The sequence below is a fragment of the Fodinibius roseus genome, assembly GCF_900129315.1.
Classification (GTDB): domain Bacteria; phylum Bacteroidota; class Rhodothermia; order Balneolales; family Balneolaceae; genus Fodinibius; species Fodinibius roseus.
Genome location: NZ_FQUS01000001.1, coordinates 1 through 115,343, shown reverse-complemented (window position 1 = coordinate 115,343; position 115,343 = coordinate 1). Strand labels below are relative to the sequence as shown.

At 46.5% G+C, this 115,343-nt stretch carries 91 protein-coding genes and 2 pseudogenes (1 of these 93 running past the window's edge); 21 read left to right on the top strand and 72 right to left on the bottom strand.

Features of this window, described 5'->3' with window-relative positions:
• From BUB16_RS00460 to BUB16_RS00450, 3 genes are all read right to left on the bottom strand, one after another.
• A protein-coding gene (locus BUB16_RS00460) for a hypothetical protein (protein WP_073058852.1) crosses the window boundary here: on the bottom strand, nt 1–504 show its 5' portion. The gene continues 168 nt to the left of window position 1, outside the view; only the first 504 of its 672 coding nucleotides appear in the window; the start codon lies at nt 502–504; its stop codon lies off the left edge, out of view.
• A 399-nt stretch (nt 505–903) separates the two neighbouring features.
• A complete protein-coding gene (locus BUB16_RS00455) occupies nt 904–2,172 on the bottom strand; it encodes a leucine-rich repeat domain-containing protein (protein WP_073058851.1) in 1,269 nt (422 codons plus the stop codon).
• 515 nt (nt 2,173–2,687) lie between these two features.
• The gene (locus BUB16_RS00450; protein WP_073058850.1) at nt 2,688–4,919 is read right to left on the bottom strand and encodes a hypothetical protein; all 2,232 of its coding nucleotides are present in this window, start codon (nt 4,917–4,919) and stop codon (nt 2,688–2,690) included.
• Nucleotides 4,920–5,389: 470 nt separating this feature from the next.
• Here BUB16_RS00450 and BUB16_RS22120 point away from each other — a divergent pair.
• Nucleotides 5,390–5,572, top strand: a pseudogene (locus BUB16_RS22120) (IS256 family transposase); the annotation flags it as partial.
• A 131-nt stretch (nt 5,573–5,703) separates the two neighbouring features.
• Here BUB16_RS22120 and BUB16_RS00445 read toward each other — a convergent pair.
• From BUB16_RS00445 to BUB16_RS00390, 12 genes are all read right to left on the bottom strand, one after another.
• Nucleotides 5,704–6,720: an ATP-grasp domain-containing protein gene (locus BUB16_RS00445; RefSeq protein WP_073058849.1), complete on the bottom strand. Its 1,017-nt coding sequence runs from the start codon at nt 6,718–6,720 to the stop codon at nt 5,704–5,706.
• Nucleotides 6,717–7,850 (bottom strand): CapA family protein, encoded by a 1,134-nt coding sequence (locus tag BUB16_RS00440; protein ID WP_084087921.1) that lies wholly within the window; start codon nt 7,848–7,850, stop codon nt 6,717–6,719. Before BUB16_RS00440 ends, BUB16_RS00445 begins: the two co-directional genes overlap by 4 nt.
• Nucleotides 7,843–8,973 carry a hypothetical protein gene (locus BUB16_RS00435; protein ID WP_073058848.1) on the bottom strand — a complete coding sequence of 377 codons (1,131 nt, stop codon included), beginning with the start codon at nt 8,971–8,973 and terminating at the stop codon, nt 7,843–7,845. The genes BUB16_RS00440 and BUB16_RS00435 overlap by 8 nt, the downstream gene beginning before the upstream one ends.
• 18 nt (nt 8,974–8,991) lie before the next feature.
• Nucleotides 8,992–10,248 (bottom strand): EpsG family protein, encoded by a 1,257-nt coding sequence (locus BUB16_RS00430; protein ID WP_073058847.1) that lies wholly within the window; start codon nt 10,246–10,248, stop codon nt 8,992–8,994.
• Nucleotides 10,245–11,372 (bottom strand): glycosyltransferase, encoded by a 1,128-nt coding sequence (locus BUB16_RS00425; RefSeq protein ID WP_073058846.1) that lies wholly within the window; start codon nt 11,370–11,372, stop codon nt 10,245–10,247. Before BUB16_RS00425 ends, BUB16_RS00430 begins: the two co-directional genes overlap by 4 nt.
• On the bottom strand, nt 11,359–12,222 hold the full coding sequence (locus BUB16_RS00420; RefSeq protein WP_073058845.1) for a glycosyltransferase family A protein: 864 nt from the start codon (nt 12,220–12,222) through the stop codon (nt 11,359–11,361). The genes BUB16_RS00425 and BUB16_RS00420 overlap by 14 nt, the downstream gene beginning before the upstream one ends.
• A 2-nt stretch (nt 12,223–12,224) precedes the next feature.
• Complete coding sequence (locus BUB16_RS00415) at nt 12,225–13,235, bottom strand: glycosyltransferase family 2 protein (RefSeq protein WP_073058844.1); 1,011 nt, start codon at nt 13,233–13,235, stop codon at nt 12,225–12,227.
• A 12-nt stretch (nt 13,236–13,247) separates the two neighbouring features.
• Entirely contained in the window at nt 13,248–14,609 is a 1,362-nt protein-coding gene (locus BUB16_RS00410; protein WP_211483039.1) for a glutamate-1-semialdehyde 2,1-aminomutase, read from the bottom strand.
• Between the two features lie 187 nt (nt 14,610–14,796).
• Entirely contained in the window at nt 14,797–15,726 is a 930-nt protein-coding gene (locus BUB16_RS00405; protein ID WP_084087920.1) for a sulfotransferase domain-containing protein, read from the bottom strand.
• A complete protein-coding gene (locus BUB16_RS00400; RefSeq protein ID WP_073058842.1) occupies nt 15,726–16,379 on the bottom strand; it encodes a PIG-L deacetylase family protein in 654 nt (217 codons plus the stop codon). The genes BUB16_RS00405 and BUB16_RS00400 overlap by 1 nt, the downstream gene beginning before the upstream one ends.
• The gene (locus BUB16_RS00395; RefSeq protein ID WP_073058841.1) at nt 16,373–17,188 is read right to left on the bottom strand and encodes a sugar phosphate nucleotidyltransferase; all 816 of its coding nucleotides are present in this window, start codon (nt 17,186–17,188) and stop codon (nt 16,373–16,375) included. Before BUB16_RS00395 ends, BUB16_RS00400 begins: the two co-directional genes overlap by 7 nt.
• Before the next feature lie 18 nt (nt 17,189–17,206).
• Nucleotides 17,207–18,457 carry a class I SAM-dependent methyltransferase gene (locus BUB16_RS00390; RefSeq protein WP_073059130.1) on the bottom strand — a complete coding sequence of 417 codons (1,251 nt, stop codon included), beginning with the start codon at nt 18,455–18,457 and terminating at the stop codon, nt 17,207–17,209.
• A gap of 594 nt (nt 18,458–19,051) precedes the next feature.
• Here BUB16_RS00390 and BUB16_RS00385 point away from each other — a divergent pair.
• A complete protein-coding gene (locus tag BUB16_RS00385; protein ID WP_073058840.1) occupies nt 19,052–20,218 on the top strand; it encodes a hypothetical protein in 1,167 nt (388 codons plus the stop codon).
• Nucleotides 20,219–20,300: 82 nt separating this feature from the next.
• Here the strand turns inward: BUB16_RS00385 and BUB16_RS00380 are convergent, their stop codons facing one another.
• The 6 genes from BUB16_RS00380 to BUB16_RS00355 form a co-directional block, all read right to left on the bottom strand.
• Nucleotides 20,301–21,578 (bottom strand): DUF4910 domain-containing protein, encoded by a 1,278-nt coding sequence (locus BUB16_RS00380; protein ID WP_073058839.1) that lies wholly within the window; start codon nt 21,576–21,578, stop codon nt 20,301–20,303.
• Nucleotides 21,579–21,757: 179 nt separating this feature from the next.
• Complete coding sequence (locus tag BUB16_RS00375) at nt 21,758–22,783, bottom strand: NAD-dependent epimerase/dehydratase family protein (protein ID WP_073058838.1); 1,026 nt, start codon at nt 22,781–22,783, stop codon at nt 21,758–21,760.
• 534 nt (nt 22,784–23,317) lie between these two features.
• A complete protein-coding gene (locus BUB16_RS00370; protein ID WP_084087918.1) occupies nt 23,318–24,310 on the bottom strand; it encodes a glycosyltransferase family 2 protein in 993 nt (330 codons plus the stop codon).
• Nucleotides 24,311–24,661: 351 nt separating this feature from the next.
• Nucleotides 24,662–26,059, bottom strand: coding sequence for a nucleotide sugar dehydrogenase (locus BUB16_RS00365; RefSeq protein ID WP_084087917.1), 1,398 nt, complete (start codon nt 26,057–26,059; stop codon nt 24,662–24,664).
• The gene (gmd, locus tag BUB16_RS00360) at nt 26,028–27,119 is read right to left on the bottom strand and encodes a GDP-mannose 4,6-dehydratase (RefSeq protein WP_073058836.1); all 1,092 of its coding nucleotides are present in this window, start codon (nt 27,117–27,119) and stop codon (nt 26,028–26,030) included. Before gmd ends, BUB16_RS00365 begins: the two co-directional genes overlap by 32 nt.
• Before the next feature lie 55 nt (nt 27,120–27,174).
• Nucleotides 27,175–28,128, bottom strand: coding sequence for an NAD-dependent epimerase/dehydratase family protein (locus BUB16_RS00355; protein ID WP_073058835.1), 954 nt, complete (start codon nt 28,126–28,128; stop codon nt 27,175–27,177).
• Between the two features lie 602 nt (nt 28,129–28,730).
• Here BUB16_RS00355 and BUB16_RS21995 point away from each other — a divergent pair.
• From BUB16_RS21995 to dnaB, 6 genes are all read left to right on the top strand, one after another.
• Nucleotides 28,731–30,371 carry a helix-turn-helix transcriptional regulator gene (locus tag BUB16_RS21995; RefSeq protein ID WP_073058834.1) on the top strand — a complete coding sequence of 547 codons (1,641 nt, stop codon included), beginning with the start codon at nt 28,731–28,733 and terminating at the stop codon, nt 30,369–30,371.
• 202 nt (nt 30,372–30,573) lie between these two features.
• Nucleotides 30,574–31,470 (top strand): alpha/beta fold hydrolase, encoded by an 897-nt coding sequence (locus BUB16_RS00345; RefSeq protein ID WP_073058833.1) that lies wholly within the window; start codon nt 30,574–30,576, stop codon nt 31,468–31,470.
• Nucleotides 31,471–31,480: 10 nt separating this feature from the next.
• Complete coding sequence (locus BUB16_RS00340) at nt 31,481–32,341, top strand: class I SAM-dependent methyltransferase (RefSeq protein ID WP_170864229.1); 861 nt, start codon at nt 31,481–31,483, stop codon at nt 32,339–32,341.
• Nucleotides 32,342–32,881: 540 nt separating this feature from the next.
• Nucleotides 32,882–34,216 carry a tRNA (N(6)-L-threonylcarbamoyladenosine(37)-C(2))-methylthiotransferase MtaB gene (gene mtaB / locus BUB16_RS00335; RefSeq protein ID WP_073058831.1) on the top strand — a complete coding sequence of 445 codons (1,335 nt, stop codon included), beginning with the start codon at nt 32,882–32,884 and terminating at the stop codon, nt 34,214–34,216.
• 7 nt (nt 34,217–34,223) lie between these two features.
• Nucleotides 34,224–35,102: a uracil-DNA glycosylase family protein gene (locus BUB16_RS00330; protein ID WP_073058830.1), complete on the top strand. Its 879-nt coding sequence runs from the start codon at nt 34,224–34,226 to the stop codon at nt 35,100–35,102.
• 159 nt (nt 35,103–35,261) lie between these two features.
• Nucleotides 35,262–36,773 carry a replicative DNA helicase gene (gene dnaB, locus BUB16_RS00325; RefSeq protein WP_073058829.1) on the top strand — a complete coding sequence of 504 codons (1,512 nt, stop codon included), beginning with the start codon at nt 35,262–35,264 and terminating at the stop codon, nt 36,771–36,773.
• A 25-nt stretch (nt 36,774–36,798) separates the two neighbouring features.
• Here dnaB and BUB16_RS00320 read toward each other — a convergent pair whose 3' ends face one another.
• The 5 genes from BUB16_RS00320 to BUB16_RS00300 all read right to left on the bottom strand — a co-directional run bounded on the left by BUB16_RS00320 (nt 36,799) and on the right by BUB16_RS00300 (nt 41,321).
• On the bottom strand, nt 36,799–37,293 hold the full coding sequence (locus BUB16_RS00320) for a putative metallopeptidase (RefSeq protein ID WP_073058828.1): 495 nt from the start codon (nt 37,291–37,293) through the stop codon (nt 36,799–36,801).
• 107 nt (nt 37,294–37,400) lie between these two features.
• On the bottom strand, nt 37,401–37,871 hold the full coding sequence (locus BUB16_RS00315) for a DinB family protein (RefSeq protein ID WP_073058827.1): 471 nt from the start codon (nt 37,869–37,871) through the stop codon (nt 37,401–37,403).
• A 15-nt stretch (nt 37,872–37,886) separates the two neighbouring features.
• The gene (gene nei / locus BUB16_RS00310) at nt 37,887–38,711 is read right to left on the bottom strand and encodes an endonuclease VIII (protein ID WP_073058826.1); all 825 of its coding nucleotides are present in this window, start codon (nt 38,709–38,711) and stop codon (nt 37,887–37,889) included.
• A 234-nt stretch (nt 38,712–38,945) separates the two neighbouring features.
• Nucleotides 38,946–39,713 carry a lysophospholipid acyltransferase family protein gene (locus BUB16_RS00305; RefSeq protein WP_073058825.1) on the bottom strand — a complete coding sequence of 256 codons (768 nt, stop codon included), beginning with the start codon at nt 39,711–39,713 and terminating at the stop codon, nt 38,946–38,948.
• 3 nt (nt 39,714–39,716) lie between these two features.
• Nucleotides 39,717–41,321: a DEAD/DEAH box helicase gene (locus BUB16_RS00300; RefSeq protein ID WP_073058824.1), complete on the bottom strand. Its 1,605-nt coding sequence runs from the start codon at nt 41,319–41,321 to the stop codon at nt 39,717–39,719.
• Between the two features lie 456 nt (nt 41,322–41,777).
• On the opposite strand from BUB16_RS00300, the gene bamJ reads away from it, so the two are divergent.
• Complete coding sequence (bamJ, locus tag BUB16_RS00295; protein WP_073059128.1) at nt 41,778–42,533, top strand: BamJ family beta-barrel-assembly machinery protein; 756 nt, start codon at nt 41,778–41,780, stop codon at nt 42,531–42,533.
• A gap of 403 nt (nt 42,534–42,936) precedes the next feature.
• On the opposite strand, the gene BUB16_RS00290 is transcribed toward bamJ, so the two are convergent.
• The 11 genes from BUB16_RS00290 to BUB16_RS00235 all read right to left on the bottom strand — a co-directional run bounded on the left by BUB16_RS00290 (nt 42,937) and on the right by BUB16_RS00235 (nt 61,615).
• Nucleotides 42,937–43,632 carry an inorganic pyrophosphatase gene (locus BUB16_RS00290; protein ID WP_073058823.1) on the bottom strand — a complete coding sequence of 232 codons (696 nt, stop codon included), beginning with the start codon at nt 43,630–43,632 and terminating at the stop codon, nt 42,937–42,939.
• Between the two features lie 145 nt (nt 43,633–43,777).
• The gene (locus BUB16_RS00285; RefSeq protein WP_139240126.1) at nt 43,778–44,242 is read right to left on the bottom strand and encodes a hypothetical protein; all 465 of its coding nucleotides are present in this window, start codon (nt 44,240–44,242) and stop codon (nt 43,778–43,780) included.
• Between the two features lie 325 nt (nt 44,243–44,567).
• Complete coding sequence (gene recD, locus BUB16_RS00275) at nt 44,568–46,403, bottom strand: exodeoxyribonuclease V subunit alpha (protein ID WP_073059127.1); 1,836 nt, start codon at nt 46,401–46,403, stop codon at nt 44,568–44,570.
• Between the two features lie 17 nt (nt 46,404–46,420).
• Nucleotides 46,421–50,050, bottom strand: coding sequence for an exodeoxyribonuclease V subunit beta (recB, locus tag BUB16_RS00270; protein WP_073058820.1), 3,630 nt, complete (start codon nt 50,048–50,050; stop codon nt 46,421–46,423).
• Nucleotide 50,051: 1 nt separating this feature from the next.
• Complete coding sequence (recC, locus tag BUB16_RS00265) at nt 50,052–53,297, bottom strand: exodeoxyribonuclease V subunit gamma (RefSeq protein WP_073058819.1); 3,246 nt, start codon at nt 53,295–53,297, stop codon at nt 50,052–50,054.
• A gap of 543 nt (nt 53,298–53,840) precedes the next feature.
• Nucleotides 53,841–55,112: a hypothetical protein gene (locus BUB16_RS00260; RefSeq protein WP_139240125.1), complete on the bottom strand. Its 1,272-nt coding sequence runs from the start codon at nt 55,110–55,112 to the stop codon at nt 53,841–53,843.
• A gap of 91 nt (nt 55,113–55,203) precedes the next feature.
• Nucleotides 55,204–56,526, bottom strand: coding sequence for a glycosyltransferase family 2 protein (locus BUB16_RS00255; RefSeq protein ID WP_073058817.1), 1,323 nt, complete (start codon nt 56,524–56,526; stop codon nt 55,204–55,206).
• A gap of 35 nt (nt 56,527–56,561) precedes the next feature.
• Nucleotides 56,562–58,001, bottom strand: coding sequence for a TackOD1 domain-containing metal-binding protein (locus BUB16_RS00250; RefSeq protein ID WP_073058816.1), 1,440 nt, complete (start codon nt 57,999–58,001; stop codon nt 56,562–56,564).
• Nucleotides 58,002–58,036: 35 nt separating this feature from the next.
• Nucleotides 58,037–58,369 carry a hypothetical protein gene (locus BUB16_RS00245; RefSeq protein ID WP_073058815.1) on the bottom strand — a complete coding sequence of 111 codons (333 nt, stop codon included), beginning with the start codon at nt 58,367–58,369 and terminating at the stop codon, nt 58,037–58,039.
• Between the two features lie 36 nt (nt 58,370–58,405).
• Nucleotides 58,406–59,488 carry an HlyD family secretion protein gene (locus tag BUB16_RS00240; protein WP_073058814.1) on the bottom strand — a complete coding sequence of 361 codons (1,083 nt, stop codon included), beginning with the start codon at nt 59,486–59,488 and terminating at the stop codon, nt 58,406–58,408.
• Complete coding sequence (locus tag BUB16_RS00235) at nt 59,489–61,615, bottom strand: TolC family protein (protein WP_073058813.1); 2,127 nt, start codon at nt 61,613–61,615, stop codon at nt 59,489–59,491.
• A 648-nt stretch (nt 61,616–62,263) separates the two neighbouring features.
• Here BUB16_RS00235 and BUB16_RS00230 point away from each other — a divergent pair.
• Nucleotides 62,264–62,539, top strand: a complete 276-nt coding sequence (locus BUB16_RS00230) for a hypothetical protein (RefSeq protein ID WP_073058812.1) — start codon at nt 62,264–62,266, stop codon at nt 62,537–62,539.
• Nucleotides 62,540–62,559: 20 nt separating this feature from the next.
• On the opposite strand, the gene BUB16_RS00225 is transcribed toward BUB16_RS00230, so the two are convergent.
• Nucleotides 62,560–63,321, bottom strand: coding sequence for a DUF1499 domain-containing protein (locus tag BUB16_RS00225; protein WP_073058811.1), 762 nt, complete (start codon nt 63,319–63,321; stop codon nt 62,560–62,562).
• A 411-nt stretch (nt 63,322–63,732) separates the two neighbouring features.
• Here BUB16_RS00225 and BUB16_RS00220 point away from each other — a divergent pair, with 411 nt between their 5' ends.
• From BUB16_RS00220 to BUB16_RS00210, 3 genes are all read left to right on the top strand, one after another.
• Nucleotides 63,733–64,317 (top strand): HD domain-containing protein, encoded by a 585-nt coding sequence (locus BUB16_RS00220; RefSeq protein WP_073058810.1) that lies wholly within the window; start codon nt 63,733–63,735, stop codon nt 64,315–64,317.
• A gap of 241 nt (nt 64,318–64,558) precedes the next feature.
• Nucleotides 64,559–66,541 carry an alpha-ketoacid dehydrogenase subunit alpha/beta gene (locus BUB16_RS00215; protein WP_073058809.1) on the top strand — a complete coding sequence of 661 codons (1,983 nt, stop codon included), beginning with the start codon at nt 64,559–64,561 and terminating at the stop codon, nt 66,539–66,541.
• 59 nt (nt 66,542–66,600) lie between these two features.
• Nucleotides 66,601–67,497, top strand: a complete 897-nt coding sequence (locus BUB16_RS00210; protein WP_073058808.1) for a YihY/virulence factor BrkB family protein — start codon at nt 66,601–66,603, stop codon at nt 67,495–67,497.
• Nucleotides 67,498–67,824: 327 nt separating this feature from the next.
• Here the strand turns inward: BUB16_RS00210 and BUB16_RS00205 are convergent, their stop codons facing one another.
• Nucleotides 67,825–68,547 (bottom strand): SDR family NAD(P)-dependent oxidoreductase, encoded by a 723-nt coding sequence (locus BUB16_RS00205; RefSeq protein WP_139240124.1) that lies wholly within the window; start codon nt 68,545–68,547, stop codon nt 67,825–67,827.
• 103 nt (nt 68,548–68,650) lie between these two features.
• Nucleotides 68,651–69,301, bottom strand: a complete 651-nt coding sequence (locus BUB16_RS00200) for a 7-carboxy-7-deazaguanine synthase QueE (protein WP_073058807.1) — start codon at nt 69,299–69,301, stop codon at nt 68,651–68,653.
• A gap of 379 nt (nt 69,302–69,680) precedes the next feature.
• On the opposite strand from BUB16_RS00200, the gene BUB16_RS00195 reads away from it, so the two are divergent.
• Nucleotides 69,681–70,412 carry an SIMPL domain-containing protein gene (locus BUB16_RS00195; RefSeq protein WP_084087913.1) on the top strand — a complete coding sequence of 244 codons (732 nt, stop codon included), beginning with the start codon at nt 69,681–69,683 and terminating at the stop codon, nt 70,410–70,412.
• 97 nt (nt 70,413–70,509) lie between these two features.
• Here BUB16_RS00195 and BUB16_RS00185 read toward each other — a convergent pair whose 3' ends face one another.
• The 10 genes from BUB16_RS00185 to BUB16_RS00140 form a co-directional block, all read right to left on the bottom strand.
• On the bottom strand, nt 70,510–71,355 hold the full coding sequence (locus BUB16_RS00185; protein WP_073058806.1) for a carboxylesterase family protein: 846 nt from the start codon (nt 71,353–71,355) through the stop codon (nt 70,510–70,512).
• Between the two features lie 200 nt (nt 71,356–71,555).
• A complete protein-coding gene (locus BUB16_RS00180) occupies nt 71,556–75,074 on the bottom strand; it encodes a methylmalonyl-CoA mutase family protein (RefSeq protein ID WP_084087953.1) in 3,519 nt (1,172 codons plus the stop codon).
• Between the two features lie 443 nt (nt 75,075–75,517).
• Entirely contained in the window at nt 75,518–78,118 is a 2,601-nt protein-coding gene (gene mprF, locus BUB16_RS00175; protein ID WP_073058805.1) for a bifunctional lysylphosphatidylglycerol flippase/synthetase MprF, read from the bottom strand.
• A gap of 262 nt (nt 78,119–78,380) precedes the next feature.
• Nucleotides 78,381–80,009: an Ig-like domain-containing domain gene (locus tag BUB16_RS00170; protein ID WP_073058804.1), complete on the bottom strand. Its 1,629-nt coding sequence runs from the start codon at nt 80,007–80,009 to the stop codon at nt 78,381–78,383.
• A 127-nt stretch (nt 80,010–80,136) separates the two neighbouring features.
• Nucleotides 80,137–80,466 (bottom strand): hypothetical protein, encoded by a 330-nt coding sequence (locus BUB16_RS00165; RefSeq protein WP_139240123.1) that lies wholly within the window; start codon nt 80,464–80,466, stop codon nt 80,137–80,139.
• 72 nt (nt 80,467–80,538) lie between these two features.
• A complete protein-coding gene (locus BUB16_RS00160) occupies nt 80,539–81,090 on the bottom strand; it encodes a sulfotransferase family protein (RefSeq protein WP_073058802.1) in 552 nt (183 codons plus the stop codon).
• 180 nt (nt 81,091–81,270) lie between these two features.
• Nucleotides 81,271–83,541, bottom strand: coding sequence for a glycosyltransferase family protein (locus tag BUB16_RS00155; protein WP_139240122.1), 2,271 nt, complete (start codon nt 83,539–83,541; stop codon nt 81,271–81,273).
• A 695-nt stretch (nt 83,542–84,236) separates the two neighbouring features.
• Nucleotides 84,237–84,869, bottom strand: coding sequence for a hypothetical protein (locus tag BUB16_RS00150; protein WP_073058800.1), 633 nt, complete (start codon nt 84,867–84,869; stop codon nt 84,237–84,239).
• An 11-nt stretch (nt 84,870–84,880) separates the two neighbouring features.
• Nucleotides 84,881–86,038, bottom strand: coding sequence for a 6-bladed beta-propeller (locus BUB16_RS00145; RefSeq protein ID WP_073058799.1), 1,158 nt, complete (start codon nt 86,036–86,038; stop codon nt 84,881–84,883).
• A gap of 491 nt (nt 86,039–86,529) precedes the next feature.
• Nucleotides 86,530–86,766 (bottom strand): response regulator transcription factor, encoded by a 237-nt coding sequence (locus tag BUB16_RS00140; protein ID WP_073058798.1) that lies wholly within the window; start codon nt 86,764–86,766, stop codon nt 86,530–86,532.
• Between the two features lie 734 nt (nt 86,767–87,500).
• Between BUB16_RS00140 and BUB16_RS00135 the strand changes: the two genes are divergently transcribed.
• From BUB16_RS00135 to BUB16_RS00115, 5 genes are all read left to right on the top strand, one after another.
• Nucleotides 87,501–88,931: a nicotinate phosphoribosyltransferase gene (locus BUB16_RS00135; RefSeq protein ID WP_073058797.1), complete on the top strand. Its 1,431-nt coding sequence runs from the start codon at nt 87,501–87,503 to the stop codon at nt 88,929–88,931.
• 16 nt (nt 88,932–88,947) lie between these two features.
• Nucleotides 88,948–89,562, top strand: a complete 615-nt coding sequence (pncA, locus tag BUB16_RS00130) for a bifunctional nicotinamidase/pyrazinamidase (RefSeq protein ID WP_073058796.1) — start codon at nt 88,948–88,950, stop codon at nt 89,560–89,562.
• 543 nt (nt 89,563–90,105) lie between these two features.
• Nucleotides 90,106–91,200 carry an NAD(P)/FAD-dependent oxidoreductase gene (locus tag BUB16_RS00125; protein ID WP_073058795.1) on the top strand — a complete coding sequence of 365 codons (1,095 nt, stop codon included), beginning with the start codon at nt 90,106–90,108 and terminating at the stop codon, nt 91,198–91,200.
• Between the two features lie 144 nt (nt 91,201–91,344).
• Entirely contained in the window at nt 91,345–91,638 is a 294-nt protein-coding gene (locus BUB16_RS00120; RefSeq protein WP_073058794.1) for a type II toxin-antitoxin system Phd/YefM family antitoxin, read from the top strand.
• The gene (locus BUB16_RS00115; RefSeq protein ID WP_073058793.1) at nt 91,629–91,916 is read left to right on the top strand and encodes a type II toxin-antitoxin system RelE/ParE family toxin; all 288 of its coding nucleotides are present in this window, start codon (nt 91,629–91,631) and stop codon (nt 91,914–91,916) included. Before BUB16_RS00120 ends, BUB16_RS00115 begins: the two co-directional genes overlap by 10 nt.
• Nucleotides 91,917–91,942: 26 nt before the next feature.
• Here BUB16_RS00115 and BUB16_RS00110 read toward each other — a convergent pair whose 3' ends face one another.
• The 5 genes from BUB16_RS00110 to BUB16_RS22115 form a co-directional block, all read right to left on the bottom strand.
• On the bottom strand, nt 91,943–95,122 hold the full coding sequence (locus tag BUB16_RS00110) for an efflux RND transporter permease subunit (protein ID WP_073058792.1): 3,180 nt from the start codon (nt 95,120–95,122) through the stop codon (nt 91,943–91,945).
• A gap of 175 nt (nt 95,123–95,297) precedes the next feature.
• Complete coding sequence (locus BUB16_RS00105; protein ID WP_170864227.1) at nt 95,298–96,407, bottom strand: 6-bladed beta-propeller; 1,110 nt, start codon at nt 96,405–96,407, stop codon at nt 95,298–95,300.
• 158 nt (nt 96,408–96,565) lie between these two features.
• Nucleotides 96,566–97,609, bottom strand: coding sequence for a 6-bladed beta-propeller (locus BUB16_RS00100; protein ID WP_073058790.1), 1,044 nt, complete (start codon nt 97,607–97,609; stop codon nt 96,566–96,568).
• 85 nt (nt 97,610–97,694) lie between these two features.
• Entirely contained in the window at nt 97,695–98,807 is a 1,113-nt protein-coding gene (locus BUB16_RS00095; protein WP_073058789.1) for an NHL repeat-containing protein, read from the bottom strand.
• A gap of 362 nt (nt 98,808–99,169) precedes the next feature.
• Nucleotides 99,170–99,397, bottom strand: a complete 228-nt coding sequence (locus tag BUB16_RS22115; RefSeq protein WP_073058788.1) for a DUF433 domain-containing protein — start codon at nt 99,395–99,397, stop codon at nt 99,170–99,172.
• Between the two features lie 177 nt (nt 99,398–99,574).
• Here BUB16_RS22115 and BUB16_RS21320 point away from each other — a divergent pair, with 177 nt between their 5' ends.
• Both BUB16_RS21320 and BUB16_RS00085 read left to right on the top strand, forming a co-directional pair.
• The gene (locus BUB16_RS21320) at nt 99,575–99,757 is read left to right on the top strand and encodes a hypothetical protein (RefSeq protein ID WP_170864226.1); all 183 of its coding nucleotides are present in this window, start codon (nt 99,575–99,577) and stop codon (nt 99,755–99,757) included.
• Nucleotides 99,758–99,793: 36 nt separating this feature from the next.
• Complete coding sequence (locus tag BUB16_RS00085) at nt 99,794–99,988, top strand: DUF2283 domain-containing protein (protein ID WP_073058787.1); 195 nt, start codon at nt 99,794–99,796, stop codon at nt 99,986–99,988.
• A 98-nt stretch (nt 99,989–100,086) separates the two neighbouring features.
• Here BUB16_RS00085 and BUB16_RS00080 read toward each other — a convergent pair whose 3' ends face one another.
• The 17 genes and pseudogenes from BUB16_RS00080 to BUB16_RS00005 all read right to left on the bottom strand — a co-directional run.
• Nucleotides 100,087–101,238: an NHL repeat-containing protein gene (locus tag BUB16_RS00080; RefSeq protein WP_073058786.1), complete on the bottom strand. Its 1,152-nt coding sequence runs from the start codon at nt 101,236–101,238 to the stop codon at nt 100,087–100,089.
• 228 nt (nt 101,239–101,466) lie between these two features.
• Nucleotides 101,467–102,600: a 6-bladed beta-propeller gene (locus tag BUB16_RS00075; RefSeq protein WP_073058785.1), complete on the bottom strand. Its 1,134-nt coding sequence runs from the start codon at nt 102,598–102,600 to the stop codon at nt 101,467–101,469.
• A gap of 15 nt (nt 102,601–102,615) precedes the next feature.
• On the bottom strand, nt 102,616–103,806 hold the full coding sequence (locus BUB16_RS00070; RefSeq protein ID WP_073058784.1) for an alginate lyase family protein: 1,191 nt from the start codon (nt 103,804–103,806) through the stop codon (nt 102,616–102,618).
• A 137-nt stretch (nt 103,807–103,943) separates the two neighbouring features.
• A complete protein-coding gene (locus BUB16_RS00065; protein WP_084087912.1) occupies nt 103,944–105,140 on the bottom strand; it encodes a 6-bladed beta-propeller in 1,197 nt (398 codons plus the stop codon).
• A 185-nt stretch (nt 105,141–105,325) separates the two neighbouring features.
• Nucleotides 105,326–105,736: a hypothetical protein gene (locus BUB16_RS00060; RefSeq protein ID WP_073058782.1), complete on the bottom strand. Its 411-nt coding sequence runs from the start codon at nt 105,734–105,736 to the stop codon at nt 105,326–105,328.
• A 12-nt stretch (nt 105,737–105,748) separates the two neighbouring features.
• The gene (locus BUB16_RS00055) at nt 105,749–106,975 is read right to left on the bottom strand and encodes a 6-bladed beta-propeller (protein ID WP_073058781.1); all 1,227 of its coding nucleotides are present in this window, start codon (nt 106,973–106,975) and stop codon (nt 105,749–105,751) included.
• 45 nt (nt 106,976–107,020) lie between these two features.
• A complete protein-coding gene (locus BUB16_RS00050) occupies nt 107,021–107,518 on the bottom strand; it encodes a hypothetical protein (RefSeq protein ID WP_073058780.1) in 498 nt (165 codons plus the stop codon).
• Between the two features lie 171 nt (nt 107,519–107,689).
• Nucleotides 107,690–107,908 (bottom strand): PIN domain-containing protein, encoded by a 219-nt coding sequence (locus BUB16_RS21690; protein WP_211483036.1) that lies wholly within the window; start codon nt 107,906–107,908, stop codon nt 107,690–107,692.
• On the bottom strand, nt 107,892–108,071 hold the full coding sequence (locus BUB16_RS21685; protein ID WP_211483035.1) for a PIN domain-containing protein: 180 nt from the start codon (nt 108,069–108,071) through the stop codon (nt 107,892–107,894). Before BUB16_RS21685 ends, BUB16_RS21690 begins: the two co-directional genes overlap by 17 nt.
• Complete coding sequence (locus BUB16_RS00040) at nt 108,068–108,325, bottom strand: hypothetical protein (protein WP_073058779.1); 258 nt, start codon at nt 108,323–108,325, stop codon at nt 108,068–108,070. The genes BUB16_RS21685 and BUB16_RS00040 overlap by 4 nt, the downstream gene beginning before the upstream one ends.
• Before the next feature lie 178 nt (nt 108,326–108,503).
• Nucleotides 108,504–109,214 (bottom strand): hypothetical protein, encoded by a 711-nt coding sequence (locus BUB16_RS00035; protein WP_139240121.1) that lies wholly within the window; start codon nt 109,212–109,214, stop codon nt 108,504–108,506.
• 70 nt (nt 109,215–109,284) lie between these two features.
• Nucleotides 109,285–110,499, bottom strand: a complete 1,215-nt coding sequence (locus BUB16_RS00030; RefSeq protein ID WP_073058777.1) for a 6-bladed beta-propeller — start codon at nt 110,497–110,499, stop codon at nt 109,285–109,287.
• A gap of 46 nt (nt 110,500–110,545) precedes the next feature.
• Nucleotides 110,546–110,686 (bottom strand): annotated as a pseudogene (locus tag BUB16_RS00025) (cysteine peptidase family C39 domain-containing protein); the annotation flags it as partial.
• A 21-nt stretch (nt 110,687–110,707) separates the two neighbouring features.
• The gene (locus tag BUB16_RS00020; RefSeq protein WP_073058776.1) at nt 110,708–111,883 is read right to left on the bottom strand and encodes a 6-bladed beta-propeller; all 1,176 of its coding nucleotides are present in this window, start codon (nt 111,881–111,883) and stop codon (nt 110,708–110,710) included.
• Nucleotides 111,884–112,116: 233 nt separating this feature from the next.
• Nucleotides 112,117–113,214 (bottom strand): 6-bladed beta-propeller, encoded by a 1,098-nt coding sequence (locus tag BUB16_RS00015; protein WP_170864225.1) that lies wholly within the window; start codon nt 113,212–113,214, stop codon nt 112,117–112,119.
• 473 nt (nt 113,215–113,687) lie between these two features.
• Nucleotides 113,688–114,764, bottom strand: a complete 1,077-nt coding sequence (locus BUB16_RS00010) for a hypothetical protein (RefSeq protein ID WP_139240120.1) — start codon at nt 114,762–114,764, stop codon at nt 113,688–113,690.
• Between the two features lie 36 nt (nt 114,765–114,800).
• A partial coding sequence (locus BUB16_RS00005; RefSeq protein ID WP_139240119.1) for a DUF4837 family protein occupies nt 114,801–115,343 on the bottom strand: 543 nt, incomplete at its 5' end.

The window sequence follows — 115,343 nt, the reverse complement described above, 5'->3', positions numbered from 1 at the left end:
AAACTCACCCGGAAGCTCTACTAGATCTACTTCATCCAAATTAAACTCCGGATTTGCACGAAGGGACCAGATCGCTAACTGGATTTCACGCCAGCTGATTTCCGTATCTTCGTTGATCAACTCTTCTTGTATATTCAACAGGTAATTAAGAGGCAACCATTTTTCCACTCGATCCGTGGAATAGAGTTCTATATCAGTATAAGTACCCCCATTGTGATCGATAGGTTTCCAGACGTCAATGCACCACGCATCTCGGATACCGTTAGCAATCACATCGTTTTGTTCGATATTTTCAAATTGCACATTGAAATATGCGTCTTCTTTATTAAGGTTCACTGTAAGAGTTGTATTCTCTGCACCCGGTACCATATGTACATCTTCAACAGGCTCAAGTGATTCCGAAAGATCGGGATCTCCTGTCACGCTATCTTTACATGAAATGCTCACGGTTATTACAATAGCTACCAGAAGGTAATTGACGAATTTTACTGTTAGTTTTTTCATAATTGGACTGCTCTCCCAAAAAGATTTTATTATTATGGTATATGATTTACTTATTACCCATTAATACAAAAGTTATGCCAATCTGAAAAAAATACTCTCTCAACTACCCTATATGTAATACTGAAAGCTTATTTAAGGATCAAATAGCAGCTTTAGGGGGAAACGATTTTTAAAAAACGACCTTCTACCAAAATCACATTAATACTAATCATGCTTATTTTTTTGAATCTACGAGTAAAAATTACTCATATAATGGATTACAATCTTGATTTACACACTTTCATTGATTTATAGATGGGTATATTGGACAAAATCAAGTAGTTTGGCTCAAAGCTTACAAACCAAAAAAGAGTAAATTCCACTGAGTTATTCACATCGGTATTAGGATCCTTTTTTAAGTTAGTCAGGTGCTATTTGATTTTCATATTTGAAATTAATGTGTGAAAGAAAATCCACAGCAGGCTTGATATGATCTTCGTATGATAGACAATTTCCACTAATATTAACGGTTTCAAGTTTAGGACTTGAAAGAGTTCCCAAGGCCCTATAATCTATACTCGTGAAATTATTATTTTGGAAATATAAACGTCTTAAATTACTGTTATCAGCTGCTTCAAAAAAGTTCCCGGGAATATGTCCCGTCAGGTTAGCGTTATTAAAACGAACTTGCCTTAGCTGATGAAAATTCCAACCCGATTGAGGCAAATCACCCGAAATGTTTGTCCATCCTATTGAAATAATTATTGCATTGGATAACCTGTTTATGGATTGGGGGAATGTGCCATTTATATCGCTCCCTGTTATAGTGAAAACACGCAGTGAAGTAAGATTTTCAAAGCCGTGCAACTGATCACTGTGAAAGTTGTTCCAGGAGGCACGTAATGATATTAAATTAGTAAAGCTTCCATTGTTCCAGTAATCAGGCCACTCGCCAGATAAGTTATTTTTATCAACGTTGAAATTTCTCAGCATAGTGAGATTCCTTAAGTCAGGCAGCACCCCATGCAATCCCTCTCCCCCATGTTCATCGTTATAGCCAAGATGGATCGTCCTAAGACTCCTCACTTTACCTAATTCCTCAGGTATTGTGCCATCCAGGGAGCTGGCTCGCACATAAAGCCAAACCAAATTTTGGAGGTTACCAATCGTAGCTGGAATGCCTCCTGTAAGTTTAGGGTTCCAGCTGAAAGCGATAAACTTCAGATTCGTTGCATTACCAATTTCCGGTGGTATGCGTCCGGTTACTTGCGAACCGGAAAGTTCAATGTATTCTAAATTTGACAGTTTCCCTATGGTGGAGGGAATGACCCCAGTGAAGGTGTTCCCGCTCTCATCCGTTTTGCCCTGATGGATATTATGCTGAGGATTCGTTGGAGGATCCTCTGGAACACCAGATAATAGCAAATACACCACCTTTCTCAAGTTTCCGATTGTTGAAGGAATTTCTCCTTCCAAAGCATTCTGTTTAATATTCAGGTATTTAAGCTCGGTCAAGTTACCGATAGATTCCGGCAAACGACCGTTTAATCCATTACCAAAAAGTTCCAACCGGACGACCCGACCCTCTGCATTGACTTCCACACCATGCCAGGCATTGGAGGGATCGCCATTGCCCCAGCCACTGTTGTTTTTCCACCGGTCACCGCCCGTAGCTTCGTACAAATCCATCAAGGCACGTCGGTCGCTCGACGTACCAGTTAATGATTGTGAAAATACATTGACCGAAGTGAAAACCCAAAGGAGTAAGAATAAAATACCTTTGTTATTTAGCCTTGTAATCAATTGCACCTTATATCAGAATAGTCTTTAAAATTATGTAGAATAACAAAACTTTTAATTCTATTTTAAAAAATCAATATAAGGACACTGAATACTGCTGAACTTAAATCGCAACCCTGATACACTGGAAAGAAATTAATTCATGATCCCTGATATTGATAATCTATTTTAGATCATTTCGCATAAACTAGATACCTTATGTAAGTAAAATATCATAGGAGTGAATATAATAAAAAAGCCGGAATTATACTGAGACAATTCCGGCTTCTGTGAATAAGGATAGAATAGATAGTGTAAATCGAAATATTTGAGATACCTATTCAATTTACATTTACCCCTCCCAGAAAATTACTTGAAAAATTTTATATTAAAACATTACTTTACCTTTATATCCTAAGAGACCTTTAAAAGTTATTGTTACTTACATCGATGGTTTCAAGTACAGGACTTGATACACTATTCATTGCCTCCTCATCTACACTTGTAAACTCATTGTGACTCAGAAATAAGCGTCTCAACTTGTCGTTTTCAGCAGCCTCAAAGAAAGCTGCAGGGATATGTCCTTTTAGTTTGGTGCTGTTCAATCGTATTTGTCTGAGCTGGCGATAACCGCTGTATCCTGACTGGGGCAGCTCACCTGATATGTTTGTCCACGCAAGGGAGAATATTTTCAGGTTTGACATATCCTTAAAGCTATTCGGGAGTGTTCCGTTGATATCGCTTCCTGTCACAGTAAAGACTACCAAGTGTGAAAGGTTTTCAAACCCATGTATTTGATCGCTGGAAAAGTCATTCCACGATGCACGCAAGGATACCAGATTGTCAAATTTGCCGTTATTCCAATAGTGAGGCCACTCGCCAGATAAGTTATTTTTATCAACGTTGAAATTTCTCAGCATAGTGAGATTCCTTAAGTCAGGCAGCACCCCATGCAATCCCTCTCCCCCATGTTCATCGTTATAGCCAAGATGGATCGTCCTAAGACTCCTCACTTTACCTAATTCCTCAGGTATTGTGCCATCCAGGGAGCTGGCTCGCACATAAAGCCAAACCAAATTTTGGAGGTTACCAATCGTAGCTGGAATGCCTCCTGTAAGTTTAGGGTTCCAGCTGAAAGCGATAAACTTCAGATTCGTTGCATTACCAATTTCCGGTGGTATGCGTCCGGTTACTTGCGAACCGGAAAGTTCAATGTATTCTAAATTTGACAGTTTCCCTATGGTGGAGGGAATGACCCCAGTGAAGGTGTTCCCGCTCTCATCCGTTTTGCCCTGATGGATATTATGCTGAGGATTCGTTGGAGGATCCTCTGGAACACCAGATAATAGCAAATACACCACCTTTCTCAAGTTTCCGATTGTTGAAGGAATTTCTCCTTCCAAAGCATTCTGTTTAATATTCAGGTATTTAAGCTCGGTCAAGTTACCGATAGATTCCGGCAAACGACCGTTTAATCCATTACCAAAAAGTTCCAACCGGACGACCCGACCCTCTGCATTGACTTCCACACCATGCCAGGCATTGGAGGGATCGCCATTGCCCCAGCCACTGTTGTTTTTCCACCGGTCACCGCCCGTAGCTTCGTACAAATCCATCAAGGCATCCTGATCACCCGATACATCTCCAGTACTATTATTTTCACTATTATTGTCATTATCGGAATTTTGTGAAGTAGTCGTAAATTCATCTATTTCCGACCAATTCCCTAAGGATTTTCCTTTATCCTTTGCGGCACGAACTCTCCAGTAATGGATAGCTTCCGGTGTAAACTCATTATCAGGGGTATACGTAGTTCCTTTTACTTCTTCCTCTACTACCATCTGATCTGTATGACTTGCATGCAATATATAGTAATCTGCCCCATCCACAGGCTCCCATTCAAATGTGGGTTTCAGTGAGGAGTTGTTGGCTTTATGTTCAGGGGAGATGAGTGACGGAGCGTTGAGTGTATCAATCTTTTTAGCAGTTGCAAACTCCTTTATCTCCGACCATTTCCCTTTATTACCATCCTTTACTGCCCTTACTCTCCAGTGATGAGTTTCTTCAGGGATTAGTTCATCTTTAGGAGTATACGTCGTTCCTTTTACCTGCTCATCTACCACCATCTGATCGGCTTGACTTACATGCAGGATATAGAAATCAGCACCATCAACAGCTTTCCATTTAAAAGTAGTTTGTAATGAAGTACCGCTGGCTCCGTCTTTAGGTGCAATTTGAAAAGGATCGGATAAGGTGTCTCCCTCAGGCTTTGTATTTTGCCCAATTGTCTTAAAGTTCCAGGTTTCAGACCAAGGTCCTTCACTTTCGGAATTTTTAGCTCTTATCTTCCAGTGGAAAGTAGTATCATTTTGAAGATTTGGGGGGGTGAATGAGGTGGTGTCGATAATGCTATCAATGTTCATCGTAGCAAAATCTTCATCCGTTGATAATTGAATCTGAAAAGTTTGGACTTCCTCGGTTTTCTTCCACTTAAAGGTGGGGAAAGTAGATTGCTCTGAATCAATTTCAGGAGCAATTAATTCGATTTTTTTATTTAGATGTGATTTGGTCTCTGTTTCGGTTATTGAATTTTTACATTGTACAAGTGTTAAAAGGATAATGAAGCCTACTAAAAAGTATGGAAATCTATGTTTCATATGCTGACGAGAAGGAATTTTAAATTAAAAAAGACCACAAAATGAGAGGATATCACCCCAAGAATTGACGTAGAATTATTTCTACAATCAATATGTTTATTAAATTACAAAATATGTAATAAATTTATTACATGTATTACTACTTATTGCTACGCGATAATGTTCCTAAATACTACGTTAAATGTTTATTTTTTTTACAAAAAATATAAAACGATGGGCCCCAAAAGATTATACTTTGGAAAAATTTCGGGAAAACAATTTTTAACATAGGTGGGAAAAAGAAAAGCCGGAATTACCGAAAGATAATCCTGGCTTTTGTGCGTAAATTTAATGTACAGCTAAATCAGGGGCTTCCTTAAAAAACACACCTGACTTGATTGATAGTGGCGAAACGTTAAGCACAAACCGGATATCTTTTTAATCTATGCAAAGAAACCGACAGACACAGTATGTGGACAAGTACCTATCATCACCTACAACTGCGAAAGGTCATCAAAACCAAAGGCCCGATCACCAACGATATGGCCTTGCTCAAGCTGGTATATCTGGCGACCAAAAACATCGAAAATAAATAGACAAGCCCGCTACAAAACTGGGCCTTAACCGTCCAGCAGCTGGCCATTCGATTTGGAGATCGACTGCCGCTGGCTTTAACCCGTAACCACAAAAAATACACAAACCGGACAGAGTTCAGTTTACACTCCCGGCGATCGGTTTCCGCTGGACTTAACACGGAACCTTGATAAACAACAACCCGGACAAAGTTTAGCTTACGCAACCCTTGTTAAACTATTTCTGATTGAATTGAAGCGGTCAAGCTTTCCACCATATATCCAGGAGCATTTGAAGAACCTTCGTGCCAATTGAGATCTCTGTCCCAGAATCCAGGAAATTCATGGGTTCTAAACCCATAGCTTATTTCCACAATTTTCGGCTCCTCTCCATCATATATAAAATCAAACGCAAGGCATTGCGCTTCTAATTTTTCAGTAATTTCAAATGCCAGCTTAATGGTCCCTTCTTTGAATAATTCTTTGTCCATATATTTTATTGCACTCCCTGAAGCCCTAAAATCACTCTCTCTTACCATTCTTTTAATCGTATAAGCACGATCGGCAATAACTACTACACGAATATCATGATCATTGTCTGGGATAAAGTCCTGAAAATATATATAGCCTTTTTCTCTACCTTCTGTTCTTGCAAACTCAGTAGTTTTAGCAAATCTTAGTACACCTTTTACGAGATTCCACAATCCCGTTTTACCCTTTTTATATTTATACCAGCGGTCTTTTAAATTTGCTACCTTGTCATACTGGCTAAACCCTCGTGAAAATGCTTTCAGCACCAATTTTCTTGCGTCCGATTTATTCTTTACCAGTTTTACATGGGCTGAACCAGCACCTTTCCGCAATTTAAAGACTTTAGGAAAGGTCGTTTCTCCAATCCACTGTAATGCTTTTTGTTTATCATAGAATACATAGGAAGGAACCAAGGATGCTCCAATTGCTTCCAAAAGATATTTCTGTCCGACTTTATCATCAAAATGCCACGAGGTCTGAAAGTTAGGAAAAACTTTTTTTCCCGATGTCTGCAAAGCGTAGATCAATTGTTTAGCAAACAATACATCCTCAGGTTTCGCATGATGAAAATGCCACATCAAAGCGTCACAATCATTTACTTGATCAATAATATCATTGTCATAACAATTGACAATTTTATAATCAATCTGTTTTTTTTCACAGTGCTCTATCCAACTGGAGCTGAAATCATTTTCTTTGTGATGTATAGCTATTTTCATTCTTCAAGTAAATTTTGAAGGACATCTCTATGAGATTCACATCGTGTTAGATTTAAAAGCAACTTTTTCTTTCTTTTACTAAGTAAAGAAGGAAATAATTTTCTATTTCTAAGCGCGTGTATATATCTAATAGAATGAGGCTCAATATAAGCACTATAACGATTGCGCGAAGATTCGCAGAATTCTTTAAATCTTCTATCTAATTCTTCATTGTCAGAAATTACAGCATTGAGTTTTGAAATATTATCATCAAAAAGTCCAGATTCTTTTTTATCCAGAGGATGAAGACCAGCATTTTCAGCATTTTGAATATAAGGTATGATATCGAACTCCAAACTCTCATTATCAATATTCAATTCCACCATATATCCCTTACTCCAGTCCGACTGTGCTGACGTATATTTATCAAACATAAAATTGCCGATACTGTAAAAAATAGGCGCATTATTATATACTTCATAGCCACTATAACAATGAGGATGATGACCCACTACCGCAGCCGCACCGGCATCAATAAAAAAATGATATGTTTCTTTCATTCTTGGACTCGGAAGCGGATATCTTTCATGTCCCCCATGAACTACCACAATAAGATTATCGACGGCTTCACTAATTTTATTAATCTGGTAAAAATTTTTTACGGGGTTCAAAGCATAGGCACCCGGTGATCCATTATTTGTAGTTCCAAATTCATTTTCGGCAATATTGAGAATTCCTACACGGGTCCCCTTAATTGCTTTCATAAACGGTTGGCTGGCTTCTTTCGAATTTTTTCCCGCTCCTACAGTCTCAATACCGGTTTCAGAGCAGGCTTTGAGAGTAGACAAAAGTCCCTCCTCCCCATAATCCATAATATGATTATTTGCAAGGGTAAGAAGATTGAAACCAACATTTTTAAGGACTTTCAACGATTGAACCGGGCTTTTTAAATTTGGTCCAATCTTTGAAATAGTGCTCCCCTTATCAATTAAAGGAGATTCCAAATTTGTCACTGAAATGTCAGCATTCTGAATCTTACTTGTAAAATTGCCAAATAGTTGCTCTGTTGAATTGGTAATCGCAAGACTTTCAACGCGTCCACTGCCAAGATGGGTATCTCCTGTAATTAAGATTTTGATTGGGTCACTCATTATTTTCAATGGCTTTACCTAATTGATCAGAGGTCATAAACTCGACATCAGGCCATGTCTTAGTAATTCTCTTAAGCAACTGGTCTAATTTCTTTAAATTTCTACTCCTGTTCTGTGGATTTATAAATCCGATAGTATTCACCCTGTGCATTTCAATAATTGCAGGTTTCTTCCACAAAAATGCTGTCTTAATATTACTCATACATCTATCCACCCAATCTATATTATGGTTTGAACTGGGTTCAAATTTACAATTTCTTACCAAATATATTTGTCCAAGATCATTTTTTTGCCCAGTGAAATGTCGCTTTTTATTAAACTTTTCTCGACCCATTTGAGGAGACTTTTGTACCCTTCCTCCCTGTATGTAACGAGTACCGCGATCATTTAAAACTTTTTCTACCTCATTATGCCAAGTATAATTAGGAGCTATAGAAGATAATGACTGGAATCCAAAAAGCGAGGTAAATAAAGAAAGTCCATTAGCAATTGATTTTAGAATAAAATCACGACTTTGAGTATCATCCCAATCGTAGGAGGCCATATAGCTTTTCCTCTTCTCTGCAGTGACGGTCGTACTAAGGCCGAATACGCCAACATCAAAGGCCTTTCTCGTTTCAGAATCAGGATCCCTTAATGCGCTCATCCACCTCATAACCTGGACGTGTTCCCTGCCATGGAACTGTGGATGGAATAACCCTTCACTAATTCCCTCCTTCCATAGTCTAAAACTACCTTTATGTTCGGGATATTTATCCAGAGTTTCCGTAAATAGTTCATTGTGATACTTTGTATAACCAGAGGCTCTTATTTTGTCAAAATCAGGATTCGTCATAATAACATTTGCAGTAATAGTGGGGCGACTACCTGCTACTCCCTTGTAGGTGCTCAACAAATTAAACAGCCCTTCCAAATCTTCTTCAGAGGCGAGCGCATCATTTTGAACATAATGACAATTTTGAACTTTAATTCCCGATTCAGAAAGCTTTGACAAACTATCTCCTGAGGACATTCGAATCGTTCCCCAATCATCAGATTCAAAAACTACAATCTTCCGATTCGTTCTCCAGCCGGGTACATTCACCAAGTGGTTTTTAGCAATGCTTTTTAATTTATTTATCATACCAGTTCATATCGTCATTCATAAAATCATTTTTATTACATCGTTCAGGGATATATATTCTCCGGTTAAAAAAAGCGCGATAACCGGATTGCCCAGTATCGTTGCAGCGCTCATGGAATAGAGTCCCATGCGAGCAGAAACTATAATAAATAGAAATAAAGCAGGGGTAGCAGCCCAAATAAATCGCTCCATAACCACCTCCTGATCTCGATTTTGGATATATAAAATTATAAGAGCCAATGCAGTCATATTGGCAATCGAAACAAAACGCCCCCCCGAAGGAAGTGAGCTAAACAGGTTGGCAACCCCATAAAACAGCAAAGTATAGGAATACAGCTGCAGCCAACCCCTGTTATTGGCAAAAAAGTATCTCCCTCTTATAAAAAGAATGACGAGAAATCCCATAACCGACCACTTTAGAGCTCGTCCATACCACATGGCATACCAAACCCTGTTTTGTTCTGATTCTTCACGGAAAGACTCCACTTTGTTTTCTGACCGATAACTCTCGGAACGTTCCTGGATAATTTCGGGAGCATAATTTTCCACTACATTATTAAATACCTCGATATTGATCTCAGAGACAAAAAATGTTGCCAGAAAAAACGTGAAATAGATCGCCATTCTGTTACCAAGAAGGATATAGGCAAACAGTACACCTACGGGTACGATAAAAGCAAAGTGCATAACAATAGAAAGCGAGGCTATGACAGCGCCGCTTTTTTTGCCCTCGAAAAGATATGGAAGCAAACCATAAATAAAAATATGAGCGGCGGTCCACATTCGGAAACCATTCATGTTCCAAATCGGTATCACCAAGAAAAAGCAAACAAGCAACAGAATGGTTATGGGTTTTATTTTGTCTTCTAACCGTTCCAGCACATACCAAATATTCCGGGAAAAGAAAAAACCAAAAATAATGCCGTACACCAGCGTAACCACTGTCTGACTGTCTGTGATTCGCGACAGCGTAATGGCTATAAATGTTCTAACAATATCTACTTCACCACTTTGAAGGTAATAGTTTAAGGCATCGGACAACGTCATTTCCACATTATGTAAGTGTTCTACTTCAGCCACATAGCGAACAATATCACTCCCATCATTTTCCGCTCCAATGGCAAAAGTAAAGCCGTAAAAAGCCACAAACGCCCACAATATATTTTTTCCCCAACTGCTCTGGTAGTTTTTAAATGCGGAAACTACTGCCAGAAACGGCCAAATTAAGAAGATAAAGGCCGCATAGAAACCGGTTTTTTCGTTTGTTTGTTTCATTGAATTTCACTGTTTTTCGAGAGCTCTAAAAAACGATTGCACACATTTTCAATCCGGTACTTTGCCATATCCTGATATTGGTGCTTATGGCTGTAATTTCCGTTCAGAAATTCATCAATTATCTTTTTATTAATGTCTGAACTTCCCACAGAAAGTACGGGTCGATTTGTTATATAGTAATCGATCAATTTGCTCGGCTGCTGAAGAGAAGTATTGTTTTCAAAATTAATCAGGAAATCCATCCCGGATAATACTTTTAATAATTTTTTCCGTGGAATATAATCCCGAATTTCAATTCTTCCATTTTCAGAGGTCATATACGGTTTAATCAGATCACGGTTTTTTGTATAGAGAATAAATTTATACTCCTGGTTAAGGCTTGTAAGATATTCTAAAAATGACCGTGGATCCCGGCCTCCCGGGATCAACCCCCCGGCATAGGCAAAAGTGGGAATCGGATGAGCAGGGCCACAAGATTGATCTATCTCGTCAAATTCGAATCCCTGGGGAATGACTCTGATTTTGTGGTGAAATTCGGGATAATATCCTTCCTTGGCTTCTTCCAGTGGTATTGTGATATAATCTGCCTTTCTACAGAAATATTTTTCGATATATTTGAAATAAAACAATTTATCAAAAGTATCCAATGCAGCACCCATGTAGGGATCACCACAGTCGGCGGCCCATACCTCCGCTATACGGTGGCTTTTGTTTCTTGCTTTGGCTACCCCCCAGTGAATAGGATGGGGAACTGCTATTGAAATAAGCAGATCGTAGCCAGATTCTTTTTTTAGTGCCTTCTGCACCCGGTACACTAATTCGATATCGGGATACTCAAAAAGCTGAAGGAGTCCCCTTCGCACTGCCCGCTTGAATAAGCTAACCAACCCGGAACTGTTACTCAGTTCAATCCTGGGTAATCGAAGCGGTCCCAGATCTTTGATTACAACACCATATTCCTCTTCAAATGGTATATGGAACTCATCGTTTTTTATGGTCAGCAGTGTAACCTTATGTCCCTGCCGGGCAAACTCTTTTACCAGCTCCGTAGTGCGAAACGAACGCGGGGAATTCATCGGGTAAAAAGAGCGACTGACAATTAAAATGTTTTTAAAATCCTGCATCGAATGTCTTTTTGTTATTTCTATAAAGTTTCTCCATCTGATTTCTTGTCTTCCATACATAGACTATGGCCGACAGGCGATGATAGCAATATATTATCGGATTAACCCGATGCCTCAGCAAATCCGGGAGCATACTTATCGTTTTTATAAAAGCTTTCGGTATTGCAACAGGACCATGCATCCGGTAATCGACGCCGCCCTCTACCCATATCTTTCTTTTATCGTATTTGGGAATGCCTTTGGAAGTACTCTCATAAGGATGTTCAACAATGAATTTTGGGAAAAAAACAACTTTCAACCCCGCATTGATACAATCATGCAGGAAAAGCTTCTCGTCATTTCCAATGAGCAAAGGCTGGCCGGCCCCGAATCTTTCGTCAAACAAAATTTTTCTTTCTTTTATTTTATCCACCCTGAAAGCAATTTGAACGGTTCCCACACATGGAGCGTGCTGATATTCAATTATTTTATCAGGGTATTTTTTGTATTCAGGCTCTCCGGCAGGAGTCCGGATTTTAAAAATAGCAACATCGACAGCACTGTTTTGCCGGAATGTTTTCCTGACCGCATCAATATCAGAATCCCGGTAGGTAACATCGTCATCCGAAAACAGTGCTATATCGCCGTCCGCTATCGCAATAGCGTTATTCCGGGATTTAGTCACCCCCCGGCCTGCAATATGCGATACAGTAATATCTTCTCTCTCTAATTCAGCAGGAACGTACTTATACTTGTCGTCTGTATACTGATGGGAAACAATATAGCTGACATCATTTCTCGGGCTCAGCACTACATTCCCCACCCGGTCAATCCCTTCATCAATCGTCGATATTAAAATATTTACCTTCATAGCTATTTATCAGCTTTCTTTAATTCAAAACCGAACAGTTTGAAAAATTGCAGGAACAGTTCTCTCACAAGATTTTTGAAGAACCAGCCGGTTTTGAATGGTATTTCCAGCTCTTCAAGTATTTTTATTTGCTCCCTGAACTTTGATATTGATTTTTCATCCACAAAATTCCTGGCCAGCAGGATATAAAACAGATTCACTTTCTGAGAAAGCCTTCTTTTATATTCCTCCTCAGTCAAAAAATAGGGACCGTATTTCAGTTGAAAGGCCAATTCCCCGTGAATAGAGGCAAAGGATTCTTCTGCCAGTGTATTCGTAACACTGTTCTCGTGGAGACGTGTGTAGGTCAGCACCTGGTGGACAAAGCCAAAGTCAGACTCTTTTAAAAGATCGAGACAGGCACCTGTATCGGACGACAGGAACGATTCATCATACATCTTCTCTCTTTTGCGGATCAACTCCGATCGAATGAGAAGTGATGAGGGAGAGCCAAATTTGGAAAAGCCATACAAAAGATATTTTCGGGCGATCTCCCGGCCGGAATTAAAATTGCTGGGATATGGCAGGCCATCCAATTCAACTTTATTCCCATCCAGCCGGTACGCACTTACGATGCCCACACTCGGGTATTCTTCGGCCACCTCCACCATGCGGGACAAACATTCGGGGAACAGCCAGTCATCCGCATGCACTACTTTGCAATATTTGCTTTCCGGGGATATCTGTCGGAAGGCGTGATTCAGGTTTTCCATCTGGGGCAGGAATTCCTCGTTATTGTGAATTCGTATCCGGGAATCCAGGGCCGCATACTCTTTTATAATCTCCAGGGTACTGTCGGTACTCTTATTATTAACCAGTACATACTCCCAGTTGTCGTAATCCTGCTTAAGCACGCTTTCAATACACTCCCGTAAAAATTCCTCTCCGTTGTACGCTGGCGTTAGGACGGACACAAACGGTTCTTCCTCTTTTTTGATGGATTTTCCCTGCTTCAGGCTTGTTTGAGTAGTCATTTGATCGATCTGTTAACTGAATTTTCTAAATACAGGTTTTACAGAAGGGCCCGCGAGATATTGATGTACCCCCTCTTCCAACGCTTTTCTATAAACCGACAACGCTTTCCTGATCCCCCGCAACGTGAATGCGATATCCTCTTCGGTATGGGCGTAACTCACAATCAGGGAGGGCATCAGCAGCCCCTGCTTAATCGTTTCCTGCAAAAAAAGTGTCCGAAAACGTTGGGATGGCCGGCAGTTTCGATTGTTCGTCCCGTATACCATGCAGCAGGGATGCCCGCTCAAGGTAAAATACCCCTCAAGGCCCAGGTCACTAATAATATCCGATAATCCCCCCTTCAGTTGCCTACCGATATCCCAGAGATAATCGACTACGTTCTCTTCACGGTAAATATTAATCGTTTCAATAGCAGCAGCCAGGGAGCCGGTTTCTGCACCGTAGGTTTGCGACAACAGAAAAACTCGCTCTTCATCATGATGTATTCCCCCCGCCTTCATATATTCTTCTTTCCCGATCAGCGCTGATATGGGGAAGCCATTGCCCATGGCTTTGCCAAAAGTGCTCAAATCAGCCTCAATATCATAATATTGCTGAGCGCCATTCAGATGCCACCGGAAGCCGGTAATAATCTCATCAAGAATAAACAGGGCGCCATTATTGTGACAAATTTCTTTCGTTTTATGGAGAAAAGAGTCCTCCGGATCTTCATATTTGGCCGGCTCCATGATCAGGCAGGCGATTTCACCGGGATAGCGGTCAAACAGCGACTGAACACTTTCTATGTCGTTATACGTAAAATGAACGCTCAGATTCCGTACCTGATCGGGTATGCCGGCATCCATGGGAGTCGTACCGATAAACCAATCATCTACAGAGAAGAAAGGTTGGTTCGATGGCACGGCAACCTTGTCCCTGCCGGTATAGGCACGTGCCAGTTTTATCGCCGCACTTGTGACATCCGATCCGTTTTTTCCGAACTTGATCATATCGCCATGCGGCAGCAGCGAAAGCATCTCTTCTGCCAGCTGAAGCTCAAGAGGCGACGGCCTTAGAAAGTTAATCCCCTGCAAGGCCGCTTCATGTGCTGCATTAGCGACTCGTTTATTCCCGTGTCCCAGCGTAACGGAGCGGAGTCCCATGCCATACTCGATAAATTCATTGCCGTCCACATCCATTACGTGACATCCTTCGCCGCGGCATATGAAACCGGGCGAATTTTCAGGGTATTGATCATCCCCTTTGGCATAGGTATGACAACCGCCCGGTATAATCTGGTGGGCTCGCTTTCGTAGCCTGTTTGACTCTGAAAAACTCATTTGCGTTGATTCGACGTCAGCGAAATCAACATTAACGATATTAATATTACTCATTTGTCCTCTCATAATGTTTAACACTTTATTTTCTATTATAGAACCGTGCCAACAGCACTTTTCATTGGATCTACTTAATCTGAACCGCTCTCCTGTATTTAAAACCTCTCTTAGTTATACGTGCTTCTTACGGCTTCCTCAATTCTGGTTACTGTTTTCAAACAAAATATCAACATCAATACCTGTATCAGGTCTTATGGTTGCCAACAATTCTATCTAATACTGATTTAATCCTCGAAATAATTTGCCGGTAAAGAGAGCCGTTATACCTCCGGAGGTCCATTTTTGTATCAAAACGATAGCCTAATTTATTAGCCAGTTCAATAGTCTGCGGATGGGCATAAATGTCCTTCCAGTCTATTTCGACAGTAGCCTTATGATGATGCCTGTCATAGGGTATTTCCGTCGCTTCTAATATTTTACCATCGTAACCAAGTCCCATAAACGAGAGTAATTCGAGCAACGTAATACGGCGAATCTCCTTATTCTCTTCAAATAAATTTTCAAACTTGAGAGAATAAAAAGGAATATTCGGAAAGCGGTATTGAATTTCCCGTGCCCGGAGATTTATTTCTGTCCAGTAGTAAAGCGCCTTTTCAAAGAGGGTTAATCCTTCCCAACTCTCCTTGTATTCAGACAGTAGCGCGGATTCATCAAAGGGATTTAACTCCAAATTTTCAAACCGGTCCCTTATTTTGCCCGTATACCAGTTGTGAGTAACCATGGAAGCAGCTACCTTAATCGGGTTTCGATATAAATGCACAAGCTTTAAGTTCCCTCTGAATTGCCTGTACAACTCGGGAACACCCGCAATACTCGGCCAACCGATCTCTATATAGTTCATATGATCAGTTGTATCTTCAATAAAATCCAGGTGCTTATGTAACGTACTGTTATCCTCCGGTTCGACCGGCGAATGATATCGGCCCAGATTAACTTTCGGTCTATACCCCTTTCCCACGGGTTCATGCAACACAATAGCTTCGCCGGCATAAACTTCGCTTAAGTTTTTTTGCAACCACTGGGTACCGCACCTCGGCGTACATAAAAATACGACTACAGGATGTATCCTGTAGGTCTGGCTGACTTGAGAATATGTCGATTTACGGGTCTCCATTATAGTACCATCTTGCGGTTGTAAAATGCTTCCGCATGCTTTGATGCTGATGCACACTCCACTCCTCTTATTCGCATTATTGACGTCAATAATGTCTCATCAAACCACTGTTTGTCACTCTGACTTTGAAAGCTCTCAACAATAATTTTCTTTTTTTGCTCTATATACTGTTCAGTAAGAGGGACAAAAAAATTCGGCTTTCCCAGGTCTCCGTCATATTTTGGTATTTCATACTCAAATATGAGATGATTCCTAAAAGTATTCCATGTCAGCTCATTGATAAGGCGGTGATCCTGGTGCCAGTCGTGCCGGTAGTGCGTAAATATGAAATCCGGTGTAATCCTTTCTTTTATTGCCTCAAATTCATCTTTAAGCGTACTCCATACGGAGGGCAAATAGCCATCTGTGTAATCAAAGACCTGTACATCCACATTCGATACTGATGTTAGAAATTGTTCTGCACTTGTAACAGCTTCTTTTTTTCGAACTTCATTGGAACTGAAGACCACCCACATAATCCGGTCTATTTTGTAATCTTCGATCATTTTTAGCAGCGTACCTCCGCACCCGATTTCGATGTCATCACAATGGGCCCCTAACAACAATAGTGAAAGTCCTTTTTCCGGGGGTACCGAAAATGTTGCGTTCAGCATAATTCCTTTACTCCGTTTTGTGCTACTCTATTATTTTCGGACCAGACCTTCCAGGGCGTTTTCCCCTCTGCATACAGATCATCCAGGAGTTGCTTGTCCTTAAACGTATCCATGGCGGCCCAAAAGCCATCATATTTATACCCGTACAGCTGATTAAGCCGGATAAGCCGCTGAAAGGGCTCAACGACCAAATCCTCTCCCTCTTTCATGTAGTCAAAAATCTCCTGCTTAAAAATAAAGTACCCGGCATTGATCCATAGTCCTGACTGTGAAATGGGACTTATACCGTTCACTTCACCGTCGTCTTCCAAGTCGACCACATGAAAGCTCTGGGTAGGCTGATAAGCCAGGAAACTGCCAATCTTGTCGATGCTTTTAAAATTGTCGATCATCTTATCAAGCGGCAGATCAGATAAACCGTCTGCGTAATTTGCCAGAAACATATCCTCACCTTCGAGATAGGGACGTACTTTCATGAGTCGTTCCCCCACACTTGAGGTCATTCCCGTATCGACAAAGGTAATGTTCCAGTCATCCAGATCACTGTTCAGCAATTTAACTTCTCTTCCCCCGTCATTAAGTATAAAATCATTGGAGGTGTACTCCTCATACTCAACAAAATATCGTTTTATATAATCTCCTTTATACCCCAGACAAAGAATAAAATCTTTATGTCCAAAATGAGCATAATACTTCATTACATTCCAAAGCAAGGGACGGTAACCCAGCTTTACCATCGGTTTGGGTACTTTTTCAGAGTAATCTCGCATCCGCATGCCCAAGCCGCCACAAAACAGTACAACTTTCATATCTTTGCTGATTTTTAATTAAATAATAACAGGTGCGGGAATAGGTACAATAAATTTACCTCCCCAGTCACGCACATACTTTATTTGCTGCATAATTTCATCCTTCAGATTCCAGGGAAGAATAAAAACAAAATCCGGTTTTGTCTCCCTGATCTTGTCGGGATGAAAAATCGGAATCAGGGAACCCGGCAGATAATACCCCTGTTTATTGGGGTTTCGATCAACCGTATAATCGATAAAATCTCTCCTGATGCCACAATAATTCAGCAGCGTATTGCCTTTACCGGGAGCCCCGTAACCCACTATGGTCTTGTCTTGTTTTTTTAAATCGATCAACAATTCCAATAGATCCGTTTTTGTCTGCCGTACACGTTCATCAAATCCTCTATAAAAATCTATGTCGAGAAACCCTTTCTCCTTTTCAATCGAGACCATCTTTGCAACCTTATCACTCACTTGATAATCCTGGTTAGATTCCCGCGTCACAAAAATTCTTACAGATCCCCCATGCGTACTCAATTCCTGTACGTCAAAAATTTTCATTCCGTGCTTTTTAAAAATCGACGCTATGGTAATAAGTGAGAAGTAGAAAAAATGCTCGTGGTAAATCGTATCAAACTGATTATTCTCAATGAGCTGAAGCAGGTGCGGGAACTCGAACGTCATAATTCCTTTATTACCCAACAGCATATCCAGTCCCTCGATAAAGTCATTGATTTCGGGAACATGAGCCAAAATATTGTTACCCAGTATCAAATCCGCTGACTTGTATTTCTTTTGAAGCTCACTGGCCGTTTCTTTACCAAAAAACAGCTGCTCGGTGGGAATCCCCTTCTCAATAGACACCTTTGCTACATTGTCCGAGGGTTCCACACCAAGAATCGGAATTCCTTCCTTTTTGAAATATTGCAACAGGTAACCGTCATTACTGGCTATTTCAACGACAAAGCTCTCCTGGTTAATCCCATAGTTGTCCCTCATCATTTCAACATATTCCTTCGCATGTGCTAACCATGAATCAGAATAGGATGAGAAATAATAATAATCCGAATAAATTTCCCGGGGGCTTACATACTCTCCCACTTGCACCAAAAAGCACTCATCGCATACATAGGCATGCAACGGGTAGAATTGTTGACCGTTGTTAATATTCTCCGGTTTTACAAACTCCTCGCACAGGGGTGATGTCCCTAAATCCACAAAGGTATTCTCGAGTGAACTTGAACAATTAAGACATTTATTATTATTGGTAGTTGTTGATTCATCCATCATGTCATCAATAAACTTACTTCGTTTTGAACCGGATGCCCCCTGCTGCCAACCATCCTATTCGGTTGAATCGCGTCCTGCATCCATTCTATTGAATACAATAGTTATGCCAATTTGATATGTGGGCTGAAGATTAGTAGATCCTATCGTTCAAATACACCCGAAAAGAGCATGGAGGGCATTTATATTTGTAAGAAAAGAACGAGAGGAAATTGTAGTAAAAATATAACAAGGGGAACGGGTAATTTTTCAGGTTCAACTATGAAAGAATTACTCAACCATGCTGTCCCCGGATTCAGCGAAGCGGTATGACAAGTCCAGCCGTTTAAATATTGATGTTTTATTTAAAGAACGATCACAAAAAGGTGTCATTCGGTTGGTGGAGCTCCCCTGAACTTCGGCGTTCGACATACAAAGGCTATTTGTTTTAACTGTGTAAATAGCTTTAGCCGTGCGTAAAAATCGCCCAATATGTATAGGAGAGATAAAAAAAAGGCTATTTCTAAGCTGCACAGGATGTTTCAACTGACGGGTTAATAGGTGGCACACTTTTTGACCTTGTATGGGTACTTCTAATAATAACAGGCTATCTATATGGCAGCCAATAAATACAATAATACTATCATGTTTAAAAATAGTACGTTAGCAATTACAACTATACTGATGGGGATTCTATTTGCTATCTCGGCATGTAATGCTCCCAGCACTGATACCGGTATCGAAGAAAGCTTCGAGCAAATAAAAGAAGTTACTCCTATCACTGGTGCAGAAATCGAAAGTATGGAAATAAAGAAAAAAGACAACCAGGATAGTTTCCTGACCGTTCGGCTGAATGACGGCGTTGAGAGAGAGGCCTGGTGTATCGAATGGAATGAGGAAGAAGCCTTTGGTATCCAAAACGGAGCCAGACTTTATTCTACAGCTGGTCACGAATCATGGAAAAAGTTAAACTATTTCATGAGCATTAAAGACGATCTCAGAGCCAGTGACCCGGAGCTAACCGCAAAGGAAATACAGGTCATTATCTGGTCGCTTATCGATAGTCCGCCATTTGATGTGGATAAGATCTCCGGGTATGATGAAATTGATCCACGCGTATATAAGGATGGAACGCCTCTTTTTGATGTCCAAAAAGTAAAGGATATCGTAAGCCGGGTAGAAACCGATCTTGCCTCTGCTAAAAATAAAAAGAAGAACAGTGGACAGGGAGTAACCGTTATCGAAAATGACGGTCAAACGATCATTACCGCTGATGAAACTGCATTTGCCGTCAAAACCACAACAGCGAATGGTCAAACAGTAGTGGACAATACCTCCTCGTCCTGTTTCGACGAGACAATCATACCGGGTGTCTCTTTTAACAGATGGGGGTGGACAAACGGTACATTATCCGATCCGAGTGGAGATCTTACGTATGACATTTATGCCGGTGCTGGACAGTGTGATCTGAACAAAGGCACGCGTGTTGGTGAACTTATCGTAAATTACTCGAACGGAACTCTCACCGTCACCTATAAGATGACCGAGACAGGATTTACCGGGAATCTGTATACGCTTTCCGAAACCCATCTTTATGCCGGCAGTGATCCCTATGCTTCAAATAAAGGCAGCGGCAACTTTACGGTGGCCCCGGGACAGTATGGAAACCAGGAAAACCACAATGATATCACGGAATACACCTATGAAATAGAGGGGTTATCCGGGGACATCTACTTTATTGCTCATGCGGTAGTAAACGGTTTTAACCCGAATGCCGATTAAATAGCTGAATAATCCGTCCATAACCAGGGATACCAAATATCTAAAGGGATTCAAAGACCACGCTTTGAATCCCTTTTTTATGTCAACGAACCTCTTCAAGAAGATCGACCTCTATAAGAGCATCGGCCGCCTGCCTGATGGCCTGAAAACTCATCCCGGCTCTTTCAGCGATATCCAACAAGCTGTGGTTCCCATCAGAAAGGTTGAGTACCCAGAGGATGGCCAGCTGGTTGACTTCGCTCTCTGTATCGCCCCCTGTCAGTTTGTACAGTCCTCGTTTCCCCAGGTTCGGTTCACATTTGGGATTCAAATTTAAATACGTCCCGTTGTTTTCTATGACCTCTGCGATACGCCTTAATTTTGACAAAGAGTCCGCAAGCGCTTCAGGCTCCATCAGCTCAAGATTATCGGCAGAAGTATGATACTCCGGAAATTCCCCGAACGGAGTTCGCATAAAACAGCCAACCGGCAGGTCAAATGCCGGCGAGCAATATTGACGCTCGTCATAGCCATAAGGCGTAAAATCCCGCACCTCGTAGCTTTCCGCCGACTCGGCCAATACCTGTTCAACAATGCGGTCGACTTCAGCTTTGCCCTGTCGACTTTTTTTATAGGTGATCGGACCGGCGTCGCCAACACAGGATAAAACGAGCCCGTATTTTATATGTTGGGTTTTATCCTCATTCCGGGCCAGCCAGGCAATAGAACCGATAGTACCGGGAATAAACAGGAAGCGGTAAGAATATCGGAGATCTTCTTGTAACAGCTGTTGCGCTAAATGCACAGCCACGGATATACCTGATAAATTATCATTACACAGGGAAGGGTGACAGATATGACACGATATGATCACTTCATCCGGCGTCTTTCCCTTGATGAACAGCTCCCCATGCGTCATGCTGCCCTCTTCCAGCGCAGCGTCTATGTAAACATGATAATCGCCTTCCTCCAACTTCATCAGCTGATGATGGGATAGACAGAATCCCCAGTCCTCCTTGTAATACGAGGTTCTATACGGGATCAGGTCAGGTTGATCGGGAAGCGTATAAAGATGGTTCTTTAGCTCATCAAGCGATACTACCTGGTCGACCGGGATACTATAATTCAGCACATGCAGGTTTGAATCATCAAAATCGACCACTTTCTCTCCGTTGGAATTTTTAATCCATGCGTCTTTGATATTCCACTCTTTTGGTATGGTCCAGTCAAAGACCTGAGTGCCTGTCGGAAGTTCCTGTATTTGAACAGGAATGTAGTTTTGTACAATTTGCAGGGATTTTCGTACTCCATTGCCTGTAATGCTTCTGCAGATCGGGTATAATTCTTTTATTAATCCAAGTAAGCTCTCTTCCTGTTTCAAGAAATCCGTTTAGTCAACGTTTGTTTATGAAGTAAATATTCAAAACCCTCCCGAGACTTTGAATATATCAATGCTGCAGCGTTCTTGGGAGCGGAAAAGCGGTAAAATACCCTTCCCCCGGTTCTGTAATTATTTCATCCCGGGGTTCAGGGAAATGCATCTTTTGAATTTTAAATTAACTATACCCAATAGAGATCCTTGGTCAGCTGCTGTGTTTCCAATAAATGTTTGAGCTGCTTAAGCCGGGTATATGGATTCGCATTAAAGATCTCTTCGTCCATGTCAATCTTCTTGAAGATCTCGTAGAGCTCGGCGGCTCCCCTCTCTGCGGTATATTCGCAGGAAAAACCCGGCAAATTGCTATTGATTTTATCAAAAGATACACGATAGCTCCGGTTATCTCCACCGCTATCACCAAAGGTAGTTTTACACCCCGGGAATGCTCTACCGACGATCTCGGCAATCTCCCGCACTCTGAAATTTTCTTCGGTATCTCCCACATTGAATATCTGCTTGTGCACCGTTTCTTTCGGAGCCTCGAGGGCGCACCCAATAGCTTTGCTGATATCTTTTACATGGACAAGCGGTCTCCATGGCATACCATCGCTGATCATCTCGATAACACCTGTGGTCCATGCAAGGCCGGACAAATTGTTAAGTACGATATCAAACCGCATACGGGGAGAAGCTCCATAGGCCGTAGCATTTCTCAGAAAGGTCGGTGAAAAATGCTCATCAGCCAGTTTCGATACATCACGTTCAACCCTGGTTTTACATTCAGCGTACGCTGTTTGCGGATTTAGTTCTGACTGCTCGGTTTTGTACTCACTATTCCCGGTACCATACACGCTGCATGAGGAAGCATATATGAATCGCTCGATTCCTGCCTGTTTACACAGGTTGGCAATGTTTACGCTCCCTTTGTGATTTATTTTATAGGTGATCTCGGGATTTAGCTTGCCCAAAGGATCGTTTGATAGTTCGGCAAGATGGACTACAGCGTCGAACCCCTCCAGGTCCTCAAGGCTGATATTTCTAAGATCCTTGTGGATGTAGGAGGGATATACTGTTTCGCCATTGTTAAAAAGCCACCCGGCCCGGTAAAATCCCGTATCAAGCCCTGTTATGTCATGTCCTTTTTGTATGAGATAGGGACCAAGAACTGAACCGATATACCCGTCTGTACCCGTTACTAAAACTTTCATATGAATATGTATTTTATACTCTCTGTTATAATTTATCAGCCAAAGTAATCTTTCCATGTAGTAAATTCATCCCCGTAAAAACAACATAAAGGGACAAATGAATCTTACCTGTCAGATACTAAAGCCAATCATTTATTGTCATTATTTGAAACTAACCAACTTGTTCGATTAGCACAGTTGTTTTAATTCAAAAAACGTGCCAATTCAATATTGACCACCCAAAACCTACTTTAAGCCGTCTGCCATGCCTGTTGGAAGGTACTGTATATCCTGCTACTCCAGTATTTTGATAGATTATTGAGTAATTATTACTCGGGCTGTCTGGGATTTCTTACCTCACACACCAACGGATAAAAGCGGGTGTGGAATATTTTTTTTATATGAATGGAATCCCCCGGCCAAAGATAAAGCTGTGCTTTGGAAGTGCTGGCAGTTTCGATGCGACTCAACAGGTAAAGTGACCTCATTTACTTCTGGGTCACGGGATTCATGAGAACACATTATCGATGGGATATAATAGAAACAGGCCGGGTATCAACTGTTAATCGATGCCACAAAATGTTTAAACCGCCTGAATCTTCTGATCAAAAGACCTCGTAACCTCAGATATCGGGTCAGACCAATCATCCTGATGAAATATCGTTCAACCCAGTGTGTCTTAATGCAAGAACTTGATAGATAGGTCGCTATACACGTGTCCCCTGCCTCTGCTGTTTTACCGTGGAGTCTGAAGTACGAGGATAACCTGCGTATAATAAGATACTTAAAATACCTGCTTTTCTCCGGATATTCCTCGCACATATTTTCCAGATGCGCTATTAATTTAAGACTCGCACCGGGACTGGAATAGGTGCTTTGACCCTCATGTATCCTGTATGCCCCCTTCGTCTCCCCTATCCCGTAAAACCGGCAGCCCGCCATTAACATTCTGAACCACAGGTCATAGTCCTCCATATTTCTAACTTCATCCTTCTCACTGTAACATCCGACCCTGACAACATCCTCCCTGGTTGCTATAACGGATGAATTCGGAATGGTTATCGTCCCGGCCGCCAGTAAAAACAAGGCCCGGAATCCCCGGTACACTCCGGTGCCGCTGCCAAGATCACGATTCAAATAGTTACCCTTGTGGTCAATACGCCGGAGCCTGGAGAAAACCAGAACAATATCCTTTTTCTCCGATAACACTTTTACCTGTGTCTTGAGTTTGTCGACATCCCAGAGATCATCGGCATCCAAAAAGGCCAGGTATTCCCCCCCGGCCTTTTTGATTCCGAGATTCCGGGCGCTACCCTGGCCTCCATTTTTTTTATAGAAGTATTTTATCCTTGGATCATTCAGATATTTTTGTATAACCTCTTTCGTACGGTCTGTACTTCCATCGTCCACCAGCAACAATTCCCAGTTCTCATAGGACTGTTCTAACACGGACTGAATGGTCTCACCAATATAATCTTCAGCATTATATGCCGGTACTATGATGGATACTTTGGGATTGGAATTACTCATAGACGCTGATGTACCCATCTCTTATCGGATGCAAGTTGTAAACAGTTATGTTTGTACTGTTCAGGGGAGTCCATTTTAACTCTACGAACCGTTGCTTGGTTTTAGCGGATAACGGTTTAATGCCCCTCGTTCATGTGCTGAAAAGCTCCCCTAACATGATATATCCTCCCCGCACCGAAAAGTTCCCTCATCCCACCGATTCATTTTGTAAATCCGGGAACCTGTCAAAACGAGTAACATATACTACGATTTCGTCGCACTTGCCCATGTCCCGAGCTCCTTTCGGTAAATTGGTGCGCTATTCGCCTGATAAGCACTGACATCCGACTTGGATCATCTGTCTCCCGCATACCCAAATCCGACAAACTCCTATGCTTTCCAGATTTGCTTTTCGTTCTTTGGCTCTATGTTTTTCATTGCATTCCTGGTATCGATAATGAGATCATTCCAGTCCGCCAGCTGCCGGTAATCGATGTCGGAATGATTGGTAGAGATAACGACCGCATCAAAACCAGAAATAGTTTCTTTATCCCATGCCACAGATTCCAACCCGGTCCATTCGGCATGCTCCCGGGTTTCATGTATTCTCGGGATATAGGGGTCATAGTACGACACTTTCGCTTCATATTCACTGAGCAGATCCATCAGCCTGAAGGTAGGCGACTCCCGCAAATCATCTACATCCGGCTTATAGGCAAGCCCGATAATCAGGATACTACTGCCGTTGAGCGGGAGCTGATGAGCGTTCATTGCTTTGATCGTTTGCTCTATCACATAGCCTGGCATACTCGTATTGATCTCGCCCGCCAGCTCAATAAAACGCGTGTGCTGTTCAAATTCCCTGGCTTTCCAGGTCAGATAAAAGGGATCGATGGGGATACAGTGTCCCCCCAAACCCGGTCCCGGGGTAAATTTCATAAACCCAAAGGGCTTGGTCGCCGCCGCATCCAATACTTCATGCACATCGATATCCATTTCCTTGAATACCACTTTGAGTTCATTAACCAGCGCAATATTTACCGAACGAAAAATATTTTCGGTCAGCTTTACCGCTTCGGCGGTCCTGCTGTTGGAAACCGGAACCGTCTCAACGACAATGGAGTCGTACAGCTCCGTGGCAATATCCAACGCATCCGAACCGTGGGCACCCACCACTTTCGGGATTCCCGCAGTATTGAACTGGGGATTCCCGGGATCTTCGCGTTCCGGGCTGTAAGCCACAAAAAAGCCTTCACCCGATGTCATACCTGTCGCTTCTTCAAGGATGGGAATAATCAGCTCATCTGTTGTCCCGGGATAGGAGGTGGATTCTAAAATGATCAGCTGTCCTTTTTGCAAATGCTTGCCTATGGTACGGGTCGTCTGTTCCACATACTGCATATCCGGCTCCCGGTAGGCGTTCAGCGGTGTCGGCACGCACATAAGTATCACATCCATTTCCGCGAGCCCCGTAAAGTCCACGGTGGCGGAACACTTATCAGACCCTGCAAGCTTACCCATCATTTCCTTGCCCAGGTGCTTTATATAGGGGGTCCCACTGGCTAAATTATCGGTCTTTGTCTGATCAACATCAAAACCTGTGACCGGAAATCCCTCCTCGTGAAACGTCCATAACAGGGGCAGTCCCACATATCCCAGCCCGACAATACCCACCCGGGCTTTCCGTCTCCGAATACGGCTGATAAAATTATCTCTAAGGTCAGAAACTCCCTCTTCTGTTACATTATACCCGTTTTTAGAACTTCGCAATCCTTGAATAGTCTTCATTTGTCTTGTTATCTACGTTAATTTCTTGTTGGTCTTCCCGAATCATATCTTCAATCAGCTCGTCAAAAGTGAACTTCGGATTCCATCCCAGCTTCTCATGAGCCTGTGTGGCATCTCCGATGAGCAAGTCCACTTCAGTGGGACGAAAATAGCGGGGATCGATCTCAATAACAGTGTCGCCGGTTTCGGCATTAATACCCTTTTCATCGATCCCTTCCCCTATCCATTCCAGGCTGATGCCCGCATGCCGGAAAGCACGTTCACAGAAATCCCGGACCGTATGGGTTTCTCCGGTAGCCAGCACAAAATCTTCGGGCTCCTCCTGCTGCAGCATCAGGTACATTCCCTCAATATAATCTTTCGCATGTCCCCAGTCCCTTTTCGCTTCGAGGTTTCCAAGGTAGGTCTTCTCCTGCAGTCCGGCCGCAATACGAACGGCCGCCCGCGTGATTTTCCGGGTTACGAACGTTTCCCCCCGCACCGGGGATTCGTGGTTGAACAGTATCCCATTCACGGCATACATATCGTAGGCCTCCCGGTAGTTGACTGTAATCCAGTACGCATATAACTTGGCTACCGCATATGGAGAGCGCGGATAAAAGGGCGTATTTTCCGTCTGAGGTACTTCCTGTACCTTGCCATACAGTTCGCTGGTCGATGCCTGGTAAAATTTGGTCTTTTGTGTTAATCCCAGAATCCGAATAGCCTCCAGAAGGCGTAGTACGCCCAGGGCGTCGGTATTGGTCGTGTATTCCGGAGCGTCAAAAGATACCTGAACATGACTTTGAGCCCCCAGGTTATAAATTTCATCGGGCTGAATATCCTGAATAATACGGATCAAATTCGTAGAATCCGTCAAATCACCGTAATGCAATTCAAAAGGCAGATCTTTTGTGTGAGGATCCTGATAGATATGATCTATTCTGCCGGTATTGAACGAACTGGATCGTCTTTTTATGCCGTGGACCTCATAGCCTTTTCGGAGTAAAAACTCAGCTAAATACGATCCGTCCTGTCCGGTAACACCGGTTATTAATGCTACTTTTCTTTCTTCCAAAATAACCTCTTATTTATATTTTATTAAACTTTTGAGCGTCTTGAAGCGACTTTTCATACTATGATACAGCCACTTCATTTAATTCGTTTTTGATTTCAAGGAACCTGTGATAAGCTATCGCAAGCCCTTCCCCCAAGTCGGTTTTATGACGCCAGCCTTCGGCCTGTATTTTTGAGACATCCAGCCGTTTTGCTGGTAATTCATCCTCTGATTTCGCACGGTCCCAGATAATTCCTCCCCGGTGTCCTGTAACTTCCTGAATCATATGGGCCAGCCTTTTCATTGATGGGTCTTCCCCGGTCCCGATATTATAGACACCCCCTCCCAGTTTTGCTTCGACAGCAAACAGTATCGCATCTGCCAAATCCCGCACGTTCAAAAATCCTACCCTGTCTGTAGCGGTACCGGATAGCCTCACCGTCTCTTGCCCACGCTCCCGGGCGTCATGGAATTTACGAATCATGGCCCGGATCACCTTCGAACCGGCAGAGTCAACATCCTCTCCCGCTCCGTACAGGTCAGCGGGTATCAAGGCCGTATAATTCCGGCCATACTGCCTGTTAAAAGTCTCACATAACTTTATACCGGCCATCTTTGCGATGGCATACCACTGATTGGCAGGCTCCAGGGATCCCGTAAGCAGGTACGGCTCCCTGAGAGGCCGGGGAGCAAACCTGGGATAAAAACAGGAACTGCCGAGAAAAATAAGCTGGTCTACATCATTCTTATGCGCTGCATGGATCATATTATTCTGGATGGCCAGCTTATCGTACAAATATTGATAAGGATGCTGGTCACGGGCTAATTCCCCCTCGACCCTTCCGGCAGTCAGCACGATGGCATCCGGGCGCTCCCGTCCGACAAAATCTTCAACATCTTCCTGATTTCGGAGATCTAATTCGCTGCTCGATTTCGTAATAATGTTCGAATACCCTTTGTCGCGGAATACATCCATAACGCTGGATCCTACCGTGCCTGAATGTCCCGCTACGTAAATTTTTATTTCATTCATCTCTCTTCAAATAAATACAGATCTATATTTAATACAGCACTACATCTAACGGTTTCAACTTATATGAACCGTGTTACTTTCACTACAACAACTGTGCCATATAAAAAAACCACCCAGGGTCATTAAGATCGGTTTTGCCCACACAATGATGAGTAATTACTCTATAGCTCTGATCTACCCTGTGCAATAATGTTACAGGTATCAATCTCCGGTTTACCGTCGTTCCGTTTCAAATAACCTCTTATGCTCTACTTGCCTGCATTTATTATCAATGTTATCCGGATAAACTTTTAAGAGTACCAAAAAAGAAATTCGGGTTTAAAAGAAGACTTGCGGTTCTTTTAGAACATGGTAACTTTAAGTATGATGAGTTCGAGATAAAAATCTCACCGCTTATAGGAAGCACTGTTTCATTCCTGTCATCCGACTAATACGGGAATATCTCATCCATGGCAGAAATATTCCTCTTGTGGTGCTTCTGCAAAGGGATACGACGTCTCGGCAAACTCGATATGATGGCAGGAAGGGAAATTCGAGACCAGGGGTGATCAATAGCATATCGAACTCATATCATCACAAGTGTTTCGTAAAAAAGGATCGGTATGGGTATTCCTAATACACTCGAACGGGGACGAAAGGCTTTCCGGCAGCAGCAGTGGGCGGATGCTTACACCCTCCTTTCGTCGGCCGACCATGCTCATCAAATTGAGCCTGAAGATATAAGACGACTTGCCGCAGCGGCTTACCTGACAGGCAAGGTATCCGAAAGTCCAGAAATATGGGCACGTGCCCATCATGAATACCTGGAAAATGATAAGAAGCGGCAAGCGGCCAACTGTGCATTCTGGCTGGGAATAATATTGTTCAATCAGGGAGAAAAAGTGCAGGGCAGCGGTTGGATGGCCAGGGCCGCCCGTTTGATCAGCGATCTCCCCCAAAAATGTGTCGAGGAGGGATTGCTGTTGATTCCCAAAGCACTGCAGCACTTGGGTGAAGGAAAACCGGAGAGAGCATATCATTATTTTAGCAAAGCCGGCGAAATAGGCGAGCAATTTGACAATCAGGACCTCATTACCCTGTCCCGGCTTGGTCAGGGACAGGCCCTGATTTATCAAAAGAAGATAAACAAAGGAACGACGCTGCTTGATGAGGCCATGATAGCGGTAATTTCCGAGGAAATATCACCCATAGTGGCCGGGCTTGTATACTGTGCTGTAATAGAGACCTGCCAAAAGATTTATGATTTGCAGCGTGCACAGGAATGGACTGCGGCTTTGAGCCGCTGGTGTGACTCTCAGCCGGACCTTGTGCCCTATCGGGGACAATGCCTGGTACGACGTGCAGAGATCATGCAATTGCATGGAGAATGGACAGAGGCTATGGACGAAGTTCACCGGGCATGTACTTTACTATCGGAATCTACCGGAGAACCGGCTGCCGGGGAAGCGTTCTATCTGCAGGCTGAACTCCACAGATTGCAGGGAGATTTTACCGAGGCCGAAAAGAACTACCGTCACGCCAGCAAGTGGGGACGAAAACCACAGCCCGGCCTGGCTCTTCTGCGGATGGCCCAAGGGGAAGCTGACACCGCCGAAGCAGCCATCCGACAAGCTGAAGAAGAACAAAAAAATCCAATGGTACGGTCAAAGATTCTCCCTGCATATATCGATATTATGCTTGCAGTGGATGATATCAAGTCCGCTCAAGCCGGTGCGGCGGATCTATCTGAAATAGCGGGAGAATTTCAGGCGCCTTTTCTACAAGCCATGGCTATTCGGGCAGAGGGGAATATTATTCTTAAAAAAGGAGAGCCGCAGAAAGCGCTCGACAAACTACTCGATGGCTGGTCTGCACTGAAAAAAATTGGAGCATCCTATGAATCGGCTAAAACCCGCATGCTTATTGGCCTTGCTTACCAGAAACTCGGGGATAAAGACAGCGCCGAGATTGAGCTTGAAGCTGCCCGGGGGACATTTCAACAGCTTGGAGCCACGTACGACCTTTCAAAAATGGATTCCTTCGTCCGGCATACTTCATCGGGCGATCATACCCATGGACTTACATCCCGGGAATTGCAGGTTTTACGCTTAGTTGCCACCGGAAAGACCAACAGAGAGATAGGAACAGAACTGTATATCAGTGAAAGGACGGTGGACCGGCATGTAAGCAATATATTAGCCAAACTGAATGTGCCATCGCGTGCCGCCGCTACCGCCTACGCTTATGAGCACGAGATGATTTGACTCCATGCCAGATACCAGTTGATGGATACCGGAACTTCGTCCTCCAGGCGACATCCGGTATCTTGTATCTGGTAATGGGTGATATTACCCATATCTGCATTTAATTTAAATTGAGTATTCTCACCGATTCGGACTTGCCATCAACGGCATATCTTACCTCTGAATTACAACTATTATATATAACAAATAGAATGGAGGTAACATGAATGCGCTATCTGCTGTGGATCAGGATAACCGGCATCACAAAATAACTGATAACCGGAGCCGGCTCCTCGCCTCTAATCCTGTAGCAGAGCGGAGGATCGACCTCGCAGGAATATCGACGGCTGTGCTTGTCGGTGGTGAAGGTCCTCCGATAGTACTACTGCACGGGCCCGGTGAGACATCCCTCTGGTGGATACGAATCATTCCACAACTCATAAAAACAAATCGTGTGATCGTCCCCGACCTGCCGGGACACGGTTCTTCCAGAGTTAACAGTAATACACTGGAGGCAGACCTCGTATTCCAGTGGCTCAGCGAGCTGATTGAACAAACTACCTCTTCATCCCCCGTATTGGTGGGCCACTTGCTCGGCGGTTCTATCGCCGCCCGCTTTACGATTAAAGACGAGGAGCAGGTTAGCAGACTGATACTCGTAAATTCGTTCGGCCTGGGAAAATTCAGACCGGCTCCCGGCTTTGCTCTCAGGTTAATTCATTTCATGTTGCGGCCGACGAGGAAAAACTATGACCGTTTTCTTCCACAATGCATGTACGATGTGGATCATCTGCGCCGACAGATGGGAGAAAAATGGGACCCGTTCCTTGAATATAATCTTGAATGTGCCCGTGATGCGGAACAAAAAGCCGCTTTGCGCATCCTGATGCAGGAGGTTGGTATTCCGAAAATCTCCTCCAGGGATCTGGCCCGTATTACCATCCCTGCGGCCCTGATATGGGGACGGCATGACCGGGCTAACAAACTGCATATTGCCAGAGAGGCAAGTGAGCAATACGGTTGGCCGCTGCATGTCATAGATGAAGCCCGCGACGATCCCAAGCTGGAACAACCTGATGTCTTTGTGGGCGTACTCAATAACATTATCAATACAACATGAGGCATATATTATGTCAACCAACTCAGAACAAAACACAGGTAAGAAGATAAACAAGTTGCAGCAACAGGTAGCGACTGAGGAAACGTACAGCCTGAAAGTGCCTGAAAATTACGAGCGTTACTTTGTCCCGGTGATCGGTAAACCCCTGGCCAAAGAGCTCCTCGCTCACGCGTCACTGCAAAAGGGCGAGCGAGTTCTGGATGTGGCTTGTGGCAGCGGCATCGTGGCGCGGCTTGCCTCCCGGAAGATCGGCCAAACCGGTTCCGTCACCGGTCTTGACATGAATCCCGGCATGCTGGCGGTAGCTCGCTCAACCACGCAGGAGACCGGCCCAATCACGTGGCGGGAATCGGGTGCCGAAGCGATGCCGTTTCGTGATAAAACATTCGATGTCGCGCTGTGCCAGCTTGGCCTTCAATTTATGGAGGACCAGTCCGCTGCCCTGAAAGAGATGCAACGGGTGCTGGTCACCGGCGGTCGCCTTACCCTGAATGTGCCGGGACCAGCAGGACCCGTCTTTGCTATCTTTGCGGAAGCTATGGAACGGCATATCGGTACCCGGGCCGCGGAGTTTATACATCATGTATTTTCACTCGACAGTACAACCCGGCTTCGTCAACTCATCAGCAAGGCCAGCTTCAGGAATATAGAGATTCATCCCAGGAATAAGATGCTCCATCTCCCTGCACCGAAAGCGTTTTTCTGGCAGTACATTCACAGCACCCCATTGATTGATGTGGTTTCAGGAGCGGACAAAAATGCCCGGGAATCCCTGGAGCAAGAGGTTACGAGCAAGTGGCGGGATTTTGTACAAGATGACGGTACCCTGGCGTACTCGCAGCGTATTATTTTAGCAAGCGCTGTAAAGTGACTTATTATGGTTTGCGAAATCACATTCTTCCCTGTTGTAAAGTTCATGCTTCCGGCAGTCAGCCGTACTGAGCAGACGCAGGGAACGTCAGAGGACTCAAATCCGACGATAGAATCTTTTTCGTTCGAATAGCAGTCTATTAAAACCAAAAAAGCACAGAATCTTCCAGATTCGATGGACTCGCAGCAGATTTTGCTAAGCCTGACAGGGCTCTTCGCCCGTTTCAACATTTCATAATAGCAGAAAAACATTGCCTGGTCTTCGTTGAGTTTTTTGACGAAACAAAATAGTCATAGACAACATCGACATTTTTATACTGATTTCTTATCTTAAAAGCCACTTTGGAGAACTTGTTGTGCGCTTTGTTTTCAAAGAGACCTTCAGTGTCCATTAGGCCTGCAACTATTGGTTTGGCAGGGATGCTGACGGGAATTGACTCACGTTACATACTGTCGATTCGGTTAACCGCATAACGGGTTCTGGAATATTTCTGTACAGAATGTCATGTTATTCTTCTCTACACTGAGTTGATTTTTTCCTATGAAAAAAGTTGCGTTTAAAACCCTGGGCTGCAAGCTGAATTATTCGGAGACGATGACAATCCGGAAAGACTTCGAGGAGGAAGGATATGATGTCATCGAATTTGACAGCCAGGCCGATATCTATGTCATCAATACCTGTTCGGTCACCCAGGGCGCCAACAGCACTTGCCGGAAGACGGTCCGCCGTGCCCTGCGCAGAAACCCGGAAGCCTTTGTAGCGGTCATCGGATGCTATGCGCAGCTGGAGCCCGGTGAAATTGCTCAAATTGATGGGGTCGATGCGATACTGGGAGCCGAAAACAAGTTCAGGCTCCTGGAACTTTTTGACGATTTCCACAAACGCTCGGAGCCCATGGTATATCATTCGGATGTCAACGAGGCTGTTGATTTCCATAACGCATTTTCAGCGGATGACCGGACCCGGGCTTTCCTGAAAGTGCAGGACGGCTGCAGCTACAACTGTTCTTTCTGCACCATCCCCATGGCGCGCGGGGAGAGCCGGAGCCCCCGGATCTCTTCGGTTGTCCGGAATGCCGAGCAACTGGTGGAGGATGGCTTCAAAGAGATTGTAGTAACCGGTGTGAATGCGGGTGACTTCGGCCGCGGCACGGATGAGAACTTTTTTATGCTTCTGCGGGCATTGGATCGGGTCGGGGGACTCGAACGCATTCGGTTCTCGTCGGTGGAGCCCAATCTGATGCATGAGGAACTGATCCGTTTTACCGCCGGATCCGGCAAGATTCAGCCTCACTTCCACATGCCGCTTCAGAGCGGCAGCGATGAGATGCTGGGACTGATGCGGCGGCGCTACCAGTCGGAGCTGTACCGGCAACGGGTCGAATTGATTAAAGAACTTATGCCCGAGGCGGCCATCGGGGTGGATGTGATTACCGGTCACCCGGGCGAAACGGATGAACGCTTCCGGGAATCCTACGATTTTGTTGACAGTCTCCCGGTCTCTTACCTGCATGTTTTTACCTATTCCGAGCGGCCCGGTACCCATGCGCTTGAGATCGAACCGAACGTGCAGGACAGCGTCCGCAAAGAGCGCACCCACAAATTCCGCCGGTTATCCGAAAAGAAGAGATTTGAATTTGACAGCTCGTTCTGCGGGGAGGTTCGGGAGGTCCTGTTCGAAGGGGCCGACCATAACGGGGCGATGCTCGGGTGGACCGACAATTATGTCCGTGTAGGCATTCCGTACGATCCCCGCCATGAAAATAAAATACTGCCGGTGCAGCTCGGGGCCCGTTCAAAAGAAGGCTACCTGATCGGCGAATTAACCCCGGAAGCCAAGAGGGAACAACGGGTTATCGCAGAATTAGTAGGCTAAAGAATATATGGCAGATTCAAATTTAACCCCGGACAAACTGATTGACAATATCATCAGCTACATCAGGAACGAGCGTGACCTATACGGTGATTTTACCATGAGGCAAGAAACTGCCGGACAACCTGATTCACGGGATAAGGACCTTACTCAACAGGATAATGAAATGGCCCCGGAATCTTCGTCCCAACCTCAAAAACAACCAAACGCAGCCGGAACCGGGGATGACGCTTCCCAAGCACCAAAACAACAGCCTGCTTCCGGTGCCCGGGATAGTGCTTCTTCGGATGGTGATGATAATATATACCAGCACATTGAACAATGCCAAACCCTTGAAGAGCTGGAGGCGCTCTGCCGGAAGGCCGACATGCTGCGTACCGACCTGAACGATACCCAGCTGGTTTTTGGTGTTGGTAATCCCCATGCCGATCTCATGATCATAGGCGAAGCCCCCGGGGCCGAGGAAGACCGGCAGGGCGAGCCTTTTGTAGGGAAAGCGGGGCAGCTGCTCAATAAAATTCTGCACTCCATCAATTTTACCCGCGATGAAGTCTATATCGCGAACATCCTCAAGCACCGTCCCCCGAACAACAGAAATCCCAATGCTGAAGAACGGGAACGGAGCCTCCCCTTTCTGCTCAGGCAAATAGATCTGATTAACCCCAAACTTATTTTGTCGCTCGGCAAGGTATCGTCCCAGACCCTGCTGGACAAAAATGTTTCGCTTTCCAGGATGCGTGGCAAGTTTCACAATTTCCGGGGTAATTATGAGTTGTTGGCAACATACCACCCGGCCGCTCTGCTCAGGCACCCGAAATGGAAGCGCCCGACCTGGGAAGATGTACAGCTGCTACGCAAACGATACGATGAGCTTGGCTGCGAGCCTTAATTTTTCTTTTTGATACCGGATTTTCTCTTCGTTTAAAGCCGTTCATTTATTATACTTTATGATACCTGTTATTTTCCGGTTATCCCGAAAGTACTGGTACAGTATTATTGCTCATCCATACGCACTAACAGTTTTAATACATTAGGTTTTCTTTTTCGAATGGCATCACAAGGGTCCGATTTTAAGAATAATACGCCGCGACAAACACTTGATCAGGAAGGCCGGCTCCCCCCTCAGGCTGTGGAAGTTGAAGAAGCCGTGTTAGGCTCCATGCTGATTGAGCATGAAGCGGCTACCGTAGCCCTGCAAATGCTGTCACCGAGAGATTTCTATAAGCCGGCACACCAGCACATTTTTGAAGTACTGCATGATTTGTATGAACGCGATAATCCCCTCGACCTGTTAACGGTCGAAAATGAATTGCGTGATAAGGGCCTGCTGGATACCTGTGGGGGGGCGGGCTATCTCTCCGAGCTCACCCGGTCGGTCAGCTCAGCTGCCAATGTGGATTATCATGCACAAATCATAGCCGAAAAAGCAACCAAGCGGAATCTTATCCTTGGCTGCACGGACATTATCAAAGAGGCCTACGACAGCTCTTCCGATCCCTATGACGTGCTGGACAAGGCTGAACAACGTATTTTCGATCTGGCCAATTCCAAACAGCGGGCCCAGGCACAGCCCATTGGCGACGTCCTTAAAGACACTCTTTCCTACCTGGAAGACATCCGGGGTAAATCGTCGGGCATAACGGGGGTGCCCACCGGTACCGATGTCGACAAAAAAACCGCCGGATGGCAAAATGGCGATCTCATCATTATTGCCGCACGTCCCTCGATGGGTAAAACCGCTTATGTATTGACTACGGCTCGCAACGCCGCCCTCCACCAGGACCCCAAGTTACAGACCAAAGTAGCTATTTTCAGCCTTGAAATGTCGAACCAGTCACTGGTGCAGCGCCTGCTTACGATGGAGGGACGCATCAACGCCCAGTCGGCCCGCTCGGGACGTCTCGAGGATGAGGAGTTTAAACGCCTGATTGACGCGGCGGGACGTCTTTTTACGGCCGACATCTTTGTGGATGATACGCCTGGACTCAGTATCATGGAACTGCGCACGAAATGCCGGCGGCTGAAAAGCGAGCACGATATCGGACTCATTGTTGTGGACTACCTCCAGTTGATGACGGCCTCCGGCAAGGATTTTGGCACGCGGGAACAGGAAATCGCCTCTATTTCACGCGGACTCAAAGCCCTGGCCAAGGAGCTTAACGTCCCGGTCGTCGCCCTCTCTCAGCTGAGCCGTGCCGTTGAACAGCGGGGCGGCGACAAGCGTCCCCAGCTCAGTGACTTGCGAGAATCCGGCTCCATTGAACAGGATGCCGATGTCGTCTGTTTTCTTTACCGGCCGGAATATTACGGCATCAAAACAACGCCAGAGGGACAGTCGACGACGGGACTGGCAGAAATTATTATCGGCAAGCAGCGTAACGGTCCCACGGGCACCATCCCCCTTTATTTTGTCGAGGATTATGCCCGGTTCGAGAACCTGACTTCGGCCGACTCGGGACCGTTTGGGGGCGGTTCCGGAAATTCAGAAGACGCTCAAGGCGGGAGCGGAACACCGCCCATGGGACATAATCCCGGTTCAGGCGGTGAGGCTCCCTTTTAGGAGCCGCTGATACGCTGAAACAACATTACAGCGAAACCTTGCTCTCACGCTTGGGATCTAAATCATACAGCGACGAAACCGTAGCCTGCACGGTCTTATACCAGTCATTGCCGTACTTGTCATTGATTTCGTAGAAATCCGAAAAATCGGGCTTGCGAACCTTCATCTTCCACTCCTGGTTTTTGGCCTTATAGACCGGGTCCACATGCAACAGCTGGTGAAACAGCACCATTTCACGGGTCTTCTGATCCAGCATATCCCACAACTCTCCCGATATTTCAATCAGATAGTTGTTGCCGGAGTAATATTGCACTTCACGCGACGCTTTGACACATTTAGCGGCTTTATACTTCGAAAGGTTCGGGTATACCAGGAAATAACCGATTTCAGCGGGACCGAAATCCAGATTTTCCCGCTCGATTACAGTTTCCGCTATTTTAGCGATTTCCGGGGATTCCATCAGCTGTTTGTTACTGTGGGCAACGGTATCTCCGGGTTTTAAAAAATCATTGTCTTTCATGAACGATGTTTCTGTTTGCAGTTCGAAATTTCAAGTATCCAAAGGTATGGTTCTGCCGGGATCTTTTCATCCGTTATCGAAAATAACTTATGGATAAAAGTACCGTTCTACCCGGCCCGATTCGCCTGCGCCCTCAACATACGGTGCAGATAATTTAATTGCCCCAGATGATAGGTAAGATGTCCGTACAGGTGTATAAGTGTTCCTCTTTTTGTCTCTCTATAAGGCAACTCAAGGGGAAATTCCTCCGCAAGTTCTTCCCCATCCATCTCCCTGAATAGTTCGCCGAGCGTATCTTTCAAATCTTCTGTGGCCTGTACCAGCTCTTCTTTGGTAATACCGGTAGTACTGAACTCCCGGCTGCGATCCCGCCTGTAGCCGGTATCTCCCATACCGTGACCGATATAGTGGTTGAGATTGCCAATCATGTGCTGGGTTAACACACCACAGCTGTTTGTTACCCCCTCCGGTGCGGTCCAGAGCAGGTCATTCGGAATAGCACGCAGGTTTTCTATCAATTGATTTAAACTGCGTTCATATAGAAAACGTAGGTCTTGTGGTAGTGAATCCGTATTCATAAAAATAGTGTTTGATTACTCTTCCAGCTGGCAGTCGGGACAATAATAGATCTTGCGTCCCCCCGTTTTCTCCTCCCGTATAACAGCACCGCATTTGTGGCAGCGGTTATCCGTTCTTTTGTATACAAAAAATCGCTGGTCCCTTCTCCCCGCACCTTCCCTTTTTAACGCCTCCACAATGGAGGGATCGTTGGTAACACCCCCCGTCTCATAGGAGCGCCTGGAAAGTTTTACGGTAGCCGAAGCCAGCGCTTCTTTCTCATCAGCGGAATAATCCCGTAACTTATTGTGCGGGTCTACGCCGGCATAAAACATGATTTCACTGCGCAGGTAATTGCCGATGCCGCTGACAAATCCCTGGTCCAGCAACAGGGTCGTCAGTTTTCGATTCTGAAAGGCTTCGCCTCTGTACTGATCCAAAATGGCCTCATACGAGGTATCCGGATGCAGGACATCGGGACCTAATTTTTTTATGTAGGAGTGTTCGGGCACTTCCTCCGGGCGAAGCATCTCTATCTGGGAGGCAGAATACAGGTAGGCGGAGTGATCCTTGTTGTGAATAGCCACTCTCAGCTTCCGGTTGGTATCGGGCTGCTTACCGTTTTCACGCAGCATCCACTTCCCGTACAGCTGGTTATGACTATACATCACGCGGTCTCCCTCAAAGAACGTCAGGATCGCTTTTCCGCGGGCCTCGACATTTTCAACCTGTTTCCCCTTCAGTTCTGCTTCAAATTCCTTCAGAGTATCAAAAGCAAAATGAAGCCCGGTAATGGGTTTATCATTCAATGCATAGCTTAAAGAATCGGCTGTTCGCCAGATTTCGGGTCCTTCAGGCATACGGTATCTGTATATTTTAGATGATACTTAAAGTTACCAAACTTACAAATATATGCTGCCAATCGTTCAGTAAAATCGTAATCGGGCCAGAAGTCTGCCGGGCGCAGAGGCTACACTACGTGTCGGAGGTCCCATTTTGGAGCTTTTAAGACAAATACCGCGCTTTTCAAGGAGGAAAGATTTGGAATTTGGCCGGATTCGAAGGTCTCACTATGAATTTTGCTAAGTCGATACCTAACCGGACCGCTGCAGGCTATCCACTTCCTGGACGGACTTACCACGCCATTCCGCCAGTTGCCGGGCGATACGGGAGCGCACGCTTTCTGCAAGGCCTTTAATATCATCACGGTCCAGTTCTCCCGTATCCAGGGGTTTGAGGATTTTCAGCTTGATATGCTTTGCCTGGCCGAATGTCCAGCTTTTTTTTGGCAGGGTATTCTGGGTCCCGTCAATAACCATCGGCAGTATCGGAACTCCCTCACTGACAGCAAGTTCAAAAGCACCATAAGCAAAGGTGTTCAATTTACCATTTCGCGAGCGTGTCCCCTCGGGAAAAAAAATGACCGAACATTGGTGGTTCAGGTAATAACGAGCCTGCTCAAATGTTTTATGGCGCCTGTCTCTGGCCTTTCGGTCCACCGATATATCTCCGGCCATCCGCATCATCCATCCCACTACTGGGACTTCAAAAAGCTCCTTCTTGGCCACCCATTTCATCTCCCAGGGCAAATTTGATATGAGCGGTATATCGGCCTGCGAAAGATGATTACACACCATTACATAAGGACGGCGATCGTCAATATCGGTATAACCGGAAATGGTAATCTTCCAATTGGGATTAATTTTGGAAATGGCCATTCCCAGGTTACGGAACAGCTTTCCGGTGTAATAGCGGGCCGGATCGCGATCATAAAGGCGGCGGACCGCAAGCATCGGCAGCCAAAAGAGGATCAGCAACGCTATTCCCATCCAGATGAACAGCGATTTGGCTCGGCTTACCATCGCTCAAAAGATCTTTGGAATAAAACTTTTGATAACACCGAGCAACCCTTTGGCCGGCTTCAGTGATTTCCGGTTGCGGACAACCGCCTGCTCAATGACCTCGGGCTGAAAGATATCGTCCTCGTAGAGGGGCTCGGCATGTTCTTTTCTTGGAGTACGACCCGATCGGCCGGATGGCTTCTTCTGTTTCGAGGTTTCTCTATTTTGCCCCTTCCGCCCGTCTTTGTCAGTCTTCTGGCTCCGTTTTCCATCTGCGGTCTGCTTTTTTTTCCGGACAGCCTCTTCCTTTTTTTGTTTTGCTTGCTCCGTTTCTTTAGAAGTTTTGGCTTTCTGCCTGCTCTGGCTCTTCTGCTTTTCCATTTGCGAAGGCGTCCCATTCTCCGTTGCCTTTACCTGTGTCGAAGACTTCTTTTGGTCCGTCTGCTTGTCTCCGCCCGAGCCCCGATGCGGGCGCTCTTTAGGTTCGCTCTTTTGTTGCTGACTTTGCCTGTTATCCTTCTTCCCGGATGCTTCACGGATGGAAAGCTGGTCACCGACCACATTTTTTATGGCATGGTAGTATTTCTTGTCCTTATTGCTGACAAAAGTGATGGCCGTCCCCGACTTGTCGTACCGCCCCGTCCTTCCGATGCGATGGATATAATCCTCCGGATTATTCGGAACATCAAAGTTGACAATAAGCGAGACGTCATTAATATCAATCCCGCGCGACAGTACATCCGTCGCTACCATCACGGGGTGCGTTTTGTTCTTAAAAAGACGAAGCGCCTCGTTCCGTTCCTCCTGGTCGCGGTCGCCATGCATACTTACCGCGTTGACCCCCCGCTTTTTGAGCATCCGCTCCACTTTATCCGTGCCCCGCTTCGTCGCACAAAAGACAATTGCCGTCTTGTATTTATCCGCATCAAACAGCTTCTCAAATAATTCCAGTTTCTCTTTGGGATGCACAAAGTAAATCTGCTGATCGACACTGTCGACCGGTTTGGATACTTCAAATTCTACCTCGGCAGGGTCCTTCATCACTTCATCGACCACTTTTTGAACCTCTTCCACCATCGTAGCCGAAAAAAGCATCGTCTGTCGATCGGTGGGAAGCTGCTTGACGATTTTCATCACATCGGGCAGAAATCCCATGTCGAGCATCCTGTCAGCTTCGTCGAGCACCAGGTACTTAAGGTGGCTAAAATCGAGATTCAGTACTTTCATCTGATCAATCAGGCGTCCGGGCGTAGCAACGATAATATCAACGCCAGCGCGGATAGCCTTGACCTGCGTGCCATAGTCACTCCCCCCCGTAACGGTGGCAGAACTAATGCCGGTGTGATAGCCGAGCGCAAAAACCTGCTCTTCGATCTGCTGGGCCAGCTCCCGGGTAGGCGACAAAATAAGCGCCTGCGTATGCTCCGAGGGATGTTCAATAATCCGCTGCAGCAGCGGAATAACAAAGGCGCCGGTTTTACCCGTACCGGTCTGGGCCGCACCGATCACATCCCGGCCTTCCAAAATTAGCGGTATACATTCGTCCTGTATGGGGGTAGGTTCTTCGTAACGAAGGTCCTGCAAACCAAGACGAAGCTCATTACTTAATGTAAACTTCTTAAAACTCAAAGGTATCCTGTATTTATTGTTAGTTGTAGAAAACCTTGAAAAACCGTTCGTTTGACCAATATCCGGCTGTTCAAAGCCCTCTTGTGTATGAAACAATTATATAGCCCGAATTTCTCACCAGGAAATTTACTCGTGAAGAAGGCCAACCGCGAAAAAGTGGGTGATTGTATGCCCGTCCGCAAATCAAACGTTTGAGATTCAGCACGGCATACCGGCCCATTTTACAGTTATGACTGAGTGTGGTCTGTTATCACGTTTTAAAAAAAGATAACGATAATGATTTGTCAGTCAGTGTCCTATATTTGCTCCACATCTCTATATGGTAGAAATTTGGGTGAATGTCCTTAAAGATACGATTTTATATCCAATTCACTTAACTTTGACCACAAATTTTTTATAGGCCGAAATTTTGGATAAATTCAACGCTTAATTAAAAATTCAAAATTAATGATCGTAATGACCTCACAAAAGATAACACTCTTCATTTCTATACTATTTGGTGCTGCGGCCTTCTTCACAGGATGCAGTTCGGATTCCGGCACTGCTTCAACAGAAGTAACCTTGGAAACGAATATTGACAGCGTGAGTTACAGCCTCGGCTATCAAATCGCCTCCATGTCACTAAAACAACAGGGGATGACCGATATTGATGTTGATAAATTTGCCAGTGGATTAAAAAGCGCGCTGGAAGATCAAGAGTCCAGTCTCTCCCAGTCTGAGATGCAGCAAGTAGTACAGGCGTACCAGATGGAGGCTCAACAGCGGGCACAGAAAGAGCAACAGGCGGAAGCTCGGGAAAACAGGGAACAAGAAGAAGAATTTTTAGCTGAAAACAGGACTAACGAAGGAGTACAGGTTACCGATTCCGGACTTCAGTACAAGGTATTGGAGGAAGGATCCGGCACCTCCCCCGACTCTTCCGATGAAGTGAAAGTACACTACACCGGTACGCTCCTGGACGGGACGAAGTTTGACAGTTCTCATGATCGCGGCGAGCCCGTGCAGTTTCCCCTGGATCAGGTTATTGACGGCTGGACCGAGGGACTGCAGTTGATGAAAGAGGGCGCTAAATACCGCTTCTGGATACCCTCTGAGCTCGGCTATGGCCCCAATCCACGTCCCGGTGGAGCTATTGGTCCGAATGAGACGCTGGTTTTTGAAGTCGAGCTCCTCGAAGTCAATCCCCCTGATGAGGCATCCACCGGCAACTAACATACATTTACCTTATATAACCAGTGTTACCCTGAACTCGATCTGATAAATCAGCACGGTTAACCTCCTCTTTTCCGTATTCTTTCGTCGGAGACAGGGGTTCTTAACAGGAATAAAGCAAGGCAGGGCTATCTAACTCTGCCTTGCTTTTTTTATGTATATGGAATCGAGAAAGCAGAAATATTGGCCTGTACCGAAGCCCGATCGAATTCAAAAACGCAGTATTTTAACCGGGATTACCCAACAGGAAATTTGGTCGTGAGCGAGGCGAAGGAAAAATGGCAGCAGGAAAGTACTTGTATCATGTAACCTTGAACACATCTTGTTTTTATTCAATGAACGGCACGGCTCAATATCGCAGCGCTTCGCGTCTGCACTCAAATTTAAGATAGAGGAGACGGTACTACTTAAGTCCCGTCTGAATCATCTTCAAAAGCTTACGCTTATTCACATCAAACCGCTTGTTATAGTCCTTCACGCTCCGGTCAATAACCTCAAACGCCTCATTCCGGCCATAAATGTGCGTAATTTCACACTCGCGCTTTTCATCGCTGAAGGGTTTTGCCTTATAGGTCAGAAAATAGTGAGAGAGCCGGTCGATCATATGCTTGGGAATTTCCGAAATATCCCGTATCTGTCCGAAAGAGGCATCCCCGCTTAATACCGCAACGATTTTATCGTCGGCCTCCTCCCCGTCAATCATACGCAGTCCCCCTATCGGAATAGCATCCAAAATTAAATTGCCGTGGGGAATATTCCGTTCTGTAATCACACAAATGTCCAGCGGGTCGCCGTCGCCTCTGATACCGGACCGACCGGTTTTCTCCATACAAAATGCAGCCACTTTCTCAGCACACAAGGTCCTGGGGACAAAGCCGTAGGGGGTGGGACAAATATTTGAAAAGCGCTGCGGCCGGTCTACTTTAAGATAACCGCTCTCTTTGTCCAGCTCATATTTCATAGTATCGCCCGGAACCAGTTCGATGAATACTTTTATTTTATGAGGCGCATCCTCGCCAATATTGATACCGTGCCAGGGATGGGGTTTCGAAAATAATTTTATGGATTCTAAAAAACGTCGGATCTGGTCTCTTTCCATTTTTTTATCATTGATCGGAGATTAAAAAATTGAATAGCTAAAAGTACGAATTTTTTTGAGCCTATGACTACTAATAATGAGATGAAAAATAAAAAAAGAGCCGACTTTTACATCGGCTCTTTTAAAAAAATATGCTGAATAAATCTTAATTACCCATATTAACCAGGATCATAATATCGGCCACAACCTCGGCTTCGGCATCGCTGTCAGCTGAAAGCAGGTTCTCAACCAAGGTCTCGACAGCGGCATAAAAAGCAGAATAGGCTTGTACGATTGCACCGGTATCCCCACTCGCTTCAATGCTTGTCTCCAGGGTAGCCTTGGCACCGCCCGCCCCGTTAATCTGGCTGTTGATGCTGACTATTGTTTCAGCGCTTGCTGAAAATTCCTGTTCGAGAATATCGATGATTTTCTCATTGTACGTGGTAAACAGGCTTTTTATCTCATTTTCGCCGGCCGCAGCATTCGCTCGTAATCCTGTTCGCAACTCGGCTCCGGCATCGGCGGCAGTCTCCACAGAAGATTCCGCAATATCAGCCGCTTCCATGCGAGCCTGGCCGCCCTTCACGATAACAATATTGACATGTAGATTGGCTACTTGTAATAACAAACTGCAAAAGGGAAGGCGTTAACAGGAGGCAAGTTCGAGCAATCACGGAGTCCGCCGCAGAGGAAAACCCCCAACCACTCATCATGACGAATTACAAAAAACAGGAAAATCCCCTTAAAAAAGAGAAGGGGCCGGCTTTCAACCAGCCCCTCCTTGTACGTTGGCTTTTCGGGGTACAAATCAATGGTCACAAAGGTAACCAAGGATCAGTATGTTCACTTATTCATACCTGCTATTCGCAATTAAGTTCCGAGTTTTTTTAATTTTTTTCTGAATATTTTTATAAAACACAAAACCCCGGCTGAAATGGTTCTGAATGGCCTCTCTACGGCCAGAGTCGGTCGGACAATCCGGATGTTCGCTGCAGCTTCTCCCGGATACCTTGTCTCAAAATTTCTTCCGGGGTCAGGATAATAACCGTTTTGCGAGCACGCGTAATGGCCGTATAGATAAGCTCCCGGCTTACCACTTTTGACCGTTCGGCAGGCAACACTATCAGAATGTTATTGAACTCCGAGCCCTGACTCTTATGCACGGTCAGGGCATAGGCTTTATTATGATCGGGCAACCGCGAAGGAGCCACTTCACGAATGGCGTTGTCGTGCTGAAAATACACCCTCAGCTCCTGTTCCTCATTGGCCAGGCATATGCCCGTGTCTCCATTATACAAGCCCAGAGAGTAATCATTAACATTGACCATCACCGGCTTGCCGGGATACCACTGCTGGTACTTCGGGATGGATCCCCTCTCCTGCAGGATTCGTTCGATATAGCGGTTCAGATAGCGAATGCCCCAGGGACCTCTTCGGTGTGCTGCGAGAATGCGAAACTCATTAAGAATCGCAAAGGCCTCATCGGGAGAGCTGCAGCGGGAGAGCCGGTCAAAATAGCCGGCTGCCCTTTGAGCAAGCAGCTCTTCAAGGGCAGAATCTTCCCGGGAATTGACAAGGGCAATCTCAGGATATTGCTCAGATTTTAAAAAGGCGATTGCTTCTTCAGCCTCTCCCCTGTTTACGCTCTCAGCCAGACGGGCTATGCCGCTATCCGCTCCAAAACGGTAGCTTTCGGTCAGCAGCGTCACATAGTCGGTCAGGGTATCGGGGGCGGAAACCGTCGCCTCACCCGGAAGGTCCAGCGACAGCGATTGCAGCCACGCTGTGGTGCCCGACGAAAACCGGTTTTCCGTCCCCCTGCAGATATCGCCGAGAACCGATCCCGCCTCTACCGAAGCAAGCTGGTCCTTGTCCCCCAACAGAATAAGTTTCGTCCCCTCAAGCAACGCCTCCATCACACGACTCATCAGCGCCTGGTCTACCATTGACACTTCATCAATGACCACCACATCCTGGGATAACGGGTTTTCTTTGTTATGCCTGAACCTCGACGTATAACGGCGTGCTCCCAACAGCTGGTGCAGCGTAACGGCTTCGCCGGGGATAGCCTCGCGTATCCCCTCCGTTACCGGCAGGGACTCCCGGGCGGATTGTATGGCCTCCTGCAGGCGGGCGGCGGCCTTGCCGGTCGGAGCCGTTAAAGCGATAGCAGGCATCCGGCCACGGGCCTCTCCCTGCTCGGCCAGCAAGGCCAGGATCCGCACCACTGTCGAAGTCTTCCCCGTTCCGGGTCCCCCCGAAATTACGGATAGTGTGTGCTTGACCGCCAGCGCAGCAGCCACCCTCTGCCAATCGGTTCCCACTTTTGAGGGCGATTGAAAGCTAAAAAGGCGCTCCAGTCCCTCGTGCAACAGCGGCACGTCTATATCTTTCTCCGAATCCCGGCATCGCTCCAGCAACGCCGCGGCCAGGGTATGCTCATGATGCCAAAGCTTATGAAGATACAGCCTGTTTTCGGAATCCAGTATGAGTGGTCTAAAGGTACCGGGACCTCCGACAAAAGGGCTTTCGGACAGGCGGTTTTTCCACTCCTCCAGGGCTGGGGCCTCGGGAGATTGTCTCCCTTCAGCTTCCTCAAAAAGCGGCCCGCCGGCATATTCGTCCAGCTGCAGGCAGATATTGCCTTTGTGATACAGGTAGCTGGTCAGGCACGCCGACATGAGCACTGCCTCGGAAACGTCCGGGTCCTGACTCCAGAGGAACCGGCAGAGTTCAAGATCGATATCCAAAATCACTCCCTGCTCACGCAACGCTGATAAACGGTTCATAATATTCTTTTGGCTCATCAGCTGTCACCTCCCGAAATATATCGGTTTAATTTCCGGATCGTACGGGCAGGCGGACGATCATGGAAGATGCCTTCCCGGCCCTTCTCATTCATGCCCCGCAGGAATAGATAAAACGCGCCGCCAACATGCGTATCATAAGAATAGTCCGACAGCTTTTCGGCCAGGAACCGGTGCAGGGCGATGATGTAAATGTGATATTGCAAATCGTAAAAAGCCTCCCGCATCTCATGCTGCATGGAAGCCTGATCGTAATCGCTGCATGTATCCCCGAGATAGTTGCTTTTGTAATCCAAAATATAAAATTTGCCTTCGTATTGAAACGTCAGGTCAATAAATCCTTTCATAAAGCCCGGGGCCGCCGCTCCTCTTGCAGGGGGACGACCGTCATGTTCTTTTCGGATAATGGCAAGCATCTCCCGGGTCTCAATATGCTCATGGTCATAGTAGAACTCCATCTCGGGAATCAGATCGGACGGCGCCAAAGCCGATAGTTTGAGTCCCCCGTCTGCCGGCAGCAATGGTTTTTGGACGACCGTTTCAAGCATCTGCAGGGCGACCGACTTCCACTGCTGGTCAATGCCATGCAGGGCCAAACTGTTTTCTATGGCTGTTCCGGCCTGATCAAGAGTGACAAAATTGACCTCCTCAAAGATATGATGGAGGCAGGTGCCGGGCTGGGGACCTTTGGGAAAGCTGAACATCGTCAACGCTCCCCCTGCGGGTGCTTCTGTCTCCCCGGCGTCCCCATCCAGGAACTGGTCGTAGTCCGGCACATCCGGATCATCATCCATCCAGCTGCTCAGGGATGAAAAACTGGAGACCCGGTAGCGGGATGCCAGGGAGTCCGTCCGACCGAACGAGCGTGCCCGGAAAACAGGACTGGGGTCTCCCGTCGCCAGCAGTTCCAGCTGCTCCCCCCCTGCGCCGGATGTCCCGGGCTTTTTCTGCAGGGTAAACAGGTCGGGATACTCCTCACAGAGCTTCCCGATCGCCCGGCCGACCTCATCGTCGTCCACCCCGTCCCCCTTCTCCCCGGAGCTCACTTTGGCCTTCAAAAGAGACTCCACCTGTTCGGGGTCCCGGAGGAGATAACCCAGCGAGGAGAACTCAGAGGCATTGGCAAACGCCCACGTCAAATACAGGCAATGCTCGGCCCGCGTCATAGCAACGTAGGCGAGACGCATATTTTCGGCCAGCTCTTCGCGCCGGACATAAAATCTTTTCTCGGCCCGCTCGGGATCCGACTTCCCGTTCAAATCCAGATAAGAGGTTTCCCGATCGTTTGGATGATGATACTCCAGCGGCTGACCTTTGTCCCTGATATCGGGACCATACCACAAAAAGGGGCAAAAGACAATGGGGTATTGCAATCCCTTGCTTTTGTGCATGGTTACGATTTTGAGCAGCTCCTCATCGCTTTCCAGCCGCACCTGCTCTTCATCGCGCGTGCTGCTGCCGTTCTCCCGGCGTTTGCGGGCCAGCCAGTGCAACAAGCTGCGCGCTCCCTCCCGCGATTCTTTCTGCAGCAGCTCCCCGAGATGCCGTATGTTTGTGAGTCGCCGTTCCCCGTCCGGGTACCGGATCAGATGCTCCGCCACCTCCAGCTCATCCAGCAGCGACTGAAACATCGCCGCAAATCCCTGCTCCTGCCATGTTCTGTGCCAGCCGGAAAACTGACTCAGCACCTGAATCCATCGCTCCTCATTTTCTTCGATAGCAAGCAGGTCGGCTGCCCTGTAGCCGGTCAGGGGCAGCGACAGGGCGGTCTTTACCAGCGTCTCATTCGCGGGCTCGACCACTGCCTTCAGCAACTGCTCGAGCTGCTCGCTCTCATCGCTTTCGAATACACTTTGATCACTGTGACGCACGCTCTTAATGCCCTCTTCCCGCAGTGCATCACTGATCAATTCGGCCTGTGCATGCTTCCTCACCAGCACAGCGATATCCCTGGCCCGGACGGGAGTATTCCCGATGGTGATCTCCCCCCTTCGGCCGCCCCTGAGCAGCCGGCGGATTTCCCTGACGGTATCATCGACTGCGTTTTCCCTGGCATCTCCCTTCCGCAGCCGTCCCCCGGAACCCGACAACCGGCGGAAACGGACAGGGGAACGCTCCCGCCCTTCTTCCAACAGTCTCTCGTATTCATCCTCATCCCGTCCCCACCTAACCTGCTGATATGCAATGTCCTCAACCACGAAAGGCCTTTCCTGTTGTCCCCATAACACATTGAAACCGCGCAGAAGGCCGGGCACAGACCGGAAATTACGGTTCAGCCGGTAGCGGTTCTCCCCGGGTGCATCCCCTCGAGCCTTGAGATATGAGTACACATCAGCTCCCCGGAAGCTGTAGATCGACTGCTTGGGATCGCCAATCATAAAGAGCGCCGAATCTCCGGATTTCCTGTATATCCGGCGAAAAATATCGTACTGGTTCGGGTCCGTATCCTGAAACTCATCCACCATCGCAAGGGGATATTTTTCCCGCAGCTTGTCAGCCAGCCGTTCCCCGCGCTCCGGGTCCCCAAGCGCATTGCGCAGCCGCAGCAGCAGGTCGTCATACGACAGCACCTGCAGCTCCTCCTTCTTTTGGCTAAGCTCCCGCCGCAGGTAGTGGAGGAGATCTTTTCGGAACCATACCTGGAACCGGCTTACGGTTTCAATGACCTCCCGGTATGCATCGACCAGCTGAAAAAACGGGTGTTGCGGAGGGGTTATGCCACGCTCGACCGCCTTTTTCTTCAGACTCTCATTAATGGATGACTGCCGGAACCGGTAAAACTGGGTAAAAGTATTGAGCGGCGGGACCTCAGAGGCCAGGAAATCATCCATCAGGTCAAACCACTTCGTCACCTTATGGCTGGTATAATAGCTGAGGTCTCCGCTATCAAGGAGAGTAAACAGTGCCTCCCGCTCCACCGACCATATTTCCCGGAGCTCCCTGTATAAATCCCAGCACAGGGTCACCTCCCGGCCGATCTGATCGTTATCCTTGTCCCTATCAATATCTTCGGGCAACACCTTCAGCTGTGGCTTTCCTATATACGATCCCAGCTCCTTTGCCAGCGACTCCGGTCCGAGTCCACTGTCAATTAACAACTTGAGCAGCAGCCGCTTCTCAGGATGCTCCGAAACCTCCCTCACCCAGTTCCGCCAGTAGTCATCCACCGCTTCCTGCACCAGCTCCGCATCATCCCCCACCATTTCCGCATCGTACAGGGCACGGCTCTCGAACGCCTGCTCCTGCAACGCCTGGTAGCAGAAGCCGTGGATGGTATAAATGGAGGCCTCATCAAACATTCGAACCGCCCGCTCCAGTTTGTCCGCCGCCCCTTCATAGTCCGATACCTCCGCCAGCAGCTCCCTCAAAAACTGGTCCGACCGATCCCGGACTTCGCCCGATTTCAACACCCGCACCGACTGGCGAATCCGTCCCAACAGCCGATCCTTCAGCTCTTTGGTTGCGGCCTCGGTATAGGTGACCACCAATATTTTTCCGACAGCAATATCCCGCTCGATCAGCGCCCGGATATAGAGCGAAGTGATATTGTAGGTTTTGCCCGTCCCGGCGCTGGCCTCTACCAGATTGATACCCGAAAGGGAGATCTCAAAAGGGTTTAGTAGCTTCATGCTATGAGTCCCCCCGCCTTAACACCTTAAAAAATGGCACCCAAAAACGTTGGCTCAGTTCCCTGAACTGCTCGTTCTGATCCCGGAATGGTTGCTTCCGGCTGTTAATCAGTTTGATGTAGGGGTCCTCCCCCTCTCCGGGATACCCGCCCCAGCCCGGCTCCCATTTGTTTATGGCTTTTGCCATCCCCTGTTCTTGCGTTTTATCCTCCGCTATCACGCTTTTCGCATAGGCATACGATGATTCGCAATACAGCGGCAGGGGACGCTGCAGTCCCCGCCGGTACAGCTCCATTAAATTTGAAAGTATCGCTTTGGTATCCTCCGGCGGCGACAAGCAGTGTTCCTGAAAAGCGGATTTATCCCAGGTAAACAACAAACTCCGACCGGGATGTCCCGCAGGCTTCACCCGTTGAACAAGCAGGTGCCGGATCCACCCCTCGATCAGGTACCCGGGACGCGCTTTGCCGAACCGGTACATGATGTGCGCATCCGGGTATATATTGGTCAGGCTGCCTACGATACGGAACTCCCCGATGGTAATATCGACCTCCGGGTCCGGCAAGGGCTGCCGGTCAAGGCGCTGCTGTATTTCACCGCCGAAAAGTCGGACCTCCGACGCTTTCTGCCGGTACGCCTGCGCGCCGGTCCACCCCTCGGGCAGCATATCCCGCGCTCGAAGGTTTTCGTAGTAAGTATCCAGCGGCTGATCCCTCAGAAAACGATCCAGCAGCTCCTGTTCCACCCGGTAGCCTTCCAGTCCCCCCAACGCAAACGGCTCACGGTCTTCGGTCAGCACCTCCTCCCCCCCCGGATAGATCCCGAGGCGTTGCTGCAACAGGTATTTCACCGGCTGCTGAAAAAAAGAAATAAGATCATTGACCGACATCACTTTCCACTCCTCCCCGGGTTCCGGAAGATCCGTGTGCAGGAAAAGCGGGGGACGGTCCCGGGCATCCATGAGCTGTTGACTAACCTTCAGCTGGGTTCGGGAATAGCTAAACAATCCCTCTTTATTCTTAAAGTACCCGGGGCTAAAAGCCTGCAGGCGATGCCGGGTCGTAATATCCCCGGATTCCAGGCCATACTGTCCCTCCAGGTAATCCAGGAACTCCCGGAGGACAGTCGACGGCGGAAAGTCGGCATCCTGCCGGTTACTCTGTCCCACATAACTGAAATACAGGTGCGTCCGCGCCGAGAGGAGGTTCTCCAAAAAGAGATAGCGGTCCTCTTCGGAACGGACCGGGTCCCCGGGACGCCCGTCCAGGTGCATCAGATCAAACTCAATGGGTATCTTCGAGCGGGGAAAAGCTCCTTCATTCATTCCGATCATGCCGATCACCTTAAACGGGATACTTCGCATCGGCATCAAAGAGCTAAACGTTACCCCCCGGCCCATGCTTCCCCCGCCGGTTCCGGATTCCTCCAGCCGCTCCTGCAGCCAGGAACGCACAACCGCAAAGGGAACAGGACTCTCAAAGGATGCCAGCGAAGCGTATTCGGTCAGCTGGCCGACGGCCTCGCGGATCCGGGAAATTTGCCTGAAGTACTCTTTGGTATCGGGCAAAAACATTTCGGGAACCCGGTTCAATACCGGTTGCCAGCCTGCGGGTGATTTTGCTTCTTCCACCGAGCGTGCGATATCAAACAGTTCCTGCAGAAACCGGGAAAACCGGCCCGCCAGGGCGGCATCCTCGGAGGTTGCGATCTCTTCATAGGGAAAGATACTGTTGTACAGGCGATCGTCCACCGGCTGCATGGCATACCCCAGTAGCATGCGATTGCGCCCGGACTGCCAGGTAAACCGGTCGCTTTGCGGCACGTTCATCTTCTGCTTGAACGGCCCGTCAATTCCCCACCGGATCCGGTTCTCCCGTATCCACTGTTCCAGGCGGTTCAGCTGCTCATCACTAAGGTCAAACGCTTCCCGGACGGGACCGGAATCGAGCAAATCCATCACATCGGTCACTTTAAACCGGCTGTCGCAAAGACTCAGAATATTAAGAAACGACTCCACAGCGGAAGATTGTCCCCCCACCCCCCGGTCGGCGATACAGTACGGGAGGTCCGGCTGCCCCTCATCCGGTGTTTCAAAAACGGCTTCCACCACCGGAGCGTAGGTCTCGATATCCGGCGTCATAATCAGAATATCACTGGAAGTAAGATCCGGGTTGTTATCAAGTATCCCCAGCAGCTGATCGTACAACACCTCGACCTCGCGCATGGGACTGTGACACGAATGCACCTGGATGGACGAATCGGCGGCGGGTACATTCAGCTTGCGTCCGGTAAGGGGACTGTCTGTTGTTAGATCGGACCGGATGGTGCAAAAAACCGAAGCTCCTTCCGGCTGTTCGGTATCCAGCTGCTGCCACTCCACCGAACCCGTCCCCTGCCTGTCGGCTTGCGCGAAGGTGGACAATTGGGAGATAAAGCGGGCCCCTTCACTCCCCAGCGACTGCAGCAGCGGGTTGGCATAGTCCCCGCTCTCCTTGATGTCGGGATCAATCGCAAGCTGGTAAAAACAAACCCGGGTGAGCTTCGAGAGTTTCACCATGGTTTCCATAAAAGCCGGCGAGGCGGTTGATACCCCAAAAACCGAAATCCGATCAGGAAGGCGGTCCGCCGGCAGTGTTCCGTTATCCATAGCCTCCCACAGCTTTTGCTGCAATTGCGCGCGGTGCAGCCATGCTCCCTCATAATGGGTCTCCCAGTAACGGATCAGCCTTCTCCACAGGCGAGACTGCCACTTTTCGGCCTCCACCTGTCGGGTGTTCAATCTTCTTTGCTGCCAATCCAGTATCATGCGGGGACGATAGATGAGGTACTGGTCAAAGACGTCGGCAATTTTGGACGCAAGCTTCCAGCCTCGAAAAGTGCGCTGTGCGGGATCCTCATCGGCGATATAGTGACTCAGATTCTTAAATTCGCTCAAAAACTGCTCGTCGTTGAAAAGCTCCATCAGCGTCCACGTCATCGGCCCCCGATCCGAAGGCAGCGTCTCCGGTATATCGGGATAAATAGTACGGATCAGGCTCCAGATGCGCTCGGAGGGGAACTCGAACATCATATTGGCTGCGATGCCCTGCCTTTTTGCCCGGTACAGCGAGAGCCACTGACCCATCCCGTGGTTCTGCACAACCAGTATTTCCGGGGACAGCGGGTTGCCGCCCGGCGCGCCGCGGCATTCCTCAAACAGCCGGTGGGCCAGTTTATGCTGATCCGTTCCGTAGTAAATCGTGAGCATCAGGACACAAAGCTAAAGATTCAATTCTGAACATCCCGGTTTCTCTCACATCGAATGCAAGAAGTCTTTGAAAAACCGGGTATTTTGTTCAAGGTCAAGGCCAGGGGGAGGTTGCCCTCGCAGCATATCACTCATATAGGGAGGAATTCCACCAACCGATAACGCCGGCATTGGCCACAAGAACGGTGTTGCAAAGACTTCTACAACCACCTACATGATCAAAGCTAAAATACGAATAAAAAGGTATTCTGCTAAACCCTTGTTCTCCTTATCTGAGTCCATTTTGGGTCCCCAATTCCGGTCGGTCCATTTTCACTCCTGAAAACCGAAGGCAGCGATCGATAATGAAAACGGACAAAAAAAGTGTTGAGACTTGTTTGGGCACGCATTCCAAAAATTCATCCCTTGAAGAGTAGAAGCAACATATCAGTCCAAAACTAAAAATGCTATAGCATCGGGATCTGTTCGATACTATAGCACATTTGTGAATAGAAACAATGATTGAGAATGGAACCAAAGCAGGGTCTCCTGCGGAAAATATTTTTATTCCAACTCAAATATAACAAGTCCGTCTGTTCCCTTGGCCACGTATAAACGGCGCTCGGTTGCGACAATATGATTAATCTGTCCCCCCGAATTGATCTCGGAAAAATCATCCAAATTGTGACTATTGACCAGGTTCAATCCCCTGCCGTTAAGCCCGTTGGGCACCTCAAAAACATCGATGTAGTTACCGGTTTCATCACTCCCGCCGGCATATACATAGGTGTCACTATTTCCGGGAGGTCCCGACGCCTCAAATGTGGTTACTGAAGTATAGTGCCTGTTCTGGATTTCACTTGATTCAGAATCCGTTTTGCTGTTCCACTTAATCATTCCCTCCGCATCGAACACCGAAAATCCGAATTCATTCAGGGCCGCCACCGCATGGGGACGATTATTCGTGTGAATAAAAGTGGAGAGGCGGGCAATGGTGCCATCCTGCATACGGGGGGCTTCGGCCTGCCCGTTGTTATCAATCAGGTCTATTATGAGTCTATAGCCGTTGTAATTATGGTTAACCCTTCGTGCCGTTCCCGACTGATCCAGAGTAAAAACCTCACCGGAAATTTCAGTCAAAATCGACCGGTAGTTAACATCGTCACTGTTCTCCATCAAATCAAAAGTACTTAAACTCTTATTAAAGCGATACATATGATTTTGATCGGATACGGCATAAATATAGTTGTCGGTCCGGCCGATACTTTTTACCACGTTGCCTTCCGTACTCGCACTTTCCACCACCTCTACAGATTCTGTATCCAGCTTCAAGAGTTGAGCTTTAAAATCACCCGCCTGCTTGCCTTTTACAGCGCCCGCTATATAAATCGCATTTTCCTCATCGTCATATACTACTTCCTGAACATCAAAGCCATCACCCTGAAATGAACGCGCAGACTCCTCTAAAACGCCATCAGCGGAGAATATATCTACGCCACCGCCATATGCCTCTTCATAGATCTTATATCCTACATGAATAAACTCCCCGTCATAATCGAGATGACTGGCTCTTGTAGTCACAGTGTTCACCACGGGAGGACTGACCGTTGCCGCAACACTGAGTTCCGTATCAATACCTTTCGAGGGTTTTTTAGCTTTGCTTTCGCTACTCTCGATCTCATAGAGCGTCAATCGATTGGTAATATCACTGGTAATTGAAAACTCCGGTTCCACATAGGGAGAATTGTCATCAGCCGATAAAAAATCGCAGCCGGTCAATGTGAACATCAGCGCAGCAAGAGTAGTGTATATAGTTATTCTGGGATGAATAGACATGGTTTTTATATTATTAAGCCAACTTGAATGAAATGTTTATTTTGCTACTAAAAAATAAGCCTAAATATCAAAAAATCCTAATTAGGCTATTTTAATTCCCCTGAAACACTTTTTTTATTTCATCTTCCAGTTTCCTTGCGGCTCTGGATGTTTTGTTTGGATTCCATGCATCCTTATAGGAGTCGTAGAAAAACAGTTCCCTGATATAGGCATAAGACCGCACCCCTCTTAAAAACAATCCCACATAAAAAGTCATACCGGGCAAATACGGAATATATTTAGCTTTATCGCTTTTATTGGCAGAAAGAGCTATAATGGCTCCGAATTCAATTATTTTAGAGAGACTATACAAAAACATTCCCCCGATAATCAGGTAGCCGAATTCTGCTTTGAAATACAGCGCCAGAACGATCAGGTATACCCACCAAAGAAGATTGAGAATAAAATTATAGAACACATTTTCCACGACGGCAAAAAAGTTACTCAGGCTAAAATTATCTGATGGAAAAAGCAGGTCCCGGTGTTTCCTGAATCGAAAACGAATGAGGGATCGGCTCCATCTGACACGCTGTTTCGCCAGTTTGGTAAATGATGTTGGCACATTGGTCAGGCAAATAGCCAGGTGCGTGAACGTTATCTTGTACCCTTTTTTCCTGATTTTAAGCGTAAGATCGCCATCCAGTCCCGGACCGACATCCCACCCGCCCAGTTCCACTAACAAATCGCGCCGAAAGGCCCCGAAAGCGCCGGACACAATTCTCAGGATGCCAAGGGAATCCGCGATCATACGGCCTGTTGCAAAAATATTGAAGTATTCAATGGCCTGAAAGGTAGTAACTAAATTCTGACCACTATTCTTGGCCTCAATAGCGCCCCCCACAGCTCCTACCTTTTCCTCTTCATAAAAGGGCACTAAAATTTCTTCTATGGCATCCCGGTTGAAGGAGCTGTCCGCATCCAGGTGCACTATATACTTTCCGGTTGCGTACCGGAGAGCTAAGTTGGCAGCAGAAGCTTTCCCTCCCCTGGTTTCGTTCCGTAAGAACAGGTCAATTTTTCCATTGCGTTCAAGATCTCTTCCTATCAGCTCGGAGTTGTCTTCTGAGCCATCGTCAATAACAATGATCTCGAAGTTATCATAGGTCTGTTCCTCAAGTGTTCGTACCAGTTTATAGTAATTTTTTCCCTCGTCTTTCCCCGGCACAATAATCGAAATTAACGGGTGCTCATTCCACAATTGCCGCTTGGCATTCTCATAATTCTCTTTATTAAAATGGGTCTTGATCTTATGGATAACCAAAAAAACATAGGCCAGAAGCAAATAACGGGGAAATTCCAGAATAAAATAAAACCAGAAAATTGTCAGGAATCCCTCTATCCCCTGGTTATTCCAGAATTGAAAGAAATCAGCCATTTTTTATAGTAGTCATGTATAGAGGTTAGCCAGGATCAATCTTTACCCATATCCAATTGGCTGAGTTGTTCATCAGCACTTTTACCTGTTTCTACCGGTTGTAAGTTTTTAGAAATTTTAAGCGTGAAGTTTGGGTTATTATCATCCAGCAGCTCTTTTATCCGTTTTATCACTTTTCCGGTTATCGCATCTGCCTGCCGGAGGTCACTCTCCGTAATAAGCAGCCACAGGGTCACCATATTTTTGAAAATGATTTCATCAGAACGATTTACCTCATTCAAAACGACTTCATATAATTCTCTGACCAGGTTGTTACTTCTCTGCTCTCCTAACTGGTCATATAATTCCGAGATGTTCTCCAGGTAAATAGAAGCAATAGCACTTTCGAAATCAGCCTCTTTTTTCCGCTCAATTTCTTTAGCTAACGTATGCTTAAAATAGGCTTTGTCGATGACATCGAGCATGGTATCCAATTCACCTACATCCACTGCAACCTGGCCTTTAGCGGCATCCTTACCGAGACTGGTCAACTGATAAGACATTAACCTTTTTTTAACCAGGTTTTCTACCTTAATATCCGAATTACAATTTCTGCATTTTGCCTTCACCAGGGGATCCTGAAACATCTCATTACACTGGTTGCACTCAAATATTTCAGAAGGCTTGTCATAATCAACGCCTATATGCGTGAGTGTTTTATCGCATTTCGGACAGACCAGATCCCTGGAGCCCTGACTTTTTTCAAAATCAGACCTGGGACCCATATAGGCGCATGAAAAGTGATGAATCTGGTCTTCGGATTCGATATTGGTAGAATGACAGTTCGGACAGCTTTCACGGAAGTGAAGGTAACTATTGCTACAGTGATTACAGGTATAAAAACTGTCATAATATTCTGACGTCAGGAATCCCTCTTCAACCGCAATGTCCAGAATTTTAGGGACCTGATCTTCCCGCTCAAAGTCAAAGTTAGCCGTTACCATGGGGTAAATATAGCCCAGCTTTGCATTCCTAAAAGAGAGGGGTTCAAAATCCCGTATTTGCCTCGTATAGATATATTCCAATGACTTTTCGATCATCCGGTCGACAAAAGAAACGGATTTTTTGCTCCTGCCCACATCCCTGACAAATCTGCCTATTGCTTCATTAAAGCGCTCTTCTTCAAAGGGCTTGACAATATAGTCCGTAACTCCATAGTCAAATGCTTTTATGCCGTCTTCCTTGCTGCCGCTGATTATAATAACCTTACCGGGATCCAGATCTTCAGCACGGTCAATTACGTCGAATCCAGTCATATCCGGCAGGCCAATATCCAGGAAAACCAGGTCAACTGATTTCTCATTGACAAGCTTTATCGCTTCCCTGCCATTTTCAGCTGCTCCAATAAAATTCAGAACGGACTGCTTCTCCACGTTCCTTTTTAAAATGATACGGAAAAGAGGATCATCCTCAACTATTATACAATTCAGTTCCATAAGTGTTAGTTATAATAATGTCCTTTACTGTTCTGCTACAACCGGCTCTTAATTTTTTTGGTTATATCAGCTATCGGGTTGAGATTCGACAGATTCGTAATTTCACCGTCCGCCAGCTGAGAAATCGCAGGATTCGTCTGTCCATGGATCTTATAGAGAAAGACCGGCATCAGGTACACTTCCCTATTGTTATGAGACCTGATGTCATTGATTAACTCTAATACACTCAGGTCCTTTCGATACTCAATGATGACGCCATCCACCTCCCCGTCTTCCAGCCACTTCATATCAAATGACGCAAGCGGGTCCGCCTTTAAAAAAGTAAGATCATCGTGGATTAATTGTTGGTCCTGGCTATTCTTTATCATTATATCAAATTCATAAAACGTTAATGGAATAAGGTTTTACTGGTGAATATCCACATCTTCCGTATCCAGTCCTAAAATACCATACTTCGTTCGGGAAGCCTGTAGGCCCATTCTATTGTATTCCGACCATTGCCGGGCGGCACTGCTGTCAATAGGAATCAACTCGACAATTACATGTTCAAGGATTAAATTTCCGGTCTGCTCAAAGTGTTCAATAATATCTTCCCGGGCATCGTAGATATCCCGAACGACTCCTTCGCTTTTTTCCCCGTTGTCAAAATCAATGGAGAGTACCATGCCTATCTCCAGATACTCAACATCCTCTCGTGGAAAGAATGATACGATATGGGGATCTGACTGTTCAGGCTTAATTCTCATCACTCGGTCAGACCTGAATATTTGCTTGCTATTTGATTCATAAATTTCCGTCACCGTACCGTCTACCGGGGAATTATACACCTGTACAAGCTGATCTCCAACTCCTTCCCGGAGATCATTCTGTAACTGACTTATGCGCCGGTCAAGACGATCCTTTTGATTCTCTAATACCTTCAATTCCGTTTCTATTTCCTCAAGTCGGCTGCGTTCTTCGAATAAATCCCGCTCTATAGCAGACAATTCCGTACTCGATACCAAATCGAGCTCAACTTTCTGGCGGATCTCCGCCTGTTTTTCCTCAAAAAAGTCAATTCTGTCCTGGGCCAGGCGTATCACTCGATTCTTCAAATAGATTTCATCTTCAACATCGCTCCGCTCGTTTTCCAGCTCACTGGCCTTCTCCCCCAGTTTATTCACTTTTTCTATTCTTTTTGTCCAATCCATTGATGCGTAAGAAAAAAGAGAATCGCCTCTTTGTACCTGTTCACCATGTCCCTTAAAATAATTTTCCACGTAAATATCGTTGGGGGCTTTAATATCAACATTATCCACAACGGCAACCCCTTCCCCCGTTACAAAAAAGGTATTAAAAAAAACGACATATAGAATGGCAAAAAGTATCACCGCAACAAAAGACAGATAGATTATCTTATCCCAATTTTTACTCTGGGGCTGCTTTTTCTCCCGGGTGCCTCTGATGGTAGAGGACTGACTTCCTTTTTTAAAATATTCGCTTTTCATCTACTTCTTCTTTAATTCTTTGAAAGCACGATAGTCGTGCAAAACAAATGCCTGTATATCAGTTGTCGAAGCTATTTCGCGCACAAAACGATTCAATTCACGCTGATTGCCAAAATCGCCGGCGCGTAGTGCAACAGCCAGACGATCCGTTAATATCTTCCTCTCCACTTCTGTTCTATCCAGCAGATCATTTACATCTGTGGTTTTGTACACCATAACCACTATTTTATCGGCATACTGAACTAAATCTGAAATTATAGAATCATAAAAGTGGGGTATGGAAATACTTAGCTTTAAGGGGATATCATCCAGTGATGCCCGCACGGCTTCAAGCATACGTACATAATCGCGCAAGTACTGTTCTCTGTTCGAGTCCCAATCATCAAACGTATGGGGCTCCACATCCAGGTGAAGACCGTCAAACTGTAATGCTTTTGCGCGATTAGCAAGTTGGCGAAATTCATCCTCCCGGCTTTCATAATGGACCAGCTGATTGTTACCAATAAGCATTTCGGCAGTAATGCCCTGTTTCGATGCCAACTGGTTAAAGGTCTTTGCCTTCTCATACAACGATGTATCGGGTCCGACAGATAAAAAAAGATGGCTGAACCCCTGTCTTTTCAGATCTTTTAGTAATTTTTGGTTATTTGTTTCCGCAAATGCGGACGCCCAGATATATATATGATCTGCTTTGCTTCTGGTTTTTTGACCGTAATTTTCAATGTGGGATTCTCTTACGAACTGTTGAATTCCCTCGGCCGGTAAATAAGAATCGAGATTAACCAGCTTCAAAAAAAGCTGCTGCTTGACTTCGATTAGATCCAGAACGGCCCCATAGCGGGCAATCATCGCATTCGTTAATTTGCGAATACTGAAATCAGAGCTGCCCAACTTTCTAAACGCCTGCTGATTCCTGATCTCTTCCTCGTGCATTAAATACGTTTCATATAATTCCAGGTATCGCTGTTTCTGCTGCTGATATTCTAAAAAATGATTCGTGATCTCATCAAATGTATTCCTGCGCTGATCTTTTTGATCTTGTACAATTCTGCGTTTTCGGGCTTCCGCTAATTTCTTTTTGCTTCCCATATTCAAAGGGAGCGGAAAGGAAACATTAAAAGTGGTCGAAAAATATTCCCGGCCTCCCACCGCTTCATTTTCCGGCCGATCATACAAATTATCGTATATATTGTACTGAGCCGAGACAGAAAACGAGATATCCGATAAGAAACTATAGTCAAGTTTATGAAGCTTATCTTCACTCAGCTGAATATCTTCATGAAAATCTCGCACCTTTTTCAGAAACAGTTCAATATCAAGATCCGGAACTGCTAAATTCATCACTTCCGGGGTACCGTCTGAAAGGTATTCCTTATCCTCTGCACCGGCGAGTTGCTTTTCAACCGCCTGGTACGTATCCAGCCTGTGCTCCAGCTGCGCTTTTAAAGAGCTTAGTTTAAGTACTTCCCTCCAGGGCAACAGGTCCCTGTAATGCAGCCGGTGAAGCACTTCTAAATTGACGGAAACAGCATCAAGATATTCATTAATAAATGCTGCTTTGCTCCTGGTAAAGAGATACCGTATCTTTTTGTGGAGTATCGTATATTTTTCATCTGCATTGGACTGCTTTAACTGCCCTTCGGCTAACTCCTTTTCCACTTCCAGTTCTGCAGCCCTGCTTCTGTTACTCAATAAGCCATTCCCCAGGATGTCCCATTCCAGTCCTGTAGAGAGGCGTTTGTTATAAAAAATATCGCCCCCTGAAAATATTCCCTGCTCAATATTATTTAAATAACTCCAATTAACGCTCAGCCCATAATCATTGGAAAATCGCTGCTGTTCAGCTGATATTTCATCCAATCGTGGATTTGAGTCATCACCAGCTGCCATCTCTCCGCTAATAAACAACTTCTGTAATCCCTTGTAATAATTCGCTTCCCCAGCGGGAATACGGGGTGATTTTGCAGAAATCAAGGAATCCAATTCCGAAATTAATTCCTGAAGGACAGGATCCCCACGCAAAGAACTTTGCTCTGCCTGGGCAAGCAGAGAAACAGGTATAGCAAAAAACAGTAATAATACGTAAAGAAATAACCGTCGATTGACCATATGATCTTTTTTGATCATTCTAAATCGAGACGTTCTCGATCTAACCAATATTTTTTACAGCCACAGATTTATGATAGGAATTATAAAATGAGATCTCAGAGCTCTATATCAACATGATGTAATCATGCCTATAATCATTAAATAACAATATATTTACAAAATATATGAAATTATAATTTAAAAATGACCGATCCGAGTCATATTCTCAAAGGTAATACTGCCCTGATAAGGTCTGAAAAGTATAAATATTGAATCTTTTAACAAACAAGATGTCTTTCAGACTATATCCAATATACGGATTTCTACCCAAGTTAATAGCAATTTTATTTAACCCGGGTTTGCAGGATTAGGTCATCTTTTCCAGATATAAAAATAAATGAACACTATTTTAAATTTCTTCTGTTATTAATGACCTTATTTTTCGTTCCCGTATAAGACTCTAAAAAAATGTAAAAGCATCTTCCCTGTTATCAACAACGTCTTTCAGCGTTCCTGCCATATCGAGAAGAGAGTATTTATTCAATTTTTTAGGGTCAGGAGGTAAAACAGATGGGGTTCCGACACCTCCACCCGGTTTGCAAACCGGTAATATGTTGCTAAATTAACCGCAAGACATTGGCACTAAAATACAAGCTTAATCATTTTATAAACCTATACAGTTCATACATGGACAATCAAGAGGTTACCTCCCGGGATCAGCAATCGATAATTTCAGTGGGCGAATGGGTATTATATTTATTCCTGTTCAGTATTCCCTTCGTCAATATCATTATACTCTGTATCTGGGCTTTTGGCAGCGAACCCAACCCAACCAAGAAGAATTTTGCCCGGGCGGGCCTGATCTGGATAGCCATCGGCATCATTTTTTACCTCTTGCTGATGTTCCTGATCTTCGGCACTTTCACAAGCATGATGCATGATATGAATATGCAAACAGTGTAGAAGTCTGTATTCAGCCCGAATCACTCATTGTCTCTCATATTGCGAACGACTTCCAGGTACTCCCGGATACGGTGGGCATTCACGCCTATATCGCCCCTGCCTATTCGCGAGACCGAGCGCACGTCAATTTTGCTTCTTCCGCGGGTCTCGGCCGTATCAACGCGGATCACCACGTCATCGATAAATCCGAACCAGGGAAGCTTGTCGAACGCTTCGATCAGCCCCTGCTCTTTATCCGACGTCACGATCTGCTCCCACGGCATCTGCCGGGCCGCCTCCAGCGCACGGTCAAATGCCTCCGGGTACTCCTCCTCCAGGTAAAGCGTCTGAATATCCGGGTAGTGCTCGCGCTGCGTATCCGCCTTCTCCCGGTCTCCATAGGTGGTATCGTTGGAGGCCTCCGCCCGCAGCGGGACAATCCCCCGGAATTCCGGAGGATTGTCAATGTCCGTGGAGATATCGTGAATTGGCGGATACTGCTGGGCCTGGTAAAACCAGTAGCCCACCGTGACCAGTACGGCCAGCCCCAGCACTACTCCGGCTGTCACCGTTTTGGCGGAGAGATTCGCACCCCCCTTCCACCGGGCAAACAGATACACCAAAGCCAGAGCGAGCCCGATCAGTGCCAGGACCGCACTCGCAGGCAACAGCCAGGAAAAGGCCACTCCCAGTTCCCACCAGTTCCACTGGTAGCCGTATCCTGACAGCAGCAATACAAGCACAGCTGCGATTCCAAAGATCATGCTGAACAATGCCCACCTTGATATCCTGTTTTTCTTCATCGCTTCTCCCTGTTTTTTAACATGTATTCGTTTGTGCTACCTGTATACCTGTAATCAACATGTTTTCCATCACAATGACAAGCTGATCTTCAGGTTCTCAAGAACAGGGGAAACGGTTTTCAGCCCGGGGACGGGCCGGCACGATAACGGACCAAACGTTCATCCGGTGAAATGCGTTACTTTACGTACTCTGTTCAGACAATCAATTGCAATGCTAATTATATTTAATCCGTCGTGCAGTTAGCGTAAAAACTGCGCTGACAGCGTGTCAACGGGGTGGATCCCTGTCAATATAAGTAGCAAAACCAATGCTTTTAGATCTTGCGGGCAACGCAAGGTTATTTGTAAACTAACCGCACAACGCCTAATATGAAATAGTAACCCGTTTATCCCGAGAAACTATTTGCACTCATGAACTCATCTGAAATCATTGACATACTCGATTTCCTGCGCGATGCGGAGCAGCTCAAGAATACCCTCCGTTCCAGCTATACGTCGACCGGCCGGGTTGAGAGCGTAGCCGAACACAGCTGGCGCCTCTGTCTCATGGCCATGACCTTCGAACAAGCTTTCCCGGAAGTGGATATGTGCCGCGTCATCAAAATAGGCCTTGTCCACGATCTCGGTGAAGCGATCAACGGCGACATTCCCGCTCCGCAGCAGTCCGCCTCGACGGATAAGTCAGCAGCTGAGCGGCGGGACCTGCTTCAGCTTCTGCGTCCCTTATCCGAATCCCTTCGTAGTGAAATCCTTGAATTATGGGATGAATATGAGCAGGCTTCCACCCCGGAGGCAAGGACGGCCAAAGCACTGGATAAGCTGGAAACCATTATCCAGCACAACCAGGGTGATAATCCCCCCGATTTCGACTACGCTTTCAACCTGGAGTACGGGCAGGAGTATACCTCCGACCACCCGGTTATTTCGGACATACGCAGGATTCTCGACCAGGACACGGAAGACCTCGCCAAACGAACAAATAACGGGGAGCCATAAGTTTTTTAGAAGCATTTTAACCCACTTTGAAGGCACTTGGAAGTAACAGGCCGTCGGAATGAATTCTGTTAACATGGCCGAAGATGGATTGGTTTGGCAGAGTGAAGTCCAGCGATTGTTTGTAGATCAGCCGACAGTCAGGGAAATACCGTACCTGTTTCGGCCTTGCATTTCACTTATAACTGGCCCATGTTTGAGACCAGTAAAAAAGGATAACGGACCGTCTATCTCCAATAATTTCATGATTCAGGCTCACAAAACATTCTCCAGGCGCCAGGCCCTCGAGCTTTATAACAACCTGGTGCTCCCCCGCCGCATAGAAGAGCGTATGCTCAAGCTGCTCCGACAGAACAGGATCAGCAAATGGTTTTCGGGCATCGGACAGGAAGCTATTGCCGTGGGGGTGGCCTCGGCGCTTAGGGAGGAAGATTACCTGCTGCCGATGCACCGGAATTTGGGACTTTTTACCACGCGGGGAGTCGATTTGTACAGGCTGTTTTGCCAGTGGCTGGGCAAGGCGGATGGCTATACCGGGGGACGTGATCGCTCGTTTCATTTTGGCATCCCGGAAAAACGCATTGTGGGCATGATCTCGCACCTGGCCGCTACGATGCCGGTGGCCGACGGACTCGCTCTCGCTTCGAAGCTCCGCGGCAGCGGGTATGTCGCCTGCAGCTTCTGCGGGGACGGCGCCACCAGCGAAGGCGAATTCCACGAGGCACTGAACCTGGCCGCTGTCTGGGAGCTGCCCGTCATCTTCATCATCGAAAACAACGGCTACGGGCTGTCCACCCCGACGGAGGAGCAATATGCCTGCGAGGACTTGGTGGACCGGGCCTGGGGGTACGGCATGGGCGGGGCAAAAGTTGACGGCAACAATATTTTTGACGTGATGAAAGCGGTTGCCAAAGCCCGGAAACTGGCGCTTGGCGGACAACCTACGCTTATAGAAGCCAAGACGTTTCGGATGCGGGGACATGAGGAAGCCTCCGGCACATTTTATGTGCCGGATGAAAAAGTTGAGGAGTGGGCGAAAAAAGATCCTCTCGACCGGATGGAACGATGGTTACTGGATAATGAGATCGTCTCCGGCAATGACGAGCTGGATGCTGTCCGGGAGAAAGTGGACGCCACCTTTCTCCCGGAACTGGAACGTGCCCTGAAAGCAGATGACCCGGTCTTCGACCGCAGGGAGCACGAACAGCGTATCTTTGCCCCGGCTGACTTTCCTGAAAGGCCCTCCCCCTCCACTTCCTCCGAAAGACGCTTTGTGGACGCCATCCGACTCTCGCTTCAACAGGCGTTTGAAGAGGATGAAGACTTTCTCATCATGGGACAGGATATCGCGGAATACGGCGGGGTCTTTAAGGTGACCGAAGGCTTTGTGGAACAGTTTGGCAGGGACCGCATCCGGAATACCCCCATTATTGAGGCCGGGGCCCTGGGCTGTGCGGTGGGACTGGCCCTGGAGGGATTTAAGCCGGTCGTGGAAATGCAGTTTGCCGATTTTATCTCCTGTGGGTTTAACCAGATCATTAACAATATTGCAAAAGGTCCCTACCGCTGGATGCCTCCGCTGAATATCACGATCCGGGCGCCGCACGGGGCAGGGGTCGGGGCCGGACCCTATCATTCACAGTCGCCGGAAGGCTGGTTTATGCAGCATCCCGGGCTTAAAATAGTGGTGCCCTCCACCGTGGAAGATGCCCAAAACCTGTTCTACAGCGCCCTTCACGATCCCAACCCCGTGCTCTTTTTTGAGCACAAAAAGCTTTACCGGAGTATCCGCGGGGAGGTGCCGGATCATTGTATTCCAGAGCAACTGGGACAGGCGAAAGTTCGCCGGGAAGGCACCGATGCCTCCATTATTACCTATGGAATGGGGGTACACTGGGCACGGGATACCGCCGACCGGTATGCTGAGCAAAACACAGCAATAGAAATTGTGGACCTGCGCACGCTGGCACCCCTGGACCTGGAAACAGTAAAAAAATCTGTTGCCAAAACCAACAGGGTGCTGTTGCTGCAGGAGCCCTCGACAACGCTCGGACCGATGAGTGAGCTTGCCTCACTCATCACTGAACAATGCTTCGAACTGCTGGATGCCCCCGTCATGCGCTGCTCCTCGCTGGATATGCCCGTCCCTTTTCATCCCGACCTGGAAAAAGAATATTTGGCCGACGCGCGCCTGGAGGAAACACTGGAGAACCTATTGAGGTATTAGATCATGCGCATGTCTATCTATTCAGAGAAATGGATTAATTATTCTTTTTGAGGAGCCCGATGAAGCAAGGAAAAATAAAATGGTTCTGGGATCTGCTGAAGCAGGCTTACGCCGCATTGCAGAAAAACGATCCCCTGCGGTTAAGCTCCGCCACCGCTTTTTTTGCCATGTTTTCACTGATTCCTCTCATTGTACTTTTGCTGGAATTCCTGGGCGTAGCCTTTCAGGTACAGCCCCTGAAAGAGGAAATTTTCAATACGTTGCAGGAAATGCTCGGCGGTAAAACAGCAAACTACTTAGCCAATACCCTGGCTAATATTCAGGACATGCAGGAGGGATTTTTTACCACGGCAGGAATACTCATTTTTCTCATTTTTATAGTAACGACCTTGTTCAACGTTGTACACAATTCATTTAATCAAATTCTGCAGGTCAGACTAAAAAATCCCAGCCTCCCTTTTTTTCTCAAAAACAGGGGCCTGTTTTTGGTTATCATCTTTGTCGGCGGATTATTATTGCTCGCCACTTTTATCATCGACGCTGTCATTAACTTTGCAGGAGATCATTTTGTTAATCTACTGAACATCAATTCCGCAATCGTATTCATCCTGGATATGATATTTTCAATGGCCTTGTTTACGATCTGGCTGGCCATCGTGTACAAGTATCTACCCGATATGCAATTACCCTGGCGACCGGTCTGGACAGGGTCATTTATTACCACCGTTTTAGCTTTTATAGGGCAATTCATTTTGGGCAAAGTCCTTGCTGCGGGAAACCTGAATACCATCTACGGTTCCTCCGCTTCCATGATCCTGGTCTTGTTATTTATTTTCTATGCGTCATTTCTTCTGTATTACGGCTTTTGCCTGGTGAAGGTCTGTGCCGAACAAAATAACGATGACCTGAAACCCGACAAACACGCCGTCCGATACGAAATAAAGGAGATCGAGTAAATGGAGATAGGGCTTTTTGAAATTTTCAAAAGAACATACTATCCTCAATTTTGGGAATCAGTTGATCAATTAGGAAAACGAATAGATACGGCCTTGAAAAGTCAGGGCCCCGGGTGGCGGACGCAAGGCGGAGGGATAAATCTATCCCGGCCTAATAAATGGTGCTGAAATGAGTGACCGGAGCCGGAGCGTAAAAATCATTTCTGTTTGAGGAGCGGAAGGGACGAGTTAAATGATTTTAGTGGAGGCGCAGGGAACGCCAGCATCATTTATTCAGCCTTGATTTTTTAGTTCCTTTTGGATCAAGCCAAAAGGAACAACTCCCCACTACATAGGAGGCACCCGTCCATGTTGCGGCTTTACCAGCATCTCCTCAACGACTGTTCGCGGTGACAGGCGCGTCAAATTCAGGATTATTTCAGCCACATCGTCCGGATCGATAAGCAGATCGCGGTCAACGAGTGATCCCTCCCACGAGCTCGACTGCGTCTGTCCCAGATTGATGGCCGTCACCCCTATTTCCGTATCCATCAGCTCCTTCCGGAGCGAACGCGTATATCCCAGCAGCGCATGTTTCGAGGTGGCATAGGCTCCGCTTTCGCGGCGCCCCTCTACCGCTCCTTCCGAGCAGATGTTGATGACAAGTCCGTGGGACTTGCTTTTCAGATCATCTAAAAAGCGGTTGGTTATATTCACCGCCGAATACAGGTTCGATTCGATCTGTCCGCTGAATTCCTCGTGAGTCGTTTTTTCCAGCGGTTTCAGCAAAAAGTAACCGGCATTATTGATCACAAATTTTGCAGCGGGAAAATCATCGGGCAACGAACATTTTTGAACCGCCCGGGGATCGGCGGCGTTGCAGGCCATGACCACCACCCTGTTGTCCCCGGCTTTGCCGCAGAGCGTTTTGGTATCCTCCAGATCTGATTTCGTGCGGGCGGTCAAAAGTAGGGCGTAGCCGGTCTCCCGTGCAAAGGCTAAGGCGATCCGGCGACCGATTCCCCGGCTTGCCCCGGTAATGACAACAGAATGAGTTTCCTGAGAAGACAAAAGTGTAAAATTCAGGTGAGTTGGAGTTGGTTGATTGAATGCTGGGTATTTGGTGTAACCGGGAACACACGAACAGGAATCAGCAGGCCCGATAACGAACCTGCTACCGGACACCCATAAATTTATGCGTCTGCAAGCTGATGCCCCATTCGGGATGTTCCTTCACATAGTCGATGATCAGCTCCACGGCTCCCTCCTTTTCCCATTCAGGCTGGAGTAAAAGCTGGGTGCTTTCCGGACACTTTTCGGCGTTCTTCTCGGCCCATTCCAGATCTTTACGGGTCAGTACCACCACTTTTAGCTCATCCACATAGGGAAAAATATCGTCGATGGGCTCCTTAAAACGCTTCGGGGAAAGGGTAATCCAATCCAGGTAGCCGGACAAAGGGGAGGATCCGCTCGTTTCGATGTGCGTTTGTATTCCAGCCTGTTTCAGTTTAAACGTCATCGGGTCCAGATCATGCAGCAGCGGCTCTCCCCCCGTAATAACGGCGAATTCCGCCCCGCTGTCCTTAGCTCGTTCTACGATATTGCCCACCGTCTCGCGGGGATGGGCGTCTTCATCCCAGCTTTCCCTGACGTCGCACCACCAGCAGTTGACGTCACAGCCCGCCGTACGAATAAAGTAGGCCGGGCGTCCGCTGTGCGCACCTTCGCCCTGGATGGTATAGAAATCCTCCATAAGCGGGTATTCCACCGCATTCATTTCATCCGTAACAATGAGCGCTTCCAGTTGGTCCCGTGATTTAAACATGTAACAAGTTTTGCCTTAATGATCTGTGCGTCTAAAAATAGCCATTATTTAAGATAATTAGAACCGTAAATGCATATCTATAATTCTGCACCCGCCAATCGGGTGGCCGGATCTCTTGTGGGCGAAGCCAGGGCGGCACTGTTTCGGATATTCATTAAGCCACACAGCAATCTCTTCTTCGCCGGTTAGGATTTTTTATTTTTTGCAGCAGAGTGACCCATTTCGATTTGCGATCTATACCCTTCCGGTTAGAAGTACGGTCGTCGCGTTAAATCACATCTTGTCTTTATGAAGGATCCTTGCTATCATAAGCATGAAATACAACGGCCGGTAACCCTGTGGCTATTCGTCAGTTCAACCCATAAAAGCGTTCAACATCATGCGTACCACTTCTCAAAACAATCTCATTTTTGCCCTATTCGTGGCCACCGGTATAGCGCTCGGCGGCTGGTTCATCGGCGATGGGTTTGTGGAAGCCCGAAGCGGCGACCGCTATGTCACCGTCAAAGGCGTATCTGAACGGGACGTGATGGCGGATATAGCCCTGTGGCCGATCCGGTTTGTCGCGGCCGGAAACAACCTCGATGCCGTACAGCGTAAAATCAGGCAGGATCAAAATAATATCCAGTCCTTCTTGGAAGATCACGGTATTGCATCGGAGGCTATCGAGCTGCAGAACCTTGAAGTTACGGACCGTACCGCCCAATCGTACCAGTCGGGTCCGTACGAAAATCGTTTTATCCTTGAACAGACCCTGATGGTTCGGTCCGAGGATGTGGAAAAGATCGATGAGGCCAGCCAGGATATCGGTGACCTGGTAGAGGCAGGCGTGATCATCAACAGCCAGTACTCCGGCGGGGGACCTACCTACCTGTTCAACGGGCTGACGGAGCTTAAGCCGGAAATGATTGCAGAAGCCACCAAAAATGCCCGGGGATCCGCCGAGCAGTTTGCGCGTGATTCGGGCAGCGAATTAAACGGCATCCGCAGTGCCAACCAGGGGGTCTTCGTCATTCTTGCCCGGGATAAGGCCCCGATGCTTCAGGAGGAGAAACAGATTCGCAAGACCGTCCGGGTCGTTTCTACCATCGAGTATTATCTTGCCGAATAAGGAACATGCATGCGCCCGTATTTCCCATCATAATCCTCCAGAAAATGAGCGGCATCAAATTTAAATTCGGTATGCAGCGTCCATGCAGGCATCTTGGTTATTCTTTGTCATTATAATTTGGAGAACTCCCCTTTTCCTTCCTTTCCTGCTTGCTTTTGCTGAACATCCACTCATAGAGCGTCGGATCGCGGTAGGCCTGAACCCAGGCCTCAACATGTCCCGCATCCGGGTACTCGGTATATCCCGGGCTCCCACCCGCCAGCTGTATCGCCTCGACCATCGTCCGCGAGTACCGGACATCCACCGCCTGATCCTCTGTCCCGTGAAAAACCCAGATAGGCATCTCTTTCAGCAAAAAAGCGCGGGCGGCATCCCCTCCCCCGCAGATCGGTACCGCTGCGGCAAACTTGCCGGGAAATCGTTCGATCAGGGCAAACGTTCCGAATCCTCCCATCGACAGGCCCGTCACATATAGCCGATCCGCATCTACCGCATACTCCTCCTGCAGCTGGTCGAGCAGCTCGATCGTCAGCTGCATCGGCCGGGTGGGCGTCTCGCGCATGGGAGCCACAAATGAAGAAGCAGAAGTAGAATCACGGTCCAGGTTGAGCCAGGACCAGTACTCGTCTTCCGGAACCTGGGGTGCCACCACAAAAGCGGGATATTGTTCCCTGAAACCGGGGTCCGCAAAATGATGGACGCCCCATTTGAGCTGACTGAAGTTATCGCTGCCGCGCTCCCCGGCCCCGTGCAGGAACAGCACCAGCGGGTAGGACTTGCTCGAATCGTAGCCGGCGGGCTTGAGCATGCGATAATTGAGCTCATTGCCCTCCCCGTTCTCATAGGTATGGGCCTTAAAATCGGTAATCTGGGCCATGGAAACAGCGGGAAAGCTGACTATTAGTAGCAACAATCCCCAAAAAAATACTCTTTTTACAATCATTGTTCATCTGTCATTCATTATGATTAAAAAATCCATATTAACGTTTAGGCCGACCCAGCGTCGCTGCTGTTATTCCCTCCACCAAGGGGAGACACGACCCAGCCGTTTTAGCTCAACTGAAACCCCGGTGGCTCCATAACTTATAGTCCTGTCCAAATAAGTGGAAAGCATTGGGGGAACAGACTATCTATCCCACCACCCTACATATTCCGGCGGTACTTCCCGCCCACTTCATACAGGGCACCGGTTACTTGTCCCAATGAAGCCACCTTGACGGTCTCCATCAGTTCTTCAAAGATGTTGCCGTCCTCCCGGGCCACCTGTTTAAGCCGTGCCAAGGCCTTTGCCGCTTCCTCTTCATTACGGTCGCGGAAGGACTGCAGGCTGTCGATCTGCTGCTCCTTCTCTTCCGTAGTAGAGCGGATGAGATCCACTTCTTTGTCCTCTTCAGCGTGCTCACCCTTTTCACTTCGGAACGTATTCACCCCGACAATGGGAAGCTCTCCGCTGTGTTTTTTGGATTCATAACGCAGGCTTTCATCCTGTATCTTGCCCCGCTGGTACATGTGCTCCATCGCCCCGAGGACGCCCCCCCGTTCCGTGAGACGATCGAATTCGGAGAGTATCGCCTCCTCCACCAGATCGGTCATCTCCTCGATAAAATAGGAGCCCTGGTTGATATTCTCATTCCTGGCCGTCCCCATCTCCTTGTTGATAATCAGCTGGATGGCCAGGGCACGGCGGACCGACTCCTCGGTCGGTGTCGTGATCGCCTCGTCATAGGCGTTGGTGTGCAGGGAGTTGCAGTTATCATAAACAGCCAGCAGTGCCTGCAGCGTCGTGCGGATGTCGTTGAACTGTATCTCCCGGGCGTGCAGCGAGCGGCCGCTGGTCTGAATATGGTATTTCAGCTTCTGGGAGCGCTTGTTCGCGCCGTATTTTTCCCGCATCGCCACCGCCCAGATGCGCCGCGCCACCCGGCCGATCACCGCATATTCCGGGTCGAGCCCGTTGCTGAAAAAGAAGGACAAATTATGGGCAAAGGTATCGATATCCATGCCGCGGGAGAGATAGTATTCCACGTAGGTAAAACCGTTGGCCAGCGTGAACGCCGCCTGCGTGATCGGATTGGCCCCCGCCTCCGCAATATGATAGCCCGATATGGATACCGAATAGTAATTACGCACCTCCTGATCCGTAAAATACTGCTGGATGTCTCCCATCATCTTCAGGGCAAACTCCGTGGAGAAAATACAGGTGTTCTGGGCCTGGTCCTCTTTGAGGATATCCGCCTGAACGGTGCCCCGCACCACCGAGAGCGTCTCCTCCCTGATGCGCTGATACGTCTGCTCATCGACCAGCCGGTCGCCGGAGATCCCCAGCAGTCCCAGTCCCAGTCCGTCACTGGTCCCGGGCAGCTCGTCCCGGTACTGCGGGGGAGCCGTGCCCCGTTCATCGAAATGCTTTTGAATTTTTTGGCGGGCCTCCTCCCACTGCCCCTTTTCCTTCAGGTATCGCTCCACTTCCTGGTCGACCGCGGCATTCATAAACATCGCCAGAATCATCGGGGCGGGACCATTAATCGTCATGGATACCGACGTCTTGGGGGAAGTCAGCTGAAAACCGGAATATAGCTTCTTCATATCGTCCAGCGTACAGATACTGACCCCCGAATTCCCGATCTTTCCGTAGATATCGGGACGATGGTCCGGGTCTTCCCCATACAGCGTCACCGAATCAAAGGCCGTTGAAAGGCGGGCGGCCTGCATCCCCTCGCTCAGATAATGAAACCGTTTGTTGGTACGCTCGGGCGTCCCTTCCCCGGCAAACATGCGGGTAGGATCCTCCCCCTCGCGCTTGAAGGGAAACACCCCGGCGGTAAAAGGGAAATAGCCCGGCAGGTTTTCTTTGAGAGCGAATTTCAGCTGCTCTCCCTTGTGCCGGGTTTTAGGCAGGGCTACCCGGGGGACCTGCAGTCCGCTCAGCGACTCGCGGAACATCTCGTTTTTAAAGGTTTTATCCCGTATCTGTACCTCCACATATTCCTGTCGGTACTGCTCATACCGCTCATCCCAGTCCTCCAGGATCTGCCGGCACCGGGCATCCAGCTCACCGAGCCAGTGCTCGCGCATCTTCTCAAGCTTGTCCCTGAAGCCGGTTTCTCCTTCTCCATCCCCTCCCGGCTCCCACCGGGCGGCCTGCTCAAGCGTCCCCTCCACCTGGTGCAGCCGGTCAGCCGCCTCCACCTGCTCTTCGGTCCACCGGTGATAGTCGCGTACGGTTTCCGAAATTTCCGAGAGATAGCGCTGGCGTTTGCCCGGGATAATCGCCTGGGTCTGCAGATCCTCCGCCGGCTCCGGGTTGGTATACATCGCCGGCTCCCAGTCCAGCCGGTAGTAGTCGTTAATCTTATTGACCAGCGCTTTAAAGAGGCGATTCACCCCTTTGTCATTAAACTGGGCCGCAATAGTGGGATACACCGGCATATCACCCGCATCGAGGTCCCACGCCCCGCGATTTCGTTTCATCTGCTTGCGAATGTCCCGAAGCGCATCGAGGGAGCCTTTCTTCTCAAACTTGTTAAGCACAACGAGATCCGCCAGGTCCAGCATGTTAATTTTTTCGAGCTGGGTGGCCGCCCCGTATTCGCTGGTCATCACATACAGCGAAATATCAGAAATATGGACGATCTCCGTATCCCCCTGACCGATGCCGCTGGTTTCCACAAGGACCACGTCGAAGCCGGCCGCTTTGCCCATTTCGATCGCTCCCGCAACGGAGGTGCTGGTCGCCCGGTTGGAGGCGCGGGTGGCAAGGCTCCGCATATACACCCGGTCCGGGTCCAGGTTGTTCATCCTGATGCGGTCGCCCAGCAGGGCACCGCCGGTTCGTATTTTCGAGGGATCAACGGAGATGACGGCGATGCTCAGGTTTTCAAATTCTGTCAGAAAGCGAAGGATGAGTTCATCGGTAAGGGAGCTCTTCCCGGCCCCGCCCGTGCCCGTGATGCCGATGACCGGGATGGGGGCAGCGGTCTCCGGCGGGGTCACCGGGCGGCCCTGTCCATCCAGCAGCTTGCCATCCCGGAAGCGGATCATCTCATTGTGTCCGTTTTCGAGGGCCGAAATACAACGGCCCATGATCTTGTGATCCTTCTCGCGGATCCGGCCGACATCAACCTCCTCCAGTTCAGCTGTGTCAAAATCGCACTGCTCCAGCATGTGATTGACCATCCCCTGCAATCCCATGGTACTGCCATCTTCAACCGAGAAAATCCGGCTCACCCCATAATCATGCAGCTCCCGGATCTCCTCTTCGACGATGACCCCACCGCCGCCGCCGAACACCCTGATATGGGAGGCGCCGCGCTCGGCCAGCAGATCGACCATATACTTAAAGTATTCCATATGTCCCCCTTGATACGAGCTGACGGCAATGCCTTGCACATCCTCCTGGATGGCGCAGTTCACGATCTCCCGCACCGACCGGTTGTGTCCCAGGTGAATGACTTCGGTGCCGCTGCTCTGCAGGATGCGACGCATGATATTAATGCTGGCATCATGTCCGTCAAAAAGACTGGCGGCCGTCACAAAACGGATCGGGTGTTCCGCTTTATAAATATCGGCCTGACGGTCCCCGGTTTTCTCCTGGACTTCAGCGGGGGAGTTGATTTCCGGGGGACCTTCGCCAACGGTTTCGGAGGTTTTTTCTGATGTCATCGTATCTTCAGACATAGGTCATGTTTTTGGCATAGATTTTTTCTTAAAGCTTCATATCGAGAAATTATCATGATTCACATACAACCATACCTTACATCAGTTGAGGTCCCGATAATCCCTTTTCGGGTTGAGTCGGACCCGGGACCAGCGTGATTCCAGGAGCTGCCGGATCACCTGCCTGCCTGTCTGTCTCCGGCTGCTTGAGATATCCATATCTGCTGCCTTTCTAACGCCCCAGGTTGTATAAATATTGAATTGAAAAGGTTGTACAGAAATATAGCTAACCTATAACCATTCAGCAGTCAACAGCCTGTTCGGTTAAGATAAGAAATTCACAGCTTTTTATTGAGCTCAAATCGTCGCGTCCACTACATCCGGCAAGCTCCTTGCGGTTGGTTATCTGATATTTTTTATTAGCTTATTAGCCGAAGATCATTTTGAACCTATGGACCGGAGATACCCTGCTGCTTTTCCTTCTCCTTCAGGGATGATCCCTCTATCTTGCCGCTCAGCGGATTTGAAAATCCACCGGAGACTACCCTTGCAAGGTTTGAGAGGGTACGCGGCATGCCCAGGCCGGCGGGACAAACGAGATAGTTCGGACTCCACTCCGGGTGAAATTTTTCTTTATAGGCGCGAACCGTCCTGTAGCCATAGAGATTCTCGCCATAGGTATACACAAAATTCGCCACCGTATTCCAGCGGGAGGAAAAATAGTGCTCATCCCTGCCCGAAAAGGGCGCCAGTCCCAGGTTAAACCATCGATATCCCTGCTCATGTCCCCACACCATCGCCTCTACCATCATAAAGTCAATGATGCGGTGAGGCACCTGCGACCGGTAGCGCAGCAGATCGGTAGAAATCTCTTCCTGGTGGCCGCTTCGTAAAATATTGGAGAACGCCACCGGACGTCCCCCTTCCCGGACCAGGGCGACCGGAAAGTTCTTCAGGTACTGCTCATTAAAATGTCCCACGGCAAAACCGGTCTCTCTGCGTTTACGATTTTTCAGGCTTTCATCAGAAATCCTTTGCAAAGTTGAAATCAAGGGGGACACCTGTCCGGGGAGGAGCAGTTCCCACTCGTACCCGGCCTCCGACAGCTGCCGGTGGTTATCCCGGATAGCAGGATCGGGAGTTGTTTCATTAAACGAGGTGAGGTCGACCCGTCCCTCTTCCCCAATGTTGAAGAAGGTAAGCCCCAGGTCCATATAGTACTCCAGGTAATCGCTGCCCACCTGGTAAAAAACCGGTTTTGCCTGGGACTCCGAGCAATGTTCGCAGAACTGCCAAATCAGTTCTTCCGCCTCTTCCGGGGGACCCACGGGATCGCCCAGCACAATCCAGCTCCGTCCCTCTCTCCTGAACATCACAAACGAGCGGCGGGATTCGCTGAAAAGCAGCTCCTTATCCCCGAGCAGGGCCAGGTTACTCAGCACCCGGTCCGATTCTGCGATAATTTCTTTCGCCCGGTCGATCTCATTGCCGGCAGCGGAGATATCGGGACGATTGGGACGCAGAAGCTTGATCAACCCGATGATGACGGCGAAGCCAAAGGCCGCCACCATGGCGCGCAGGTAGCGCGGGGCATCGCCCGTCAGGGTAAATTCCCACCAGAGATCACTTTGATACTCCACATGCTGGTAGGCGAACGCTCCCAACCAGACCGCACTGATGAGCACCATAAATATCAATGTCAGCCACTGCGCGGAATACCGGCCGGAGAAAAGTGAGGTTTTGCGGTGGAACTCTTGACGGCAAAAGATCAGGGCCGTTAACATCACAGCCAGTATGGAGGCTTCCTCGTAATCGGCCCCCTTCAGCAGCGAAAAAAGAATCCCGAAAACCAGCAGTCCCACGGTCAGATGATAAGCGGCATCCACCCGGCGCTGCAGGGCGCCGGCCAGGACCAGCAGGGCCGCCCCCACGAGGCTTGCAAAAAAGTGGGACATCTCAATGACCGGCAGCGGGATGGCGTGCTGGAGCCACTGCATCCTCGGCACTTCCGAAGGCAGGGCGCCCGAGAACAGCAGGATAGCGCCCCCGATAAAAACTGAAAAACTCAGGACCTGCGGCACCACACGGGGCACCCAGTCCGTCGCTTTTTCGCCCAGTTGTTGAACCGCCTCCCGGTTCACCTGGTACTCCTGGTAGCCCAGCACGATCAGCGCCACCAGCAGGGGAAGAATGTAATAAATAATGCGATAGACCACTAAAATGCCGAGCACCTGTGAGGCCGGCATAAAGTTGGACAGGTAGAGCAGCATGACCGATTCAAAGACCCCCAGTCCCCCGGGCACCTGGCTGAAAAGTCCCGCTATCTGGGCGAGCAGGAAGATGCCCACAAAACTAAAAAAACTGATTTCCCCCTCCGGGAGCAGCACATACAGGACCGCGGCCGCCATCAGCCAGTCGACCGAAGCAATCGCTACCTGCTTCACCGCCAGTTTCAGATCAGGAAAGGTGAAGGACCAATCGTTATAGGTGAGCTCTTTCCGTACTTTCGCGCTGGCCCAGACATATCCCACGACCATCAGCAGCAACAACATGCCCAGGACCCGAAACGACAGGTAGGGGACCACCACCTCGCCGGGCATCTCAGGGGTGGCAAACAGGAGCGCCAGTCCCCCTACCGCACAGAAGCCGATCCAGAGCGTAAAAGCACTAAAGCCGACAATCTGGGTCACCTGCATGCCCGAAAAGCCCCAGGCCGAGTAAATCCGGTACCGGATCGATCCCCCGGTGAGAAGCGCCATCCCCATATTATGACTGAACGCATAGCCCACATAGCCTGCCCGTATGATTTTACCCGCTTCCAACCGCTCCCCGATATACTCCAGTCCCAGCGCATCGTAGCCGGTCAAAATGACGTAACTCAAAAACGAGAGGATCAGGGAAATCAGGATATAAAGATTCGGAATTTCCGAGAGCTGAGCGGTGATCTCAGAGATCTGGTAATGCCGGAGCTCCTGGTCCAGGTACCACAGGGCAAAGCCGAAAAAAATAATGCTGATAAACGGCGTTAATTTTTTGAGAATCTTCTTCATCAAAAACCGTTAAGAGGTTATCCCGGATTATTCACCAAGAAATTTGGTTGCAGGCAAGGCAAAGATGAAATGACGGCGGAAACGTACACTGGTACGGTGAGTACGGCATTTTAGCTTTAACGAAGCCTGCAGATAAATTTCGCAGCTTTGGGCAAACACCCGAATTTGAGCTATGTTTGATTTCCTGTTACTGACTTAAAAACAATAACGTAATATGTAAATACTATCAACTTTGTGAATAATTCGGGTTGTGCTGCTTGAATTACCGTGAAAACGAGATTGTCAGGTCACCCGTCATGCCTTCTTCCACCGGAACCTCCCGCTGGATGAAATACGGTTCGGGGGCCCGGAAAGGAGAAACCTGTCCAAAATCCCATTGCCCGTTCCCGTTTTGGTCCCGGTAAGCGATGACCGTATAATTGAACGCCGGCAGCGAACCGATTTCGGCCTCGCCGGTAAAGACCGTATCCCGCCTGATATCCGATTCCTCATTCCTGATTTGCAGGACAATGTTCTCTTTCGTCGTGTCTTCTGCCACTATATTAATTCGACCCAACTGCGATCTGTTCCAAATCCGGGGCTGTAATTTGCGGTAATCCTCAATAATGGGGTCCCATATCCGCAGTTCGTAATCCAGGTTTTCCTGCCAGAGGCTGTCCGGGGCGATCTTCAATATATTATCCCGTATTTCCACCCTCTGCCACGACTCCACCAGCTCCGATCCCTCGACCACCTTCAGGGAATCCCTTATAGTCGACGCTTCAATCGGTTTGGCGTAGATGACTTCCACCGTATCGGTAGGATAATAACCGGTCAGGTTATTGCGGGTGATAATGCGCTGTATGGTGGTATCTTCCTGGGCCGATCCGGTAAACGTCTGGGAATACCCGGCCGCTCCGTTGCCAAATTCATCCACAATTCCCCGGATATCAAGGGAATAGCTTTGCGATTCTGACAATGCCTGCTCGCTGTGGGCAAACAGGACGAAAGGGTCATCGGGCGGTATATAGAGCGGGACGGCTTCGGCCAGGGCATTCCCCAAGGTGTCCGTGACACTAAGAGCCGAGCTGTCCGTCAGCTGGATATTCTCGCTGAAACGCATTCGCATTCGCCGGGATGAAAAAAGTCCCACGCCCTGCAACACAGGCTTCGTCGTATCAACAGCCGTCACAAAGATCGTTCCCAGCGTATCTTCCCCGGCTTTGGCAAGTTCCATAAACTCCCGGCTAAAGGGCTGGGCCCGCTCCTGAGCGGGTTCCCATATTTTATTGCGGTTGCGATCGTCCACCCAGAAAGCTTTGTACCGGCCCGGGCTCAGGTATTCAAACTGGAAGGAGCCGCTGGTATCCGTGGAAGCGATATAGTTGGCGGTCCGGGTGAGGTCCACCGGCTCGCGATAGAGCAAAATACGCTGATCTTCATTGCCTTCGCCCGTTTTGGCATCAATCACCCGGCCAAAAAGCTTGCCCTCATCAATTTCGGATCCTGTCGAAACCGCTGTTTTATGCGAAGACGCCATATCATTCCCGTTCGTATCCCGGAGTTCCGTTTCAATGGTCACGATCAGTGTGGTGGAATCGGGAATATCCCGGGTGAATACCACCTCCACCGACTTTCGTCCCCAGTCCAGCTCATACTCGATGCCGATATCCGGCTCCACCACGATCGCCTGCGGCAGGGAGGAACGCTCTACGAACTCCGAAAAATGGAAGACGATACTCCGTTCGCTGAAATTCGTGGTGCCGGTCTCCGGTTCGGTCCTGACAATTGTGGGACCTTCTTCATCCCGCGGACCGCCCGTCGGGGAGGATGGGGTGGCACAGCCGGAGATCAGAAGCGCCACGGCCAGGGCCGCGCGGGCTAAAACCGCTGTTATCTGATGAGTATTCACTGAATGGTCATTCCTTCATTTTCTATTTCCCGTCAAAGATACAAATTTTTCGGAGGCCTTTATATCTCAATAATTTTGACGGGGAAAAACCCGTTTCTTCGGCAAAATAATTCCACAGCTACCCAGCTTAGTCGTAATGGTATATAGCTACGCTTGGATACGAGGAATTTAGCAAGTCATTGGTAAACAGGTGTTCTCGTCCCCCTATTTCAACTCCTATTTTAATCGCTCTTTTTGCACTTTTTAAGCGATGGAGATATTCGGCGGCCTCATTTTGGCTGAAATCCGGATTTTTATCAGTAATACCGACAAAGGGTTTGGCTGACGGAAGGAATTTTTCTTTGGGATGAGTAACCCGTCCTCTCTCCTGATCTTCAATTGAACATGAAATGAATAATAAGAAGACAAAAAAATAAAAAGAGCCCACTTTTATGCTGACTTTTATCATCTGCTTCATATTTAAAATTGTTCCATAATTAAGGTACATTGTCTTCTAAGATAGTGATTCTAAATGGAGCGAGTGAATTTTCTATGGTTTCAAGTCTTCAGGCGACTTATTCTCATGTGGGAAGGGGATGTTAGGGATAGGTTTTCCTAAGAAGGGACATAGCTTCTCCCAGCCTTCACCTTCACATATTTTCAGTTCCAGCATATCGTCCGGTCTATCTGCAAAGTACTCCCGCACTGCATTATGGTGTGCCGTACGGTGCCACTTGAGTAGCAACGGATCCTGGTACTCAAAAGCATGGTAATAAGGTGATCTCCGCTTACGCTTCTGGGCCTGAACGCTCGCCAGCCAGTCCTCAAAGGGTCTGGTTGTCAAGATAAATTTGCTGTTTGGGTACTCCCGGTCCAGTAGATCAAAATGATTACGAAGCTCATCGATATCCATATAAGCATCAGCCTCGGGCAGCCCGTGAAGACACGGACTGACGAAGTTTGCCAAATTTATCCGTATCTGTTCCCCCTGTGGTACCATTCCGTGCTGGACAGTAAAACCTAAATACTCAATGGCTCGCCATAAACTCACCGTGCCTGTTTTAAAAAAGCCGATTCCAAAAATATTGTTTATCTCAGACATGACTGCCTTTTTTAGTATAAATGTTAAAACTAATGATTCAGCCGCATATCCTCACAGATAGGCATGACAGATATATCTGTATGGATCTGGCAGCTTAGAGGAATCTATAACCTCCCTGATATGCAATGATATGTTATCCATATCAGCCAATGAATCATGCGTTGCTAGCCAAATATCTAATTAATGGGAAGAATTCGTATCCCTTTCAGCATGGGTTTCACTGTCCCAATCGAAACTATTCAGTATTTCTGTATGTTGCTGATCATTGCCCAAGTGTTTTTGATACAGGCTTTTTTCTACAGGCTGCTGTCGCACCCAATTGTCAGGGTGGGCAATCACATATCGATCAAGCCCTTGCTTAAGACAGGAAATCGAGAACCAGATATCAGCCATACCATGAGACTTACACCGTTCCATACTCATGTCCAAATCATCTCTGTGAAACAGTACACCCCCCGTTCCCAGTATATCGACTTTGGTATGGCTCTTAAGTCCTCTTTGGAAATGATAAATCTCAGTATCTTTGAAATATGAATGCATGGGATAATTAGAAATCTTACGCCCATGAATACCAAGAGCTAATGGTGAGGTATTATCATTACTAAGCTTTTTATGATTTCGCACTATACGTGAGATGAAGTTAGGTGGGTATATCAGATCATCGTCGAGCGTAAGGTGATACCCTGTCAATTTGCTACACATATAAAACTTGCCACTATCCATTAGGTTACCGGCCTCCTCCCTATCCCACAGCAGTACACATTTATCTGGCAGATTTTTACGCAGCTTTTCATACTCTTCAAAGTTATAGTCGTTCATATAAATGAACAGATCCTGCACCTGATCAATAATGCTATCGATGGAATGGAGAAGTTGCTTTTTGCGGGCCGGATAGGTAGCCATCATACCCCGGATCTGCTCGTTCTTGTTTACCTTTTGTCGTAGCAGGAAAAAAGGTGCAACTATGGATGCTCCTTTCCTCTTTATCTTCTGGGCTTTCTTTGCCGCACCGATATGATCTTTTGCCTGATTAAGAAGGTCATTACTCAACCGGTCCCACTCTTTTACGTCCATAGCTCCTTTGCGTTGTGTAGTGATCGTCCCCCAATCCTGTTCATGCCGAAGGTGTATAGCGGTTTCCCATATTTTCGGCCAGTGAATCAGAAGCTGGCCGAACTTCCCAATCAACTGCTGAAATAATGTTAGCCGTTCCGAAGCATTTCCCATTAAATCGGATGGAAGACCGATATTTTCTTGGAGCATCAATTTTTGAAAATTCGAAACGACCCGTCTGGCATCCCTCTGCCAATATTGTGGAACATCGATCCTATTATAGATACAGCGTTCAAAATAGTTAATCTGTCTGCGTATTAACTGCAAACAAATTTTCCGCAATTGTCCTTTAAAGCGTTTAGGCGGAAGACGGCTCAAATCTAATAGATAGTCCCCTGTAATCCTTAGGTTATAAGAAGAGTTCTGGTTCATAGGCCAACGGTTATGCGAATACAACACTGCCTCCAGAATATCATTTGTTCGCAGTGGACCCGTACTAAGCGCATGGGATAAGCCAATGCGGGCAGATCGAGTTGGCGGATCATGAAGGATAGCGTAAGGAACATATCCTCGACAGGTTCGTTTGAAACATAAACGTAATAGCAGGCCAAAAACACCATCCTGCCTTCGCTGTACGGGCATAAACGGAGGGAGAAGCTGGCGAGTATCCATACCGATATTCATTGCCATACAAAAAGGGCCATCTCCTATAGTCAGTTGAGCTGGTCCGCGAAACAGTTGTCGCGTGCGCACATTATTCTGATATGCTGATGCTTCTTCAATCAAACGTCTAAAAGAATCTCCTTGGGCACACAATCTCTGCCAGTGCCGAAACATACCGGAATCACCGAGCCCTCCCAAATAGGTGACTACGGTGCGTGTTTCCCGATCGTTAAGGGCTTCCAACAACCTACCCTCCAAGCGATCTATATTTACTTTAGGTTGCTCTTCAATCAGAGTGCCCGGATGTGTTCCGAGAAGAGACTCGTGCAGTGATAGAAAATCGATGTCTTCGTATTGTGGATATTTGAAAGCTTTATCCGGGCTATTATAATACCAGTACTGATTGCAGTTTTCTGATGAAAGGACCATCCCGGGTTTCCTACCAGGAGAAGGAGTAATCCGGCAAATCGTATCGTCGTCTACCTGTACCGACCGTTTACCCGCTGCTAGTAATAACAGCGTATTCCGGGCCGCTCCTGTCCGGATGCCACACCGGGCATCGCCCAAAAGTGCAAATTGTGTCACGCTCTCAGGAACCGCACTGTTCTTCGCTATAGCACCAGCGAATTTCAGCCGGTAAGATCTGTCTACCCACAGATTCTCGATCTGATGGTGTTGCAAGATTTTAGCCACTGCACGACCATTTTGACTGGTTTCCTCATCGGAATCATCCACAATATAAAAAACACAATTGCGATGATGCTGCTGAAAATTTTCAAGATAACTCAGTACGCAACGAGCGAGCAATGCTCCACGACTACGTGTGGGAATTCCCAATATCCGAATGTTTTCCTGATCTTTTTCCGATAACTTTAAATTCGGTAAGCCTTCAGTTACCTTTTTTTGAAGCTCCTGCTCTGATACTAAAAAGCCTTTCTTTATAAATCCTTGTAGTTATTGCCGTAAGGACTCCATTTCTTTTTCCCGAACGGGTAGTTCCAAGCCTTCTTGTAACGCAAATCGGAGCAATGACTGAAATAATTTTCCAAGTACTCCTTTCCGGTTAGGCAACTGCTTCCATTTTTGATTACGGCAATAGTTTTCTACATGGTCGGCCGGGATATTAAATCTCTGACAGGATAGCAGGAATTGCACTTCAGCAGAAGTGAGGATTTGAGACTTTCCGGATCGGCGAGAATGCACTATTACCTTGCCTTTACCCGCCGGTGTTGTTGTGAAATTGAAACCGCGGTACCGGTCTTGCCTCCAATCTTTTTCAGTCATGATGAAAGGATCAGCTGAGTAAATAATTAAGTTTCCATTCTAATTTTATATCTTTTTCATTCTGTTATAATCGATACTTTTTCGATAAAAATATCATTTTTTCAAAATTTGAGGCACGCTAACCAAAAATAATTTCTTGTTGATTTTTAAAAATCAAGACTACTTTCGGGTAAGAAAGCATTTTGATTAGCCCATTTGATTATATCTCGTGTACCAACCTTACGAATAAGCAAAACTTCCTTTTCTATTCCACGATAAGCCGCAATATTATTATTTACAATCTCTCTGAATTTTCGACGAGTGACAAGTATCTGTGGGATAGCCGCTTTTCCGGGTATATCCGTGTAGATATATTTTAAAATTCCAGTATTAGACCAGCCATTTCCGGTCATGACTTCATCAAAATTGCCATATTTAGCTAAATGAACCAATCCCTCCGTGTTGATATAATCTTTAGAAATTCCTATGGTTCTAAACCCATATTCATAAAGACTCGCATTTTCTTTTAAATTCTTCTTTATTATGTCAATCGCTGATGGAAGCCCTTCTATATTTGCAGCACTACAAGTTGAACATCCTATATATATGAAAGCAAGTTCATACTGTTTTTGATCATCAGGAAATGTAGTCCTATTTAGGTTATCTAAAGTATACAGTTTTAAATTAATCACATCTGAAACAAAAGTTGTACTAACAAAAAAAATCACAAAAACAAAGATACCTGTGAAGATTGGAGATTTCTTTCTTAAGATCGGCTCTATTTTTTCAAAAACTTTCATAGCTCTCTAATTTAGTCGTAATTGTATATAACTACGCTTGGATAAGAGGAATTTAGCAAGTCATTTGCAAACATTCGTTCCCGGTTTGCAAATAACAAGATTGGGAGATCAGAACTTAAAAAACCACCTGATCCATCTTCAGATGAAACTAAATAGGAACGAAATCTGATTTGATTAAACTGAACATCTCTCCTTGCCGGTCTTTCAACTACTTGTACTAAAAACCAATTGGATTTTGCTATCGAAATAAAAGAATTTATTGAATCAAAATTACTGCCAGTATTTTTTAAACTAACAGAGTTATCTGTCCCTTGAATAATAGGGCGTTGTGAAAAATTTTCTATTTTTGCAGCCCATGAAAGAGTGCCATTTACCGTATAGCCAAATACATAGGGCATCATATCAAATGTCGAAACTACTGTTTCCGTAGCTTCGTTACAGGCAACGGTCCCATCGGAAAGTTGTTTCAGAATCATGGTATTTGGAGAGTTGTAAGGATCACCAAAAGAATACAGATATTCACCTGTATCTGCAGAATAGGTATGAATGATTTTAAAATCGGTCGAATCCAGATCCGCCTTGTCAAGTCCTATGCCCCTTATAAAAAGCCTATCTCTCAAGATACAAAAAGCATCCGGTACTAGGTGTATTTTAATAGTCGTCAGATATTCAAATCCTGAATCTTTGGGCTCAAATATTTTTATAGCATTATAGCGATCGGCAATATATATACGTCCATCCTTTCCGATGTCTATATCCGCGGGGGACATAAACTCTCCGGGCCCCGATCCACTTCCGCCAAACGAAAATAAATAAGCACCTTTTTTATTGAATACTCTCACTTTATTATGTTGTGCATCCAATATAAACACATTACCTAAACTATCGCTCACTACCCCTTTAATTTCTCCAAACGTTTCTTCTCGTTCCCCTTTTTCAACTCCTATTTTAATCGCTCTTTTTGCACTTTTTAAACGAGGGAAATATTCGGTGGCCTCACTTTGGCTGAAATTCGAATTATCATCAGTAATACTGACATAGGGTTTGGTTGACGGAAAGAATTCCTCTTTGGGATGAATAATCCGTCCTCTTTCTTCTTCGTCTCCACCTTTACATGAGATTAGTAATATTAGGAGGATAATAAAATAACAAGAGTTGGCTTTTATCATCTGTTTTAATGTTAATATTTTCCCGGAAAAATTTCCGGGAAAATATTAACAGCCCTGCCCGCATCCTAAAGTTTTACACTCATCCAGCTCATAAGCACAATATGTGTCTCCTCCCGGATTATCTATACAATCATCACTAAACCATCCTGACTCACACTCATCATTTTCACAAGGTGGTAGATAGGCTGATGAATTAATAGGAAAAAATATTCCTATAATAACACTGCATATAGCTATCAAGATTACAAAGACAAAATATTGAAATTTAGAATATACCTCATACATAATTACACCTTTATTTTAGTTGAATTTTAAAGATTCCAAATAGGAAACCATCTATTTAGTAGTTTTGGCAATTGTATAAAAAGTACTAAAGATAATACTGCCATCCAGCTATCAATAGCTTGCTCATTTCTTTCGTTTTTTTCAATACCCAATGATTGAGTAAAATAGTACCTAATCATTAGGTACATGCAGGATTCGTAACTCCATCACCCCTCCCAGTTTTTATGGTACCAAAGCACCAATCCCCTGTATCCCTTTACACTTAGTTTCCTTTTGATAACTTTTACGTATGTCTGTACAGTATATACGGACAGATTAAGCTTTTCCGCGACATGTTTACAGGTATATCCTTTGCCAATCAGTTCCAATACTTCAATCTCACGGGGTGTAAGAATTTTTAAGGCTTCTATATAAACACTCTCTTCATGTTTATCGGCTTCCATAGCTCAGTTGATTGAATTGAACTCAACCTTGGAGAAGTAATAATAAGTAAGGAACCTATGGAATTTCTTTATTAGCTCGGTTTCATTAAACTATTTGGATTTCCATACAATACCAACGTAGTTTCAAACGAGAAAAATCGGAAAACTGAAAGGCTGGAATTATATTCTGTTTCAGAATATAATTCCAAACAGTAACCAAGAACTGATTGTGGCCGATCCTTCACTGCAACCAGTAAAACATCCCGCTGAATACGCTCATGTTTCCACCTTTCTCCATATGAACGACGTTCAACCGAACTGATCTAAGGTTTTCGATGTGTCTTATTCCGTATGATTATAGTTCCCCTTATCTTTGTAAGTTTATTACTTTAGTCATAACAGCAGCACATATCAGAAGGCATTTATTCTTTCCATACTATCCTGTTTTAGGTTAGTTTTTCTGCCTGTCCAATAATTATCTACAAAGTTGATAATATAATATATTACAACATTACTATTTACCGAGATCATTGTCAACTTTTTAACGTTCTATGCATAAATAAAGCTGGCCTCCTTCCATATCCGTCTAATGAATGAGCCCCAGACAGAGCCTGCAGAATAATCTTTTATCAAAACTCCCCATTCTGAAGTCTATATTGGGTGCTAAACAAATACTTCACCCATCATTATATGGAATGGTTACTTCTTGTTCGTTGTATTATGTATCTTGACCTAAACGAAACTAACGTACAGATATGAGCATTGTTCATTCCCGAAAACAATCGTCCCTGCTGGAACACCCCGCTATCTATACTGATTTTTATGAGCTGACGATGGCGCAGGGCTATTTCCTGGCGGGACGAAAAGATGAGCGGGCGTGCTTCGACTATTTTTTCCGGGACCTCCCGTTTGACGGGGGCTATGTCGTCTTTGCCGGGTTGTCGGATCTGATTGCGGTCCTCGATGATTTCCGGTTTCACGAAGATGAACTGGATTACCTGTCCGAGCAGGGATTCCGGGAAGAGTTTTTGCGCTACCTGCGGGATTTCCGGCTCAATATCGATGTGATGGCGCCCCGGGAAGGCGAAGTGGTTTTCCCATATAGCCCCATTCTCCGGGTGGAAGGATCGATCATCGAAACGCAGCTGCTGGAAACCCTGATTCTCAATATTCTCAACTTCGAATCGCTAATCGCCACCAAGGCTTCGCGCATGAAATATGCGGCAGGCGAGCGCAAGGTGATCGACTTCGGATTACGTCGTGCACAGGGCTACGGTGGGATACAGGCCAGCAAGGCCGCCATCATAGGAGGAGCAGATGCCACCTCCAATACCTATTCCTCTTTTGTGCACGGCACTCCGGCAAGCGGGACGATGGCCCACTCCTGGATTCAGTCGTTTGAGGATGAGCTCACCTCTTTCCGGAAATATGCGGAATTCTATCCCGACAGCTGTATCCTGCTGGTCGATACCTACAGTACCCTCGAAAGCGGGGTGCCGAATGCCATCACGGTGGCCAAAGAGATGGAAGAGAAGGGGCACCGGCTAAAGGGTATCCGGCTCGACAGCGGGGACCTGGCGTACTTTGCCCGCAAGGCTCGAAAACAGCTGGACGATGCGGGACTGGAGTACGTAAAGATTGCCGCTTCCAATCAGCTGGATGAACGGCTGATCAAAAGCCTGATCAGTCAACATGCCCCGATTGACCTTTTTGGCGTGGGCACACGGCTGGTTACCGGCTATGAAACACCCGCTCTTGACGGAGTCTATAAACTGGCCGCGATCAACGACGAACCGAAACTGAAGATTTCCGAGAATGTGGAGAAGACGACCTTGCCCGGACGCAAGAAGGTGGTGCGCTACCGTGAAAACAACGGGCGTTTCCACGGAGACGGTATTTTCCTTGCAGACAATGATGATAGTACCATCATCCGCCACCCCTTCTACCCGGCCAAGTATACGGATATAACGTCCTTTGAGGCTGAATCTCTGCTTCATCCTGTTATGAAAAATGGTGACTTGCAGGTTGACCTGCCCTCTCCCTCCAAAAGTGCCCGGTATGCCCGGGAACGACTGGAAAAGCTAAATCCGGAACACAAACGATTTGAAAACCCGCATATCTACAAGGTGGGCCTTAGCGAAAAACTATTACATTTGCGCAACAGACTCACTGAAAAGATGAAATAAAGACTCACTAATCGCTATGAAAGCACTGCTGATTGTTGACGTACAGAACGATTTTTGTCCCGGCGGAGCGCTGGAAGTCCCCGGCGGAGACACCATTATTCCGGTGATTAATAAGCTTTCAGCATCCTTTGACGCTGTCATTCAAACGCAGGACTGGCATCCCGCCGGACACTCATCCTTTGCTTCCACGCACGAAGGCAAGGAACCATTTGAAACCGTGGAGATGTCCTACGGCTCCCAGGTGCTCTGGCCCGATCACTGCGTGCAAGGCTCCGAAGGGGCTAATTTTCACCCTGACCTGCAGACCGACCGGAGTCAGCTTATCATCCGCAAAGGGTTCCGGAAGGAGATCGACTCCTACTCCGCCTTTTTCGAGAACGATGACACCACGTCCACGGGTCTGACCGGCTATCTTCGCGAGCGTGATATTGACACGCTTTATGCGGTGGGACTGGCGACCGACTTCTGTGTAAAATGGTCCGTCTTGGACGGCATCAAAGAAGAGTTTGACCTGTATGTGGTGGAAGATGCGGTGAAGGGCATCGATATCGAGGGATCTGTCGGGCAGGCATGGAGCGAGATGCTGGATGCCGGTGCGGAAAAGGTATCTTCGGAAGAGTTAATCTCTTGAAATCTTTCCATCGGCAGTCTTCAGAAATCATTCCATTTTTTATGTTGAAATTCTGAGTGGCCGGGACCAGCAAAACTGTAATTATCAGAAACACAAAAAATAACCGGCTGAAAAAATTATCACTGCATTCTCATTGACTCCACTAAAATCATGTAACTCAATACAGAAACGCACTGTCTTTCAAACAAAGAATGATTTCTGAACGCTTCATCTTCGCTCGCTCAAATCAGCAATATTTTTTATGGCGTCGGCATAGTCTGGTTTTCCAGTTAGTATAAACAGCAACAATAAAAGCCGGCCTTGAAAAGTAAGCGTTTCCGGGTGGCGGAAGCGAGGCGAAGGAAGGTGAAATATATATGCCTAAATCCGACGCAGGTCGGATGAGTTTATATTTTTCCCGCAGCCGAAGCAACCGCCGAACGTTTAGTTTTCTCAGCGTTGATCTTTTACGCCCTTTGGACCAAGCCAAAAGGGCATAAAGAAATCGGGAAATATTAAAAAATCCTCGTAAGGGTAATCTTCAACTCATTACTATTTAATTTAATGCATCATCAAACAGATTTTTGTATTCTCGGAGCGGGACTGGCAGGCCTGTCTATGGCCGATGTCCTCCTGGAGCAGGATATCGAAACCGTGGTCATTGACAAAAATGCCATCGCGGGCGGGGCTTCCGGAACGCCCGGGGGACTCGTTAACCCGGCTACCGGGCGGCGGGCGACCAAAGCCTGGAAAGCCGAACAGTGCTACGAAGCGATCGCCCGAAACCTGGCCAAAGTACAGGAGCAGGCGGACGAGTCCTTTTACCGGCATAACGGGCTGCTCCGTCCCGCCCTGCTCGAAAAGATGGCCATCAAGATGAAGGCCCAGCACGAAAAGACCTCCTGGCCCGACGGCTGGTGCCAGTGGAAAACAGAAGAAGAAATCAAGGAGATGCACCCGGGTATAACCTGCGTCAACGGGGGACTGTGGCTCCCTATCGGGTTGTCGGTGGATGTCGGGGCTTACCTGCAGGCGTATGCCCGGTTCCTGCAGGAGGGCGGGCTCCGATTGTGGGCAGGTAGGCAAACTGTCATTGATCGGACGGAAAACGAATGGCACATTTCCTTTGACGACATCACGGTGCAAGCCCAACACCTCCTCTTTGCGATCGGCCGTGGCACAACGGAGTCGGGTTATTGGGACTGGCTGCCTCTTCACCTGATCAAGGGACAGGTGGCAACGTTCAGGAACGGGGAGGAACCGCTGTCGTTCTCCCACTCCATCTCGAGCCTGGGCTATATGGCCCGCACCGGCAACGATCATACTTTTGTGCAGGGCAGCACCTACGAGCACGATTTTGAGCATGTGAGGCCGGACAAAGAGGGAGAGCAATACCTTCGCAAACGCATGCGGCGCACGCTCCCCCAGCTGGAAGAAAAAGTAACGACGGTTGACCAGTGGGCGGGGGTGCGGACCTCCACGCCCAACCGGAAGCCGATTTTGGGGCGGCACCCCGAGCATCCGTCCATGCATGTTTTTACGGGCCTGGGCTCCAAGGGACTGCTCTACAGCAAGTTCCTGGCCGAACACTATGTGGACCACCTGACCAATGGCACCGACCTCTACCCGGAGGTGGATATCGGGCGTATAAAAAATTGACATGCAGATATCGTGGTATCACGTTCCGCAAAACCGAAGACAGAGAGATATACAGCGGATAAGATTAAAGATAGTTGTTAATTAATACTTTTTGACATACTTTGGTTGTACGTTTAACCATAACTTAATAGTAACAATAATATCATGTCTACATCACGCCTGCAATTAGACCAGGATATTCAGCCCGTATCAGAGTTTCGCAAAAACGCGGCCAGTTTTATTGATCGCATCCAGAAACAAAAACGATCCATTGTCCTTACCCAGCATGGTAAAAGTGCTGCTGTGTTGGTTGATGTCTCAGAGTATCAACGCATGGTTGACAAATTGGACAAAATGGAAGATTTGCTGGAAGCTGAACGGCAAATTGCGCGGGGCGAAGTCTTCACTCATGAGGAGGCAAAGCAGAAGATCAAGGAAAATCTGGATAAATGGAGGTAGTATGGACCCGGCAAGCTATTCGTATGATCAATGAATTTGTCGATTATATTGCTCAGGATGATTATTTGGCTGCTGAGCAATGGGCGCTGGAACTCATGAGCCAAACCGATAAACTGGCAGATCATCCGAGAATTGGGAGAGTCGTCCCGGAGTACAATGAAGAGACCCTTCGAGAGCTTATCGTTGGAAACTACCGATTGCCTTATCGGATCAAAGAAAATGGAGTCTATATTGAAGCGGTTTGGCATGTTCGCCAACTTCCTCCGGATAAAGAATAGCCATTGTTTCGTAGCAATACATCAGCTCAAAATTTACCCGGCTTCTCCCAGAGCCCCATCAGAAGAAGGATAAGCAGCGTGCTCGCTCCCAGTCCCCAGACCACAACCGTGGCCAGCGTCTGCCAGAAGTCGCTGCCCTCCATGATAATAAGGGGCATCAATCCGCCGATGGTCGTCAGCGTCGTGATAAGCACCGCCCGCATCTTATGCTTATAAACGTACAGCCAGCTGCGCAGTCCGTGAACACCCTGCTCCCGGCAGTACTCCTTTTCATGCATCAATAAAATGGAATTGTTGACCACCACCCCCACACACAACAGCGTGCCGGCAATCGCTCCCCGGTCGAACGCCAGGTCGTGGTAGAGTGTGCCCATCATCACGCCCAGCAGGCTGAGCGGTACCGCCAGGATGACGACCAGCGGGTCGGCCCATGACTCCAGCAGGGCCGACACGATCATCCAGACGCTGAGGATCGTAAGTCCCAATAACAGCAGCAAGTTCCGGGTATTCTGATCGTCACCAAAGCCAAAGATACCGCCGGTTCCAAACTCCATCTTCATCCCGACCGGGACCGGCGTTTCTTCCAGGACACTCTCCACGTACTGCTGTCCCAGCCGGTAGGGCCCTAAAAAATCCACTCCTACTACGCGCTGGTAGGATTGATCCTCGCGCCGTATCATCGACTGGCTTTTTTCCCGTCCCAGTGACGCCACTTCCGAGAGGGCGAACAGCGTGCTGTCAGAGGGCGAAAATCGTTTTTCCCGCATCAGCTCTCTTCCGCTGTTTTGCCGGTTTTTATTCCGCCCGATCAGATACATCTGCTGTCCCGCCAGTTCCACCCGTCCAAAGGTGTTGGTGGGGTTCACATCCAGCGAAATAGCCGACAGCACGTCAGACCGGTTGAGCCCACTCATAGCCAGCTCCCTATCATCCAGCTGCAGGTAATACTGGTACAGGTCATCCCGGCTCTGCCAGCTGCCCGTACCATGGATATCGACCTCCTGCACCCGCTGGTTCTGCATCAGGCGGCTGCGCAGATTGCGGGCCAGACGTAACAGCTCATCGTAGGAATAGCCGGTCAGTGAAATACGGTGACTCGAGGAACTACTGCCCAGACCCCTGTACAGGCCGTCTCCCAGGCCCCCTACCGATATGGCCGAATTACCGATCTGGGCCGCCAGGTACATCGCCTCCGCATAGAAGATATAGGGATCCGGGCGACTCATATACTCATCCTTGATATAAAACACCAGGCGCGCACCACTATATTCCGAGATCTGTGTTTCATAAAACGAAAACGCGTCCTCGTATGGCTTGGCAATGGTCTCATAATTCCGCGCCATCTTGTCGATCTCCTCCAGCGGTGTCCCCTGCGGGGTCTGAATCGTGATATAAACACGCTCCTGCCGGTCCCTCCCGCTCCAGGGGCTCCCGAAGTAGGTTTCGTTAAAAAACTGGTAGGTGATCCCGCCGATCCAGGGATCGATATCGTTCCGGTTGTCAAAATAGACCCGGCTAAATTCCGGCCAGGCCGACGCATCGGGATCCTCCCAATCCGGTGTTTCAATAGCAAACAGCGGGAGCCCGATCGCCGCAATCAATGCCCCGTAAAAAACCCACCGCAGCTTGTGCCGCCATACAAAAAGTCCCATCAGGTAGCGGCGAATGTTCGAAAACAGTCCGTTCTTAAGCTTCGTCCATCGCGAGAAGCCGGCATCCGCGCGTCCCGGCACCAGCCAGATGAGCGCGTACGGGATCCAGCTCAGGGCGATGAGGACCGACGAGATGAGGGTAAACGAAAGCGCCACGGCCAGCGGCACCAAAAACAGCTGCAGCTGCTCCATTGCAAAGAAGAGCGGGATAAAAATGCCGACCGTCGTAAAGGTGCTGCCCAGCACCGGCACCAGCGCGCGGGGAAGCTGTTTCTGCACATGACGGATCCGTCCCTCTCGTACATCCGGCAGACCCGGGTTGACCTGTTCAAAGACCACCACCGCATTGTCGATAATCATCCCGAGCGAGACCGTCAGTCCCGCCAGGGTGATGATATTCAACGTATAGCCGGCGAAATAGAGGATACTCACGCTCATCAGCAGGGAAAACAGGATGCTGCCCAGAATGACAAACGGGGCCCGTAGACGCCGGATAAACAACAGCAGGATAATAAAAACCGCCAGCAAGCTTATCATGGCCTGGTAACGCAGGTTCCCGTACTGCTCGCGCAGCTCTTCCGTGGCATCCTGTTCCAGCTGGACGGTCATATCGGCGGGCAGGATCTCTGCAATCTGCATCATCTCTGCCCGGATTTGCTCTGCCAGTCCGATGGCGTCGGCCCCGCTCTCCTTGACAAACTCGACACTGAGAGCGGGACTTCCGTTAATGCGCTTCAGGCTCTTGGCGGGGTAGTCCTGTATGCTCACCTCAGCCACATCGGCCAGACTGATAGTCCGCGGACTGCCCGGGATGGGCAGGGGCAGCTGCCGTATGGCAGACAGCTCCGAGAACTGCGGCTCCACCAGCATGCTGATGCGCCGGCCCGACGACTCTACATAGCCCGAAGAGCGCCACTGCAGCTTATCCCGGATGCTGCTTAGCACCGCTTGCGGACTGATATCGTACCGCTCCAGCAGATCCGTATCAAATTCGACGGTAAGGGCCGGGTCCCGCGCGCCGTTGATCTCAATTTCGGCTACGCCCTCAAGTCCCAGCAGCGGCAGTTCAATATTCCGGCGGGCGTACTCGAGCAGCTGTCGGACAGGACGATCGCCGCTGATCGAATAGACGACAAAGGTTTGCATCTCCTGCAGTTCCTCCGGGACACGCCGGCTGATCGACGGATGAAGCACATTCGCCGGAAGGGACTCCTGCAGCGAAAAAAGATACTCCTGCAGCTCCACCTTCCGGTACTCCACCGGAGCCCCCCGGTTAAAGGTAATGGTGACGGTCGCCCGTCCCTCTCTCGAGATAGATTCTATACGCTCCACATCCCGCAGGCGGTTGGCGGCCTGCTCGACCTTGCGCGTCACCTCCTGCTCCATCACTTCCGGCGTGGTGCTGCCCCAGCTGTAACTGACGGTGATGGAAGGCAAACTCAGGTCCGGGGACATCTCCAGGGAGATGTTCTGCCAGGCCACCATGCCGATAATCACAACCAGCAAGTAGCTCAGCGAGATCAAGTAGCGCCTATGGAAAAGTCTTGACAGCATATTGGTAAGTTAAGCGCGTGAAGGAAAATTTCAAACTGCGAGACCACCTATAAATTTTAAAATTATAATGTTATATGTTGAACTGGGAATATTTACCGGCAGCCTGATCTGTATCCTGCCGCTGTAAAACCACAAAGTCCTTTTTCACAGAACCCTAACAGAGTTATTTCCGCTCTCAAAAGGGATACGCCCGTATCTCAGCCTCTTCCGTTACCACAAATATACGCTGGTTGGCAAAGTCGATATCGAAGATAGCCGCCAAGTTGACATCTTCAGACACCAATTGAAACCGTCGGCTAAGTTCTCCTTTTTTGGTAAACTCATGAATCCATAGATTGTTTGATACCTCCACAATCCCATTCTTGCCTACAACCAAATACAAGCGCCCCTTTTCACTACTTACTCCTGACACATAGGTATCGAGCCCAATTCTGGACTTACCACTCATTCGTCCGGATACCTCATAAAAATGAGTGAAAACAGAATCCAGTTCTGTCGTTTCCGGTACATCCCTCTCCCAAAGCTTCTTTCCGGATGTATTATATTTCATAACTTTCGGAAAAGCAGTATAGATGAAATAAAGTTCGTCATGGCTGGCCCCGTCATTAACCGGAAATACATTAGGTTTGTAATAAGCCGGAACCTCCCGCTCATTGACGGCAGCCTGGTATTGCTTATAGTCCAGCACGAAAGCGCTACCCTCGGGAATTTCGCCTATCTCCGCCAACTCTTTTCCTTCCCAATCGGCCAAAGTATACAGGCTATTGAAATCCTTTTCCGGTCCGATAGCCGGCAGCAACACATTACCATTGGCAGTCACAAAGGGTTTATTCGTAATATTTTTAGCCCGGGGGGTTCCTGGTTGGGGACCCGGGGGAGGCATTGACAGGGAACCTTTCTGCCCATAATCAAGCGGACTATCCACCTCTCCATCAAGGGTATATCTTATAATACGAAATTGTACCGGATCGACTATATAAAGGTAATCACTGTTCAAATAGATATTATTAAACCATAGAACCTCCCCTGGGCCTCGACCCTCTCCGCCGAATTCACGAGCAGTTTCCCCGTTTTCATTCAGTGCCAATACCTGCTTTTTCTCCACATCATACACGTAAAGAAGTGAATCTCCGTCATATTTCATAGCAGCCGGATTGGCCAGGATGCCATCTTCATAAGATACGACCGTATTGTATTCTTCGAGTGTAGCCACTTCAGCAGTCGATGGAGCGCCATCGTTATCGGAAGCCGAATCACCTTGACACCCGATTATCCCAAATGCCATTACCAGGCATGCTGCAAATAATAGTGTCCCCGGACGAATAGTGCAGTACATAGATCCCTTTTTTCTATTAACAATATCAATATTGGTCATTTTCAGGCATATAATCAAGAAAACTCCTGGTTATAGACTCACCCGATTTTTAAAATAATGGCTTTCCCTTAGTTAATCGGCCACTCTGCGCTCATTATTTTTCCCTCCATGGAATTCGCAAAGAGGATTTCCTTTTGCCCAGGGACAACCCTGAACCTAAGGGGGAGTTGGGAAGGCCGGACGATACTGGGAAACTCTACCACTTGTATATCATGCCCGTCATTCGGAACCCAGCTTACCGTTATCGGCTTTTCATCCGTCGTATTGAGCAAGAGGGCCGTACCATTCTCCATTACATGCATGCCATAGGCATAGGTTAAGGGAGTAATATATTTCCCTTTTTTGTTTTCTTTTAGAAAATCCTCGAATACCCCTTCAACCATTGGCATCTTCAAATCTCGTTCCCATTGCAACTGTCCTTCCAAAGTATACTTCTGTAAAATCGCCTTCGTATTCTGAAAACAAAAAATCCCGGATCCATTAGCCCCTATTTGTACGCTGTTTTTCATATAGTTAGGAACTTCCCCTCTTTCAATAATGTCGCGTACCATATCATTCGAGGTTTCATTCCTCTCGGCGATGGTCTGTCCAAAAAAGACAGTCTCGCCTTTTTTGAGGTCTGAGATCGCTAACAACGAATCATGGGTCCCATTGGCGGGATAGACAAATTTGCTACCGGACAAAACATCCACCGTCATGGTCAGTTTGCTGATATCTACTGAATATTCATCAATCAATGATCCCTTAAAATCATACCGGATCATTTTTGCGCCGTTGTAATCATACAGTAAATAGTGGTCCTTCCTGATCCAGTAGTTCGTCAGCGATAGAAACTCACCGGGACCCCTCCCTTCGCTTCCAAAAGACTGAAGCTTCTCTCCATCATAGTTAAACTTAATAATCTTTTGAGGGTTTGCTTCATATATTAGAAAATAGTCGGGAGCGGTACGTATAAAGGAAGGAAAGACGATGGCTGTATCTTTTTCAGCGTCAATGATCGTACTATTTCCTTCAACAACGGTGGTTGTAAAGTTAACGGGGTTGCCAGAATCCGGTTGAGAACATCCAATGATTATGAGTAACAAAGAAATAAGCCATTTTATGCTTTTCATGGTATTTCTATTTCCTTAGATACAAATTAATAGTGTTACTCCTTTTTTCAAGCTTCTCTACCAGTTGAACTTCAGCAACCAGATATTAATCATGGCTGACAAGTTCATAAACACCTACCGTAAAATGATCGGGGTTATCGTCTTCAATGAGATAAAATTTATCGTTCGAAACATTCCCCAATATGTAAGGTAAAGCAATCTCCCCATGGCAACCGTATGACTCATTATCGTAAACAACAATATGGGGCCTTTTTTCATTAAAATCCTCTGTTGTAAAAAATGCTTCAGTCAACGTCTCAAAATAAAGCACTATATAATCGGACAAGGGATAAATGTTGGCCGCCGTACTACGTCCCACACTTTTTTCCTGAATCTTTTCTCTCGGAAGATTTGGTGATATATACTCTTCCCCTTCCTTAAAATTTTCCGTTTTCCGTCCAAACCAGGCCAGTCGCTCCCCTGTTTCCATATCATATACCTGAATGCGGTAGTTATGATAGTGAGTGCTTATCAACCGATCTTTTTTATAGTCTATATTTATAATTGAAAGGAGATTATAACTTTTTGCTGTCCTAACAGTGGGATCATATCTACCCAACGTATCAACAAGTTCTCCGTCGTAATTATGAGAAACAGCCAATCTGGATTTAGGGGCTTCTTCCCTGATATTTCCCAGCAGCCTTCCGTCCATTGTTGCTGAAAATATCTTATTTCTGTATATCCATAGCTTTCTGCCAGAGATATAGAAAGAACTTTTTTCCGGCTTAGCACGGGCAACTACTTGTCCATCCAGATTAAAAACCTTTATCATTTGCTGGTTTTGATCATATACCACCAGCCGGTCTTCCCGGTCAAAATTAAAGCCCTCGGCTTTCAGAATTTCGCCGGGACCTCGTCCCTCTTCCGAAATGATATTTTGTATCATTCCCTCTCTGTCGGTAATGATAAACTGCTTCTTGAGCTCATCATAAAATGCGTGCAGGCTCCCGTCAGGGTTAGTAGCAAAAGTAAAGCGTAGTTTCCCGATAGTATAAGCAGTATCGGCCGGTACCTGAATAGTAAACTGATCAATTTTATGCAGTTTCAGATCTTGATCAATAGACGGACTCTCGTAAAAATTGATATCGCTATGAGTTGAGCATGAGTTTATCAGAAAAGAAATAAGGCAAATACTCCATAGCTTAATATAAACCGTCATATCTATTCATGATTTGTTTGGATGACAACAACCATAAGAAACAGCTTAATCTCCGGATACCTCATGTACTCCTATGGTAAAGTTATCAGGATCATCATTCTCCAATAGATACGCCTTATTATCTGATGAAATATATAAAGGCATATAAGGCTCTGTGGCTTTTGGGCTTGTACATTAGAATATTCGGTTAATGTATAAGGTGGGACCAAGTCTCCGTAGCCTCTCCTCATTTAAAAATAATATAAAATAACGCCTATGGAAAAGTCTGGATAGCATACTGGTAAGTTAAGCGCGTAGAGGAAAATTTCAAGAATAGTCACAAGTTTGTATTGATTCTGTGAATATGAATGCAAAAACCAGGTTTATGTAACAAGCGGTAATTCAAGTTCATCGGCCCGCCATGCAGCACATCGCAGTGCTTGAGTTATGTCTTCTCTTTCCAGATAGGGATATAGCTCCAAAATATGATCTTTAGAGTGTCCGGAAGCTACTAATCCTACGATAGTACCTACAGTCACTCGCATTCCTCGAATACAGGGGCGCCCTCCCATAATATTTTGGTCAAACGTAATTCGATTAATTTTCTTCATTTTTTAAAAACGATTAAGGAACAAGAAATCATAGGAAGTTTAAAAAGAAAGCCAAATTATTCAGAATAAAGCAACTCGTCTATACCTGACTTTTATCTTTAAAAAAGAAATAATACTATTGATGTATGAAAAATGATTATTTTATAATATCCTAAATGGATTTTTCTTTTTCTGCACATGCAAAAAAAACGCATAAAAGACCGTGGGTTAAATCCACAAACAATAAATTCAATTATTGAACAACCTGACGCCGTTTTACAAGAATCTGATTGCAAAAAGATTTTTCAAAAAATTATCAAAGAAAAAGAATCAAAATATTTATATCGTATTTTTATTAATATTTGCAAACAACCCCTTTAGTGATTACCGCTTACAAAACGTCCAACATTGATAAGTATGAATATTAGATTTGACAAAGAAACCGATATCGTATACTTACGATTCACTGATGCTGAAATTGTAGAAAGCGATGAGGATAAACCCGGTGTTATTATTGACTATGACAAAGATGGGAATGTGGTTGGTATAGAAATGCTTAATGCTTCCAAAAAGATGAAAAAACCCGGCAGTCTGGTGTATGAAGTGGAGTAAAAAGGGTTCTGAGACGTCCAACTCTTATCCATCAGATGAGCAATAACTTTTATCATCCGATTCAAGGAGATGTTTTTCTCTGCTATGACAACCCTTATTTATAAATATACGTTATAAATCCGGATGCTATGTTCCCTTTCCGGATTTTTGTACAGAGTGTAAATCCGGTTATTTCTGAAATACCGGATGTCGTCAAATTCGGATAGATAAAATTTGCCGATGGGCTCTCCTTCCATCGTGAAGACCGCCATTTCCTTTCCCTCCCCGCTGTTGTCCGTATGAAGGAGGATATAATCAGGCGAAACCCAAATATTCAGAAACGGAGGTTTCAATTCGGGCACATATCTTTTCAGCCTCCGGCTGGCCTCCCTGGGTTCCTCACTCAAATGATAATCCAAATCACTTTTTTGTACATGCCTAGGTTCTACATTCAAAGGGATTTGCCTGATCAGTTCATCATTCCTGTTATTGATAAACAAAGCGGAGCTATCGGGATGTGCTATCAGATAATGGCCGTTATCCATCATTCTAAAACGATCCTGATAACGATAGGGGGGCATACCCACCGGAGTTTTCCCGCCAAAGGTGATATTTGTGGAATATTTCGTTGGGTCTGCATATACATAATTGGGTCTCTTCAGCATGTGCAATGAATCCCGGATAATATGTTGGAATCCATCCATAATAACTATGGGATCCATTTTGTATTCCGGGAGGTCAGTGTCAACCTCTGTTTTGCTTCTGATAGCATAATAGTAGCTTGACCCGGAATGTGATCCGACAATGGCTGCCGGATGATAATTCTCCCCGGGATCTGTTTTACTTGACCTTGCATGGGTATATATCCCACCGGATTCTTGCCCGAAAAAATCGACCTGCGTCGATGAGCTATGCTGAACGATAAGCGTATCGTTTTCTCCACCTGCAAGAGTAAACATGAAGGGCAGTTCACCGGGACCTTGCCCCTCCCGGGCTATCGTTCCCATATATTTGCCCTCCGTATTAAACTGCTCGATCGTTTTTTTCTGTATGTCTGAAACCAGCAGAGTTCCATCCGACATAAGGATCAGATCATTGAGTCGGCCGGGAAGATACCCTTGTGCTTCCCTGATCTCTGTATCGATATCCACTTTTATGACCGGGAGCTCGTCATATTCTACAGGATCTCCTTCCTGCGCTAACAAAGGGGGCGTGTTCCCTATCCCCAAAAAAAAGACAAAAATTACTATGAGACTGGCTAATTTATTCATACATATATTATTTTGTAGGCTTGAACTACAGAACATCACTTAGGAGAGTTACTTCCGCTATTAAAAGGGTATGCCTGGATTTCGGCCTCTTCCGTTACAGTAAATATTCGCTGATTGTCAAAATCGATAATAATTTCTCCCTAATCAATCGGCCACTCGGCTCTCAATATTATTCCTTCCATGGAATTCGCAAAGAGGATTTCGTTTTGGTCAGGGGCAAACCCTCTCTTACCAATGGAATTTCAACAGCCAGATATTGCTTTCATTAATAGTACGATCCCGTATATAAACATTACCCCTGCTATCCGTAGCTTCGGCATGCCAGCCAATAGTGTTGCCTTTTTCATTCGTGATTCCGATCGTTTTTATAGGAACATAACCCAGCAGCTGCATCTCTTTATCGAATATCTCCACCCCGAACACTCGTGCCTCCCGATTATCATCAAATTCACATAGGGTAAAGTGATAAATTTTGTCTCGATGCCTCAGCAACCCGCGTGACTGGTTATGAATCACGTATTCAACCGGTTTATGCTGCCGGGCAGAACTCAGGGTTATATCAGGATATCGGTCTGAATCGCTTTCCAATAACGTATAAGGATTAAGCTCCGTACGTCCCCAATAAGTATGTGTATGCTCCCATTGATCATCCTTTTTTGCAAATTGGAACAGCTTGCCTGTGTAAATAGAAGGAACATAAATAAATTTATTCTCCTCAACCATCAGGACATTACCAAGTCGAAATTTCAAAAGATCTTTCACTCCCTCAAGCTCAGGAACAAGCCGGGTAAGCTGCAAAAATGGATCTCCTTTCGTTGAAAAGTCGCTGGCATGCTCCCGGGCATAGTTAACATTTGAACGCGATTCCGGTCCTGTATAACCAGCATAAATACCCAGGTGATGGTCTTCTCCCACTGGTTTTAAAACAAGGGGCGCGGCTACTTTCAGCGGGTAAACCGTTTCCGGCGTGCCCACCGTCGAAAAAACGATTAACCGCTGCAGCTTTCGATCAAAAGCATACAGGGAGTCACGATAGACAAAAAAACCGCTGTTGCTGATGAATTCTCCCGGACCACGTCCCCGGTGCCCGATTATCCGCAGTGGACGTCCCTCTTCAGAGAAGACTTTAATATTCATCTGCCCTTCATCAAACACATAGACATTACCCCCCGAATCAGTTTGGAGCGCACCAGGCACGTAGATCATCATGCTATCCACAAGGTTCTCATCTAAAAACCGTTCCTTCGTTATTTCCAGAGCAGAAGGAGGACCCGGGAATGAGGATTGCTCCGTTTGGGAACGACATCCGGATAACAGCGTAACTGCTGTGAGAAAAAAGCAAATGAGCATGCTATTTTTCATCCCTAATATATTTTTTTAAAACTGGTATAATCCAAGCAATAATTCATGATCAAGTTCATATAATTCACGGATTTTCTTTGCAGTTTTGCCGTAATTACTATCAGGATATTTATAATTCGCCACCAGCAATAATTTTGTTAGCTTATCCATACTTTCTCCGATTGGTTCTATTTGCTCATGCTGCCATTCCTGTTCCTGTAAAGCAGCGGGCAATAAAAAATCCAACGCCGTTTGGATGCCTGCACCTTCCTCATCCTGATAGTTCCACAAATCCATGCCTATTTTTTCACCGATCATAGCCAACGCCATCATCCCCTGCAAATTCATGGTACTGTAACTATAGGATTTAGTTCTGGCCAACTCTCTCGGCTGACTGCCATCTGCCTCTATATGTTCTTTTATTCTCTCCTTAGCTCGTGTCAATTGTTTTTCTACCTGGACAGTATCACCCAAAGCTAATGCAATGGACGCCACCTGGAAATCATACCAAATACCATGGTTATTGGTAGTTTCCCCTTCCAGTTGACCTAATGTACTGGTTAACAACCAATCCAAATATTGCCCAAACCATGCCTGCATAGCTTTAGTATTTTCTTCATTCCAGAATTGACTGTTTTGTATTAATCGGATAGCATCAAAAATATAGGCATTTTCACGGGTTTCAATAATACCATAACGCCTGCCTTCCGTCCTTCCCGGCACTCCCTGGCCAAAATTAAGGTTGGGATTCATTTTTGTGGAGTCTCTAAGAAACCAGGTTTTTAAAAGCTCTGCTGCCTTAGCAGCATATTGCTCTTCACCTGTTATATGGTAAGCCAAGCCCAAAACCAGTCCATTGTTTCGGGTTTTATTATAATAGGTGGCATCGGTAATTTCTCTTACCTGAGGATTTACCTGGCCATCCTTGCGGATCCAAGGTAATCCATCTTCCCTGTCAGGGTTAGGCCACCAATAGATGCCAATGCTCATATAATCATGCTTATCACCGCTGGGAGGCGTGAAGTTTTTATCCATTACGGAAAACGGCCCTTCCTGCAGGGCCTCTTCAGCCATACCTGTTATTTTTTGGCCGTAATTTTTCCTCAAATGGTTTTCCTGTTGACTGTTAGCCAGGAGAAGGTCCGGTTCCTTTTCTCTCTGGTTACTGCAAGCAGCAACAATCAACAAGGAAACAAAAAGACGTATCAGGATAAATTGACCTTTCATAATATTTCATTTAAAACCAGGAATTTATGTAATATTCTATATATAAAACTCTGGATACCTGAAATTTCAGCCCGTGCTAAAATTTGATTTTCCTGCTCTCATTCAGCAATCGTTAACACACCGCGCTGTTGCACTTATCACTTGAACACTGTTTTCATTTTAATATCATACCGCACTATCTCCTCCAGGCCGGTCTCTTCTTCCGTTTTGCGAGCATACAGCTTGCCGTTTTTGACTTTTACAATTTGTTTACTTCTCGGCCAGTTAAATCGTGTCAACAGTTCCCCCTCTTCATTCATCACCCACCATTCAAAAATATCAAGATCATCCACAATGGTGGCGATCCAGATTCGGTCCTTATCGTCAATAAACATCCGGTCTAACGCAGGCCACGTTTTTGGAAGCTCCATACTTCGAACTGCTTTCTGAAGTTGCTCATGATCGTCCATGCTGTTTATTGCATCTTCACGATTCAGGTCATGATTGACAAATGGATAATAAAACGATCGTTCATAGACTCCATCGGGGCTGTGTACCTTAATCAAAATATCGTCAGTCCATACCGAGAAAATTCGGTCATCGGATGAGAGCGCCATCAATCCACGGGCATTAAAGGGTGCTGGAATGGTAAACCACTCTGTTACGATATGTTCGGGCATGTCCATTTCAAAAATCGTATCAATCGAAGTCTCATCTTCCATATTCACCAGATAGTACCGGGTTACCCCCTGAAACTCCGGGTCCTGACGATACTGGAAGATTGAATTTCTTGAAAAAAGTATAAGAGAACCGTCATTGCGAATTCTGTACAACCTGGGAGACATAAAATTTGCTTCGGGAATTCCTTCGAAATTATCCCCGGAGATAACAACCGAATGAAGAAATTCAGGAGCTGTATTTGAGTTTTCCGGTATTCTGAATACATTAAGTCTGTGGCTATTCGGATCATAAATAAATAGTTCATCGGAAAGAATCTGCATGTTACCAATCCATTGGAATTCTCCGGGACCCTGGCCTTCTCTTCCAATACTTGAGAGATAGTTACCGTCCGGTTGGAAAACATGAATTGATTTTTGTTGAGAATCCCCGATATATACCCTTCCGGAACGGTCTGCTTCTAACTGACTCGGGTTCCCAATCAGAACATCTTCTGAATTACCAAAGGCCTGCTCACGTATAAGTTGAATTGTTTGATTTGGCTGGACGTCTGCTTGATAAATTGTCAGGTTCTCAAGATCCTGGTTTTTAATATGCTCCGGCAAGTCTACAGCACTCCTGTTGGAACAACCAATGCAAATAACAAATATCAAGATGTCGAAGAGAATATTTTTCATATCTGCCTGAGTTTAATGGATAGTATTTGATATTTATTTCCCAAATTATGGGGATCTGAGATAATCCTTATTTTTTCCAATATTTAATTTACAACTATTGCCGCTGCTTAAATTCAATGCGGTATTTCACAATACGATCTATTCCTGCCTCCATATCTTGTTCATGGCTATACAAATATCCATTTTTAACGACTATCTGAAAGGAAGGCGCCATAACACTTCGCCGGGCCAAAGAGGCTTAGAGTCGTCAAGTGGCTACCATCGGGCTGGAAGACATAGATCCCCAAATTACCCATATTACTTCCCGATATGTACACCATGTCTTGTTTATCAATGGCAACCTCACCGATATAACCCTTCATAAATACTTCTTTATTGCTCTCAAAGACCTGCTTTTGTTCAAAGGTGACGGTGTCATCGTCCTGTGTATCCGGGGAATATATCTTCAGGCTGTCCAGCTCACGAATATGTTCTGGAACGCTTAAAGCAATACTATCTATTTCCTGGGAATCGGCAGACATTTGGTGCACCTCATCGGTTTCTCCACATCCTATGAGTAAGATACCTATCCCAAAAATTAATAGTATTCTTTTCATGATAGATCTGGTTTATTTGATTTTAATATCATATCGGATAATCTTCTGCAGGCCAGTTTCTTCATCGGTTTCGCGGGTATAGAGTTTCCCGTTTTTGACTTGTTCAATTTGTTTCTTCCGGGGCCAGTCGAAGCGGGCTAAAAGGGTTCCGTCGGCCCCGTCCAGTACCCACCATTGCGAGGTATGCGGATCACGGGTAAACGTTGAAATCCACACACGTCCCTCATCATCCAGTTTCAGAGCATCGAAAGCCGGCCAGGTTTCAGGAAGCGTGTCATTTCGTATGGCTCTCACTACATTTTCGCCGGAATCTTTATAATGGGCAAGCGCGTCTTCCACCGCCAGGGGAATGTCAGGATCCCGATGGTAAAATGCCCGCTTATACTCTCCCTCTTCATCGTATATCTTAATCAGTATCTCTTCCGTCCACCCGTGTATCAGTTCGCTCCCCGTATAGGCGAACCGGGAACCCCGCTTGTGGGGTACCCTAAACATTACAGTCATTCCCTTTCTGGATTGATCTATAAGTGTTTGTCCCGTCCACGCAAAAGAAAGGAGATCATGTTTTAGGTACACTTTCTCTATCGGATCATAAAGGGAGACTTCATAAGTACGCCCACTGACATTATCCACCGAGCTGATAGCCATATCACCGAAGAATATCAAATAGTTACCGTCCGAGCGGACATAGAAATCAAGGGGCTTGTAATTCAGCTTCTTTTTGCGGGTCCAATCCAACCAAGGCGGGGATTGATGCATATCTTCACTGATGGAGAGTTGCATATCATGGATATGCTTCATTGTTTGGAGATCAAATACTGATATCTTTTGAAAGGTATAATCCAATACATGCAGGGTGTCGTCAGCAACTCTAATCGTCCGAATCATCTGAAACTCTCCCGGCCCCTTTCCTTCTCTCCCGATACTATCGAGGTATGAACCATCGGCATTATAAGCATGAACGACTTTCGCCTGAAAGTCGGGAATATACACCCGCCCCCGGCTATCTACCGCAACATTTCCCGAAATTCGCCCGCGTGTTACTTCCTCTATGTCCTCGTAGGTAATTTCCTCTTCTAATAGAATCTCCCCGGCCGGTTCCGTATCCGGGGGATGGACGGTGACGTTTTCTAATGATTTAACAGCTTTCGGGACTTCAATCTCCTGCTCTGAGGTGCATCCAAATATTGCAAGAAGCGGTATAAAAAGTAACAGAACAGACCATCTTTCAATTCTCATGGGATAGAAGTTTAGATTAACGGATTGATTTATTTTTCCATTAGCTTATAATCCTTCAAGTCCTTTTATCTGAAATCGTATGACTTTAGAAATACTGTCCTCAGCACGAAATATCCCATACGCTTGCTCTTTTTGTACCTCGAATAAGGTTACATTTACGGGTAATTTTAACTTCCATTGTGGTTGGTTCTCTCTGCTGAAGATCCACCACGTTTGATCGGATTTACCGGGATCAATAAGTTCAACCCAACAGCGTCCCAAGTCATCAATCAGGAAATCCTGAAATGTCGGCCAGTAATCAGGACGTCCCACTTCATTTACCGCTTTCTTAAAAAGATTACCTCTGTGATTATACAAACTGTCAATATGGTTGTCAGTGAGCGGTGCCGGAGAATATGTGTCTCGTAAAACGGCAGACAGTTCTCCATGTTCACTATACTTTCGGATGATAAGGCTGTCACTTTTCCCAATATACAGATTTCCCAGGGAATCAGCGGATATCCTGATATCGGGATAAAAAGCTGCATTGCTAAAGACCGACACACCTGATCCGAAGTAAACTAATTTCTGATCACTTGGAAACGGTGTAGATAGCTGTAAAAGTTTTTTCTCAAAGAATTTTCCCGATTTATCGATCCGGGAAATGGTGGTACTATGTAGAAGTTGCTAAATTATCCCGATCCTTTTCCTTCTTCGCCTATATTTGTTGGATATCTACCCTTCAATGCTAAGAGGGTCAAATACCTCTAATTCATTAATCCAATCAAAGTCTGTTATGTTATGCGTAGCTAAACGTAGTCCATGGCTAAGAGCAATTCCTGCAATCAGAGAATCACCGGGAGAGATACGGCGTTTCTGGCGGAGTGAAATCGCATGTTCAACAGCTTGCTGGCTAACCGGCAAGAGATGGGCTGCATCAAAAAATTCTTCCAAAAATTTTTTTTCCCTCGGAGCTCAGTTTGTGGTAGCCAAGCGTTTCAATTTTACTTATGACAGCTACTGCCGGAGCATTATCAGCAATGTATTGACGTAAATTTTCATGGTTTGGTTGCGTGGCATAAATGATCAGGTTACTGTCAATCAAGTCTGTACTCATTCTAACTCCCGACCCGGAAGCGGACGATCTGTTCTTATTTTACGTTGCCATTCGGACGGATCGGCTACTTCAGAAAAGCCCCCTGTTTGGGCCATATCTTTTAGAGCCGCGGCCATGCGGCGGCCCCTTTGTCCAGGGGTGTCTTCCTCATCCAACACGGTAATATGCACATGAAGCGTTTGTTTGGAATCCGGAGCTTCACCACTCCAGTCAATTTGGTTTCCTTTCAGCGTGCCTTCGTATGTGCGGAGCATAATAGTATATTTTACGATTAACCATTTATAAGTCGGTCATCCAACATGATACCGGCAAGCTTTTTACGATCGTATCATACTGTTTGTTATTAAATTTACTGATTAAATATATAAATATCATGTACACAGCAAATTTCAACTTTCCAGGCAGAGATAAAGATGATTCCCTGCAGGCTAATTAAATCACCTTAATATCATAGCGCACAATCTCCTCCAGCTCGGTTTCTTCCTCTGTTTCACGGGTATAGAGCTTGCCGTTTCGGACTTTTTCAATAGAATGGTCGCGAGGCCATTCAAATTTAGTGATCACTTCCCCTGATTTTTTAAGCATCCACCACTGGAAGATTTCGAAATCATCGACAATAGTGGAAATCCACAGGCGATCCTCATCATCAAAGAACATCGCCTCAAGGGCCGGCCATTCTTCAGGAAGATTATCGGCCTCCCGGATCATCTCCAGAGCGATCCCGTCACCCAACTGCCACATATAGTTTGTTTCTTCATATCGTGCAAGAACTTCATCCTTGGCAAAGATTCTATTATCAAATGGTTGTTGAATGGTGCTAACAAGTTGTCCCTCTTTATTATATACATCTATCTTGAATTTTTCTGTCCTGGCAGTATATAAATAATCATCACCGGATACAGCAAGCAATGGTTTACCATGAAAAGGAAAGGAGTGCATACGACGCATATTTCCGCCCGGTTTTTCATGAACTAAATACGTGAGGCCCTTTTGTTTGAAGACCGGATCGCTTACAATATGTCCTTTATTATCCTGGATTACGTAATAAACAAAACTTGCTTTACCCTTATTTTCATATTCATCATATTGTCTATAGGAAACCAAAAACGTCCCGTCACGCAACGGGAAAATCCGTTTAGGCAAGTACCCCTGTAGCTCTGCATAATCATTCCTGTTTTCAGCAATTAAATTGATTGTATGGGAAAAGCTAAATTCAGTATTGTTTTTTCATCTTAACCCGATATCGAACCACCTCTTGTATTCCGGTTTCCCGATCAGTCTCCTTGGTATATAAGCAACTATTTTTTATTGCTTCAATTTGTTTTTGCTTTGGCCAGGTGAACCGACCTAACAGCGTACCGTCCATCTCCAGTATCCACCATTCAGTTACGGACAAATCCTTAACAACCGTTGAAACCCAAAGCCGGTTTTGATCGTCGATCCTTATATCCTTCAGGGCCGGTCTTGTTGCTGGAAGTTCATTTTTAGTATAGGCCTCTTGGATAATCGGCTCAAAATCACCACGTGAGGCAGCGTAGCTATCGAGTTCATTCTGTGTCAACGGTAGATTTTTATAGGGATAATACCAAGCCCGAAGATAGGTACCCTCCGGATTATATTCTTTGATTAGAAAATGCTCAGTCCATGCCGTAAAGATATGCCGGTCTTCCGAAACAGCGATAAGGGACTCCCTGCCAAAGGGAAACTCATATGAACCCTCCATTCCATTAAGATATACAATATCTATTTCCATCTGTTTCTCATCTTTTTGCACGAGTATTGGACCCGAAATAATCTCTGTCCTGTGACCACTATTGTTCACAACGTAGTAGTAGATATTGTCACCTCTTACTTGATCAAAACCTATCAATAGATTATTGTTGCTCCAGTCATAGAATTTGACAGGGCTTGCTTTCTTAATATTTTCAATATCTGACCAATCCTGGAAAAATAATTCTTCTACATGATCAAATGTTAGAGATTCAAGTGAATAAAAATTTAGCCGATAAAAAGTGGGGTCAAATGCAAAAAGCTTGTCACCTTGAATTTTCATAGGAAAAATATGGCGAAATTCGCCCGGTCCGCTGCCGCTTCGGCCAATATTTTGGATAAACTGTCCATCGGGACTGAACATATGAATAGTTTTTTGCTGGGTATCTGATATAAATACTCTCCCGGAGTCATCCACAGCAATATCTCTTATGCCGCCCATAGCTCCTGTATTCCTTTCAAAATCACCAAATACTTTCTCTTTTTGAATGGTTATATCATGAGTTGGCTGTATATCGGCTGGGATCGTTGTCATATTTTCCAGCTCGCTAACTTCGGCGGGGACAGTATTTTCCTCTCCTGCGGAGCATGCGCATAGAAAGAGTAAGAAAAGAATTGGGAGTATCCTGAACTGAATTTTCTTCAGTTTATGTATCATAATATTTATTATTTATAAATATTGTGAATGTTACTTCAGATCATAACACACTCTCCCTATTGATGTCACTCCGGCCCCGCACGGTATCCATCGTATAGCTTCGCCCGTAATGCTTGGCCACCATCCGCAGGCAGGTGGGACCACAGTCCATAGCATCATATTGACGGTAAATTTTGGATGTATTCATACAATACAGTCCGTTAAATTCTTATCCCTTACTCATAGCAATCTTATACCTGACTACTCTCTCTAAACCTGTCTTTTTGTTTGTCTCTTCGGTATACACGCATCCGTTTTTGATTATTTTGATCGCTTTACTGCGCGGCCATTGGAAGCCAGCCAGCAACTTTCCATTTTCATCCAAGACCCACCATTGGTAGACCGTTTGATCATTGACAATAGTCGAAAGCCAGAGACGGTTTTCGTCATCCACCAGCAGGTCATTCAAGGCCGGCCAGTTTGGGGGGAGATCAATTTGACGAAGTAAGCGAAGGCGGCTGTTAATCATAGTCTGACTCATATTCTCGCTTATACCTCCTCGTGATATCAATTTGCTCATAATATCATAGTTACTTTCCAACACAATTTCTCTGGTTAGCGATACGTTATGATAGGGATGAAAAAAGGCGCGCCGATATTCTCCGTCGGGACTGTATTCTTTGATCAAAAAATCTTTTGAATTAGCCGTATAGATTGATCCATTATTGGAAACCACAACCAGTGGTTTACTAAAAAAATTGAAACTAGCTGGGAAAACATTCTGATAAATGGATTCGGTTACGACAGGTTGATCTTGAATTCTTAAAACTTGCTTTGGTATAAGTCTGCCTTCTTTGTTTATGGGATAATAGCTCCGATAAAGAGTATCTATTTTAATTCCTTCGGGAAGGTCAGGAACCTCACGTAGGATTTTTTTAAAACAAACTAAAAACGCTCCGTTTTTATCAGGGATTATTTGATGGACAGCATAATCGGCTAATGCCTTAATTTTGTTTGTCAGATTTATGTTTACGGTACGAATCAGCTTGAGAGAATCGACAGAAAAGATGCTGATTCTATAAGCCCCGTAGTCTACCACATATAGCTGGTTTGATATGATATTAAGGCCAGGAGCAGCCACGAATTCCCCCGGTCCCCGGCCTTCCCGCCCAATTTGGGTCAAATATCGGCCATCGGGATCAAAGACCTTTATACCATTGGGTCTACCACTCGTTACATATACTCTGCCTGAATCGTCTACAGCCATACTGCCGACAAAATCAATTAACAAGGAATCTGTAATACCAAACACCTGCTCGCGATGAAGGATGAGAGTATCCGGATGTTCAGGACGCTGATACACGGTAAGATTTTCCAAGCCTTCGAGATGTGCTGGTATATCCACATCATTCTCTGATGCACATCCGCATACCACGAAAAATAGTATAAGAAATAACAGGCTTGTCGGTGGTGATCTCATAAGGCGTATAAAATACTATCCTTTCTTAACTATAATATTATTTATATAGTAGAAAAATATAGCGGAGGCCGCAAGTTTTGGTTTTTTCGGAGATGAAGGTATCCCTTCCCGGCAGGTTCATTTGAACAGATATTCAACCACTTAATAGAGTTAAATTATTAATTTTTTTCCATTTCGATCCGATATCTCAAAATCTTCTGAATTCCGGTTTCTTCATCAGCCTCATGAGAGTATGCGTATCCATTTTTTACGGCCTCAATACTACGGTTCTCCGGCCATCTAAACTTCGCAACCAATTCCCCGGTATCTTGCAATACCCACCATTCATATACATCATCAGATACGATCTTAGAAACCCAAAGACGGTTTTTATCATCAGTAATTATTGATTTTATGGCCGGCCATGTTTCCGGCAACTCAGCATGTTGAACCAAATCCCGCATCCCCCATTCGTCATTTCCATCAAACAGGGGAAGGACTTCTTCTCTTCGTAATATTTTTCTCTGATATGGATGATAAAAGGCTCTTAAATAGGCTCCATCCGGACCGTAGACTTTTATCAGAAAGTTTTTTGTCCATGTAGTATAGATATGATTGTCATTGGAGATAGTTATCAGTGATCGTGCAAGGAAAGGATACGTTCTAAGATTAAACAGATGCCGGTCCCCTACCTGGGCAACGAGATCTTCACGTCCTTTTTTTAATTCAAAAATTTCATCGGAAAAAATGTAGCTTTCATTGTCCATAAAGAAAAACTTCATGGGCCGATCCTGCCCAAGATTATACTTTGGGCTCCCCACATTTGCATTCGGCCAATCTTCAATAAATCCTGCCAGATACGTCCCCTCGCTTCTGAGTAAGGGCCGTATTGTAAACCATCCGGTTATTTTATCAATTTCACCCATATTAACCGGAGGCCTGACATCTTCTGTTTCAATATCTTTAAGTGAATCAAGTGAATAGGTTGTTGTTCTAAACTTCATCCAATCAAAGACGTGCAGTTTTTGCGAAAAAATTTCTGTATCTGTGATACTTTGATATTCTCCCGGTCCGTTTCCTTCCCGCCCCAGGCTCGTTACGTAACTTCCCTCCGAATCAAATACATGAATCATTTTAAAAGAGTGATCTGCAATAAACACTCTCCCGGAATCGTCGATTTCAATACCTGCAAGCCAATTATACCCTGGAAAGCGCTTAAACCAATTCCGTGAAATATTCTCAGGAACCTCAAAAGTTACGTCGTGGACAAACTCCACGGATGAGTCCGCTTCGGTCTCTTCGGAATATACAGTCAAATTTTCGAGGTTACTGATATCTTCGGGAATTTCGATGTCTTCTTTGGGTGCAGCGCATCCGATAAAAAAAAGGAGTATCCCAAAAGATAAATTCTTCATAAAAATTGATCAGGTTAACGTGCAAGTTGTGAAAGGACTCTTCAATAACTTGTATAGCAGATTGTACATTTTTTCACAAAACTATATAGTGTTCTTTTTTAAAACTACATCAGCAAGGACTTGTCTCCCATCAGCGTCCTGGTTGATAGGTTCTTTGAGTATTAGTGTCATAAAATATCATGCAGCTCAATTCTCCATCAACTTATCCTATGTTGTTATATCGTATGCATATTGGAAAAAAGCATCGAGGATTAATCTCAATCAGATTTTACATCGAGCCTTTAAAAAATATTTTCCGCCATAAACTATATCGATGGAGATCGGTAACGGTTAAATCATACCGGCCACTCCGCTCTGTACAACTCTCCATCCAAAGCATCTGAAAAGTATATATAGGATCCGTCCGCAGATATAGTGAAAGTTAATCCCAGCAGATCGTTATCTATTTCCGGGAAGGAGACAATAGTGCCATCCTGTCCATCATCCGTTACCCAGACCACGGTCACCGGTTGGTTTTCAAGGGTATTTAGCAGGATAGCAACTCCGCCTTCATTGGTAGCCATTCGGCGGGCATGGATAAATTCCAGGAGAAAGTCATCCCTGTTTATACGCCTCCTATTTTCCTCGAACAATCGATCAAAAAGATCTTCTATGGCCGGGACTTTAATACTCCGTTGCCAAATCAACTCGCCGTCGCGGGCGTATTTTTCCAACAAAGCGGTCGTCTGTTGCAGGGAAAAGATACCTGACTGATTGCTTCCCAAGAGAACCTCGTTCTGACTGCCTGCCGGAATTTGGCCTGATAAGATAGCCTTGCGTGCTTCCCGGGGATTATAGCCTGCATACTCGCCAACGGACCCCCCGAAATGCCGGATGTCCTGGGTTTGCATATCCACAAGTGTTAACAGACTGCCCTCCTTTCCACCGGACCCAATGACAAACTGTTCTGGATTTATGACTTCAACTCTGGTGGGTGAATCGGGAAATCCGTCGAATGTTATGGGATGATCTTCCAGCCAGTTTCCTTTACGATCATATTCAACGAATTTGGCACTGCTGTAATCAAAGACCCAGTACCCCTCATCGAATTCCCAAAAGCATAACACATCCTGGTATTCCCCCGGTCCCCGGCCACTGCTGCCGAAAGAAAGCAATGTATTTCCCTCGGAATCAAGCTTGAAGATCTTTTTAACCCCGTAATCATACACCAGAAATCCGCCGCGTACGGCCTGTATTTCGGAGGGAGCACCAACTTCGTGTGAAGAATCGCTTGGAATAAGTAACGACATCCGGCTAACTTCCCTCTCTTCAAAGGTGATAGGTTCGCTATTCTCCTCTGAGGCACACCCGACTATTAGGAAAAAAACGGCATACCAAAACCCGCTTTTTAAAATCATGGTCTTTAGCTTCATTATCTACCTCCTTTGACTGGGATTGTGATCAAACAACTAATGTTCTTCTGCGATCCCCGTTAGCGTTAGCGTCCCCGACCAGGTCGAATCGGCGGTAAAGGTGCGCAGCATGGTCCGGAACTGCCGCACGAACCGGCGCTTGTTGTACTTGGGGGCAAACTGCCCGAACTCCAGCAGAAACAGCCGGTCGTTCTGCTCGTCGTAGACCGTCAGGTTCGCAAAGGGTCCCCCCATCGCATCATGGGTCATCCGCCAGGTCCCCAGCGTCTCATAGGCCAGGTAACCGTTCAGCCGGAACGATTCGGTCTCCACGGGCCGCCCGTATTCGGTGGTCACATAGGAGCTGTCGCGGGTCCCCCGGATCCACTGCCGGGTCAGCGAGTCGCGCTTGGCGTTGATCCACTCCTCATCCAGGAACGAAATATCCTCCACATCATTTTTCCACCACGCCCAGAACCAGCGGTCGTTTTCGGGCAGCGGCCGCCGCATGGTCAGAAAGTGCTGCCGCTCCCCGCCCTCGCTGTAGGTGGTATCAATGTTCAGCTGCCAGTCGTGCTGGATGCGGATCTTCCAGCCGTG

What these genes read in the sequence shown, in the direction of transcription:
- BUB16_RS00455 (WP_073058851.1), bottom strand. Translation starts at nt 2,172, where the DNA reads ATGGATTTGTACGAAGCTACGGGCGGTGACCGGTGGAAAAACAACAGT.
- BUB16_RS00450 (WP_073058850.1), bottom strand. Translation starts at nt 4,919, where the DNA reads ATGAAACATAGATTTCCATACTTTTTAGTAGGCTTCATTATCCTTTTA.
- BUB16_RS00445 (WP_073058849.1), bottom strand. Translation starts at nt 6,720, where the DNA reads ATGAAAATAGCTATACATCACAAAGAAAATGATTTCAGCTCCAGTTGG.
- BUB16_RS00440 (WP_084087921.1), bottom strand. Translation starts at nt 7,850, where the DNA reads ATGAGTGACCCAATCAAAATCTTAATTACAGGAGATACCCATCTTGGC.
- BUB16_RS00435 (WP_073058848.1), bottom strand. Translation starts at nt 8,973, where the DNA reads ATGATAAATAAATTAAAAAGCATTGCTAAAAACCACTTGGTGAATGTA.
- BUB16_RS00430 (WP_073058847.1), bottom strand. Translation starts at nt 10,248, where the DNA reads ATGAAACAAACAAACGAAAAAACCGGTTTCTATGCGGCCTTTATCTTC.
- BUB16_RS00425 (WP_073058846.1), bottom strand. Translation starts at nt 11,372, where the DNA reads ATGCAGGATTTTAAAAACATTTTAATTGTCAGTCGCTCTTTTTACCCG.
- BUB16_RS00420 (WP_073058845.1), bottom strand. Translation starts at nt 12,222, where the DNA reads ATGAAGGTAAATATTTTAATATCGACGATTGATGAAGGGATTGACCGG.
- BUB16_RS00415 (WP_073058844.1), bottom strand. Translation starts at nt 13,235, where the DNA reads ATGACTACTCAAACAAGCCTGAAGCAGGGAAAATCCATCAAAAAAGAG.
- BUB16_RS00410 (WP_211483039.1), bottom strand. Translation starts at nt 14,609, where the DNA reads ATGAGTAATATTAATATCGTTAATGTTGATTTCGCTGACGTCGAATCA.
- BUB16_RS00405 (WP_084087920.1), bottom strand. Translation starts at nt 15,726, where the DNA reads ATGGAGACCCGTAAATCGACATATTCTCAAGTCAGCCAGACCTACAGG.
- BUB16_RS00400 (WP_073058842.1), bottom strand. Translation starts at nt 16,379, where the DNA reads ATGCTGAACGCAACATTTTCGGTACCCCCGGAAAAAGGACTTTCACTA.
- BUB16_RS00395 (WP_073058841.1), bottom strand. Translation starts at nt 17,188, where the DNA reads ATGAAAGTTGTACTGTTTTGTGGCGGCTTGGGCATGCGGATGCGAGAT.
- BUB16_RS00390 (WP_073059130.1), bottom strand. Translation starts at nt 18,457, where the DNA reads ATGGATGAATCAACAACTACCAATAATAATAAATGTCTTAATTGTTCA.
- BUB16_RS00385 (WP_073058840.1), top strand. Translation starts at nt 19,052, where the DNA reads ATGGCAGCCAATAAATACAATAATACTATCATGTTTAAAAATAGTACG.
- BUB16_RS00375 (WP_073058838.1), bottom strand. Translation starts at nt 22,783, where the DNA reads ATGAAAGTTTTAGTAACGGGTACAGACGGGTATATCGGTTCAGTTCTT.
- BUB16_RS00370 (WP_084087918.1), bottom strand. Translation starts at nt 24,310, where the DNA reads ATGGGTACATCAGCGTCTATGAGTAATTCCAATCCCAAAGTATCCATC.
- BUB16_RS00365 (WP_084087917.1), bottom strand. Translation starts at nt 26,059, where the DNA reads ATGAAGACTATTCAAGGATTGCGAAGTTCTAAAAACGGGTATAATGTA.
- BUB16_RS00355 (WP_073058835.1), bottom strand. Translation starts at nt 28,128, where the DNA reads ATGAATGAAATAAAAATTTACGTAGCGGGACATTCAGGCACGGTAGGA.
- BUB16_RS21995 (WP_073058834.1), top strand. Translation starts at nt 28,731, where the DNA reads ATGGGTATTCCTAATACACTCGAACGGGGACGAAAGGCTTTCCGGCAG.
- BUB16_RS00345 (WP_073058833.1), top strand. Translation starts at nt 30,574, where the DNA reads ATGAATGCGCTATCTGCTGTGGATCAGGATAACCGGCATCACAAAATA.
- BUB16_RS00340 (WP_170864229.1), top strand. Translation starts at nt 31,481, where the DNA reads ATGTCAACCAACTCAGAACAAAACACAGGTAAGAAGATAAACAAGTTG.
- mtaB (WP_073058831.1), top strand. Translation starts at nt 32,882, where the DNA reads ATGAAAAAAGTTGCGTTTAAAACCCTGGGCTGCAAGCTGAATTATTCG.
- BUB16_RS00330 (WP_073058830.1), top strand. Translation starts at nt 34,224, where the DNA reads ATGGCAGATTCAAATTTAACCCCGGACAAACTGATTGACAATATCATC.
- dnaB (WP_073058829.1), top strand. Translation starts at nt 35,262, where the DNA reads ATGGCATCACAAGGGTCCGATTTTAAGAATAATACGCCGCGACAAACA.
- BUB16_RS00320 (WP_073058828.1), bottom strand. Translation starts at nt 37,293, where the DNA reads ATGAAAGACAATGATTTTTTAAAACCCGGAGATACCGTTGCCCACAGT.
- BUB16_RS00315 (WP_073058827.1), bottom strand. Translation starts at nt 37,871, where the DNA reads ATGAATACGGATTCACTACCACAAGACCTACGTTTTCTATATGAACGC.
- nei (WP_073058826.1), bottom strand. Translation starts at nt 38,711, where the DNA reads ATGCCTGAAGGACCCGAAATCTGGCGAACAGCCGATTCTTTAAGCTAT.
- BUB16_RS00305 (WP_073058825.1), bottom strand. Translation starts at nt 39,713, where the DNA reads ATGGTAAGCCGAGCCAAATCGCTGTTCATCTGGATGGGAATAGCGTTG.
- bamJ (WP_073059128.1), top strand. Translation starts at nt 41,778, where the DNA reads ATGACCTCACAAAAGATAACACTCTTCATTTCTATACTATTTGGTGCT.
- BUB16_RS00290 (WP_073058823.1), bottom strand. Translation starts at nt 43,632, where the DNA reads ATGGAAAGAGACCAGATCCGACGTTTTTTAGAATCCATAAAATTATTT.
- recD (WP_073059127.1), bottom strand. Translation starts at nt 46,403, where the DNA reads ATGAACCGTTTATCAGCGTTGCGTGAGCAGGGAGTGATTTTGGATATC.
- recB (WP_073058820.1), bottom strand. Translation starts at nt 50,050, where the DNA reads ATGAAGCTACTAAACCCTTTTGAGATCTCCCTTTCGGGTATCAATCTG.
- recC (WP_073058819.1), bottom strand. Translation starts at nt 53,297, where the DNA reads ATGCTCACGATTTACTACGGAACGGATCAGCATAAACTGGCCCACCGG.
- BUB16_RS00260 (WP_139240125.1), bottom strand. Translation starts at nt 55,112, where the DNA reads ATGTCTATTCATCCCAGAATAACTATATACACTACTCTTGCTGCGCTG.
- BUB16_RS00255 (WP_073058817.1), bottom strand. Translation starts at nt 56,526, where the DNA reads ATGGCTGATTTCTTTCAATTCTGGAATAACCAGGGGATAGAGGGATTC.
- BUB16_RS00250 (WP_073058816.1), bottom strand. Translation starts at nt 58,001, where the DNA reads ATGGAACTGAATTGTATAATAGTTGAGGATGATCCTCTTTTCCGTATC.
- BUB16_RS00245 (WP_073058815.1), bottom strand. Translation starts at nt 58,369, where the DNA reads ATGATAAAGAATAGCCAGGACCAACAATTAATCCACGATGATCTTACT.
- BUB16_RS00240 (WP_073058814.1), bottom strand. Translation starts at nt 59,488, where the DNA reads ATGAAAAGCGAATATTTTAAAAAAGGAAGTCAGTCCTCTACCATCAGA.
- BUB16_RS00235 (WP_073058813.1), bottom strand. Translation starts at nt 61,615, where the DNA reads ATGATCAAAAAAGATCATATGGTCAATCGACGGTTATTTCTTTACGTA.
- BUB16_RS00230 (WP_073058812.1), top strand. Translation starts at nt 62,264, where the DNA reads ATGGACAATCAAGAGGTTACCTCCCGGGATCAGCAATCGATAATTTCA.
- BUB16_RS00225 (WP_073058811.1), bottom strand. Translation starts at nt 63,321, where the DNA reads ATGAAGAAAAACAGGATATCAAGGTGGGCATTGTTCAGCATGATCTTT.
- BUB16_RS00220 (WP_073058810.1), top strand. Translation starts at nt 63,733, where the DNA reads ATGAACTCATCTGAAATCATTGACATACTCGATTTCCTGCGCGATGCG.
- BUB16_RS00215 (WP_073058809.1), top strand. Translation starts at nt 64,559, where the DNA reads ATGATTCAGGCTCACAAAACATTCTCCAGGCGCCAGGCCCTCGAGCTT.
- BUB16_RS00210 (WP_073058808.1), top strand. Translation starts at nt 66,601, where the DNA reads ATGAAGCAAGGAAAAATAAAATGGTTCTGGGATCTGCTGAAGCAGGCT.
- BUB16_RS00200 (WP_073058807.1), bottom strand. Translation starts at nt 69,301, where the DNA reads ATGTTTAAATCACGGGACCAACTGGAAGCGCTCATTGTTACGGATGAA.
- BUB16_RS00195 (WP_084087913.1), top strand. Translation starts at nt 69,681, where the DNA reads ATGCGTACCACTTCTCAAAACAATCTCATTTTTGCCCTATTCGTGGCC.
- BUB16_RS00185 (WP_073058806.1), bottom strand. Translation starts at nt 71,355, where the DNA reads ATGATTGTAAAAAGAGTATTTTTTTGGGGATTGTTGCTACTAATAGTC.
- BUB16_RS00180 (WP_084087953.1), bottom strand. Translation starts at nt 75,074, where the DNA reads ATGACATCAGAAAAAACCTCCGAAACCGTTGGCGAAGGTCCCCCGGAA.
- mprF (WP_073058805.1), bottom strand. Translation starts at nt 78,118, where the DNA reads ATGAAGAAGATTCTCAAAAAATTAACGCCGTTTATCAGCATTATTTTT.
- BUB16_RS00165 (WP_139240123.1), bottom strand. Translation starts at nt 80,466, where the DNA reads ATGAAGCAGATGATAAAAGTCAGCATAAAAGTGGGCTCTTTTTATTTT.
- BUB16_RS00160 (WP_073058802.1), bottom strand. Translation starts at nt 81,090, where the DNA reads ATGTCTGAGATAAACAATATTTTTGGAATCGGCTTTTTTAAAACAGGC.
- BUB16_RS00150 (WP_073058800.1), bottom strand. Translation starts at nt 84,869, where the DNA reads ATGAAAGTTTTTGAAAAAATAGAGCCGATCTTAAGAAAGAAATCTCCA.
- BUB16_RS00145 (WP_073058799.1), bottom strand. Translation starts at nt 86,038, where the DNA reads ATGATAAAAGCCAACTCTTGTTATTTTATTATCCTCCTAATATTACTA.
- BUB16_RS00140 (WP_073058798.1), bottom strand. Translation starts at nt 86,766, where the DNA reads ATGGAAGCCGATAAACATGAAGAGAGTGTTTATATAGAAGCCTTAAAA.
- BUB16_RS00135 (WP_073058797.1), top strand. Translation starts at nt 87,501, where the DNA reads ATGAGCATTGTTCATTCCCGAAAACAATCGTCCCTGCTGGAACACCCC.
- pncA (WP_073058796.1), top strand. Translation starts at nt 88,948, where the DNA reads ATGAAAGCACTGCTGATTGTTGACGTACAGAACGATTTTTGTCCCGGC.
- BUB16_RS00125 (WP_073058795.1), top strand. Translation starts at nt 90,106, where the DNA reads ATGCATCATCAAACAGATTTTTGTATTCTCGGAGCGGGACTGGCAGGC.
- BUB16_RS00120 (WP_073058794.1), top strand. Translation starts at nt 91,345, where the DNA reads ATGTCTACATCACGCCTGCAATTAGACCAGGATATTCAGCCCGTATCA.
- BUB16_RS00115 (WP_073058793.1), top strand. Translation starts at nt 91,629, where the DNA reads ATGGAGGTAGTATGGACCCGGCAAGCTATTCGTATGATCAATGAATTT.
- BUB16_RS00110 (WP_073058792.1), bottom strand. Translation starts at nt 95,122, where the DNA reads ATGCTGTCAAGACTTTTCCATAGGCGCTACTTGATCTCGCTGAGCTAC.
- BUB16_RS00105 (WP_170864227.1), bottom strand. Translation starts at nt 96,407, where the DNA reads ATGGCATTTGGGATAATCGGGTGTCAAGGTGATTCGGCTTCCGATAAC.
- BUB16_RS00100 (WP_073058790.1), bottom strand. Translation starts at nt 97,609, where the DNA reads ATGAAAAGCATAAAATGGCTTATTTCTTTGTTACTCATAATCATTGGA.
- BUB16_RS00095 (WP_073058789.1), bottom strand. Translation starts at nt 98,807, where the DNA reads ATGACGGTTTATATTAAGCTATGGAGTATTTGCCTTATTTCTTTTCTG.
- BUB16_RS22115 (WP_073058788.1), bottom strand. Translation starts at nt 99,397, where the DNA reads ATGAAGAAAATTAATCGAATTACGTTTGACCAAAATATTATGGGAGGG.
- BUB16_RS21320 (WP_170864226.1), top strand. Translation starts at nt 99,575, where the DNA reads ATGCAAAAAAAACGCATAAAAGACCGTGGGTTAAATCCACAAACAATA.
- BUB16_RS00085 (WP_073058787.1), top strand. Translation starts at nt 99,794, where the DNA reads ATGAATATTAGATTTGACAAAGAAACCGATATCGTATACTTACGATTC.
- BUB16_RS00080 (WP_073058786.1), bottom strand. Translation starts at nt 101,238, where the DNA reads ATGAATAAATTAGCCAGTCTCATAGTAATTTTTGTCTTTTTTTTGGGG.
- BUB16_RS00075 (WP_073058785.1), bottom strand. Translation starts at nt 102,600, where the DNA reads ATGAAAAATAGCATGCTCATTTGCTTTTTTCTCACAGCAGTTACGCTG.
- BUB16_RS00070 (WP_073058784.1), bottom strand. Translation starts at nt 103,806, where the DNA reads ATGAAAGGTCAATTTATCCTGATACGTCTTTTTGTTTCCTTGTTGATT.
- BUB16_RS00065 (WP_084087912.1), bottom strand. Translation starts at nt 105,140, where the DNA reads ATGAAAAATATTCTCTTCGACATCTTGATATTTGTTATTTGCATTGGT.
- BUB16_RS00060 (WP_073058782.1), bottom strand. Translation starts at nt 105,736, where the DNA reads ATGAAAAGAATACTATTAATTTTTGGGATAGGTATCTTACTCATAGGA.
- BUB16_RS00055 (WP_073058781.1), bottom strand. Translation starts at nt 106,975, where the DNA reads ATGAGAATTGAAAGATGGTCTGTTCTGTTACTTTTTATACCGCTTCTT.
- BUB16_RS21685 (WP_211483035.1), bottom strand. Translation starts at nt 108,071, where the DNA reads ATGAGTACAGACTTGATTGACAGTAACCTGATCATTTATGCCACGCAA.
- BUB16_RS00040 (WP_073058779.1), bottom strand. Translation starts at nt 108,325, where the DNA reads ATGCTCCGCACATACGAAGGCACGCTGAAAGGAAACCAAATTGACTGG.
- BUB16_RS00030 (WP_073058777.1), bottom strand. Translation starts at nt 110,499, where the DNA reads ATGATACATAAACTGAAGAAAATTCAGTTCAGGATACTCCCAATTCTT.
- BUB16_RS00010 (WP_139240120.1), bottom strand. Translation starts at nt 114,764, where the DNA reads ATGAAGCTAAAGACCATGATTTTAAAAAGCGGGTTTTGGTATGCCGTT.